This window comes from Nocardioides deserti (assembly GCF_014266025.1).
In the GTDB taxonomy this organism is placed as follows: Bacteria; Actinomycetota; Actinomycetes; order Propionibacteriales; family Nocardioidaceae; genus Nocardioides; species Nocardioides deserti.
This window is the reverse complement of record NZ_JACMYC010000002.1, coordinates 114,979-230,321: the sequence shown is the minus strand read 5'-3', so window position 1 is coordinate 230,321 and position 115,343 is coordinate 114,979. Positions and strand designations below refer to the sequence as shown.

General features: G+C 73.0%; 99 protein-coding genes, 3 tRNA genes and 2 pseudogenes (2 of these 104 only partly in view). 64 read left to right on the top strand and 40 right to left on the bottom strand.

The features are described 5' to 3' along the window. The 3 genes from H7344_RS04470 to H7344_RS04460 all read left to right on the top strand — a co-directional run. A protein-coding gene (locus tag H7344_RS04470) for a PadR family transcriptional regulator (RefSeq protein ID WP_186344807.1) crosses the window boundary here: on the top strand, positions 1–273 show its end. The gene continues 321 nt to the left of window position 1, outside the view; 273 of the gene's 594 nt are visible here — the last part of the coding sequence; the start codon falls outside the window, past its left edge; the stop codon is at positions 271–273. Between the two features lie 60 nt (positions 274–333). Next, positions 334–1,419: an inositol-3-phosphate synthase gene (locus H7344_RS04465; protein WP_186344806.1), complete on the top strand. Its 1,086-nt coding sequence runs from the start codon at positions 334–336 to the stop codon at positions 1,417–1,419. Positions 1,420–1,679: 260 nt separating this feature from the next. Continuing rightward, entirely contained in the window at positions 1,680–2,597 is a 918-nt protein-coding gene (locus tag H7344_RS04460; protein WP_186344805.1) for a PDDEXK family nuclease, read from the top strand. A 230-nt stretch (positions 2,598–2,827) separates the two neighbouring features. On the opposite strand, the gene H7344_RS04455 is transcribed toward H7344_RS04460, so the two are convergent. Then, complete coding sequence (locus tag H7344_RS04455) at positions 2,828–3,310, bottom strand: SRPBCC family protein (protein WP_186344804.1); 483 nt, start codon at positions 3,308–3,310, stop codon at positions 2,828–2,830. Between the two features lie 75 nt (positions 3,311–3,385). Between H7344_RS04455 and H7344_RS04450 the strand changes: the two genes are divergently transcribed. After that, positions 3,386–5,056 carry a YncE family protein gene (locus tag H7344_RS04450; RefSeq protein WP_186344803.1) on the top strand — a complete coding sequence of 557 codons (1,671 nt, stop codon included), beginning with the start codon at positions 3,386–3,388 and terminating at the stop codon, positions 5,054–5,056. A gap of 33 nt (positions 5,057–5,089) precedes the next feature. Next, complete coding sequence (locus H7344_RS04445) at positions 5,090–6,100, top strand: hypothetical protein (protein WP_186344802.1); 1,011 nt, start codon at positions 5,090–5,092, stop codon at positions 6,098–6,100. Between the two features lie 43 nt (positions 6,101–6,143). On the opposite strand, the gene H7344_RS04440 is transcribed toward H7344_RS04445, so the two are convergent. Beyond that, positions 6,144–7,589, bottom strand: a complete 1,446-nt coding sequence (locus H7344_RS04440) for a CCA tRNA nucleotidyltransferase (protein WP_186344801.1) — start codon at positions 7,587–7,589, stop codon at positions 6,144–6,146. A 44-nt stretch (positions 7,590–7,633) separates the two neighbouring features. Here H7344_RS04440 and H7344_RS04435 point away from each other — a divergent pair, with 44 nt between their 5' ends. The 7 genes from H7344_RS04435 to trxA all read left to right on the top strand — a co-directional run bounded on the left by H7344_RS04435 (position 7,634) and on the right by trxA (position 16,772). Continuing rightward, on the top strand, positions 7,634–9,898 hold the full coding sequence (locus tag H7344_RS04435; RefSeq protein WP_186344800.1) for a DUF6049 family protein: 2,265 nt from the start codon (positions 7,634–7,636) through the stop codon (positions 9,896–9,898). Further along, positions 9,895–11,628 (top strand): murein biosynthesis integral membrane protein MurJ, encoded by a 1,734-nt coding sequence (murJ, locus tag H7344_RS04430; RefSeq protein ID WP_186344799.1) that lies wholly within the window; start codon positions 9,895–9,897, stop codon positions 11,626–11,628. The genes H7344_RS04435 and murJ overlap by 4 nt, the downstream gene beginning before the upstream one ends. Before the next feature lie 74 nt (positions 11,629–11,702). Next, complete coding sequence (locus tag H7344_RS04425; protein ID WP_186344798.1) at positions 11,703–13,619, top strand: hypothetical protein; 1,917 nt, start codon at positions 11,703–11,705, stop codon at positions 13,617–13,619. Beyond that, complete coding sequence (gene sigM, locus H7344_RS04420) at positions 13,616–14,350, top strand: RNA polymerase sigma factor SigM (RefSeq protein WP_186344797.1); 735 nt, start codon at positions 13,616–13,618, stop codon at positions 14,348–14,350. The genes H7344_RS04425 and sigM overlap by 4 nt, the downstream gene beginning before the upstream one ends. Next, the gene (locus tag H7344_RS04415) at positions 14,347–15,192 is read left to right on the top strand and encodes a hypothetical protein (RefSeq protein ID WP_186344796.1); all 846 of its coding nucleotides are present in this window, start codon (positions 14,347–14,349) and stop codon (positions 15,190–15,192) included. Before sigM ends, H7344_RS04415 begins: the two co-directional genes overlap by 4 nt. A 136-nt stretch (positions 15,193–15,328) precedes the next feature. Beyond that, a complete protein-coding gene (trxB, locus tag H7344_RS04410; protein WP_186344795.1) occupies positions 15,329–16,345 on the top strand; it encodes a thioredoxin-disulfide reductase in 1,017 nt (338 codons plus the stop codon). Between the two features lie 97 nt (positions 16,346–16,442). After that, the gene (trxA, locus tag H7344_RS04405; RefSeq protein ID WP_300960076.1) at positions 16,443–16,772 is read left to right on the top strand and encodes a thioredoxin; all 330 of its coding nucleotides are present in this window, start codon (positions 16,443–16,445) and stop codon (positions 16,770–16,772) included. A gap of 23 nt (positions 16,773–16,795) precedes the next feature. Here the strand turns inward: trxA and H7344_RS04400 are convergent, their stop codons facing one another. Continuing rightward, complete coding sequence (locus tag H7344_RS04400) at positions 16,796–17,452, bottom strand: GNAT family N-acetyltransferase (RefSeq protein ID WP_186344794.1); 657 nt, start codon at positions 17,450–17,452, stop codon at positions 16,796–16,798. A 52-nt stretch (positions 17,453–17,504) separates the two neighbouring features. Between H7344_RS04400 and H7344_RS04395 the strand changes: the two genes are divergently transcribed. Continuing rightward, a complete protein-coding gene (locus H7344_RS04395) occupies positions 17,505–18,719 on the top strand; it encodes a pyridoxal phosphate-dependent aminotransferase (RefSeq protein WP_186344793.1) in 1,215 nt (404 codons plus the stop codon). Between the two features lie 53 nt (positions 18,720–18,772). Continuing rightward, complete coding sequence (locus H7344_RS04390) at positions 18,773–19,540, top strand: lysophospholipid acyltransferase family protein (protein WP_186344792.1); 768 nt, start codon at positions 18,773–18,775, stop codon at positions 19,538–19,540. 251 nt (positions 19,541–19,791) lie between these two features. Here the strand turns inward: H7344_RS04390 and H7344_RS04385 are convergent, their stop codons facing one another. The 8 genes from H7344_RS04385 to rpmH form a co-directional block, all read right to left on the bottom strand. Next, on the bottom strand, positions 19,792–20,826 hold the full coding sequence (locus tag H7344_RS04385) for a ParB/RepB/Spo0J family partition protein (protein ID WP_186344791.1): 1,035 nt from the start codon (positions 20,824–20,826) through the stop codon (positions 19,792–19,794). Next, the gene (locus H7344_RS04380) at positions 20,823–21,830 is read right to left on the bottom strand and encodes a ParA family protein (protein WP_373286517.1); all 1,008 of its coding nucleotides are present in this window, start codon (positions 21,828–21,830) and stop codon (positions 20,823–20,825) included. The genes H7344_RS04385 and H7344_RS04380 overlap by 4 nt, the downstream gene beginning before the upstream one ends. A 102-nt stretch (positions 21,831–21,932) precedes the next feature. Then, the gene (gene rsmG / locus H7344_RS04375) at positions 21,933–22,679 is read right to left on the bottom strand and encodes a 16S rRNA (guanine(527)-N(7))-methyltransferase RsmG (protein ID WP_186344790.1); all 747 of its coding nucleotides are present in this window, start codon (positions 22,677–22,679) and stop codon (positions 21,933–21,935) included. A gap of 13 nt (positions 22,680–22,692) precedes the next feature. Next, entirely contained in the window at positions 22,693–23,241 is a 549-nt protein-coding gene (locus H7344_RS04370; RefSeq protein WP_186344789.1) for a Jag family protein, read from the bottom strand. Continuing rightward, the gene (gene yidC / locus H7344_RS04365) at positions 23,238–24,206 is read right to left on the bottom strand and encodes a membrane protein insertase YidC (protein WP_186345042.1); all 969 of its coding nucleotides are present in this window, start codon (positions 24,204–24,206) and stop codon (positions 23,238–23,240) included. The genes H7344_RS04370 and yidC overlap by 4 nt, the downstream gene beginning before the upstream one ends. A 37-nt stretch (positions 24,207–24,243) precedes the next feature. Then, positions 24,244–24,498 (bottom strand): membrane protein insertion efficiency factor YidD, encoded by a 255-nt coding sequence (gene yidD / locus H7344_RS04360; RefSeq protein WP_186344788.1) that lies wholly within the window; start codon positions 24,496–24,498, stop codon positions 24,244–24,246. A 13-nt stretch (positions 24,499–24,511) separates the two neighbouring features. Beyond that, positions 24,512–24,874 (bottom strand): ribonuclease P protein component, encoded by a 363-nt coding sequence (gene rnpA / locus H7344_RS04355; protein WP_186344787.1) that lies wholly within the window; start codon positions 24,872–24,874, stop codon positions 24,512–24,514. A gap of 38 nt (positions 24,875–24,912) precedes the next feature. Further along, positions 24,913–25,050: a 50S ribosomal protein L34 gene (gene rpmH / locus H7344_RS04350; protein WP_011758123.1), complete on the bottom strand. Its 138-nt coding sequence runs from the start codon at positions 25,048–25,050 to the stop codon at positions 24,913–24,915. A gap of 594 nt (positions 25,051–25,644) precedes the next feature. On the opposite strand from rpmH, the gene dnaA reads away from it, so the two are divergent. After that, the gene (dnaA, locus tag H7344_RS04345; RefSeq protein WP_222130282.1) at positions 25,645–27,132 is read left to right on the top strand and encodes a chromosomal replication initiator protein DnaA; all 1,488 of its coding nucleotides are present in this window, start codon (positions 25,645–25,647) and stop codon (positions 27,130–27,132) included. A gap of 38 nt (positions 27,133–27,170) precedes the next feature. On the opposite strand, the gene H7344_RS04340 is transcribed toward dnaA, so the two are convergent. Then, a complete protein-coding gene (locus tag H7344_RS04340; protein WP_229707009.1) occupies positions 27,171–27,617 on the bottom strand; it encodes a MarR family winged helix-turn-helix transcriptional regulator in 447 nt (148 codons plus the stop codon). Between the two features lie 53 nt (positions 27,618–27,670). Between H7344_RS04340 and H7344_RS04335 the strand changes: the two genes are divergently transcribed. From H7344_RS04335 to H7344_RS04255, 18 genes and pseudogenes are all read left to right on the top strand, one after another. After that, positions 27,671–28,087, top strand: coding sequence for an organic hydroperoxide resistance protein (locus tag H7344_RS04335; protein WP_186344786.1), 417 nt, complete (start codon positions 27,671–27,673; stop codon positions 28,085–28,087). Positions 28,088–28,540: 453 nt separating this feature from the next. Next, positions 28,541–29,686 (top strand): DNA polymerase III subunit beta, encoded by a 1,146-nt coding sequence (gene dnaN, locus H7344_RS04330; RefSeq protein ID WP_186344785.1) that lies wholly within the window; start codon positions 28,541–28,543, stop codon positions 29,684–29,686. Between the two features lie 45 nt (positions 29,687–29,731). Further along, positions 29,732–30,730: pseudogene (gnd, locus tag H7344_RS04325) on the top strand (phosphogluconate dehydrogenase (NAD(+)-dependent, decarboxylating)); the annotation flags it as partial. A 10-nt stretch (positions 30,731–30,740) separates the two neighbouring features. Then, positions 30,741–31,895, top strand: coding sequence for a DNA replication/repair protein RecF (gene recF, locus H7344_RS04320; protein WP_186344783.1), 1,155 nt, complete (start codon positions 30,741–30,743; stop codon positions 31,893–31,895). Further along, positions 31,888–32,454: a DUF721 domain-containing protein gene (locus H7344_RS04315; protein ID WP_186344782.1), complete on the top strand. Its 567-nt coding sequence runs from the start codon at positions 31,888–31,890 to the stop codon at positions 32,452–32,454. Before recF ends, H7344_RS04315 begins: the two co-directional genes overlap by 8 nt. A 249-nt stretch (positions 32,455–32,703) precedes the next feature. Beyond that, the gene (gyrB, locus tag H7344_RS04310) at positions 32,704–34,842 is read left to right on the top strand and encodes a DNA topoisomerase (ATP-hydrolyzing) subunit B (RefSeq protein ID WP_373286516.1); all 2,139 of its coding nucleotides are present in this window, start codon (positions 32,704–32,706) and stop codon (positions 34,840–34,842) included. Between the two features lie 157 nt (positions 34,843–34,999). Continuing rightward, the gene (gene gyrA / locus H7344_RS04305) at positions 35,000–37,705 is read left to right on the top strand and encodes a DNA gyrase subunit A (protein WP_222130279.1); all 2,706 of its coding nucleotides are present in this window, start codon (positions 35,000–35,002) and stop codon (positions 37,703–37,705) included. Next, positions 37,705–38,235 (top strand): DUF3566 domain-containing protein, encoded by a 531-nt coding sequence (locus tag H7344_RS04300; RefSeq protein WP_186344780.1) that lies wholly within the window; start codon positions 37,705–37,707, stop codon positions 38,233–38,235. The genes gyrA and H7344_RS04300 overlap by 1 nt, the downstream gene beginning before the upstream one ends. A 101-nt stretch (positions 38,236–38,336) precedes the next feature. Next, positions 38,337–38,410 (top strand) — tRNA-Ile (locus H7344_RS04295). Positions 38,411–38,466: 56 nt separating this feature from the next. Next, a complete protein-coding gene (locus H7344_RS20205) occupies positions 38,467–38,595 on the top strand; it encodes a DLW-39 family protein (RefSeq protein ID WP_222130251.1) in 129 nt (42 codons plus the stop codon). A 41-nt stretch (positions 38,596–38,636) separates the two neighbouring features. After that, a tRNA-Ala gene (locus tag H7344_RS04290) sits at positions 38,637–38,709 on the top strand. A gap of 253 nt (positions 38,710–38,962) precedes the next feature. Further along, positions 38,963–39,472 carry a SigE family RNA polymerase sigma factor gene (locus H7344_RS04285; RefSeq protein WP_229707008.1) on the top strand — a complete coding sequence of 170 codons (510 nt, stop codon included), beginning with the start codon at positions 38,963–38,965 and terminating at the stop codon, positions 39,470–39,472. Continuing rightward, on the top strand, positions 39,469–40,740 hold the full coding sequence (locus tag H7344_RS04280) for a hypothetical protein (RefSeq protein WP_186344779.1): 1,272 nt from the start codon (positions 39,469–39,471) through the stop codon (positions 40,738–40,740). The genes H7344_RS04285 and H7344_RS04280 overlap by 4 nt, the downstream gene beginning before the upstream one ends. Before the next feature lie 214 nt (positions 40,741–40,954). Next, positions 40,955–41,890 carry a hypothetical protein gene (locus H7344_RS04275; protein WP_186344778.1) on the top strand — a complete coding sequence of 312 codons (936 nt, stop codon included), beginning with the start codon at positions 40,955–40,957 and terminating at the stop codon, positions 41,888–41,890. Between the two features lie 80 nt (positions 41,891–41,970). Continuing rightward, on the top strand, positions 41,971–42,723 hold the full coding sequence (locus H7344_RS04270; RefSeq protein ID WP_186344777.1) for an SURF1 family protein: 753 nt from the start codon (positions 41,971–41,973) through the stop codon (positions 42,721–42,723). Then, complete coding sequence (locus H7344_RS04265) at positions 42,720–43,139, top strand: DUF3817 domain-containing protein (protein WP_229707007.1); 420 nt, start codon at positions 42,720–42,722, stop codon at positions 43,137–43,139. The genes H7344_RS04270 and H7344_RS04265 overlap by 4 nt, the downstream gene beginning before the upstream one ends. Before the next feature lie 23 nt (positions 43,140–43,162). After that, positions 43,163–43,996, top strand: coding sequence for a patatin-like phospholipase family protein (locus H7344_RS04260; protein ID WP_186344776.1), 834 nt, complete (start codon positions 43,163–43,165; stop codon positions 43,994–43,996). A 14-nt stretch (positions 43,997–44,010) separates the two neighbouring features. Continuing rightward, entirely contained in the window at positions 44,011–45,039 is a 1,029-nt protein-coding gene (locus H7344_RS04255) for a 1-acyl-sn-glycerol-3-phosphate acyltransferase (protein WP_229707006.1), read from the top strand. Between the two features lie 36 nt (positions 45,040–45,075). Here the strand turns inward: H7344_RS04255 and H7344_RS04250 are convergent, their stop codons facing one another. Continuing rightward, the gene (locus H7344_RS04250) at positions 45,076–45,822 is read right to left on the bottom strand and encodes a hypothetical protein (protein ID WP_186344775.1); all 747 of its coding nucleotides are present in this window, start codon (positions 45,820–45,822) and stop codon (positions 45,076–45,078) included. A 203-nt stretch (positions 45,823–46,025) separates the two neighbouring features. On the opposite strand from H7344_RS04250, the gene H7344_RS04245 reads away from it, so the two are divergent. Together H7344_RS04245 and H7344_RS04240 are read left to right on the top strand one after the other, a co-directional pair. Continuing rightward, the gene (locus H7344_RS04245; RefSeq protein ID WP_186344774.1) at positions 46,026–46,532 is read left to right on the top strand and encodes a peptidylprolyl isomerase; all 507 of its coding nucleotides are present in this window, start codon (positions 46,026–46,028) and stop codon (positions 46,530–46,532) included. A gap of 135 nt (positions 46,533–46,667) precedes the next feature. Continuing rightward, positions 46,668–47,477, top strand: coding sequence for a rhomboid family intramembrane serine protease (locus H7344_RS04240; protein ID WP_186344773.1), 810 nt, complete (start codon positions 46,668–46,670; stop codon positions 47,475–47,477). A gap of 330 nt (positions 47,478–47,807) precedes the next feature. On the opposite strand, the gene H7344_RS21055 is transcribed toward H7344_RS04240, so the two are convergent. Continuing rightward, positions 47,808–48,269: a cell division protein CrgA gene (locus H7344_RS21055; protein WP_186344772.1), complete on the bottom strand. Its 462-nt coding sequence runs from the start codon at positions 48,267–48,269 to the stop codon at positions 47,808–47,810. An 86-nt stretch (positions 48,270–48,355) separates the two neighbouring features. Here H7344_RS21055 and H7344_RS04230 point away from each other — a divergent pair, with 86 nt between their 5' ends. Continuing rightward, on the top strand, positions 48,356–49,159 hold the full coding sequence (locus tag H7344_RS04230) for a DUF881 domain-containing protein (RefSeq protein ID WP_229707005.1): 804 nt from the start codon (positions 48,356–48,358) through the stop codon (positions 49,157–49,159). Positions 49,160–49,183: 24 nt separating this feature from the next. On the opposite strand, the gene pknB is transcribed toward H7344_RS04230, so the two are convergent. From pknB to H7344_RS04195, 7 genes are read right to left on the bottom strand one after another with little or no spacing between them, the layout of a single operon-like run. Then, positions 49,184–50,956, bottom strand: coding sequence for a Stk1 family PASTA domain-containing Ser/Thr kinase (pknB, locus tag H7344_RS04225; RefSeq protein ID WP_268238542.1), 1,773 nt, complete (start codon positions 50,954–50,956; stop codon positions 49,184–49,186). Next, positions 50,953–52,575: a serine/threonine protein kinase gene (locus H7344_RS21050; RefSeq protein WP_229707004.1), complete on the bottom strand. Its 1,623-nt coding sequence runs from the start codon at positions 52,573–52,575 to the stop codon at positions 50,953–50,955. Before H7344_RS21050 ends, pknB begins: the two co-directional genes overlap by 4 nt. Beyond that, positions 52,572–54,044, bottom strand: a complete 1,473-nt coding sequence (locus H7344_RS04215) for a peptidoglycan D,D-transpeptidase FtsI family protein (RefSeq protein ID WP_229707003.1) — start codon at positions 54,042–54,044, stop codon at positions 52,572–52,574. Before H7344_RS04215 ends, H7344_RS21050 begins: the two co-directional genes overlap by 4 nt. Beyond that, positions 54,041–55,444, bottom strand: coding sequence for an FtsW/RodA/SpoVE family cell cycle protein (locus H7344_RS04210; protein ID WP_222130250.1), 1,404 nt, complete (start codon positions 55,442–55,444; stop codon positions 54,041–54,043). The genes H7344_RS04215 and H7344_RS04210 overlap by 4 nt, the downstream gene beginning before the upstream one ends. Beyond that, positions 55,444–56,853, bottom strand: a complete 1,410-nt coding sequence (locus tag H7344_RS04205) for a PP2C family protein-serine/threonine phosphatase (RefSeq protein WP_186344771.1) — start codon at positions 56,851–56,853, stop codon at positions 55,444–55,446. Before H7344_RS04205 ends, H7344_RS04210 begins: the two co-directional genes overlap by 1 nt. After that, positions 56,850–57,332, bottom strand: a complete 483-nt coding sequence (locus H7344_RS04200; protein ID WP_186344770.1) for an FHA domain-containing protein FhaB/FipA — start codon at positions 57,330–57,332, stop codon at positions 56,850–56,852. Before H7344_RS04200 ends, H7344_RS04205 begins: the two co-directional genes overlap by 4 nt. Beyond that, entirely contained in the window at positions 57,325–58,053 is a 729-nt protein-coding gene (locus tag H7344_RS04195; RefSeq protein WP_186344769.1) for an FhaA domain-containing protein, read from the bottom strand. The genes H7344_RS04200 and H7344_RS04195 overlap by 8 nt, the downstream gene beginning before the upstream one ends. Positions 58,054–58,249: 196 nt before the next feature. On the opposite strand from H7344_RS04195, the gene H7344_RS04190 reads away from it, so the two are divergent. Continuing rightward, positions 58,250–58,333: transfer RNA gene (locus H7344_RS04190), tRNA-Leu, on the top strand. A gap of 212 nt (positions 58,334–58,545) precedes the next feature. On the opposite strand, the gene H7344_RS04185 is transcribed toward H7344_RS04190, so the two are convergent. The 7 genes and pseudogenes from H7344_RS04185 to H7344_RS04155 all read right to left on the bottom strand — a co-directional run bounded on the left by H7344_RS04185 (position 58,546) and on the right by H7344_RS04155 (position 66,447). Next, entirely contained in the window at positions 58,546–59,214 is a 669-nt protein-coding gene (locus H7344_RS04185; RefSeq protein WP_186344768.1) for a trimeric intracellular cation channel family protein, read from the bottom strand. A 95-nt stretch (positions 59,215–59,309) separates the two neighbouring features. Continuing rightward, positions 59,310–60,050 carry an alpha/beta fold hydrolase gene (locus H7344_RS04180; protein WP_186344767.1) on the bottom strand — a complete coding sequence of 247 codons (741 nt, stop codon included), beginning with the start codon at positions 60,048–60,050 and terminating at the stop codon, positions 59,310–59,312. A gap of 89 nt (positions 60,051–60,139) precedes the next feature. Beyond that, a complete protein-coding gene (locus H7344_RS04175; RefSeq protein WP_186344766.1) occupies positions 60,140–60,490 on the bottom strand; it encodes a nuclear transport factor 2 family protein in 351 nt (116 codons plus the stop codon). Between the two features lie 110 nt (positions 60,491–60,600). After that, complete coding sequence (locus H7344_RS04170; RefSeq protein ID WP_186344765.1) at positions 60,601–61,425, bottom strand: alpha/beta fold hydrolase; 825 nt, start codon at positions 61,423–61,425, stop codon at positions 60,601–60,603. A gap of 127 nt (positions 61,426–61,552) precedes the next feature. After that, positions 61,553–64,336 (bottom strand): AAA family ATPase, encoded by a 2,784-nt coding sequence (locus H7344_RS04165; protein ID WP_186344764.1) that lies wholly within the window; start codon positions 64,334–64,336, stop codon positions 61,553–61,555. 120 nt (positions 64,337–64,456) lie between these two features. Further along, positions 64,457–65,484: pseudogene (locus tag H7344_RS04160) on the bottom strand (alkene reductase). 591 nt (positions 65,485–66,075) lie between these two features. Further along, a complete protein-coding gene (locus tag H7344_RS04155) occupies positions 66,076–66,447 on the bottom strand; it encodes a WYL domain-containing protein (RefSeq protein ID WP_186344763.1) in 372 nt (123 codons plus the stop codon). Positions 66,448–66,750: 303 nt separating this feature from the next. Between H7344_RS04155 and H7344_RS04150 the strand changes: the two genes are divergently transcribed. The 4 genes from H7344_RS04150 (at position 66,751) to H7344_RS04135 (ending at position 75,941) form a co-directional block, all read left to right on the top strand. Next, positions 66,751–67,446 (top strand): GntR family transcriptional regulator, encoded by a 696-nt coding sequence (locus H7344_RS04150; protein ID WP_186344762.1) that lies wholly within the window; start codon positions 66,751–66,753, stop codon positions 67,444–67,446. A gap of 192 nt (positions 67,447–67,638) precedes the next feature. Further along, a complete protein-coding gene (locus H7344_RS04145; RefSeq protein WP_186344761.1) occupies positions 67,639–68,322 on the top strand; it encodes a hypothetical protein in 684 nt (227 codons plus the stop codon). Beyond that, positions 68,319–69,116, top strand: coding sequence for a cobalt transporter (locus H7344_RS04140; protein ID WP_186344760.1), 798 nt, complete (start codon positions 68,319–68,321; stop codon positions 69,114–69,116). The genes H7344_RS04145 and H7344_RS04140 overlap by 4 nt, the downstream gene beginning before the upstream one ends. A gap of 123 nt (positions 69,117–69,239) precedes the next feature. Then, entirely contained in the window at positions 69,240–75,941 is a 6,702-nt protein-coding gene (locus H7344_RS04135) for a LamG-like jellyroll fold domain-containing protein (protein ID WP_186344759.1), read from the top strand. 61 nt (positions 75,942–76,002) lie between these two features. On the opposite strand, the gene H7344_RS04130 is transcribed toward H7344_RS04135, so the two are convergent. From H7344_RS04130 to H7344_RS04120, 3 genes are read right to left on the bottom strand one after another with little or no spacing between them, the layout of a single operon-like run. Next, positions 76,003–76,440 carry a DUF309 domain-containing protein gene (locus H7344_RS04130; RefSeq protein WP_186344758.1) on the bottom strand — a complete coding sequence of 146 codons (438 nt, stop codon included), beginning with the start codon at positions 76,438–76,440 and terminating at the stop codon, positions 76,003–76,005. 59 nt (positions 76,441–76,499) lie between these two features. Next, positions 76,500–78,650 (bottom strand): DUF4185 domain-containing protein, encoded by a 2,151-nt coding sequence (locus tag H7344_RS04125; RefSeq protein ID WP_186344757.1) that lies wholly within the window; start codon positions 78,648–78,650, stop codon positions 76,500–76,502. 27 nt (positions 78,651–78,677) lie between these two features. Then, on the bottom strand, positions 78,678–78,998 hold the full coding sequence (locus H7344_RS04120; protein WP_186344756.1) for a hypothetical protein: 321 nt from the start codon (positions 78,996–78,998) through the stop codon (positions 78,678–78,680). A 388-nt stretch (positions 78,999–79,386) separates the two neighbouring features. Here H7344_RS04120 and H7344_RS04115 point away from each other — a divergent pair, with 388 nt between their 5' ends. Beyond that, entirely contained in the window at positions 79,387–79,785 is a 399-nt protein-coding gene (locus tag H7344_RS04115; protein ID WP_186344755.1) for a lipopolysaccharide assembly protein LapA domain-containing protein, read from the top strand. A gap of 120 nt (positions 79,786–79,905) precedes the next feature. Here H7344_RS04115 and H7344_RS04110 read toward each other — a convergent pair whose 3' ends face one another. Then, complete coding sequence (locus H7344_RS04110; protein WP_186344754.1) at positions 79,906–81,099, bottom strand: ROK family transcriptional regulator; 1,194 nt, start codon at positions 81,097–81,099, stop codon at positions 79,906–79,908. Between the two features lie 84 nt (positions 81,100–81,183). Here H7344_RS04110 and zwf point away from each other — a divergent pair, with 84 nt between their 5' ends. From zwf to H7344_RS04080, 6 genes are all read left to right on the top strand, one after another. Continuing rightward, positions 81,184–82,674 (top strand): glucose-6-phosphate dehydrogenase, encoded by a 1,491-nt coding sequence (gene zwf, locus H7344_RS04105; RefSeq protein WP_186344753.1) that lies wholly within the window; start codon positions 81,184–81,186, stop codon positions 82,672–82,674. Then, positions 82,671–84,584 (top strand): phosphogluconate dehydratase, encoded by a 1,914-nt coding sequence (gene edd / locus H7344_RS04100; RefSeq protein WP_229707002.1) that lies wholly within the window; start codon positions 82,671–82,673, stop codon positions 84,582–84,584. Before zwf ends, edd begins: the two co-directional genes overlap by 4 nt. After that, on the top strand, positions 84,568–85,233 hold the full coding sequence (eda, locus tag H7344_RS04095; RefSeq protein WP_229707001.1) for a bifunctional 4-hydroxy-2-oxoglutarate aldolase/2-dehydro-3-deoxy-phosphogluconate aldolase: 666 nt from the start codon (positions 84,568–84,570) through the stop codon (positions 85,231–85,233). Before edd ends, eda begins: the two co-directional genes overlap by 17 nt. A gap of 184 nt (positions 85,234–85,417) precedes the next feature. Then, positions 85,418–86,050: a hypothetical protein gene (locus H7344_RS04090; RefSeq protein WP_186344752.1), complete on the top strand. Its 633-nt coding sequence runs from the start codon at positions 85,418–85,420 to the stop codon at positions 86,048–86,050. Positions 86,051–86,196: 146 nt separating this feature from the next. Further along, positions 86,197–86,706 (top strand): glutathione peroxidase, encoded by a 510-nt coding sequence (locus H7344_RS04085; RefSeq protein ID WP_186344751.1) that lies wholly within the window; start codon positions 86,197–86,199, stop codon positions 86,704–86,706. Beyond that, entirely contained in the window at positions 86,706–87,191 is a 486-nt protein-coding gene (locus tag H7344_RS04080) for an SRPBCC family protein (RefSeq protein ID WP_186344750.1), read from the top strand. The genes H7344_RS04085 and H7344_RS04080 overlap by 1 nt, the downstream gene beginning before the upstream one ends. Positions 87,192–87,296: 105 nt before the next feature. On the opposite strand, the gene H7344_RS04075 is transcribed toward H7344_RS04080, so the two are convergent. Together H7344_RS04075 and H7344_RS04070 are read right to left on the bottom strand one after the other, a co-directional pair. Beyond that, entirely contained in the window at positions 87,297–89,621 is a 2,325-nt protein-coding gene (locus tag H7344_RS04075) for an MMPL family transporter (RefSeq protein WP_186344749.1), read from the bottom strand. Between the two features lie 94 nt (positions 89,622–89,715). Continuing rightward, positions 89,716–90,309 carry a TetR/AcrR family transcriptional regulator gene (locus tag H7344_RS04070; protein ID WP_186344748.1) on the bottom strand — a complete coding sequence of 198 codons (594 nt, stop codon included), beginning with the start codon at positions 90,307–90,309 and terminating at the stop codon, positions 89,716–89,718. 263 nt (positions 90,310–90,572) lie between these two features. On the opposite strand from H7344_RS04070, the gene H7344_RS04065 reads away from it, so the two are divergent. Next, positions 90,573–91,913 (top strand): NAD-dependent malic enzyme, encoded by a 1,341-nt coding sequence (locus tag H7344_RS04065; protein WP_186345028.1) that lies wholly within the window; start codon positions 90,573–90,575, stop codon positions 91,911–91,913. Between the two features lie 5 nt (positions 91,914–91,918). Here H7344_RS04065 and H7344_RS04060 read toward each other — a convergent pair whose 3' ends face one another. Beyond that, positions 91,919–92,512, bottom strand: coding sequence for a hypothetical protein (locus tag H7344_RS04060; RefSeq protein WP_186344747.1), 594 nt, complete (start codon positions 92,510–92,512; stop codon positions 91,919–91,921). A gap of 63 nt (positions 92,513–92,575) precedes the next feature. Further along, positions 92,576–93,343 (bottom strand): polyphosphate--glucose phosphotransferase, encoded by a 768-nt coding sequence (gene ppgK, locus H7344_RS04055; protein ID WP_186344746.1) that lies wholly within the window; start codon positions 93,341–93,343, stop codon positions 92,576–92,578. Between the two features lie 229 nt (positions 93,344–93,572). Here ppgK and H7344_RS04050 point away from each other — a divergent pair, with 229 nt between their 5' ends. The 8 genes from H7344_RS04050 (at position 93,573) to H7344_RS20200 (ending at position 102,036) form a co-directional block, all read left to right on the top strand. Then, positions 93,573–94,676, top strand: a complete 1,104-nt coding sequence (locus H7344_RS04050; RefSeq protein ID WP_186344745.1) for an ATP-binding cassette domain-containing protein — start codon at positions 93,573–93,575, stop codon at positions 94,674–94,676. Next, complete coding sequence (locus tag H7344_RS04045) at positions 94,673–95,428, top strand: ABC transporter permease (protein WP_186344744.1); 756 nt, start codon at positions 94,673–94,675, stop codon at positions 95,426–95,428. Before H7344_RS04050 ends, H7344_RS04045 begins: the two co-directional genes overlap by 4 nt. 96 nt (positions 95,429–95,524) lie before the next feature. Beyond that, positions 95,525–96,973 carry a fatty acid desaturase gene (locus tag H7344_RS20425; protein ID WP_186344743.1) on the top strand — a complete coding sequence of 483 codons (1,449 nt, stop codon included), beginning with the start codon at positions 95,525–95,527 and terminating at the stop codon, positions 96,971–96,973. Then, a complete protein-coding gene (locus H7344_RS04035; protein ID WP_186344742.1) occupies positions 96,973–97,188 on the top strand; it encodes a ferredoxin in 216 nt (71 codons plus the stop codon). Before H7344_RS20425 ends, H7344_RS04035 begins: the two co-directional genes overlap by 1 nt. A gap of 115 nt (positions 97,189–97,303) precedes the next feature. Then, on the top strand, positions 97,304–97,894 hold the full coding sequence (locus H7344_RS04030) for a TetR family transcriptional regulator (protein WP_186344741.1): 591 nt from the start codon (positions 97,304–97,306) through the stop codon (positions 97,892–97,894). Beyond that, the gene (locus tag H7344_RS04025; RefSeq protein ID WP_186344740.1) at positions 97,891–99,282 is read left to right on the top strand and encodes an MFS transporter; all 1,392 of its coding nucleotides are present in this window, start codon (positions 97,891–97,893) and stop codon (positions 99,280–99,282) included. The genes H7344_RS04030 and H7344_RS04025 overlap by 4 nt, the downstream gene beginning before the upstream one ends. A 77-nt stretch (positions 99,283–99,359) precedes the next feature. Beyond that, positions 99,360–100,571 carry a M15 family metallopeptidase gene (locus tag H7344_RS04020; RefSeq protein ID WP_186345027.1) on the top strand — a complete coding sequence of 404 codons (1,212 nt, stop codon included), beginning with the start codon at positions 99,360–99,362 and terminating at the stop codon, positions 100,569–100,571. A gap of 181 nt (positions 100,572–100,752) precedes the next feature. Further along, positions 100,753–102,036, top strand: coding sequence for a serine/threonine-protein kinase (locus tag H7344_RS20200; RefSeq protein ID WP_222130247.1), 1,284 nt, complete (start codon positions 100,753–100,755; stop codon positions 102,034–102,036). Between the two features lie 12 nt (positions 102,037–102,048). Here H7344_RS20200 and H7344_RS04010 read toward each other — a convergent pair whose 3' ends face one another. Continuing rightward, positions 102,049–104,010 (bottom strand): vWA domain-containing protein, encoded by a 1,962-nt coding sequence (locus H7344_RS04010; protein ID WP_186344739.1) that lies wholly within the window; start codon positions 104,008–104,010, stop codon positions 102,049–102,051. An 80-nt stretch (positions 104,011–104,090) separates the two neighbouring features. Between H7344_RS04010 and H7344_RS04005 the strand changes: the two genes are divergently transcribed. Together H7344_RS04005 and H7344_RS04000 are read left to right on the top strand one after the other, a co-directional pair. After that, complete coding sequence (locus H7344_RS04005) at positions 104,091–104,444, top strand: MOSC domain-containing protein (protein WP_186344738.1); 354 nt, start codon at positions 104,091–104,093, stop codon at positions 104,442–104,444. A 10-nt stretch (positions 104,445–104,454) separates the two neighbouring features. Continuing rightward, complete coding sequence (locus H7344_RS04000; protein WP_186344737.1) at positions 104,455–105,420, top strand: NADPH:quinone oxidoreductase family protein; 966 nt, start codon at positions 104,455–104,457, stop codon at positions 105,418–105,420. Between the two features lie 149 nt (positions 105,421–105,569). Here H7344_RS04000 and H7344_RS03995 read toward each other — a convergent pair whose 3' ends face one another. Further along, entirely contained in the window at positions 105,570–105,866 is a 297-nt protein-coding gene (locus tag H7344_RS03995; protein WP_186344736.1) for a putative quinol monooxygenase, read from the bottom strand. Positions 105,867–105,929: 63 nt separating this feature from the next. Between H7344_RS03995 and H7344_RS21045 the strand changes: the two genes are divergently transcribed. The 3 genes from H7344_RS21045 to H7344_RS03985 all read left to right on the top strand — a co-directional run bounded on the left by H7344_RS21045 (position 105,930) and on the right by H7344_RS03985 (position 110,065). Continuing rightward, positions 105,930–107,045, top strand: coding sequence for a M13 family metallopeptidase N-terminal domain-containing protein (locus tag H7344_RS21045; RefSeq protein WP_308423344.1), 1,116 nt, complete (start codon positions 105,930–105,932; stop codon positions 107,043–107,045). Continuing rightward, complete coding sequence (locus H7344_RS21040; RefSeq protein WP_308423343.1) at positions 107,046–107,873, top strand: M13-type metalloendopeptidase; 828 nt, start codon at positions 107,046–107,048, stop codon at positions 107,871–107,873. A 74-nt stretch (positions 107,874–107,947) separates the two neighbouring features. Further along, positions 107,948–110,065 carry a RecQ family ATP-dependent DNA helicase gene (locus H7344_RS03985; protein ID WP_186344735.1) on the top strand — a complete coding sequence of 706 codons (2,118 nt, stop codon included), beginning with the start codon at positions 107,948–107,950 and terminating at the stop codon, positions 110,063–110,065. A 109-nt stretch (positions 110,066–110,174) separates the two neighbouring features. On the opposite strand, the gene H7344_RS03980 is transcribed toward H7344_RS03985, so the two are convergent. Continuing rightward, positions 110,175–111,662, bottom strand: coding sequence for a DHA2 family efflux MFS transporter permease subunit (locus H7344_RS03980; RefSeq protein ID WP_186344734.1), 1,488 nt, complete (start codon positions 111,660–111,662; stop codon positions 110,175–110,177). A gap of 116 nt (positions 111,663–111,778) precedes the next feature. Further along, entirely contained in the window at positions 111,779–112,276 is a 498-nt protein-coding gene (locus H7344_RS03975; protein ID WP_186344733.1) for a glutathione peroxidase, read from the bottom strand. Positions 112,277–112,333: 57 nt separating this feature from the next. On the opposite strand from H7344_RS03975, the gene H7344_RS03970 reads away from it, so the two are divergent. Continuing rightward, a complete protein-coding gene (locus H7344_RS03970) occupies positions 112,334–115,135 on the top strand; it encodes a DEAD/DEAH box helicase (protein WP_186344732.1) in 2,802 nt (933 codons plus the stop codon). A 1-nt stretch (position 115,136) separates the two neighbouring features. Further along, positions 115,137–115,343: the 5' portion of an SWIM zinc finger family protein gene (locus H7344_RS03965; RefSeq protein WP_186344731.1), read on the top strand. It continues 477 nt past the right edge of the window; 207 of the gene's 684 nt are visible here — the first part of the coding sequence; the start codon lies at positions 115,137–115,139; its stop codon lies beyond the right edge, outside the window.

Here is a 115,343-nt window from a genome sequence, read left to right as displayed (position 1 = left end):
GCGTTCTTCGGTCGCACCGACATGGAGATCCGGCTGCGCGTGCTCGAGGGCCGCCGCATCCGCCTCCAGGAGCGGCTCGACCGCGTCCAGCGCGAGCTGCAGATGACCGAGAAGGAGGTCGACCGCTACGCGGCCGAGCTCCAACGCCACGGGGTGGAGTCCGTCGAGCGCGAGGTCCGGTGGCTCTCGGACCTCATCAACGCCGAGCGCGGCCTCAGCGCGGGCCAGCCGATGGTCCCGCCCCCGGACAGCAGCACCGCACCACAGACCTAGCAGCAGATCCAGCAAGCGCAGCGCACACAGTCTCCGTACAGGTTCAGGAAGGAAGACCCGATGGGTTCGGTTCGAGTAGCGATCGTGGGGGTGGGCAACTGCGCCACCTCCCTCGTGCAGGGTGTGGAGTACTACCAGGACGCGGACCCCTCCGGCTCCGTGCCCGGCCTGATGCACGTGGCGTTCGGCGAGTACCACGTCAAGGACGTGGAGTTCGTCGCGGCGTTCGACGTCGACGACAAGAAGGTCGGCAAGGACCTGTCCGAGGCGATCAACGCCTCGGAGAACAACACGATCAAGATCTGCGACGTCCCGACGCTCGGTGTCGAGGTGCAGCGCGGCCCGACGCTCGACGGCCTCGGCAAGTACTACCGCGAGACCATCGAGGAGTCCGGCGCCGAGCCGGTCGACGTCGTCCAGGCGCTCAAGGACGCCGAGGTCGACGTGATGGTCTCCTACCTCCCGGTGGGCTCCGAGGAGGCCGACAAGTTCTACGCCCAGTGCGCCATCGACGCCGGCGTGGCCTTCGTCAACGCGCTCCCCGTCTTCATCGCCTCCGACCCCGAGTGGGCCAAGAAGTTCGAGGACGCCGGCGTCCCGATCGTCGGTGACGACATCAAGTCCCAGGTCGGCGCCACCATCACCCACCGCGTGATGGCGAAGCTGTTCGAGGACCGCGGCGTGACGCTGGACCGCACCTACCAGCTCAACGTCGGCGGCAACATGGACTTCAAGAACATGCTCGAGCGCGAGCGCCTGGAGTCCAAGAAGGTCTCCAAGACCCAGGCCGTCACCTCGAACCTCACCGGCTCGCTGTCGGGCAAGGTCCACGACAAGAACGTCCACATCGGTCCCTCGGACTACGTCGCCTGGCTCGACGACCGCAAGTGGGCCTACGTCCGCCTCGAGGGTCGCGCGTTCGGCGACGTCCCGCTCAACCTCGAGTACAAGCTCGAGGTCTGGGACTCCCCGAACTCCGCCGGCATCATCATCGACGCGATCCGCGCCGCGAAGATCGCCAAGGACCGCGGCATCGGCGGCCCGATCATCTCGGCGTCGTCGTACCTCATGAAGTCCCCGCCGGTGCAGCTCCCCGACGAGGAGGGCCGCCGCCGCGTCGAGGCCTTCATCGCCGGCGAGGAGTGACCTCCCGCTCGGCCTGAACCACCCGCACCACCCACCACGGCCCGCCCGGTCCTCCGGGCGGGCCGTGTGTCGTTCTCGGGGCATGGCCGCCCGCCGGGGCCGGTCGACGATCGTTCAATTGCGCCGAAATGTCGCGTGTCGGTCCCCGGACGGCGCTACAACCGTTCAATTGCGCGGAAGTATCGCCGGCCCTCCACAGGTACGGCCCCGCCTGTGGAGAGACCCGCACCGGTCGCCGGTGTCGGGGCAAGGTCGTCGCCATGGACGAACGACGACCCTTCACCCGGGCCGACGCGGTGCGCGCCGGCGTGAGCGACCGGGTGCTGCGGACCTCCCGCTACCGGCGGATCTTTCGCGGCGTCTACATCCGCGCAGAGGTCGCCCCGTCCGAGCGCGAGCGGATGGAGGGCGCGCTGGCGCTCCACCCGGAGGGAGCGTGGTTGAGCCACCGGACGGCAGCCGCGTGGTGCGGCGTCGCGGTGCCCGAGTCCCCGCTGGTCCACGTCAGCGTCCTGCGTGCCGAGGACCGCCGCTGGCAGCCGGGCCTCAAGCCCCACGTCGCGCCGCCGGCCACGCGGACGCGCGTCTGGCGCGGCCTGCCCGTGTCCGAGCCCGTGCGCCTCTTCGTCGAGCTGGCATCCATGCTGGACCTGGTCGATCTCTTCGTGGCCGGCGACAGCATGCTGCGCGTCTTCGGCATCACGGCCGCGGACCTGCGCGCCGGGCTCGCACGGACCACGGACTACTGGTCACCGGGCGCGCGCTACGCCGCCACCTTCGTCCGCGACCGGGTCAGGTCGGCGATGGAGTCACGTCTGCGGCTGTTGATCGTCCTCGCCGGCCTGCCCGAGCCGGAGGTCAACCTCGAGATCCGCTCGGCCGACGGTGACGTGCTGGTCGAGTTCGACCTCGCCTACCGGCACCACCGGTTGGCCGTGGAGTACGACGGGACGCACCACCGCGTCGACACGCCGACCTGGCGCCGGGACCTGCGCCGGCGCGAGCTCGTGGACGCGCTCGACTGGCACGTCGTCCACGTCACCGCGAACGACATCTACGGCACGCCGGCGCAGACCATCGAGCGCATCCGAGCGACCGCCTCCCGGCGCGGACTCCGGCTGCCGCTGCCCCGGCCGGGGTGGGAGCTGCACTTCCCGGGTCACGCCCAGGCCGGCTGAGCCGGGGCGCGCGCCGTACGTCGTGAGCCGGGCTTCGCGAGACTGGGCTGCCCCCGCCCGAGATGCGCCGCGCCGCGTCAACAACCGCGCAATTGCGCGGCTTCAGCGTCCTGCCGGCCCGAAAACCGTACAAATCCGCGCAATTGAACGATCGTCGACGCCCGGACCGCCGACGCCCGGACCGCCGACGCCCGGACCGCCGAGACCCGGACCGCCGAGACCCGAACGGATCACCCCGCGGCGGCGAGCTTCTCGGCGGCGGCCTTGATCTTGCCGAGGGTCTCGGCCATGCCGGCGCGCAGCTCGTCGGTGAAGGTGTCGACGCCGCCGAGGGCGACGCGGGTCATCACCAGGGAGACGGCGGAGATGCCCTCGGAGGTCTCGCGGCGGTTGGTGAGCCGGGTGCCGCCGTCGGCGGTGGGCTCGAGGGTGAAGGACCAGGTGGTGCGGTTCTCGTTCACGCGGAAGGCGAAGCGCACGTGCGGGTCGAACGACGTCACCTTCGCCGTGGTGGGCCACACGAGCGGCCCGCGGGAGTTGAGGTTGAGGAACGTCGTGCCCTGCTGCACCGGGCGGCCGCGGACGAAGGTGCGCAGGACCTGCGGGCTCCACTCGCGCGCCCGGGCCGGGTCGGCGACGAGCGACCAGACCGTCGCGGGGGGAGCGGCGACCTCCACGGTCGCCTCGAGGTCGGTGGAAGGAGAGCCGGTCATGGCCGCACCCTAGTGCGGCGGCGCGGCTGTCCGGACCGCCGTTTCCGAGGGCGGTCACCCGGGTAGACCCCGCCCGTGACGAGCCCGGAGGCGATGTACGCCGCGATGACGTCCGGCGACCCGGGCGCCGTCGCCGCGCTGCAGTCCGACGTCGACCGGGCGATGGGCGACACCACCGACGAGATCGGGACGATCCGCTACGCCGAGGACACCCCCGACTGGGACAGCCCGTCGGCCCGGACGCGGTTCAACATGCGCGCCTGGGCCACCCGCGCCGCCGCGGAGGTCGCCTCGCTCCGGCTCAACCGGTCGGCGCTGGCGCTGCGGGCAGTGGAGCAGAGCTACCGCGACATGCTTCGGGACGCGTCGGCGACCATCGACGTCTGGCGGCGGACGAAGGCGTCGGCGACGGACGCACTCTCCCTGCTCCTGCTGCGGGCGGCCGTCATCAGCAACCTGGACCGGGCACGCCGGGCGCACGCCACCCGCGTCGCGCAGGCCACCCAGTTCATGGTCGACGACCCCTTCACCGCCGACCAGGAGGAGTGGCTGGAGAACGGCCTGCTGCGCTCGCTGCGCCACGACCTGCAGAACCCCGGCGAGCTCGGCCCGGTCATCCCCGGCACGCTGGCCACCGGTGACGACGACGGCTTCATCCCCCAGGGCCTGGGTTACGGCGGCGGCTACCTGCTGCAGACGTCGTACACCTCCGACGGCGATGCCCAGCTGTCCCTGATCGATCCGGAGACCGGCCTGGTCGAGCAGACGGTGAACCTCGGCAAGGCCCCCGGCGGCGACACGGCCCCCGACCACGCCGGCGGCGTCGCCGTGCACGACGGGAGGGTGTACGTCACCTCGTCGGACGACCCGCCCCGCCTGTTCGCCTACGACCTCTCCACCATCGAGCGCGCCGCTCCCGGCAGCACGGTCCCGGTGCTCGACGACCCGGTCGACGTCGCCGCGGGCGCCTACTCCACCGTCGTGGGCGACACCCTCTACGTCGGCACCCACAACGAGCACGGCCACGGCGCGCTCTTCGCCTACACCTGGGACGAAGAGAAGGGATGGACCGATCGACGCGGGCCCTTCGCCACGCCGGCCAAGGGGCAGGGGGTCGCCATCGAGGGCGACCACATCGTCTTCAGCAGCTCGCTGGGCCGCGGCAACGGCAGCACGCTGACGACCTACCGCCTCGAGGACGTCCTCGGCAGCAGCCCCCTCGTCCCGTGGTCGCTGCCCGAGCCGGTCCGCACGCTCGACCTCCCCAACATGTCCGAGGGGATCGCCGCGCTGCCCGAGGGGCTGCTGACGACCTACGAGTCGGGCGCGGGGAAGTACGCCGAGCCCAGCGGCTCGGCCTCGCTCGAGGACCTGTGGGCCGCGATGAACATGACCCTCACGCCGTACTCCGAGCTCGGCATCCCGGGCGGCACTCTCGAGGTCGAGCCGGTGACCCTCAGCCAGGCAGCAGACCTATTCGTGCAGGTCCAGGCCGGCCTGGACTCCGTCGAGCGGCGGGTCGGCGGCCTCAGCCTCGGCGGCGGCGTCCTGGGCGACATCCCGGAGGGTGCGTTGTTCGCCACAGCCGTCACCCGGCACCTCGACGAGACCGCGCGCTGGCTCGACGAGGGCCGGCTGTCCGCCGAGCTCACCGCCGACGGGCTGGTCACCAGCGCGACGTCCTACGAGGAGAGCGACGCCGACAGCGGTGGCCTCCTCGGCCGGCTCCGCTCGCTCATCCCCTGACCCGACCGCCCCCGGCCCCCGGAAGGACCTCCTGTGCCGAACCCCCCGTCCCGCCCGGCCGCCGCGGCCGGCGCCGCCGTGCTCGTGCTGCTCCTCGGCGCCTGCGGCGATGACAGCGCCAGCGGGATCGGTGGGGGCGACGCGGGCACCACCTGGTCGGCCGCCGCGGACCCGCTCGACACCTCCGGGCTCGTGTGGGCCGCCGACGGCACCGTCCACCTCCCGGACGGCTCGACCATCGAGACCGAGCAGGACATCGCGGCGTACGTCGTCGCCGGTCCCGGCGCGTACGTCGTCCCCGCCGACGACGACGGCTCGACCGGCCGGCTGCTGCTCGCGACCCCGGACGGCACGGTCGAGGAGACCGGCGCCCAGGTCGATCCCGCGACGCTGCGGACCTCACCGGACGGGCGCTACCTGGCCTTCGTCGACCCCGCCACCGGCGAGCAGGACGAGTACGGCACGCCGGTCGGCACGGTCGTGGTCGTCGACACCGTCGAGGGCGAGGAGGTCGTCCGCAGCGCCGAGGGGATGGGCGACCCCGGCAGCGACGACCTGGCCGACCTGTACGAGGACGCCGAGGAGCCGGCCGTCCTCGGCCTCACCGACACCACGGCGTACGTCGTCGGGCCGGACGCCGTGCTCGCCTACGACCTCGCGACGGGCGACGCGACCACGGCCGCCGGGTCGGCCTCGGAGGCCTACGACGCCGACTGGTTCGCCGAGCTGCGGCCCGAGGCGGCGCTGACCAACCCGGCCGGCACCTGGACGATCGTCGACCCGCCGACCGGCGACCCGGTCCGGCTCGTGCCCGAGGGCGGCGGCGACCCGGTCGCGACCCGCGTGCCCGGCGGCGGCGTCTACGAGCTCGACTCGTGGCTCGACGACGAGACCGCGGTCGGTGGGGCGCTCGACGGTCAGACCGACGTGCTGATCGGCTGCTCGCTGCCGAGCGGCGACTGCGAGCCGCTGCCCGGCGTGCCTCCGGGCGCGCTGCTGCCGGTGGACCGCAGCGGTCCGGCCGGCCCGACGGTGCGTCGCTGACCCCGCGTCCTGGACGACCTGGGCGACCTGGCAGACCTGACCGCTACCGGGCCGCCCACCAGGCGAGCAGCTCCTCGCGGGCGCGCTCCTCGCCGAGCGGGCCGTGGTCCATCCTCAGCTCGAGCAGGTGCTGGTAGGCCTGACCGACCTCGCGGCCGGGGCCGATGCCGAGGATCTCCATGATCTGGTTGCCGTCGAGGTCGGGGCGGATCGAGGCGAGCTCCTCCTGCTCCGAGAGCAGGGCGATCCGCTCCTCGAGCTCGTCGTAGGTGCGCGCGAGCCGGGCCGCCTTGCGCTGGTTGCGCGTGGTGCAGTCGGCCCGGGTGAGGATGTGCAGCCGCTCGAGCTGGTCGCCGGCGTCGCGGACGTAGCGGCGCACCGCGGAGTCGGTCCATTCCCCCGACCCGTAGCCGTGGAAGCGCAGGTGCAGCTCGACGAGCTTGCCGACCGCGTCGATCTCGTCGTTGGAGAACCGCAGCGCCTGCATCCGCTTGCGGGTGATCTTCGCGCCGACCACGTCGTGGTGGTGGAAGGTGACGGTGCCGTCGTCGACGAACCGCCGGGTGCGCGGCTTGCCGACGTCGTGCATGAGCGCGGCGAAGCGGGAGACGAAGTCCGGCTCGCCGCCGAGCCGGTGCTCGAGGTCGATGGCCTGCTCGAGCACGGTGAGGGTGTGCTCGTAGACGTCCTTGTGCCGGTGGTGCTCGTCGCGCTCGAGCTGGAGCGCCGGCAGCTCGGGCAGCACGAGGGCCGCGAGGCCGGTGTCGACGAGCAGGGTGAGCCCGAGGCGCGGGTACGGCGCGCACACGAGCTTGACCAGCTCGTCGCGGACCCGCTCCGCGGAGATGATCGAGATCCGCTCGGCCATCGCCGTCATCGCCGCGCGGACGCCGTCGTCGACGCTGAACCCCAGCTGCGCGGCGAACCGCGCCGCGCGCATCATCCGCAGCGGGTCGTCGGAGAAGGAGTCCTCGGGCCGGCCCGGGGTCCGCAGCACCCGGTGCGCGAGGTCGACCACGCCGCCGTACGGGTCCTCGACCTGCCGCCCCGGGAGTCGTACCGCCATCGCGTTGACGGTGAAGTCGCGCCGGCCGAGGTCGCCGTCGAGGCTGTCGCCGAAGTCGACGTCGGGCTTGCGGGAGGCGGGGTCGTAGGCCTCCGAGCGGTACGTCGTGATCTCGACCTGCCAGTCGCCCCGGCGGCAACCGATGGTGCCGAACGCGCGGCCCATGTCCCAGATCGCGTCCGCCCAGCCCTTGAGCAGGCGCTCGGTCTGCTCGGGTCGCGCCGAGGTGGTGAGGTCGAGGTCGTTGTGGTGGCGCCCCAGCATCGCGTCCCGGACCGGGCCGCCGACCAGCGACAGCTCGTGACCGGCGTCGGCGAAGCGCCGGCCCAGCTCGTCGATCACCGGCGCGATCCGGTCCAGCTCCTCGGCCACCGAGCGCTGGACGTCGGTGAGCTGCAGGGGAGGAAGGGGAGCGTCGGGCACGGGGGACGATTCTAGGTCCGATCGACACGGATAGTGTCGTCCGCATGCTTCGCCCCCGGTCGCTGCGGCCTGCCCTGGCGGCTGCGGCCCTCGCGCTGGCCGCCGCGGCAGCGGTCCCCGGGGGCCTCGCGACCGCGCCGCCGGCGCCGGCAGCGTCCGCCGCCGCTGCGGCCCTCGCGGCGGACGACGACGCCCCGCTGGCGGTGACGATCACCTCGCTCACGCCCGGCGCGATCCCGCGGCGCGGCCCGGTCCGGATCTCCGGCGAGGTCACCAACACCAGCACCGAGACCTGGTCGGCCATCCGCCTCTACCCCTTCGTCGGCTCCACCCCGATGACGACGGCCGCCCAGCTGGCCGAGGCCGCGGAGGTCCCGGCCGACATCGAGGTCGGCGGCCGCGTCGTGGAGGTCAGCGACGAGGTCGACGCGCTGGAGCCCGGGGAGTCCGCGCCGTTCCAGCTGAGCCTGCCCCGCAACCGCATCGCGGTGAGCGCCGCCGGCGTCTACTGGTTCGGCGTCCACGCCCTGGGGGAGTCGCCGGCGGGCCGCATCGACGGCGCCGACGGCCGCGCCCGCACGTTCCTGCCGCTCGTCCCTCCCAGCACGCGCGGCGAGGTCCCCGCCGCGGTCGTCATCCCGCTGCGCCGCTCGCTGGCCCGGGAGGACGACGGCTCGCTGGCCGACGTCGAGGGCTGGGCACGCACCCTCAGCCCGGACGGGTCGCTCCGCTCGCTGGTCGACCTCGGCGCCTCTGCCGGCGACCAGCCGGTCACCTGGCTGGTCGACCCGGCCCTGGTCGACGCGGTGCGCGACCTCGCCGACGGCAACCCGCCGCGCTCCCTGGCCCCCACGGTCGACGGCCGCCCGATCGCGCCGTCGGGCGAGCCCGACGTCGGATTCTCCCCCGGCGCCGGCGGGTCCGCCGGTCCGGAGGGCCAGGACGACCAGGACGACGGCGACCAGGACGACGGCGACCAGGACGACGAGGACGGCCAGGGCGGTCGGACGTCCGGCGACGAGCACGAGCCAAGCCCCGAGGAGGCGGAGGCGGCCGAGGTCGCCTCGGCCTGGCTCGGCCGACTCAGCTCCGCCATGGCGGGCGACGAGGTGCTCGCGCTGCCGTACGGCGACCTCGACGTGGCCGGCGCGGCCGCCGCCGACGCCGACCTGCTGGTCCGCGCCCGGGCGCGCAGCGTGGAGGCCACCGACCCGTGGGAGGTCGGCACCAGCCCGGGACTCGGCTCGCCCACCGGATACCTCGACCCGGCGGCGCTGCCGGCCACCGACCCCGATGACACGCTGCTCGTCACCGACCGGATGTTTCCCGAGGACCCGCCCGGCGTGGCCACCGTCGCCGGTCGCCGCCTGGTCGTCACCTCCTCCGGCGCGGCCTCGGGCGGCCCGGGCCCGGACGACCCGCTCGCGGCGGTCGCGCTGCGCCAGCGGATGCTCGCAGAGGCGGCGGTGCGGCTGCTCCAGCCCGGCCGCACGCCGCTGGTGGTGCAGCTGCCCAGCGGCTGGACGCCCGCCTCGACGACCGGCTTCCTCGACGGGCTCGCCGAGGACTGGATCGACCTGGGCACCGTCGCGGAGGCCGCCGACCGGCAGGGCACCGTGGTCGCGGCGAACGAGCTGGTCCTGCCCGAGCGGCAGGAGGCCCGCCGCGTCGACGCGGAGACCTTCGAGACGGCCGCGGCGTTGATCAGCGCCGGCGACGTGCTCCAGCACGTGCTGCGCGACAACACCGGGGTCGCGGCCGAGGTCGCCGACGAGGCGCTCGGCGCGGTGTCGTACTCCTCCCGCGGCCGCCTCACCGCCACCCGCCTCTCCCTGCGCGCCTCGCAGCGATGGATCGAGGAGCGCCTCGGGAGCGTCACGATCGAGGCACCCCCGGGCGTGGCGCTGTCGAGCGCCAACGGCCGCTTCGGTGCCACGGTCGTCAACGGCCTCGACGAGCCGGTCGAGGTCAGCATCCAAGCCGTCACCGAGGACCCCGGGGCGATCTCGATCGAGGGGCCCGAGACCATCGAGGTCGGCGCCGGGCAGCGGGTCTCCGTGCTGCTCGACGCCACCACGCGGGAGCCCGGCGTGCACCGGGTCCGGCTGGTCCTGACCGACCACACCGAGGACCCCGAGGACAGCCACACCCCGCTCGGCTCGGCCCAGGAGCTCTCGATCCGCTCGATCCAGGCCAGCGGGATCATCTGGGTGGCCATGGGCGCCGGCGCGGTGCTGCTCTTCGGCACGATCGCCCTGCGCCTGGTCCGCAGCGTCCGGCGCGCCCGCCGCGAGGAGGAGACCGGATGACGGACGAGACCCCCGACCGGACCACCACCGGGACCGACCAGCACACCGGCCAGCACACCGGCCAGCACACCGACCGGCGGACCAGCCGGGCCGACGACGAGCAGCACTCGATCCTCTCCAGCAGCGCGGTGATGGCGGCCGGCACGATCGTCAGCCGCTTCAGCGGCTACGCCCGCACGCTCCTGCTGGCCGCGGCGCTCGGCAACCTGCTGCACGCCGACGTCTTCAACATCGCCAACACGATCCCGAACATGCTCTACATCCTGCTGGCGGGCGGCGTCTTCAACGCCGTGCTCGTCCCGCAGCTGGTGCGGGCCACCAAGAGCGACGCCGACCGTGGCGAGGCGTACACCAACCGGGTCGTGACGCTCGCGGCGCTCTTCCTCGGCGCCGTCACCGTGCTGCTGGTCCTCGCGGCGCCCTGGGTGATGGACCTGTACGTCGACCCCGCCGTCCCCGCCGACGCCCGGGAGTCGGTCGTCGACCTCGCCCGCTGGTGCCTGCCGCAGGTGTTCTTCTACGGCATGTTCGTGCTGGTCGGGCAGATCCTCAACGCCCGCGGCCGCTTCGGCCCGATGATGTGGGCGCCGATCGCCAACAACGTCATCTCGGTGCTGTTCCTCGGCCTCTACCTCCTGCTCTACGGCACCGCGAAGGGCGCCGAGCTGACCGCCGGCTACAGCAGCGACCAGGAGCTCGTGCTCGGCCTCGGCTCGACGCTCGGCATCGTCGCCCAGCTGCTGATCCTGGTGCCGTACCTGCGCGCGGCCGGCATCCGGTTCCGCCCCCGCTTCGACTTCCGCGGCACCGGTCTCGGCCACACCCTGCGCCTGGGCGTGTGGACGGTGCTCTTCGTCATCGTCAACCAGGTCGCCTACACCGTCGTCGTCCGTCTCGCCTCGCAGGGCACGGCCAGCGGGGACGCCGACGCCACCGGCTACTCGGTCTACTCCGCGGCGTTCCTCATCGTGATGGTCCCCCACTCGGTCATCACGGTCTCCCTGGCGACCGCCATCCTCCCGACGCTCTCGCGGCGCGCGGCCGAGGCCGACCTCAGCGGCCTGGCGCGCTCGCTCAGCTCGACGCTGCGCACCGCGCTGGCCGTCGTGCTGCCCTTCGCCGCGCTGCTGCCGGTCCTGGCGCCGGAGCTGGCGCGCGTGATCTCCCTCGGCGCGGCGGCGGCGACCTACGAGAACTACATCGGCACGCTCGCCGCGTTCGCTCCCGGCCTGGTGCTCTTCACCGTCCACTACCTGATGCTGCGCGGCTTCTACGCCCTCGAGCAGACGCGCACCGTCTTCTACGTCCAGTGCGGCGTCGGCGCCACCAACGTGCTCGCCGCGCTGGTCCTCGTCCACGCCACCGACGACGCCGGCACCGCGCCCGCCCTCGCGCTCGCGTACGCCGCGGCGTACGGCGTCGGCGCCCTGCTGTCCTACGCCGTGCTCCGGCGCCGGCTGGGCGGGCTGCAGACGCCGGCCCTCGTCCGGTTCGCCGTCCGGATGGCCATCACGGTCGGCGTCTCGACCGGGGCGGCCTGGCTGGCGAAGGTGCTGCTGGACGTGCTGGGCGACGAGTCGTCGTACGCCGTGGCGGTGCTGCGGGCGCTCGTCGTGGTGCTCGTCGACGTCGCGGTGTTCCTCGCGGTGGCCCGGGCGCTGCGGCTGACGGAGGTCACCTCGGTGGTCGCCACGCTCACCCGGCGGCTTCCGCTCCCCCGCAGTCGCTGACGGTCCTACGATGGCCGCACCCGGGGGCGGTGTCGGCGTCCCGGGTGCTCGAGGTCGAAGGGGATGAGGAGGCCGTGCCACAGACCGCACGCCCAGGAGACGTCCTCGCCGACCGCTACCGCCTCGTCGACCTGCTCTCGGAGAGCCGCGGCGGCCGCTTCTGGCGGGCCCACGACCGGGTGCTGGAGCGGCACGTCGCCCTCCACGTCATCGACGCCGGCGACGACCGCGCGCCCGGCCTGATCGACGCCGCCCGGCGCTCGGCGACCGTGCTGGACCGCCGGGTGCTGCGCGTGCTGGACGCCGAGCGGCTCGAGGGCGTCTGCTACGTCGTCAACGAGTGGGGCTCGGGGACCTCGCTCGACATCCTCCTCGCCACGAGCGGGCCGCTGAGCCCGCGCAAGGCCGCCTGGCTGGTCGGCGAGGTCGCCGACGCCGTCGCCACGTCCCACGCGGCGGGCGTGACCCACGGCCGCCTCGTCCCCGAGAACGTCCTCGTCGAGCGCACCGGCCACGTGCGGGTCATCGGCCTCTGCGTCGACGCGGCGCTGCACGGCCTGCCCGCCGACGGCGCGGCCACCGACGTCACCGACCTCGCCGGCCTGCTGTACGCCGCGCTCACCGGCAAGTGGGCGGGCGTCTCGCCGTCCGCGGTGGCGCCGGCGCCCCAGGAGCACGGGCACGTCCTGCGGCCGCGCCAGGTGCGCGCCGGGGTGCCCCGACCTCTCGACGCGCTCTGCGAGGCGCTGCTCAATCCCTACGCCGCCCGGCGCGACCTGCTCGACGTGACCACGGCGCGGGGCGTCGCGGCGTACCTCGAGGAGTTCGTCGGCGACCCCGCCGGCGTGCCCGAGGCGCTGGCCGCGTCCACGCCGCAGGTGAACCTCCCCTCGACGATCGTGCTGCCGCCCGTGCCCGACGTGGTGCCCCACGACGCCCGGTCCGAGCCCGATGCCCCCGAGCCCGAGCCGGACGCGGAGACCGAGCTCGTCGAGCCCCCCGGTCCGTCCGAGCCCGAGCCTGCCCCCGGCCCCGGGCCCGAACCGGCGCGCGCGGACCTGCCGACCGAGGCCGGCCTGCCGATCTTCGACGACGCGACCGACGACGTGTCGTGGCTGGAGCGCCGCACCGAGCCGGTGCCGCCCCCGCCGCCGTTCGAGGAGCCGCCGAGCCGGCCGCTCTTCGCGCCCGACCCCACCGACGGCGCCCCGGCCCGCCGGCCGCGGCCGGGGGTGAGCCACGGCGACGCCGGGCCGCACGCCTTCGCCGACGTCCCCGGCGCCGGCGGCGCGCCCGGCGACGGGACGTACTGGCCCTGGGACACCGGCGACGGCCGGGGCACCGGCACCGCGCTCCCCGCCGTCGAGGACACCGGCACCCTCGACGAGGTCCCGGGCCGACGCTGGATGCGGCTCGCGATCGTGCTGGGCATCTGCGCCGCCGTGCTGCTCGCGACCGTGGTCGCCGTCAACCTCGGCCGTGGACGCGGACCGCTCGGCACGGGGGCGGAGGACCCGACCGAGAGCGCCAGCCCGACCGCCGCACCGCTCTCGACGGTCGCGGTGCAGGGCGTCACCGACCTCGACCCGCAGGGCGGCGACGGCGTGGAGAACCCCGAGCTCGCGCCGCTGGCCGCCGACGGGGACCCCGCGAGCACCTGGCGGACGGCGACCTACAAGCAGCAGCTCGGTCCGGCCGGCCTCAAGACCGGCGTCGGCATCGTCCTCGACCTCGGCTCCGCCCAGGAGGTCGCCCAGGTCGAGCTGACGCTGGTCGGCGCCCCGACCGAGGTGGTGGTCTACGTCTCCGACACCGAGCCGACCGCGGTCCGCGACCTCGCCGTCGCCGGCGGCGACACGCTCGAGGAGCGCGGCCGCGTGTCCCTGGAGGAGCCGGTGACCGGACGGTACGTCGTCGTCTGGCTGACCTCGCTGCCCGCCGTCGAGGGCGGCTACCGCGGCGAGGTCGGCGAGGTCGTGGTGCGCGGGTGACCCGCCGGACCGACCCGACCGACCGCACCGACCAGGGCGACCGGACCGATGCCGAGCTGCTGGCCGCGCACGTCGCCGGCGACCGCGCGGCGTTCGGCGAGCTGGCCGCGCGCCACCGCGACCGGCTGTGGGCGGTCGCGCTGCGCACCACCGGCAACCGCGAGGACGCGGCCGACGGCCTGCAGGACGGTCTCGTGGCGGCGTACCGCCGGGCCGGCTCGTTCCGCGGCGACGCCGCCGTCACCACCTGGCTGCACCGGGTCGTCGTCAACGCCTGCCTCGACCGGCTGCGCGCCGCCCGGGTACGGCGCACCGAGACCCTCCCCGACGACCTCGAGGAGTACGGCGACCGCGGCTCGCGCTCCTCGGCGGGTCCGGACGCCGAGGACCCGGCCGAGGTCAGCGTGCGCGGCGAGCGCCGGCGGGAGGTGCTGGCGGCCCTGGCGACGCTGCCTCTCGAGCAGCGGGCCGCGCTGGTCCTGGTCGACATGGAGGGCTACTCGGTGGCGGAGGCGGCCGCCGTGCTCGACTGCGCCGTCGGCACCGTGAAGTCGCGGTGCTCGCGCGGCCGGGCCCGGCTGGCGGACCTGCTCGAGCTCGAGCGGCCGGTGCGACCCGGGACACCCGCAGGGAACCCGACGACGCCCCCACCCGTCCCAGGTCCGGCCGGCCTGACAGGATCGAGCGCCGTCCCGAAGCCCCACGAACCGACCGGAGGAGGTGCACCATGACCCGTCCCGACACCGAGCCCCGGCCCGACCCCCGGGAGGAGGAGGTGCGCCGCCGGCTCGCCGACGCCCGGCACGTCGAGCCCCTGCCCGTCGACGTCGCGACCCGCCTCGACCGCGTGCTCGCCCAGCTCGCCGAGGGCGAGCCCCTCCCCTCCTCCGTCGACGAGCTGTCCGTGCGCCGCCGTCGTCGGGCGGCCGGCCTGCTGGCCGCAGCTGCCGCGGTCACGGTCGTGGGGCTCGGTCTCGGCCAGGTCCTGCCCGGCGCCGGGAGCGACGCCGGCAGCAACGCCGACGAGATCGCGGCGTCCGTGGACCGGGAGGCGGCCGAGCGGTCGACCTCGGCCGACGACGAGGCCGCTGCGGACGCCGGCGACGCTGCCGGGCGGACACTCACCGAGGACGGCGGCGCCGACGGCTCTCTCGTCGACCCCGGCGACGCGCCCTCGGAGGGAGATGCCGCCGCCAGCGCTCCGGCGCCGGAGGCCGCCGAGCTCAACGCCTTCGTCACCCCGCCGGGGCGCCCCGTCCGGGTGCGGTCCGAGCGGTTCGCCGCCGACGCCCTCCGCGCCCGGGACGTCGTCGACGGGTCGCGCAGCGGCGACCGCGGCACCGAGGACCGGGGGAACCGCGGCCGCGGCGACCGGGGCGGCACGAAGCCCGACCTCGCGTTCTTCGAGTGCACGCCCGCCGACTGGGGTGCGGGCGTCGCGGTGCCCGTCCTCTACGACGACGAGCCGCACGTGCTGGTCTTCCGGGCTCCCGCGGGCGACAGCCAGGTGGCCGACCTGCTCCAGTGCGGCACCGGCGAGACCCTGCGCTCCACGACGCTGCCCGCCGGCTGACCCCGACTGACCCGTGGCGCGGAACAACCCTCGCCTACGATCGGTTGACGCAGGAGCACCTCGAGCCGCTCGAGGACTGTCCCGGCCGGCGGGAGCGACGCCGGCAGCCACCGCACCGCGAGGAGACGTCGACTTCATGTCCGACACCGCAACCCGTCAGGTCATCATCATCGGGTCCGGCCCGTCCGGCTACACCGCAGCGGTGTACGCCGCACGCGCCAGCCTGCAGCCCCTCGTCTTCGAGGGCTCGGTGACGGCGGGCGGCGCCCTGATGAACACCACTGAGGTCGAGAACTTCCCCGGCTTCCGCGACGGCATCATGGGCCCCGCGCTCATGGACGAGATGCGCGCCCAGGCCGAGCGGTTCGGCGCCGAGCTGGTCCCCGACGACGTCGTCGAGGTCGACCTGACCGGTGACGTGAAGGTCGTCAAGACCGCCACCGGCACCTTCACCGCGCGGGCGGTGATCCTCGCGACCGGATCGGGCTACCGCAAGCTCGGGCTGCCCCGCGAGGACGAGCTCTCCGGCCGCGGCGTCTCCTGGTGCGCGACCTGCGACGGCTTCTTCTTCCGCGAGCAGCACATCGCCGTGGTCGGCGGCGGCGACTCCGCCATCGAGGAGGCGACGTTCCTGACCCGCTTCGGCTCCAAGGTCTCCCTCATCGTGCGCCGCGACGAGCTGCGCGCCTCCAAGATCATGCAGGACCGCGCGTTCGCGGACCCGAAGCTGGAGATCGAGTGGAACTCGGTCGTCGAGGAGATCCACGGCGCCGATCGGCTCGAGGGCATCACGCTCAAGGACACCGTCACCGGCGAGACGCGGCGGATGGACGCGACCGGCCTGTTCATCGCCATCGGCCACGACCCCCGCTCGGAGCTGTTGACGGGCCAGGTGGACCTCGACCCCAACGGGTACGTCGTCGTCGAGCACCCCTCGACCGGCACCAACCTGCCGGGCGTCTTCGCCGCAGGCGACCTGGTCGACCACCACTACCGGCAGGCGATCACCGCCGCCGGCACCGGCTGCGCCGCAGCGCTGGACGCCGAGCGCTACCTCGCCGCGCTCGACACCGTCTCCTCGACCCCGGCCGAGGCCCAGGCGCGCGTCGACGCCGAGGTCGCTGCCGAGACCGTGCAGACCGCCGGCGCCTGACCGGCCCGCCGTCCGCGCCGGCCGGAACAACCGTCGGCGCGCCGGTGTTCACTCCTCAGCAGCAACCCCAGCACACCCTCCAGGGAAGGATCCTCACGTGGGCAACATCGCAGCCGTGACCGACGCCGAGTTCGAGGCGCAGGTCCTCAAGTCCGACAAGCCGGTCCTCGTGGACTTCTGGGCCGAGTGGTGCGGTCCGTGCCGCCAGGTCGCCCCGATCCTCGACGAGATCGCCGGCGCGCACGGCGACAAGATCTCCTTCTTCAAGATGAACGTCGACGAGAACCCGGTCACGCCGTCGTCCTACCGGGTCACCGGCATCCCGACGATCAACGTCTACCAGGGTGGCGAGGTCGTGAAGACCATCGTCGGCGCCCGCCCCAAGGCGACACTGCTCAACGAGCTCTCCGAGTTCATCTCGGCCTGAGCCCTGGCACCCCGGCTGGCGCCTCAGCGCTCCGCGGCCCTCGACACCGTCCCCCGGGACGGCGTCGGGGGCCGCACCGGTTTCGGCGCCGGTCGCACCGCGCCGAGCAGCCGCTCCACGGCCGCCTCGACCTCGTCGCGCCAGGTCAGCGCCGAGCGCAGCTCCATCCGCATCCGCGGGTTGGTCGGGTGCGCGCGCTGCGTCCCGAAGCCGACTCCGGCCAGGAAGCCGGCCGGCACCAGGCACGGCGCCACCGCGCCCGGCAGGGTGGTGCCGAACGCCTCCACCGCGCGGATCCCCCCGCGATGGATGAGGTCGCGGGCCATCCCCTGCACGAGCATCCGCCCCAACCCTCCGCCGACGTGCGCCGGATCGACGTACGCCGTCGTCAGCAGCACGGCGTCCGGGCTCACCGGCGCCGTGGGGATGCCCGCCGCGCCCGGGGCGTACGCCGGCGGCACGTAGACCGCGTGCCCGACCGGCTCGCCGTCGATCAGCACCACCTGGCCGCACGAACCCCACTCCCGCAGCACCTCCGAGAGCCAGGCCCGCTTCTCCGCGACCGGGTCCTCGACCCGCCGCCGGGTCACGGGGTCCAGCTCCCAGAACAGGCAGGAGCGGCACGGCGCCGTGAGCGCGTCGAGGTGGTCGAGCGTGAGCCGAACGACCTTGCGGGACACCTGTGCACCTCCTCCCGGCCATGCTAGGCGGGAGCCTGCGAGGATGGGCGCCGTGCGCCAGATCCGCCAGAGCCGCAAGCTCCGCAACGTCCGCTACGACGTCCGTGGTCCGATCCTGGTCGAGGCACAGCGCCTCGAGAGCGAGGGCCACCGGATCCTGAAGCTCAACATCGGCAACACCGCGCCGTTCGGGTTCGAGGCGCCCGAGGCCATCGTGGCCGACATCGTGCACCACCTCCCGGACTCCCAGGGGTACGCCGACTCCCGCGGCATCTACGAGGCGCGCACCGCGGTCATGAACTACTACCAGTCGCGGGGCCTGCGCGACGTCCGCGTCGACGACGTGTTCATCGGCAACGGCGTCTCCGAGCTGATCTCGATGGTGCTCCAGGCCTTCGTCGACGACGGCAACGAGATCCTCGTGCCCGCGCCGGACTACCCGCTGTGGACCGGCGCGATCACGCTCGCCGGCGGCACGGCCGTGCACTACCGGTGCGACGAGCAGGACGACTGGAACCCCGACCTCGTCGACATCGAGTCGAAGATCACCGAGAACACCCACGCGTTGGTGATCATCAACCCCAACAACCCCACCGGCGCGGTCTACAGCGAGGAGACCGTCAAGGGGCTCGTCGACATCGCCCGCCGCCACGACCTGGTCGTGATGGCCGACGAGATCTACGAGAAGATCCTGTTCGAGGACGCCGTGCACCACCACGCGGCGACGTACGCCGGCAACGACGTGCTCTGCCTGACCTTCAGCGGGCTCTCCAAGGCCTACCGCGTCTGCGGCTACCGCGCCGGCTGGGTGATGATCTCGGGTCCCAAGGAGCTGGCGACCGACTTCATCGAGGGGCTCACCCTCATCGCGAACATGCGGATGTGCGCCAACGTGCCGGCCCAGCACGCGATCCAGACCGCGCTCGGCGGCTACCAGTCCGTCGAGGAGCTCATCGGCCCCGGCGGCCGCTACTACGAGCAGGCGATGCTCGCGCACCGACTGCTCAACGAGATCCCCGGCGTCTCCAGCGTCAAGCCCCGCGGCGCGCTCTACTGCTTCCCGCGCCTGGACCCCGAGGTCTACCCGATCGAGGACGACGAGGAGTTCGTCATCGACCTGCTCCGCGCCAAGAAGCTTCTGGTCACCCACGGCACCGGCTTCAACTGGCCCGAACCCGACCACTTCCGGCTCGTCACGCTCCCCGCGGTCGACGTGCTGGAGGAGGCGATCGGCCGGATCGCGGAGTTCCTCGCCGTACGTCGCTGAGCGGCCTGCCCACCGCCGGGCGGGCCGCTGGCCACGGGCTCTACGCTCACCGCATGCGCGACATCACCTATCCGCCCATCATCCTGACGGCGAAGACGGTCTTCCGCCTGCTCGGTCAGCGGTTCCAGATGAGCGGGACGGAGCACGTGCCGACGAGCGGGGGCGCGTTGCTGGCGTGCAACCACGTGGGCTACCTGGACTTCATCTACGGGGGCCTCGCCGCCAACCCGTCCGGGCGGCTGGTGCGGTTCATGGCGAAGAAGGAGATCTTCGACCACCCGGTGGGCGGACCGGTCATGCGCTCGATGCACCACATCGCCGTCGACCGGGGCGAGGGGCTCGCGTCGTACCACTCGGCCGTCGACCACCTGCGCGCCGGCGAGGTCGTCGGGATCTTCCCCGAGGCCACGATCTCGCGCTCCTTCGAGGTCAAGGAGATCAAGACCGGTGCGGTCCGCATCGCCGCGGCGGCGTCCGTCCCGCTCATCCCCGTCGCGCTCTGGGGGACGCAGCGGATGCTGACCAAGGACCACCCCAAGGACTTCTCCCGGGGCAAGACCATCGCGATCCGGGTCGGCGAGCCGCTGCACCCGACCGGTGAGGACCCGGTCGCCGAGACCGCTCAGCTGCACGCCGCGATGTCGGCCCTGGTGGACGAGACGATCGCCGGCTACCCCGCCGACGAGCAGCCCCCCGGCAGCTGGTGGCTGCCCGCCCGCCACGGCGGGTCGGCGCCCACGCCGGAGGAGGCCCTTCGCCTCGACGCCGAGGAGAAGCGCGAGCGCGCCGCTCGGCGTGCGGCCAAGCGCGCCCAGGGCTGACTGAGGGCTGGTCCGGCGCTGACCTGCGGCCGTTCCAGGTCAGCTTCCGGTCGTTCGCGGCCCGATCAGTTCTCCAGGAACGATTCTGAGCGGGTTCTCCGCGTCGTCGGCTCCGCAATTGCGCGCTGTGTCGCCCTGAGGAGCGCTCCCACACCGATACTTCGACGCAACTGTGCGGTTGTTGGCCGGCCGGAAACAGCGCCAGATCGCTTTGTCGACAAAGCGATCTATCGTCAAATGGCTACGAACCGTCAGATGACGCGGTCCTGGCGGTTCCGCGGGTCCATGATGTCCGCGATCCGCCTCAGGTCGTCTACTGAGGCGAACTCGACGGTGATCTTCCCCTTGGTGCGGCCCACGTCGATCTTGACGCGAGTCTCCAGGCGATCGGAGAGCCGCTCGACCAGGTCTTCGACGTCGGCGCCCGTTTCACGTGAAACACGACTTTGGCGCTTGGTGCCGCCGGTCTCACCGACCGCAACGATCTCCTCCAGCCCGCGGACGCTGATGCCCTCGGCAACCACGCGGGAGGCCAGCCGATCCTGCAGCCCGGCGTCATCGACAGCCAGCAGCGAGCGGGCGTGGCCCGCCGAGAGCACGCCGGCAGCCACGCGGCGCTGCACCGCCGGGCTGAGCCGCATCAGGCGCAGCGTGTTGCTGATCTGCGGCCGCGAACGGCCGATGCGCTGGGCCAGCTCCTCGTGGGTGCACCCGAAGTCCTCGAGCAGCTGCGCGTACGCCGCGGCCTCCTCGAGCGGGTTGAGCTCCGAGCGGTGGAGGTTCTCCAGGAGGGCGTCCCGGAGCATGTCGGTGTCCTCGGTCTCCCGGACGATCGCCGGGATCCGCTCCAGTCCCGCCTGCTGGGAAGCGCGCCAACGGCGTTCGCCCATGACCAGCTCGTAGGCCTCCGGCCCGGTGCGTCGCACGACCACGGGCTGGAGCAGCCCGACCTCGCGGATCGAGTGGACCAGCTCGGCCATCGCGTCCTCGTCGAAGACCTGTCGCGGCTGCACGCGGTTCGGCGTGATCCGCCCGACCGGGATCTCCGCGAAGTAGGCACCCTCGACCGGGGTGAGCTCCGCCCCGGCCGGGCCGACGCCCGTCGCGGTGGCGCGGGTCGCTTCGGGCCTACCGGCACCGACCGCGGCACCCGCGTGATCGCGGTCGAGAGGTGCAGCGCCCTCCGCGCCGCTCCCCGCGGGGGCGTCGGCAGAGGGCGGGCCGGTGGGGATCAGCGAACCGAGACCACGGCCCAGACCACGGCGAGCAGGAGGCTTGGTCGTCACGCGGGTGCTCCCTGGGTCGTCCGTGGCTTGGTCGCGATCTCCCGAGCTGCTTCGAGGTAGCTCAGAGCACCGGGGGAGCCGGGGTCGTACGTCATCACCGTCTGGCCGTACGACGGCGCCTCGGAGACCCGGACGGAACGGGGGATCGCGGTCCGGAGCACCTGCGGCCCGAAGTGCTCACGCACCTCCTCCGCGACACCGGCCGCCAGCCGGGTGCGGGCGTCGTACATCGTGATCAGGATCGTGGAGACGTCGAGCCCGGGATTGAGGTGCGCCTTGACCATCTCGACGGTCTCGAGCAGCTGCCCGAGACCCTCGAGCGCGTAGTACTCGGCCTGGATCGGGATGAGCATCTCGTCGCCCGCGACCAGCGCGTTGAGCGTGAGCAGACCGAGCGACGGCGGGCAGTCAACGATGACGTAGTCGAACCGGTCCTCGCCTGCCTCCTCCGCGGAGCCGACGAGCGGGTGGCCGGTGATCGCCTTCTTCAGGCGCCCCTCGCGCGCCACCACGCTGACCAGCTCGATCTCCGCGCCGGCGAGGTCGATCGTGGCTGGGACCACGAAGAGGTTCTCCAGGTCCTCGCTGGGCGCGATCACCTCGTCGAGGGGTACGCCGTCGACGAGCGCGTCGTACGTGGACGGCGTGCCGCGGCGGTGGTCGATGCCGAGCGCGGTCGACGCGTTGCCCTGCGGGTCGAGGTCGATGACGAGCACGCGCTGACCGAGCTGCGCCAGGGCGGCCGCGACGTTCACCGTGGACGTCGTCTTGCCGACGCCGCCCTTCTGGTTCGCCACCACGAACACCCGGGTTGCGCCGGGGCGGGGGACGGCGGGTCGTGCGCGCGCACCCTGGCGGGCCAGGATGCTGTGCTGCGCAGCCTTCGCGAGCGGCGTCTGGTCGTCCTCGAACCCCGTGCCGTACGCCGCCAGGTCGGCCGCGGTGCGAACCGTGAAACCTCGGTTCGCGGTCGTTTCACGTGAAACATCGCTCGGGTCCGGCACGGACGGCTCCTGTGGACAAGTTCGGACGTTCTGTGGACAGTCACGCTCAGGGCACCCCTCCGAGCGGTGGATAACTTTGGGGAGGCCGCTCCGCGAACCCGGTCAGCGACGCTTGCGCGAGGATCCCGAGCGCCGCCGGCTCGACGTCGCGCGAGGCGCCGCGCCCGTGGTGCGCGGCCACGATACCGACGCCGGATCGGCCCACGAAACCCGCACAGCGCCGGTCGTCTCCTCCAGCACGTCCACCCCGAGCTCGCGCACCTCGGGGGTCGCGCAGCCAAACCGCTCGAGCACCGGCGCAGCCTCCTCGATCTCCGCAGCGACGGAGGACCCCTTCATCGCCACGAGCGCGCCATGGGCGTCCACCAGCGGCATCGACCACTCGAGCAGCCGTCCCAGGGGAGCCACTGCCCGCGACGTCACCACGTCGTAGCGCCGCTCGCCGTGCAACGCGTCGGCGCGGCCCCGGACCACCTCGACGTGGTCCAGGCCGAGCTCGTCCACGACCTCGCCGAGGAAGGTCGTGCGCCGCAGCAGTGGCTCGACCAGGGTCATGGCCAGGTCGGGCCGGGCGATCGCCAGCACGATGCCGGGCAGGCCAGCCCCGGACCCGATGTCGGCGACCGTGGAGCCTTCCGGGACCCACTCACCGAGGACGGCACAGTTGAGGACGTGCCGCGTCCACAGCCGGGGCGCCTCGCGCGGGCCGATCAGCCCACGGACCACGCCCTCGGTCCCGAGAAGCTCGGCGTACCGCTCCGCCAGTGGCAACCGGTCGGACGGGAACACCCTCCGCGCCTCGCCGGGCACGGAGGGTGTCTCAGTTTCACGTGAAACGTCGTCGGTCATCGCGGCGAGCGGATCACTCCGGCAGCACGACGACGTGGCGCCGGGGCTCGACGCCCTCGGACTCCGAGACCAGGCCGGCGGCCGCGACCGCGTCGTGGACCACCTTGCGCTCGAACGGCGACATCGGGTCGAGCGAGACCGCGGCTCCGGACTCCTTCACGCGGGCCACCGTCTCGGCGGCCAGCGCGACGAGCTGCTCGCGCTTCTGCGCGCGGTACCCGGAGATGTCGAGCATCAGGCGGGAGCGCTCGCCGGTCTCGCGGTAGACCGCGAGTCGGGTCAGCTCCTGGAGCGCGTCCAGCACCTCGCCGTCCCGGCCGACCAGCTGGGAGAGCTCGGCGCCGACGACGGAGACGACCGCGCGGTCGCCCTCGACGTCGATGTCCAGGTCGCCGTCGAGGTCCGCGATGTCCAGCAGCTCCTCGAGGTAGTCCGCGGCGATGTCGCCCTCGGCCTCGAGCTGCTCCACCCGGGAGGGGCGGGGGTCGCCAGCAGAGGCCGGCTCATCGACCGCCGGGGCGTCCTGCGCGACGTCGGTCTGCTCGCTGGTCTCGTGGCTCACTTCTGCTTCCCACCTTCGGTCCTGCCGCCGGACGGGCGCTGCCCGCCGCCGGACTTGCGTTGCTGTCGGGTCTGCTTGCGCGGCTGCTGCCGCTGCGTCGGCCGCCGCTCGGCCGGTGTCTCCGGCGCGGTCTCGACCGCGGTCGCCTCGATCGGCTCGCCCTTGCGGGCAGCCTTCGCCCGGTCCCGGTCCTGCTTCGCGGCGAACGCCGGCGTGCCGGGCGCGGGGTTGTTCCGGATGACGTAGAACTGCTGGCCCATGGTCCACAGGTTCGAGGTCGTCCAGTAGAAGAGGACACCGATCGGGAACGCGATGCCGCCGACGGCGAAGACGACCGGCAGGACGTAGAGCAGCATCTTCTGCTGCTGGGCGTACGGGCCGCTCAGCGCGTCGGCCGGCATGTTCTTGCTCATCAGCTGTCGCTGGGTGAGGAACGTGGTCGCGGTCATCGCCACGACCAGGACCGCGGCGAGGAGCATCACGCCGACGTGGCCGTCCGCGTTGAGGAACGTGTTCGCGATCGGGATCTGGCCGAACAGCTCCGCACCACCGAACTGCTCGGCCTGCTCCTCGGTCAGCACGCCGCGCGGGTTCCCGTGCGAGGCCTGGTCGATCAGCCGGAACAGCGCGAAGAAGATCGGCATCTGCAGCAGGATCGGCAGGCAGGACGCGAACGGGTTGGTGCCCGCGTCCTTGTAGAGCTTCATCGTCTCCTGCGCGAGACGTTCCCGGTCGTGGCCGTACTTCTTCTGCAGCTCCTTGACCTTGGGCTGGATGAGCTGCATGTTGCGGCTGGACTTGATCTGCTTGACGAACAGCGGGATCAGCGCCGCACGGATCACCAGGGTGAGGCCCACGATCGAGAGCACCCACGACGCGCCGCCCGCGGGGTCGAGGCCCACCGCCTCGAAGGCCTTGTGGAACCCCACCATGACCACCGAGATCACGTAGTAGAGCGGCGTCATGATGAAGCTGCCGATGGAGGTGAAGAAGTCCACGGGGTCAGGCTCCTTGCGTCGGTGAGGGAGAAGGGCCCGCGCTGGTGCGGGGTGGAACGGGGTCGTAGCCGCCGGGCGCCCACGGGTGGCAGCGCGACAGGCGTCGCACCGCCAGCCACGTGCCGCGCAGGCTGCCGTGGACCGTCACCGACTCGAGCGCGTACGCCGAGCAGGAGGGGTGGTAGCGGCAGACCTGGCCGTAGAGCGGACTGATGAGCGCCCGGTAGGCGCGCAGCAGCGCGATCAGCACGTACTTCATGCGAGCGCCGTCGTCACGCCGGCACCGCGGTCGTGCGGGCGAGCACGCGACGTAGCGCATGACCCAGGTCGGCGCCCAGGGCGTCGTACGACGCGCCGGCCGCCGCGGGCAGCGCCCGGACCACGAGCACAGCAGAGCCCGGGAGCGACGGAACGTGCTCCCGGGCGAGGTGTCGCAGACGGCGCTTCACGCGGTTGCGGGTGACGGCGTCGCCGACCGCCTTGCTCACGACGAAGCCCACGCGGGGTGGGTCGTCGCTGCCCTCACCAGGGGTCCACAGGTGGACCACCAGCGTGCGCGACCCCGCTCGCTCCCCGGCACGGGCGGCGACACGGAACGAGTCCGCGTCGACCAACCGGTGCGCCGGTGGGAGCACAGCGGGGTCGGAGCTGGGCGGCGGCGCGACGGCAGCCGTCAGACGGCCAGGCTCTTGCGGCCCTTGCGGCGACGCGAGGAGAGGATGGCGCGGCCGGCACGGGTGCGCATGCGCAGGCGGAAGCCGTGCACCTTGTGGCGGCGACGGTTGTTCGGCTGGTACGTACGCTTGCTCACGAGCTCTTCCTTCGGTGGTGGTTCGGGACATCGACCCCGGCGGGATCGGCAGTGCCGTCATGGATCCGTGCGAACACGCCCCACGACTGCTTTTTCGGCTGGCACCGCCCACCCACGCGAGGCTGACCTCCCGTGGACGTGCGGCACCGGTCGACACCGGGCGACCGGCCAACGGTACGCGCAGCCGAATCCCAGGGTCAAACCGACGGAGAGCGCTCAGGGCGCCCCGCCGGGGCCAGCCTACGGGCCTGTGGATGACGGCTTGCCGGTGGCGCGATGCCGGGGTTAGGTTCGGAGCCATCGAGATACCCCTCCGGCCTCCCGCAGACGCCCGCCGACCGACCCGGTGACCTGGGTCACCGCGGTTTTCAACAGGCGTCTGACCTGGGAAGACACCGATTCCACCGGAATCGGCGCCGGGTCTCGGCCAGACTCCTCCACAGCGAGCGGGTCGCGTTCACAACCTGTGGACAAAGCTGTGGAACACCGTGAGCAGAGAGAAGGGGACCACCCATCGTGGACCAGAGCACGCCGGACCTCGGCACCGCCTGGCGGCAGGTCGTCGACGACCTCCAGCCGCACCAGCGGGCCTGGCTGACCGCCAGCGAGCCGGTGACCCTGCACGAGAGCACCGCGATCGTCGCCGTCCCCAACGACTTCACGCGGGGACAGCTCGAGGGCCGGCTCCGCGGGCAGCTCGAGGACGCCCTGACGATGGCCTTCGGGCGCGAGATCCGGATCGCGGTGACGGTGAACCCCGCCCTCGACCTCGAGGCGGTCGCGGCGTCGCTGGCGCAGCAGGCGCCGGTCGAGCTCCCGACCCACTCCGATGTCGATTTGTCGACACATCGACAAGGAGCCCTCGCCTCCGTCCAGCCGTTGCGACCCGACGTCGACGCCCCTGCCCTCGGCGGAGCGCCGGGACCCGGCGCCGAGCCCGGGCGGACCGAGCCGGCCGACGGTGGCTACCTCGGCGACAACTTCCCCGGCCACGGCGCGCACAGCGGCCCGGCCGGCGGCGACCACGGTCGCCCCACGGCGCTGGAGACCCGGCTCAACCCGAAGTACACCTTCGAGACGTTCGTCATCGGCTCGTCCAACCGCTTCCCCCATGCCGCCGCGGTGGCCGTGGCCGAGGCGCCGGGCAAGGCCTACAACCCGCTGCTCGTCTACGGCGACTCCGGCCTGGGCAAGACCCACCTGCTCCACGCGATCGGGCACTACGTCCGCAGCCTCTACACCGGCGCGAAGGTGCGCTACGTGTCGAGCGAGGAGTTCACCAACGAGTTCATCAACGCGATCCGCGACGACCGGCAGGACCGGTTCAAGCGCCGCTACCGCGACGTGGACGTGCTGCTCATCGACGACATCCAGTTCCTGGAGGGCAAGACCCAGACCCAGGAGGAGTTCTTCCACACGTTCAACACGCTGCACAACGCCAACAAGCAGATCGTGCTGACCTCCGACCGCGCGCCCAAGCGGCTCGAGGCGCTCGAGGACCGGCTGCGCAACCGGTTCGAGTGGGGGCTCATCACCGACGTCCAGCCCCCGGACCTCGAGACCCGCATCGCGATCCTGCGCAAGAAGGCCGCGATGGACCGGCTCACCGCGCCGCCGGACGTGCTGGAGTTCATCGCCTCCAAGATCCAGACCAACATCCGCGAGCTCGAGGGCGCGCTGATCCGGGTCACGGCGTTCGCCAACCTCAACCGGCAGGAGGTCGACATGACCCTCGCCGAGATCGTGCTCAAGGACCTCATCCCCGAGGGCGGCGAGCCGGAGATCACCGCCGGGCTGATCATCGCCCAGACCGCGGCGTACTTCGGGCTCTCGATCGACGAGCTCACGGGTCCCAGCCGCGGGCGGCACCTGGTCATGGCGCGGCAGATCGCGATGTACCTGTGCCGCGAGCTCACCGACCTCTCACTGCCGAAGATCGGCGCGCAGTTCGGCAACCGCGACCACACGACGGTGATGTACGCCGACCGCAAGATCAACCAGCTGCTCGCCGAGCGCCGCGCGGTCTTCAACCAGGTCAGCGAGCTGACCAACCGGGTGAAAATGCAGGCCCGCCAGGGCTGAGCCCGCCCGCGAGCCGGGGCTGAGCCCTCGCCGGCCTTTCAGCCGGCGGAGGCGTCCAGGCCGGCCAGCAGCGTGCCGAGGTCGCGCCGCAGGCGCAGCAGCTCCTCGACCGAGAGCCCCATCCCCTCGAGCAGCCGACCCGGCACGTCGGCCACCCGGTCGCGGAGGCCCAGGCCCGCGGCCGTGGGCTCCACGAGGACCCGCCGCTCGTCGGCCGGGTCGCGCCGCCGAGAGACGTGGCCGGCCGCCTCCATCCGCTTCAGCAGCGGCGTGAGCGTGCCGGAGTCCAGCCGCAGGCGCCGCCCGAGGTCGCCGACGCTGACCGGCCCGCCGGCCTCCCACAGCGCGAGCAGGGTGAGGTACTGCGGGTAGGTGAGGCCGACGTCGGCGAGGAGCTCGGCGTACCGCTGGGTGACCGCCCGCGTGGCGGCGTACAGCGGGAAGCAGAGCTGCTCGTCCAGGGCGAGCTGCGGGTGGTCGGTCACGCAACCCAGGCTAACCCTTGCACTATTCGATTGTGCGCAATACGTTCGTGCACATGAAGACCCTCTACACCGCCAGCGCCGCCGCGACCGGGGACGGCCGCAACGGCCACGTCCAGTCCACCGACGGCTTCATCGACGCCGATGTCCGCACCCCGCCGGAGATGGGCGGCCCGGGCGGGGCCACCAACCCCGAGCAGCTCTTCGCCGCGGGGTACGCCGCGTGCTTCCACTCCGCGCTCAAGCTCGTCGCGAGCAAGGCCGGCGCGGACCCGACCGACTCCGAGGTCGTCGCCGACGTCTCGATCGGCCCGAACGACGAGGGCGGCTTCGCCCTGGCCGTGCAGCTCGAGGTCACGCTCCCCCAGGTCGAGGCCGACCAGGCCCAGGAGCTGGTGGAGCAGGCCCACCAGGTGTGCCCCTACTCCAACGCGACCCGCGGCAACGTCGAGGTGACCCTCACCGTCGCCTGATCCCACAGGCGTCCTCCACAGCGGGCGGAGCAGCATTCCTGTCGTTCCCGCTGTGGACCAGCCCGCCCCGCAGGCACGAACTACACGGGGAGGATCTGGGGAGAACCCGGGGAACCACTCCGTGCCGACGGTCGGGCTCCACACCAGGAGCCCGGCCGTCCCACTTGGTTCCACAGCCCCTGTGAGTCACGAGTGCACCGCACGACCTGGGAGAACGCGGTTCCTCCACAGATTCCACCGCACCTATGACTCCTCCCTACCTCCAGACATCCCGATCCCCCGTGGAACTCCACCCGGCCCCTCCCCCTGGGGACGAACGACCCGAGCGGTCCGGCCGAGGCCCCGCGCCTCCACAGCAGCGGTCGTGGGCAAACCACACCGAACCTCCCGCGCCCGCACCCCACGTGGCAGGATGCGCATCCCGTCCGCCCCTGACCTGAAGGACCACGAATCGTGAAGTTCCGCGTCGACCGCGACGTGCTCGCGGATGCCGTCGCCTGGGCTGCCCGCAGCCTGCCGGTCCGACCGAGCGTGCCGGTGCTCGCCGGTCTGCTCATCGACGCGAGCGACGACGGCCTGGTGCTCTCGACCTTCGACTACGAGACGTCCGCCCGTGCGACGCTCAGCGCCGAGGTCAACGACGAGGGCCGCGCCCTGGTCAGCGGGCGGCTGCTCTCCGACATCTGCCGCAGCCTGCCGAGCAAGCCCGTCGAGATGACGCTCGAGGGCGCCCGGGTCTCGCTGACCTGCGGTTCCGCGCGGTTCAGCCTCCAGACGATGCCGGTCGAGGACTACCCGAGCCTGCCGGAGATGCCGGCGGCGACCGGCACGGTGCAGAGCGACGAGTTCGCCCACGCGGTCGCCCAGGCCGTCACCGCGGCCGGTCGCGACGACATGCTGCCGGTGCTCACCGGCGTGCGGATCGAGATCGACGGCTCGACGATCTCGCTGCTGGCCACCGACCGCTTCCGGCTCTCCCAGCGCGAGCTCGGCTGGGACCCGCGCACCCCCGACGAGTCCGCCGCCGCCCTGGTGCCGGCCAAGGTGCTCGGCGACACCGCCAAGTCGCTGACCGCCGGCAGCGAGGTCACCATCGCGCTGGCGGCCACCGGCTCCGGCGAGGGCATCATCGGCTTCGAGGGCAACGCGCCCGGCGGCGTACGACGCACCACCACGCGGCTGCTGGACGGGGAGTTCCCCAAGGTCCGCAGCCTGTTCCCCAACGAGCACCTCACCGTCGCGAAGGTCGAGAAGGCCGCGCTGGTGGAGTCGGTCAAGCGCGTGGCGCTCGTCGCCGAGCGCAACACCGCCGTGCAGCTGGCGTTCAGCGACGGCGTGCTCACCCTCGACGCCGGCTCCGGTGACGAGGCGCAGGCCTCGGAGTCGATCCCGGCCGAGGTCGACGGCGACGACATCACCACGGGCTTCAACCCGCAGTTCCTGCTCGACGGCCTGACCGCCATCGACCAGCCGGTGGTCGAGCTGGCGTTCACCCAGTCCTCGAAGCCGGTCGTCATCAGCGGCTCCGCCCCGGAGGGCGCCGAGGCGACCGACCCGGGCTTCCGCTACCTGCTGATGCCGCGACGTCTCCTCTCCTGAGGGTGGGTACCGTCCGGCGTACGGCCTGACCCCCACAGCCCTCACAGGAGGAAGCAGATGGACCTCGGACTCGTCGGCCTCGGCAAGATGGGCGGCAACATGCGCGAGCGCCTGCGCCGCGCCGGCCACACCGTCGTCGGCTACGACCGGAACCCGGACGTCAGCGACGCCGACTCGCTCGAGGACATGGTCTCGCGGCTGCCCTCCCCCAAGGTCGTGTGGGTGATGGTGCCCGCCGGTGACCCGACGCACGCGACCGTGGCTCAGCTGGCGGACCTGCTCGGCGAGGGCGACCTGGTCATCGACGGCGGCAACTCGCGCTGGACCGACGACCTGGCCCACGCCGAGCGGCTCGCCGAGAAGGGCATCGGCTTCGTCGACTGCGGCGTCTCCGGCGGTGTCTGGGGCCTGGAGAACGGCTACGCGCTGATGTACGGCGGCGACGCCGACGACGTCGCGAAGGCCCAGCCGATCTTCGACGCGCTCAAGCCGGAGGGCGACTTCGGGTCGGTCCACGCCGGCAAGGTCGGCGCCGGCCACTTCTCGAAGATGGTCCACAACGGCATCGAGTACGCGATCATGCAGTCCTACGCCGAGGGCTGGGAGCTGCTCGAGAAGGTCGACATGGTCGAGAACGTCACCGAGGTGATGCGCTCGTGGCGCGAGGGCACGGTCATCCGGTCCTGGCTGCTCGACCTGCTGGTCGCCGCGCTCGACCAGGAGCCTGGCCTCGAGGGGATCCGCGGCTATGCCGAGGACTCCGGCGAGGGCCGGTGGACGGTCGAGGCCGGCATCGAGCACGCCGTCGCGACGCCGGCGATCACCGCCGCGCTCTACGCCCGGTTCGTCTCCCGCCAGGACGACTCGCCGGCGATGAAGGCGGTCGCCGCGATGCGCAACCAGTTCGGCGGGCACGCCATGCAGACCGCCCCGCCGAAGGGCGGCGACGCGGCCGGCACCTCGGCGGAGAGCGGAACGCCGGACCAGTCCGGGTCGGCGCAGCAGGCCGGCTCCGGCGAGGGCTCGGCGCCCGCGGAGAGCTAGCCGACCCACGGTGCACGTCTCCCACCTCACCCTGCACGACTTCCGCTCCTACGCCTCCGTCGACGTCGAGCTCGGCCCGGGCGTCACGGCGTTCGTGGGCCGCAACGGGCAGGGCAAGACCAACCTGGTCGAGGCGGTGGACTACCTCTCCCGGCTCAGCTCGCACCGGGTCGCCAGCGACGCGCCGCTCGTGCGGGCGGGTGCCGACCAGGCCGTCGTCCGCGCGGCGGTGGTGCGCGACGGACGGACCGCGGTGCTCGAGGTCGAGATCAACCCCGGTCGCTCCAACCGCGCGCGGATCAACCGCTCGCCGCTCCCCCGCGCCCGCGAGCTGGTCGGGCTGGTGCGCACGGTCGTCTTCTCCCCCGAGGACCTCACCCTGGTCAAGGGCGACCCCTCGGACCGCCGGCGGTTCCTCGACGACCTGCTGGTGCTGCGCGCGCCGCGCCTGGCCGGGGTGCGCGCGGACTACGACCGGGTGCTCAAGCAGCGCAACTCGCTGCTCAAGACGATCGGGGCGGCCCGCCGCGGCAGCTCCTCGCAGGAGGCCGCCCTCGCGACGCTCGCGGTGTGGGACGACAACCTGGCGCGGACCGGCGCCGAGCTGCTGGCGGCCCGGCTCGACCTGGTCGAGCGGCTGGCGCCGTACGTCGGGAAGGCCTACGAGACCGTCGCCCGCGGCGCGGGCCGCGACGACGCCGAGATCGAGTACCGCCCCTCCTTCGACCTCGGCGACGCGCGCGACGCCGCCGCGCTGGCCGTGCGCCTGCTCGCGGAGGTCGAGCGGCGGCGCAGCGACGAGATCGACCGCGGCATCTCCCTCGTCGGGCCGCACCGCGACGACCTGCTGCTCAGCCTCGCCCAGGGTGGCGGCGAGCAGCAGCTCCCGGTGAAGGGGTACGCCTCGCACGGCGAGTCCTGGTCCTTCGCGCTGGCGCTGCGGCTGGCGTCGTACGACCTGTTGCGGGCCGACGGCGACGACCCGATCCTGGTGCTCGACGACGTCTTCGCCGAGCTCGACACCGAGCGGCGCGCGCAGCTGGCCGAGCTGGTGGCGGGCGCCGAGCAGGTCCTGGTGACCGCAGCGGTCGGCGCGGACGTGCCCGAGGCGCTGGCCGGCGTCCGGTTCACCGTCGCCGGAGGGGAGGTACGCCGCGATGCCTGACGGGACCGACGAGCCGGGCGCGCCCGCCGCGACCCCCGACGACCCCGCGACCCCCGACGGCCCCGAGCACCGCGACGACGGCCTCGACCTCGCCCGGGCGCTGACCCGGGCCACCGCGGGCTCCACCCCGCGCGCCCGGCGCCGCCGGCCGTGGACGGAGCGGCCGCGCGGGACCCGGGTCACCGGCTCGCACCCCGACGACCGCGACCCCCAGCTGATCGACAGCACGCTCGGTCGGCTGGTCGCCGAGCGCGGCTGGGAGCTCGACCTGCGGGTGCACGGCGTCTTCGGGCGCTGGGCCGAGCTCGTGGGCGACGACGTCGCGGCGCACTGCACGCCGGAGACCTTCGAGGAGGGTCGGCTGGTCGTGCGCACCGACTCGACCGCGTGGGCCACCCAGCTGCGGCTGCTCGCGCCGGCGGTCGTGCGCCGGCTCAACGAGGACCTGGGGCACGGCACGGTCACCGTGATCGAGGTGCTGGGGCCGCACGGCCCGACCTGGAAGAAGGGCCCGCGCTCGGTCCGCGACGGCCGCGGACCCCGCGACACCTACGGCTGACGTTCTGGCGATCGGGGAGCCCCGGAGCCGTACCCGCCCCCGTCCGACCCCCTGGTCGCGGCTCCTGGTGCCGGTTGCGAGCCGCCTAGGGGCTCGCGCACCGGCCGGACGCCCCCGCGTCACGGCTCGTCGCGTGGCTGGCGGCCCGCCAGGCGGTACCATGGCCGACGGGTCGCGTGCGCGCGACCCGTTCCGTGCCGGGCCCCTGTTCCAGGGCGGCCCGCCCGACCGCTCGAGAAGAAGGTGGACGTGTCCGAGGACAGCCTCTCCCCCGCCCAGTCCGAGGCAGAGCAGCAGGCCGCGGCACATCCCGAGGCCCAGGCCGAGCAGGTCGCGGCGGTGCTGTCCACCTCCCGGGTGGAGGCCGACTACGACGCCTCCGCCATCCAGGTCCTCGAGGGCCTCGAGGCGGTGCGCAAGCGGCCCGGCATGTACATCGGCTCGACCGGTGAGCGCGGCCTGCACCACCTGATCTGGGAGATCGTGGACAACGCGGTCGACGAGCGGATGGCCGGCTACTGCGACCGCATCGTCGTCACGCTGTGCGCCGACGGCGCGATGCGGGTCGAGGACAACGGCCGCGGCATCCCCACCGACACCGCCGCCGGGCAGGAGCTCCCCGCCCTGACGCTGGCGTTGACCGTCCTGCATGCGGGCGGCAAGTTCGGCGGCGGCGGCTACAAGGTCTCCGGCGGTCTGCACGGCGTCGGCGTCTCGGTCGTGAACGCGCTGTCGACCCGCCTGGTCGCCGAGGTCCGCAACCGCGGCCACCTGTGGCGCCAGACCTTCCTCCTCGGCGTGCCCCAGGGCCCGCTCGAGCAGGTGCGGCCGATGGAGGAGGGCGAGCGCACCGGCACGACCATCACCTGGTGGGCGAGCCCCGAGATCTTCGAGACCACGACGTACTCCCTGGAGACGATCACCTCCCGGATCCGGGAGATGGCCTTCCTCAACAAGGGCCTGGAGATCGTCGTCCGCGACGAGCGCCAGGGCGCCGAGGCCGTCGCCGAGGCGGTCGAGGACGACACGGTCGCGGACGCCGTCGACGGCGCCGCCCCGCAGAAGTCCGGCGGCGCGCTGGAGCAGGTCTTCAAGTACGAGCGCGGCCTCGTCGACTTCGTGGCGCACCTCAACCGCACCAAGACCCCGTCGAACCCGACCGTGATCTCCTTCGAGGCCGAGTCGCCGGCCGAGGTCGAGAACCACATGTCGCTCGAGGTAGCGATGCAGTGGACCGAGACCTACAACGAGTCGGTCCACACCTTCGCCAACGCGATCAACACCGCCGAGGGCGGCACCCACGAGGAGGGCTTCCGCGCGGCGCTCACCACCCTGGTCAACTCCTGGGGCGAGGACTGGGGCCTGATGAAGAAGGCCGAGGACCGCGTCAAGGGCGAGGACATCCGCGAGGGCCTGACCGCGATCATCTCCATCAAGCTGGCCGAGCCACAGTTCGAGGGCCAGACCAAGGGCAAGCTCGGCAACACCGAGGCCAAGGGCTTCACCCAGCGGGTCGTCAACGACCAGCTCGGCGCGTGGTTCGAGCAGAACCCCGCCGAGGGCCGCGAGATCATCCGCAAGGCCCAGGCCGCCGCGCAGGCGCGCACCGCGGCGCGCAAGGCCCGCGACCTCGCCCGCGACCGCAAGGGCCTGCTCGGCAAGGCCGGCCTGCCCGGCAAGCTCTCGGACTGCCAGTCGACCAATCCCGCCGAGTGCGAGGTCTTCATCGTCGAGGGCGACTCCGCGGGTGGCTCCGCCCGCCAGGGCCGCGACCCGCGCATCCAGGCGATCCTCCCGATCCGCGGCAAGATCCTCAACGTCGAGAAGGCGCGCATCGACCGGATCCTGGGCAACCAGGAGGTGCAGTCGATCATCTCCGCGCTCGGCACGGGGATCCAGGAGGACTTCGACCTGGCCAAGCTGCGCTACCACAAGGTCGTGCTGATGGCCGACGCCGACGTCGACGGCCACCACATCAACACCCTGCTGCTGACGCTGCTGTTCCGGTTCATGAAGCCGCTCATCGACCACGGCCACGTCTACATGGCCCAGCCGCCGCTGTACCGGCTGCGCTGGAACAAGCCGCACGAGCACGAGTTCGTCTACTCCGACGCCGAGCGCGACGCGCTGCTGGCGGCGGGCCTCGAGGCCGGCAAGAAGCTGCCCAAGGAGAACCCGGTGCAGCGCTACAAGGGTCTGGGCGAGATGAACGCCAAGGAGCTGTGGGAGACCACGATGGACCCCGACCAGCGGCTGATGCTGCAGGTCACGCTGGACGACGCCGCCCAGGCGGACGAGATCTTCTCGATCCTCATGGGCGAGGACGTCGAGCAGCGCCGCTCCTTCATCCAGCGCAACGCCAAGGACGTCCGATTCCTGGACATCTAGGCGCTCTGGCCCTCTCTGGGCCTTTCTAGAGCGATCCCTAGACATCCGGTAGAACCAGCGAGAGAGAGCAATCGTGACCGAGACGCCCACCGACGGCGGCGGACCGACCACCCCGGGCCCCGGCGGCCGCATCGAGCCGGTCGAGCTGCAGACCTCGATGCAGCGCGCCTACATCGACTACGCGATGGCGGTCATCGTCGGCCGCGCGCTGCCCGACGTCCGCGACGGGCTCAAGCCGGTGCACCGCCGGGTGCTCTACGCGATGTACGACGGCGGCTACCGCCCCGATCGCGGCTTCTCGAAGTGCTCGCGCGTCGTCGGCGACGTCATGGGTCAGTACCACCCGCACGGCGACACCGCGATCTACGACACCCTCGTCCGCCTCGCGCAGCCGTGGGTGATGCGCGCGCCGATGATCCAGGGCCAGGGCAACTTCGGCTCGCCGGGCAACGACGCGGCCGCGGCCATGCGGTACACCGAGTGCCGGATGGCGCCGCTGGCCCTGGAGATGGTCCGCGACATCGACGAGGAGACCGTCGACTTCCAGCCCAACTACGACGGCCGCTCGCAGGAGCCCGTCGTCCTGCCCTCGCGCATCCCGAACCTGCTGGTCAACGGCTCGGCCGGCATCGCGGTCGGCATGGCGACCAACATCCCGCCGCACAACCTGCGCGAGGTCGCCGAGGGCGCCCGGTGGGCGCTGGATCACCCCGACGCCAGCCGCGAGGAGCTGCAGGACGCCCTGATCGAGCGGATCAAGGGCCCCGACTTCCCCAACGGCGCGCTCATCGTGGGCCACCAGGGCATCGAGCAGGCCTACCGCACCGGTCGCGGGTCGATCACGCAGCGCGCGGTGATCGAGGTCGACGAGGACCAGCGTGGTCGCACCTGCCTGGTCATCACCGAGCTGCCGTACATGGTCAACCCCGACAACCTCGCGCTGAAGATCGCCGAGCTCGCCGACTCCGGGCGCGTCCAGGGCATCGCGGACGTCCGCGACGACACCTCCGACCGCACCGGCCAGCGGCTGGTCGTGGTGCTCAAGCGCGACGCGGTGGCCCGCGTGGTGCTCAACAACCTGCTCAAGCACACCGAGCTGCAGACCAACTTCAGCGCCAACATGCTCGCGCTCGTCGACGGCGTGCCCCGCACGCTGAGCATCGACCAGTTCATCAGCAACTGGGTCGAGCACCAGGTCGAGGTCATCCGGCGCCGCACGGAGTACCGCCTGCGCAAGGCCGAGGAGCGCGCCCACATCCTGCGCGGCCTGGTCAAGGCCCTCGACATGCTCGACGAGGTCATCGCGCTGATCCGGCGCTCGCCCGAGGTCGACGACGCCCGCCAGGGCCTCATCGAGCTGCTCGCCATCGACGAGCTGCAGGCCGACGCGATCCTCAACATGCAGCTGCGGCGCCTCGCCGCGCTGGAGCGTCAGAAGATCATCGACGAGCTCGCCGAGATCGAGCGCACCATCGCCGACCTCAGCGACATCCTCGCCAACGTCACGCGCCAGCGGCAGATCGTCAGCGACGAGCTCGCCGAGATCGTCGAGAAGTACGGCGACGAGCGGCGCACCCAGATCATCGCGGCCGACGGGGACCTCTCGATGGAGGACCTCATCCCCGACGAGGACCTGGTCGTCTCCATCACCCGGGGTGGCTACGCCAAGCGGACCCGCGCGGACCAGTACCGCACGCAGAAGCGCGGCGGCAAGGGTGTGCGCGGCGCCTCGCTGCGCGGCGACGACGTCGTCGAGCACTTCATCGCGACGACCAACCACCACTGGCTGCTGTTCTTCACCACCGCGGGCCGGGTCTACCGGACCAAGGCCTACAACCTGCCCGAGGCGTCCCGCGACGCCAAGGGCGGCCACGTCGCCGGGTTGCTGAGCTTCCAGCCCGACGAGTCGATCGCCCAGGTGCTGGCGATCCGCGACTACGAGCAGGCGCCGTACCTCGTGCTCGCCACGCGCAACGGCCTGGTCAAGAAGACGCGCCTCGGTGACTACAACAGCCCCCGGCAGGCCGGCGTCATCGCGATCAACTTCCGCGAGGACGACGACGAGCTGATCGGCGCCGAGCTGGTCAACGCCGAGGACGACATCCTGCTGGTCTCCCGCAAGGGCCAGGCGATCCGGTTCCGCGCCGACGACGCCCAGCTCCGGCCGATGGGTCGCGCGACCTCCGGCGTCTCGGGCATGAAGTTCCGCGAGGGCGACTCGCTGCTCTCGCTGTCGGTCATCCGTGCGGCACAGGTGGCCGCCGAGGAGGCCGCCGGCCTCAGCGAGCAGGCCGAGGACTCCGCCGCGGTCGAGGCGACCGCCGAGCAGGTGGAGGAGGTCAAGCCGCAGTACGTCTTCACCATCACCGACGGCGGCTTCGCCAAGCGCACCCGGATCAACGAGTACCGCCTGCAGTCGCGCGGCGGCCTGGGCATCAAGGCGATGTCACTGGCCAACGAGGAGCGCGGCGGGCTGGTCGGCGCGTTCATCGTCGAGGACGGCGACGAGATCCTCTCGATCACCGAGAAGGGGCAGGTCGTCCGCAGCCCGATCAACGACCAGTTCCGTCCCACCGGCCGCTCGACCATGGGCGTGAAGTTCGTGACGCCGAAGTCCGGCGACGCGGTCGCGGTCGTGGCCCGCTCCGGTGAGGCCCGGGTCGAGGAGGAGGTGGCCGAGGCCGCCGACGCCGCTGCGCAGGAGGTCGTCGAGGCCGTCACCGAGGACCCCGCCGTCGAGGCCGCCGCGGTGGAGACCGCCGACCTCGCGCAGGACGTTGAGTCCGCAGAGACGGCCGATTCCGGCCCGGGTGCAACAATCGAGCCGACCGACGCCACCGACGAAGGCGAGGGTGAGGACTGATGTCCGACCGCTCCACCGAGGAGACCGCCGTACGCCCAGGCCTCGGCGAACGCCTCCAGGCGAAGCTCTCGAGCGCCGCCGACGAGCACCGCGCCAACGCCGGGTCCGGCCCGGCGCGGGCCGACCGGACCAGCGCCCCGGCGGCGAGCGGGCGGGGTCCGCGGCGGGCCCGGCTGCGCCTGACCCGGGTCGACCCGTGGTCGGTCATGAAGACGGCGTTCCTGCTCTCCATCGCGTTCGCGGTGGTCACGGTCGTCTCGGTCTTCATGATCTGGTCGGTGCTCGGCGCGGCCGATGTGTGGGACTCGATCAACCGCACCGTCCAGGACGTCGTCGGCGGCGACGACGGCGGCGACTTCGACATCGAGGACTACCTCGGCACCTCCCGCGTGCTGGGCTTCACCATGCTCGTCGCGGCGATCGACGTGGTGCTCCTGACCGCGGTCGCGACGCTCGGCGCGTTCCTCTACAACATGGCGGCCGCGCTGCTCGGCGGCGTCGAGGTCACCCTCGCGGAGGACCAGAACTGATCCCCGAGACCTCGGCGACCCCCGTTTTGGGGGGCGCCGTGGGGGTCGGCTAGTGTTTCCCCTCGGTCGCGTCAGCGACCGCCCCGGCCCCGTGCCGGAGCGGGCCTATAGCTCAGACGGTTAGAGCGCTTCCCTGATAAGGAAGAGGTCACAGGTTCAAGTCCTGTTAGGCCCACACACACGCGGGGGCTCCGCCCCTGTAAACCCTCGCAGCTCCACGGAGGTCACCCGATGAAGAAGATCGTCCTCCTCGCCCTGGCCGCCGCCGGCGCGGTCCTCGCGAAGAAGAAGTACGACGAGGGTCAGCACGAGCAGGCGCTGTGGGCCGAGGCGACCGACAGCGTCCGCGCCTCCTCCTGAGCCGTCCGCTCCCTCCCGAACGCCGCGCCCCGGGCGCGCACGGGGCCTTGGCGCAATTGGTAGCGCACCTGCTTTGCAAGCAGGGGGTTAGGGGTTCGAGTCCCCTAGGCTCCACTCGATGAAACCGCAGGTCAACCTGCGGTTTCTTCTCATTTTCGGGCTAAACCCTGCTGGCTCTCTGATCGCTGTGGGGGACTGGCGGGGGAAGCCTTTCGACGTCAGATCGTCGTGGACAGACGCAGCCGCTCACCGCGCGGATTGCCCTGATTTCCTTGGATTCTCGCCATGAGCCAACCATTGGTGCGTCTGGTGACGTTCAAGGGGCAGGCTGCGATCGGGCAGCGATGGCGACGACGATCGGGGACGGGTGCTGACACCGCCGGAGGACTTCGTGGACTGGGTGGCCGGGCACCGGACCCGGCTGCTCCGCTCGGCGTACCTGCTCACCGGCGACCGCGCCCAGGCGGAGGACCTCGTGCAGGAGGCTGTGATCAAGGTGGCCGAGCGTTGGGGCCGGCTCCGGTCGGGACACCCCACGGCGTACGCCCGGACCGTCATCGTCCACGATCAGGCATCGTGGTGGCGGGGCAGTCGCGAGACTCCATCGGCCGAACCGCTCGGTGACCACGCCCTTCCGGAGGCCGACCATGCCGGGCGCAGTGTCCTGCTCTCGGCGCTAGGACGACTGCCCCGACGGCAGCGAGCAGTCGTCGTCCTTCGGTACTTCGACGACCTCACCGAGCGCGAGACGGCCGAGGCGCTCGGGGTAACGGTGGGCACGGTCAAGAGCCAGGCGCACCACGCCCTGCGCTCCCTGCGCTCCTACACCGACGTGCGTGATCTCGTCGGCCTCGATGAACAGGAGACGACTCGATGACCCACAACCTGCGCGACCTGCTCGAGCGCGAGTCGGGTCACCTCGAAGCTAGCTTGGACCCGACCGACGCCTGGACCGAGGGGGTACGCCGCCGCAGGCGGCGCACCGCGGTTGGCGTCGCCTCAGCTGCAGCGGCTCTCGCTCTCGTCGGCGTGGTCACCTGGGCGGTCCTGCCCGGCGATTCGTCGCCATCCCCAGCACTCTCGCCCACTCCGTCCGTACCGACCTCACCCGAAGTTGTCGAAGGGAGCGGGACATCCGTCGAGCGGGATCAGGTGCTGCCGTCCTATGACCCGGCCGAGTGGGAGTCACTTCCGGAGTACCCGGGCGATCTGGGGTGGTGGGCCTCTGCCGACTCTCTGGTTCCCCTGGGTGAAGACCCCGTCTCGCGAGCGACTGCGGCGGTGCAGATCATGCTGGGGCCCGAAGTGGCGAATGTCTGGGTGTACGGCGATGACGGCGGGTGGCGGTCCCTGGACACGACCGGGCTCGACCTCGTGGACACCGGTGAGTACGAGCTGGGCCTGGGCCGCGGATCGCTTTCCCCGGACGGGACTCGGCTCGCGATCGGGCAGGCCGAGGGAGTCGTGGTCATCGACCTCACCACGGCCGAGTCGAGGATGTACCCGGTTGAGGGGCTCGGGGAGGTGTGGACCGGGCGGTCGACATACTGGACCCCCGACGGCGCCGCGGTCCTGCTCGGTCGTTCCTGGGCGGCGTTGGGGGAGCCACTGGAGTACACGAACGGCTGGCGCATCGATGTCGGCGATGGGTCGGTCAGCCGCCTCGGCTTCGACCCGACGTACGCCGCGCTCCTGGAGGACGGCAGGGTAGTGGCCGACCACTGGAGCGAAACCAGCGGACACCTGTGGTCTCGCTTCGATCCTGCGGGTGCCGCGACGCCGCTAGGCGACCTGGACGCGTACGCCGTTCTGGACCAGCCCGCCGCACGAGGGCAGCGGTGGGCAGCGCTGCGTCAGCTAACCACCATGACACCGGAACGCTCCTGGGACCGGGACGGTTTTGTCGTCCTCGACGACGAGGGTCGGCCGCTTTCGCTGCTCCCGGTTAAGGGCACGGAGAAGAACGGCGGCGGTGGGCGAGTGATCGGCTGGGCGACTGATTCAGTCATGCTGTTCTCGATGCCCGAGGCCAGTGGGTCACCGGCGGCTGCCGGGGTCGTTGCCTGGGATGTCGAGACCGGAGAGCTCTGGCGCGGGCCGCTCATGCTCGTGAACTCGTTCGTCTCCGTGGCCCAACAATGGTGATCCTTGAGCTAGGTCCCAGGCCCGGTTTAGGCCCGTCCGCTTACGCCGAGTGACGAGTCCCGAACCGGCACCCTCACCCGCCGCCAAAGCCTTCAGAACTGAGCTGCACGCATGCTACGAAGGTCCGTAGCTCGGTCCGCCCCTCGGGGACGTGAGTCATTTCAAGACTCGCAACCAGGGGGTTAGGGGTTCGAGTCCCCTAGGCTCCACACCGATGTCACCGAAGACCAGCAGGATCGCCGCGGGTGTCGCCGCAGTCCTGCTCCTCACCTCCCTCGCGGCCTGCACCGAGGACCCGCCGGCGCCCGCCCCGGCGCCGGCTCCCAGCGCGACGGCCGTCCCGGAGTTCGACGTGCGGGACGAGGCCGCGGCCGCCGTGCTGCCGCTGGTCCCGGCCGCGGCGACGTCGCTGTCGGTGACCGACCTCGAGCGGGTGCGCCTGCAGCTCGGGGTCGCCGACCTGACCGGGCAGGCGCCTCCCGCGGAGCGGGCACGGTTCTGGGCGCGGGCGGAGCGGCAGGCGCCGCTGCTCACCCCGGGACTGCTGCGTCCGGTCGAGGAGCGGCTCGCCCGCGACTACGGCTTCACCCAGGACGACGTGCGCTGGGAGGCGCGGTTCGACGGACCCGACGGCGCCGGCTGGGTGCTGTCGTTCCGGCTCGGCATCGACATGGCCGTCGTGCAGCGCGCGGTGCGCGACCGGGTCGGCATCCTGGCCGGCGCCGAGGTCCGGGCCGAGGACAGCCTGGTCGTCTCGGGTGCGGCCGACGACGGGAACGGGTCGTGGGCGGCTGACCCCGCACTGGCGGCCCTGGTCGGGTCACCGGCCGACGCGACGTACGTCGAGCGCGGCTGCGTCGAGGCGCCGGCCGGCGTGGACACCGCCGGGCTCGACGAGCTCGAGGCGTGGTCGATGGCGCTCCAGGGCGGCCTGGCCACCGCCCGGCTCGGCGAGCTGCGCTCGGACGCCTTCGCCCGGCTGCGGCTGGGGGAGACCTGGCCGGCGCGGGGCACGGCCTTCACCGACGGCTTCCGCGACGGCGTGGCCGACCCCTCCACCGGCCGCGTGGGCTACCGGCTCATCGACCCCGTCGTCGGCGCCTCCCTCGTCCGCGACCGGGTCGCGCCGTTCGCCGCCTGCGCCGACTGACCCGACCGACCTGAACCGACCGACCTGGCTGAGGCGCCGGCCGGGGCGGTGCGACGGGGGTCACGCCGTACCCTGGAAGGGTGCCTGCCGCTCTCCACCCGCGCTACTGGGGCGGGCACCTGCTCGCGGTGGTGCTGGTGCTGCTGGCCGGTCGGCTTGGCCTGTGGCAGCTCGACTCCTGGCAGGCGCACCGCGAGGCGGAGACCGCCGACTACAGCGACGTCGAGCCGGTCCCGCTGGTCGACGTCATCGGCCCGGACGACCCGTTCCCGGCCGCGAAGCTCGGCCACCCGGTCGAGGTGAGCGGCACCTGGGTGCCGACCGGGACGGTCTACGTCGAGGGCCGTGAGCACGACGGGGAGGACGGCTACTGGGTCGTCACCCCGCTCGAGGTCGACGGGGGCGGTGGCTCCGCGGTGTACGTCGTCCGCGGCTGGTCCGCCACCCCGGACGCGCCCGAGCCGGCGCCCGGACCGGCCGAGCTGACGGCGTACCTCCAGGCGACGGAGGGCACCAACGCCACCGACCCCGACCGCACCGACGACGTGCTGCCGCAGGTCCGCACCGCCGACCTGATCCAGCACGTCGACCAGGACCTGTACGGCGCCTTCGGCATCGCCACCGAGCCCCTGGACGGGCTGGCGACCGCCGAGGTGGAGCAGGTGACGGAGGCGTCGGCCTTCACCGGCCTGAAGAACCTGCTCTACGGCATCGAGTGGTTCGTCTTCGCCGGCTTCGCCGCCTTCATCTGGTGGCGCTGGTCACGGGACCTCGCGACCGCCGCCGAGCGCACGGAGGAGGCCGCCGGGGAGGCGGTACCGTCGAGGTCGTGATCGACGACGACGAGCGCACCGACCCCGGCCTCAACAGCGCACTGACCCGCTACCGCTTCATGGCCACCGTCGTCGGCATGCTGCTCATCGTGCTGTGCCTGGTCGGCGTGCCGCTGGCCAACTTCGACGGCAGCGGCATGTGGGGCATCTTCGGCAGCACCCCCGACCTCTTCGCCGCCGGCTCGGGCGCCCAGGAGCTCGGCAACGCGATCACCGAGTACCTCGGCGTCGCCCACGGCTGGCTCTACATGATCTTCCTGATCATGGCGTTCCTGCTGGCCCGCCGGGCCGAGTGGGACCTGCAGTTCACCCTGGTCACGCTGGTCTGCGGGACGATCCCGGTCCTCAGCTTCTGGGCCGAGCGCCGCGCCACCGAGCGGGTCCGCGCCCAGCTCGGCGAGCCGGTCGCCGGCTGAGCGACCCGGACCGCCGACCGGAGATGACCAGCACCGCGTTCGTCCTCGGTGGCGGGGGAGTGCTCGGCGCGGTCGAGGTCGGCATGCTCCGAGCGCTGCTCGAGCGGGACATCACGCCCGACCTGGTGCTCGGCACCAGCATCGGCGCGCTCAACGGGGCCCTGGTCGCCCGCGAGCCGACCCTGTCGGTCATCGAGCGGATGACCCGGCTGTGGGACGACGCGCGCCAGGCGCCGCGCGAGGTGTACGGCGACCGGCCGCTGCGGACGATGCGTCGAGCCGTGTCCACCGGCACCCACCTGTGGTCGGCCGGGCCGCTGAAGCAGCGGCTCGTCGACGAGCTCGGCGAGGTGACCTTCGAGGAGCTGCCCGTGCGCTTCCAGGTGTGCGCCGCCAGCATCGAGCGGGCCGCGGAGCACTGGTTCGACTCCGGTCGCGTCGTCGACGCCGTCGTCGCGAGCGCGGCCGTGCCGGGCCTGCTGCCGCCGGCCCGGGTCGGCGACGAGCACTACCTCGACGGCGGCATCGTCAACTCCATCCCGCTGGCGCGGGCGGCGCAGCTCGGGGCGGACCGCGTGTTCGTGCTCCAGGTCGGCCGCATCGACCGGCCGCTGCAGGTCCCGCGCCGGCCCTGGGAGGTCGCGCGGGTGTCGTTCGAGATCGCCCGGCGCCACCGCTTCCACCGCGAGCTCGAGGAGCTGCCGCCCGGGGTCGAGGCGCACGTCCTGCCCGCCCGCGGAACCTCGGCGCGCGACGACACGTGGCGCGCCGCCACCGACTTCGCGAGCGTCCAGGAGCGGATCGACCGCACCTACGATGCGTGCGTGGACTACCTCGACCAGCACCTCGGCTCCTGAGGTCCGGCCCCGCGGTGAAGGTGCTGACCTGGGCGGTCCGACGGCTCGTGCTCGCCCCCGCGGTCATCGCGCTCGCGGCGTTCCTGTGGATCACGCTGCCGCTGTGGCTGCTCGGGGCCGCGCTGCTGTCCTCGGTGGTGCCGGGCCGGCTGCGGGTGGTCCGCCTGGCCTGGGTGGTGATCCTCTACCTGACGACCGAGGCGCTGCTGCTGCTCGTGCTGCTGGGCATGTGGCTCGCGAGCGGCCTGGGCCGGCGGTTGCGCACGCCGTACTGGGAGGGGATCCACTACGACCTGGTGCAGGGCGTGATGTGGGTCTTCTTCCGCGAGGCCCGGCGCGTGCTGCGGCTGACCATCGCCACCGACGGCCCGACGCCGGACGCGCACCCCGGCGTACCGATCGTCGTGTGCTGCCGGCACGCCGGTCCGGGCGACTCGTTCACGCTCATCCACGCGCTCATGCACTGGTACGCCCGCGAGCCACGCGTCGTCCTCAAGGACACGCTCGCGTGGGACCCGGCTATCGACGTGCTCCTCAACCGGATCCCGGCCCGGTTCATCACCCCCGGCCGGCCCGGCGTGGACGTCGACGAGCAGATCGCGGCCCTGGCCACGGGCCTGGACGAGAACGACGCGTTCGTGATCTTCCCCGAGGGCGGCAACTTCACCCAGCAGCGCCGCAGCCGGGCCATCGAGCGGCTGCGCCGGCTCGGCCTCACGGTCATGGCCGACCGCGCCGAGCGGATGACCCACGTGCTGGCGCCTCGGCCCGGCGGACTGCTGGCCGCGCTCGACGCGGCCCCGGAGGCCGACGTGGTGCTGGTCGCCCACACCGGCCTCGACCACCTCCACGGCGTCGCGGACGTCTGGCGGGCGCTGCCGATGGACAAGCGGATCACCATGCGGTGGTGGCAGGTGCCGCGTGCCGACATCCCGGCGGACCGGGAGGCACGCATCGACTGGCTCTACGGCTGGTGGGAGGAGATCGACGCCTGGGTTGAGCAGAACCGGCCGGAGGATCTCTCCTCCGGCCGGTCCGGGTGACGCTGCAGGCCCCGCTGCTCGGCGCGGGGCGTCGTGCTACTTCTGGCCGTCGACGTCGGTGACCTCGGCCGGGTCCTCCGGCGTGGTCACCGGGTGCGGGGCCTCGGCGGCATCGGCGATCGCCTCGTCCGGGGAGGCGCCGCCGACGTCCTCGGCGACCTCGTCGGCCAGCGGCGTCGCGGCCGTGGCGTCACCGACCGGCGCAGCGGCGGTCGTGGTGGTCGCCATGGTGGACGTCGGGGTCGTCGCGGGCGGCGGGCTCGGGACGTAGGAGGACTGCCAGTTGTCGCTGCTGCTGCCGCCCTGGAGCCGCTTGGCGACCACGCCGACGACGCCGGCGACGCTCGCGACGACCAGCAGGGTCTTGACCTTGCTCCGCTGCTTCTTCGGCGGCTCGCCCTTGAGCGTGGCGACCTTGCCCTCGGCGGCGGTGCGCACCGCGGCGGCCTTCTCGCCGGCGACCGCGGCGCCCGCGGCGACCAGCGGAGCAGCCTTCGCCTTCGCGTCGGCGAGCGCGGGGCCGGCCTTCTCGCGGGCGTCCGCGATCACGGGGGCGGCCTTCTCACGAGCCTCGTGGAGGCTCGTGGCGGCCCGGACCTTGGCGTCGGCGAGGGCCGGTCCGGCCTTGACCCGGGCGTCCTCGAGGGCGGGGCGTGCGGTGGTCTCGACGAACTCTTCGACCGCCTCCCGGGCCTGGGCGACGGCGGCCTCCACCTGGGGACGCACGGTGTCGACGTAGTCCGAGGCCTGATCGAGGAGGGACTTCTTCTGGCGCAGACGCATCGCGTCACTTCCTTCCGTTCGGTCATGTCCATTCGACCACGCACCGCACGGCCGGGCCACCCGGGAAGCCGGTTGGCGCCACGTGCGAGGATCGACGGGGCGCGGCGGACCACGCCGCCGCCTTCGTGCAGTACCCACCCGCGGCGCGATCGGAACCCCGCGCCGCGGCGTACCGACACCGTTCCCCACGCGTTAGGACCTCCATGGCTGACCAGCAGGCCGTACTGAAGACGAACCGGGGCGACATCGTCCTGAACCTCTTCCCGAACCACGCCCCCGAGACGGTCGCGAACTTCACCGGCCTCGCGACCGGCGAGAAGTCCTACGACTCCGGCAACGGCCGGAGCGGCCCGTTCTACGACGGCCTGATCTTCCACCGCGTCATCGACGGCTTCATGATCCAGGGCGGCGACCCGCTCGGCACCGGCACGGGCGGCCCCGGCTACACCTTCAAGGACGAGCCGCACCCCGAGCTCGTCTTCGACAAGCCCTACCTGCTCGCGATGGCCAACGCCGGTCCGGGCACCAACGGCTCGCAGTTCTTCATCACCGTCGGCCCCACGCCGCACCTGAACTTCAAGCACACGATCTTCGGCGAGGTCGCCGACCAGGCCTCGCGCGACGTGGTCGACGCGATCGCCACCACGAAGACCGGGCCGGGCGACCGCCCCGTCGAGCCCGTGGTCATCGAGACCGTCGAGATCCGCTGACTGCCCGCTGACCCCACGTTGACCGAGTCCCCTCAGCCGGCCCCCGAGGCCGGGGTGCCCGTCTGCTACCGGCACCCCGGCCGGGAGTCGCACATCCGCTGCCAGCGGTGCGGCCGTCCGATCTGTCCGGACTGCATGCGCGACGCGGCGGTCGGCTTCCACTGCCCCGACTGCGTCGCCGAGGGCGCGCGGAGCACGCGCAGCGGGCGCACGGCGTACGGCGGGCTCCGGCCGACGAAGATCGGCAGCACCTCGATCGGCCTGATCGCGGTCAACGTGGCGGTCTGGGTGGCCGTGCTGGTCACCGGCGGCGCGGCCAGCCGGCTGGTCGACCTGCTCGCCCTGCGGCCCAACGGCCTGTGCGCCACCGGCCAGGGCGGCTTCGAGGTCTCCGCCGAGCGCTGCGACGGCGTGGGGACCTTCCTGCCCGGCGTCGTCGACGGCGCCCTGTGGCAGGTCCTGACGAGTGGCTTCACCCACGTGCAGGTCCTGCACATCGCGTTCAACATGTTCGCGCTCTACGTGCTCGGCCCGCAGCTGGAGGCCGCGCTCGGCCGGGCGCGGTTCCTCGCGCTGTACTTCCTCTCCCTGCTCGCCGGCTCGGCCGTCGTGCTGTGGTTCGCCGGGGAGTACCAGGCCACCTTGGGCGCCTCCGGTGCCGTCTACGGCCTCTTCGCCGCGCTGTTCGTCCTCGCCCGCAAGGTCGGCGGCGACGTCCGCCAGCTCGGCATCCTGATCGCCGTCAACGTCGTGATCACCTTCGCCGTGCCGGGCATCTCCTGGCAGGGCCACCTCGGCGGCTTCGTCGGCGGCCTGCTCGTCGCCCTCGTCCTCGTCTACTCCCCCCGCGGACCACGCCGCACGGCGTACCAGCTCGGCGGGCTCACGCTCATCGCCGTCGTCGTGCTGGCGGCCACCGCTGCCCGCGTGCTCGTCCTGGCCTGAGGACCGGGCCGGGCCGTCAGCTCCCTCGGCCACCCGATGACGCTGACGGCGGGCCGATGAAGCTGCAGCGGAGGACCGTCAGGTTCGGCGGCGCCCCGATGAACCTCGCGCCGGCCGGTGTTTCGCCGCGCGCGCAGGACCGCGCGCGTCCACAGGTGTGGAGCAACCTGTGCAGAACTACACGCGTGTAGTTCTGCACAGGTTCCTCCACCGATGTGGAGGAACAGCCTGGGGAGGAACCTGTGGACGGACGACGACCGCCGGCCGGCCCGGAGGCCGACCGGCGGTCGGAGGTCGTGGATCAAGCGGGGCCGCGGACGCGGCCGGGGCTCACTCCCAGCGCGTGGCGTAGGTGAAGCCGACGGCCATGAAGCCGATGCCGACGACCAGGTTCAGCTGGTTGAGGTCGTTGAAGACCCACAGGTCGCTGAGGTCGTCGCTGAAGACGTAGAACGTGCAGATCCACAGCAGGCCGATGAGGAAGCAGCCCAGCATGCCGACCACGACGCCGCGGCCGCGGCCCAGCGGGGTGGACGGGTGGGCGGCGACGATCAGCCCGAGGAACAGCAGGCCGAAGCCGATGGCGTAGTTCCAGTCGCCGAGGTCGGCCATGAACGCCGGGCTGCCCGGCTCGGAGCCGATGACGGTCGGGTCGGCGCGCACGGCGGCGTAGAAGTAGGCCATCCACGCGATGCCGACCACCATCAGCAGCAGCGCGACGACGAACCGCACCGAGAAGATCGGTCCTCGCACGGGGGCGAGGGGGTCACGCTCGGTCTTCTGCTTGGCCACGGGGCTCTCCTGGTGCTGGGTGCTGGGGGTCGTGCGCCGGCTCGCCCACGACCGGGCGTCGCGGGACGCGGGTTACCTTAGTCGTCGTGACCCCTCGTTCCCACGCGCGGCCTCAGGACCGCCCGCCGCGCCGCTGGGTCGACCGGCTGCGGCGCCCGCGCGGCGGGGCGGGGCGTGGCTGGCGGATCGGCACACCGGTGATGGTCGCGCTGAGCGGCACCCTGTTCGTCGCCAGCGCCCTCAACAGCGACGGCACCGACCTGCGCCCGGGTCGCTACACCGACCTGGCCTCCCTGGTCGAGGCCGAGGCCGACCAGTACGACGCGCTCCGGCGACGGGCCGCCGCGCTCGACAGCGAGGTGGACCGCCTCGCCGGCTCCGTTCCGAACTCCGGCGTCCTCAGGGCCCGGCGCAAGGCCGAGCGGCTGCGCGACGCGGCCGGTCTCGAGGCCGAGCAGGGCGACGGCCTGCGGATCACCCTCTCCGACGCCGAGCCCGAGGTCGTCGAGGCCCAGCCGGAGGAGGGCACCGACTTCGACGAGTTCGTCGTGCACCAGCAGGACATCCAGGCCGTGGTCAACGCCCTGTGGCGCGGCGGCGCGACCGCGATCACCATCGCCGGCCAGCGGATCATCACCACGACCGGCATCAAGTGCGAGGGCAACGCGGTCACGCTGCACGGCGTGCCCTACCCGCAGCCCTACGTCATCGAGGCGGTCGGCGACCCCGCGGTGCTGCAGGCGAGCGTCGCCGGCGACGACTACGTCGCGGCCTACCTCGAGGCCGTCGCCCGCGGCGCCGTCGGCTGGGACCTCGAGGTCGAGGACGAGGTCGTCGCCCCGGCGTACGACGGCGTGCTCACCATGTCCTACGCCGAGCCGATCGCCTGACCCGGCGTCCCGCTCGGGGGGCGGTCAGCCGCGGCCGGGTCGGGAGGGGAACACCGAGGGCAGGTCGGTGGGCAGGTCGGTCGGGGAGTCGCTGGGATCGGGGGTCTCGCTGGGCGAGGGCTCCTCGGTCGGCTCCTCGTAGGTGCTGACGACGATGGTGACCGTCGAGTCCTGAGGCAGGGTCTCGCCGGGCTCGGGGCTCTGCTGGATGACCGTGCCCCTCGGCTCCGTGGTGTCGGAGGAGCGGACGACCGAGACGCGGAAGCCCGCCTCGGTGATCATCCGCTCCGCCTCGCGCTGACGGCGGCCGCGGACGTCGGGCACCTCCTCGGGCCCGTCGGAGTAGGCGATGGTGACCGTCGCGCCCTCCGCGACCTCCTGGCCCGCAGCCGGGTCCTGGGCGACCACCTCTCCGGCGGGCTCGTCGGACTCCGTCTCCTCCTGGTTGGTCCGCAGCCCCGCGGCGCGCAGCTGCGCCGCGGCGTCGGCGCGGCTGAGCCCGACCACGGACGGGACGTTGACCTGCGGCTCGCCGAGGGAGACGACGATGTCGACGGCGGTGCCGGGGTCGACGTACTGGTCCCGGTTGGGCTGCTGCTCGGCGACCTTGCCGGCGGGGATCGTGTCGTTCTCGGCGAACGACACGTCGCCGACGCTGAGCCCCGCCTCGCGGATCGCCGCCCGGGCCTGGTCGTCACCGAGCCGGACCAGGTTCGGCACCTGCACCTGCTCGGGCGGCGACTCGAAGAGCCGCGGCAGCAGCACGAAGCCCGCCACGACCAGCCCGAGCAGCAGGACGACGAGGAACGCGATCAGACCGGTACGACGACCGGGACCGCCGTCGTCGGCCGCCGGCAGCGGCGGGCGCACGGCGGTCTGGTGCACGGCGGGCGCCGCGGCGACGGGAGCGGCGACCTGCGTGGCCGGCGGCGCGGCTGCCGCCTGGACGGGTCGGCCGGCGAGGTAGCGCTCGATGTCGCTGCGCATGGCGGCGGCGGACTGGTAGCGGTCCTCGACCCGCTTGGCCAGCGCCTTCATCACGATCGCGTCGACCTCGGGCGGGAGGTCCTGGTCGTGGTCCGACGGCGGGCGGGCCGGCTCGCGGACGTGCTGGTAGGCGACGGCGACCGGGCTGTCGCCGACGAACGGCGGGCGGCCGGTGAGCAGCTCGTAGAGCAGGCAGCCGGCGGAGTACACGTCGGAGCGTGAGTCGACGGTCTCGCCGCGGGCCTGCTCGGGGGAGAGGTACTGCGCGGTGCCGACCACGGCCGCCGTCTGGGTCATCGTCGACGAGGCGTCGCTGATCGCGCGGGCGATGCCGAAGTCCATCACCTTGACGTCGCCGGACGGCGTCAGCATGACGTTGCCGGGCTTGATGTCGCGGTGGATGATCCCGGCGCGGTGGCTGTAGTCCAGGGCGGAGAGCACGCCGCTGGTGATCTCGAGCGCGCGCTCGGGGAGGATCTTGCGGCCCTCGCGCAGGATGTCGCGCAGCGTGCGCCCGGCGACGTGCTCCATGACGATGTAGGGCTGGGCGACGCCGGAGCCGTCGGTCGCGAGCTCCTCGCCGGTGTCGTAGACCGCGACGATCGCGGGGTGGTTGAGCGAGGCCGAGGACTGCGCCTCCCGGCGGAAGCGGGCCTGGAACGTCGCGTCGCTGGCCAGGTCGGTGCGCAGCCGCTTGACCGCGACGACCCGGCCGAGCCGGGTGTCGGTGCCCTTGCGGACCTCGGCCATCCCGCCCCGGCCGAGCAGCTCGCCCAGCTCGTAGCGACCGCCGACCACCGGCCCCGTCACGGGGTGACCTCGTCAGTGGGGCTGGGCGCGGTGCTCGCCTGCGCCGGTGAGGCGGGGGCGGACGTCGGGGCCGTGGGGGAGGGCGGCGGCGTGGACGTGGGGGGCTCCTCGGTCGGTTCCTCGCTGAAGCTGGGCTCCTCCGTGGGCTCCTCCGTCGTCGGCTCCTGGGACGGCTCCTCCGTCGTCGGCTCCTCGGTCGGCTCCTCGGTGGGCTCCTCGGTCGGCTCCACGACCGGCTCGGGACCCCAGTACTGCACGGTCACCCGCTCGCCCTCGTCGAGCCGGCCGGACGGGTCGACCGACGTGACCAGGCCGGCGGTCTCGCCCCCGGGGTTGGTGACCTCCTCGGTGGTCACCTTGAGCCCGGCGCGGGCCAGGGCGCGGCGCACGTCGCCGACGGGGCGGCCCACGTAGTCGTCCTCGTCGATGGTGATCGTGCCCGCCGACGCCGAGGGCGTGTTGACCGGGTCGTCGTCGTCACCGCCGCCGCTCAACGCGATCGCGGCGACGACGCCCGCGACCACGAGGACCGCGAGGAGCAGCGCGACGACCAGGCCGGTACGCCGTGCACCACCGCCGCCGGCACCGGTGCTGCCGTCGGTCATGTCCGGGTCGAGGCCGGCGGTCGCGCTCGAGGCCTCCGGGACGACCGCGGTCGCCTGGGTCGGCGGCTCGGGGGTGGCGACCACCGCGGGCGCGATCACCTGCGTCTGCTCGCCCGCGGACGCCGGCGGCGGGGCGAGCACCTCGGTCGAGGGGTCGCGCAGCGCCGCGGCGAGCGCCGAGGCGTCGGCGTACCGCTCCGCGGGGTCCTTGGCCATCGCACGCCGCACCACCGCGGCCAGGTCGGCCGGCACCGAGCCCGGGAGGTCAGGGACCGGGTCGTTGAGGTGAGCCAGCGCCGTCGCGACCGGTGAGTCGGCCTGGAACGGGCGGTGCCCGGCGAGCATCTCGAACGCGACCACGCCGAGGGCGTAGACGTCCGAGGCCGGCGTGGCGGAGTTGCCGCGGGCCTGCTCGGGCGAGAGGTACTGCGGGGTGCCCATCACCTGGCCGGTCTGGGTCATCCCGATGCCGTCCGCGGCGCGGGCGATGCCGAAGTCGGTGATCTTGACCGTGCGGTCCGGGGTGACCAGCAGGTTGGCCGGCTTGATGTCGCGGTGGACGATCCCGGCGGCGTGCGCGGCACCCACGGCGTCGGCGACCTGGCCGAGCAGGTCGCGCACCGCGTCGGGGTCGAGCGCCTCGCCCTCGCGCAGCAGCGCGGAGAGCGGCTGGCCGTCGACGAGCTCCATGACGAGGTAGGGCCGCGGGACGCCGGACCCGTCGGTCGGGGCGGCCTCGCCGAAGTCGTAGACGGCCGCCACGCCGGGGTGGTGCAGCGAGGCCGCATGGCGCGCCTCGGTCTCGAACCGGGAGCGGAACGTCGCGTCGTCGGCGTACTCCGACTTCAGCAGCTTGACCGCGACCTCGCGGCCGAGGGTGCCGTCGGTCGCGCGCCACACCTCGCCCATGCCGCCGGTCGCGATCCGGCCCTCGAGCCGGTAGCGGTGGGCGTCGTCGGCGTACCGGTCGCCGGACGGCGCCGGGGTGCCGAACGGCTCGGTCGGGTCGGTCACTGGCGGATCACCGCTTCCATGACGGCCTTCGCGATCGGGCCACCGAGGGTGCCGCCGGCGATCTCGGAGCGCGAGATCTCGGCGTTCTCGATGACGACCGCGACGGCGACGTCCTCGTCGGGGGCGAAGGAGACGAACCAGGCGTACGGCGGACGGTCGGGGTCTCCGGACTGCGCGGTGCCGGTCTTGCCGGCGACCTCGACGCCCTGGATCGCGGCGGGCGAGGCGGTGCCGTTCTCGACGGTGGAGACCATCAGCTCGGTCACCTCGTCGGCGGTCTGCGGCCGGACGGCCTGCGACAGCTCGGTGGGCTCGGTCTTGTCCAGCACCTCGTAGTCGGCCGACTGGACCTCGTCGACGACGTAGGGCCGCATCACGACGCCGCCGTTGGCGATGCCGGCGACGACCATCGCCATCTGCAGCGGCGTCGCCCGCACCTCGAACTGGCCGATGCCGGTCTGGCCGAGCTGCGCGGCGTCCGGGTCGTCGGGATAGACCGACTCCGCCTGCGGGCGCAGGTCCTCGAGGGAGGTGCTGCCGAAGCCGAACGCCTCCGCGGTCTCGAGCATCCGCTCGGCACCGACCTCGCCGGCCAGCGCCGCGAAGGTGGTGTTGCAGGACTGCTCCATCGCCTGGGTGAACGGGATCCGGTCGGTCCCGCAGGCGCGGCCCTCGTTGTCGATCTGGCCGGTCTCGCCGCTGGTCAACGGGAGCTGGTAGGTCGCGCCGCCCGGCACCTGGTCGTCGGCGGTGTAGAGCCCGGCCTCGATCGCGGCCGCGGCGGTGACGACCTTGAACGTCGACCCCGGCGGCAGGGTGGTCTGGATGGCGCGGTTGAGCAGCGGCTGCGCGGGGTCGTCGGTGAGCCGCTCCCACGTGTCGGCGACCGCGGAGAAGTCGTGGGAGGCGAGGTTGTTCGGGTCGTACGTCGGCAGCGAGACCATCGCCAGCACCTTGCCGCTGCTGGGCTGGAGCGCCACCACCGACCCGCGGGTGCCCCTGCCGAGCGCGGTGAGCCCGGCGTACGCCGCGTCCTGCGCCGCCGGGTCGATCGTCAGCTGGACGTTGCCGCCCTCGGACTGGTCGTTGCTGACCAGGTCGACCAGCTTGGTGACGAACAGCCGGGAGTCCTCGCCGGAGAGCACGTCGTTCTGTGTGCGCTCGATGCCGCTCGCGCCGTACTGGTAGGCGAAGAAGCCGGTGAGCGGTGCGTACTTGAACGGCTGCGGGTAGGTCCGCAGGAACTCGTACTCGTCGTCGGCGGGCTCGCTGACCGCCACCGAGTCGCGCCCGACGAGGATCGCGCCGCGCTCGCGGGAGTACGCCGCGTCGATCACGCGCCGGTTGCGCTGGTCGTCGTTGAGGTCGCCGGCCGCGTGGTACTGCAGGTAGGTCGCGTTGACCATCAGCGCCAGGAACAGCAGCAGGCAGAAGATCGAGATCGTGCGGATCGGCTTGTTCATCGTCATGACAGGCGTACCACCTGGGTGGTCTCCGCGTCCGCGGCGGTGTCGCCGGCGGTGTCGCCGACCGACGGCGCGGGCCGGCGGGCGAGGTCGGAGATCCGCAGCACCAGCGCGATGATCACCCAGTTCGCCACCAGCGAGGACCCGCCGTAGGAGAGGAACGGGGTGGTGAGGCCGGTGAGCGGGATCAGCCGGGTCACGCCGCCGACGACCACGAACACCTGGAGCGCGAAGACGCTGGCGAGGCCGGTGGCCACCAGCTTGCCGAACCCGTCGCGGGAGATCAGCGCCGCGCGGAGCGCGCGCTCGACGATGAGGCCGTAGAGCAGCAGGACCGCGATGACGCCGGTCAGGCCCAGCTCCTCGCCGATCGCCCCGATGATGAAGTCCGACTCGGCGTAGGGGATCCGGTCGGGGCTGCCCTCGCCGAAGCCGCGACCCAGGAGTCCGCCCCAGCCCATCCCGAAGAGCGACTCGACCAGCTGGTAGCTCTGGTCGCTGGTGCCCTCGCCGTAGTAGGCGAACGGGTCGAGCCAGATGTCGACGCGGGTGCGCACGTGGCCGAAGAGCCGCCACGCGACGAGCGCGCCGCCGAGGAACAGCGTCGAGCCGACCACCAGCCACCCCGGCCGCTCGGTCGCGACGTAGAGCATGACCAGGAAGAGGCCGAAGAACAGCAGGCTGGAGCCCAGGTCGCGCTGGAAGACGAGGATGCCGAGGCTGATCAGCCACATCGCCAGGATCGGCCCGAGGTCACGACCGCGGGGCAGGTCGACCACGAGCAGCCGCCGGCCGGCCAGGGCCAGCGCGTCGCGGTGGAGCACCAGGTAGCCCGCGAAGGCGACGACGAGCAGCACCTTGGCGACCTCGCCGGGCTGGAAGCTGAACGGCCCGACGCCGATCCAGATCCGCGCGCCGTTGATCGTCTTGCCCAGGCCGGGCACCAGCGGCAGGAGCAGCAGCACGATCGCCGCCAGGCCGCTGGTGTAGGTGAAGCGGGTCAGCACCCGGTGGTCGCGCAGCACGACGAGCGTGCCGACGAAGAGCAGGACGCCGAGGGTCATCCAGGTCAGCTGCTGACGGGCGAACGTCGTGCCGTCGGCCAGGTCGAGGCGGTGGATGACCGCCAGCCCGAGCCCGTTGAGCGCGGCCACGACCGGCAGCAGGACCGGGTCGGCGTACGGCGCCACGAACCGGATCACCACGTGCGCGGCCACCACCAGGCCGGCCAGCCACCCGCCGTACCCCAGCAGGTCGACGGGGACCTCGCCCTCGACGCCGATGCCGACGGCGGCGTACGCCCCGACGCCCACCGCGAGCGCGAGGACGAGCAGGAACAGCTCCGCCCCCCGCCGGCGGCGGTGGACGAAGCCCATGATCGCGCCCTGCTGGCCGGCCGCCATCACGGCGACTCCGGTCCGACGGCGGTGTCGCTCTCGTCGCTCTCGTCGCTCGGGCCGGAGCCCGGGCCCGGCGGTGCGGGGCGGGTGGAGCCCGCGGACCCGGCGGACGCGGCGGACCCGGCGGTCTGCTCGGGCGCCTGCTTGGCGGCGAGGTTGTCGACGGCGCGCCGGGCGTCGTCGAGGTCGTCGACCTCGATGCCGGCGCGCACCTTGCCCGCGTCGAAGTCCGAGAGCCGGTCGACCTCGACGTCGGTGGTCTCGTAGGGCTCGCTCAGGGAGACGCCCGGCACCTCGGTGTTGAGGCCGCGGAAGATGACGACCGAGCCGTCCTGCTCGCCGACGAAGTACTGGTGCTGGCTCCACGACCACGCGGCGGCCGCGGCGACCCAGACGACGCCGGCGAGCACCAGCAGCGCGAAGACGGGCCGCAGCCAGGCCAGGCGGCGCGGCGGGCGGGGGGCGTAGCGGGCGGCCTCGGGGTCGATCGGGTCCGACGGGATCGCGAACGGGACGTCGTCGGGCACGTCGGCCGGCACCGGGTCGAGCTCGCCGGTGTCGCCGGAGCGGTGGCCCCGGAACAGGCCGCCGGGCTTCGCGCCGCGCACCGGCTTGCGGCGCAGCTCGCTGGCGGCGCCGACGAGCATCGGCTCCAGCTCGGCGTACGCCGCGTCCCCGGCAGCCTGCTCGTCGGTGACGACGTCGGAGACGATGCAGGTGACGTTGTCGGAGCTGCCGGCCTCGAGGCTGGCGCGCACCAGCTCGACCGCGGCGAAGTCGGGCGTGCCGCTGCCGAGGATGTCGGCGAGCCGCGCGTCGTCGAGCACCCCGCTGGCACCGTCGCTGCACAGCAGCAGCCGGTCACCGGCGACGAGCTCGATGAGGAAGAGGTCGGGGTCGACGTCGCCGGGGCCGCCGAGCGCCTTGAGGATCAGGTTGCGGTGCGGGTGGACCCGCGACTCCGCCTCGGTGATCCGGCCCTCGTCGATGAGGCTCTGCACGAACGTGTGGTCCTTGGTGAGCTGCGAGAGCTCACCCTCGCGCCACAGGTAGGCGCGGCTGTCGCCGACGTGCCCGAGGCCGATCCGCTGGCCGTCGAAGAGCGCCACGGTCGCCGTGGTGCTGGTGCCGTTGAGCGTCGGGTCCTCGTCGACGAGGTCGTTGATCCGGTCGTGCGCGCGGTGTAGCGCCCCCGAGACGAGGCCGAGCAGGTCCTCCGGCTCGCCGGTCGGCTGCTCGTCGAGGCGGCGCAGCTGCGAGACGGCCGTGCTGGAGGCGATGTCGCCGCGCGCCGCGCCGCCGACGCCGTCGCACACGGTGAGCAGCCAGGGGCCGGCGTACCCCGAGTCCTGGTTGTCCTTGCGGACCCGGCCGACGTCGGAGATCGCCGACCAGTGCAGGCGCAGGCTCACTTCCGCAGCTCCAGGATGGTCTTCCCGATCCGCACCTGGGTGCCGAGGGTGACCGTCGTGGGCTGCGTGATCCGCACGCTGCCGATGTAGGTGCCGTTGGTGGAGCCGAGGTCCTCGACGAACCACTGGTCACCCGAGGCGGCGATCCGAGCGTGCCGGGTGGAGACGTAGTCGTCGTCGAGCCGGATCGCGGCGTCGGTCCCGCGGCCGATGAGGATCGGCGCCTGGTCGAGCTCGGCGCGCTCGCCGACGTTGCTGCCCTCGGTGACGATGACGTGGGTCGGCGAGCCGCGACGCTTGGCCGGCGGCTTGCTCCTGCCCTTGCCCTTGGGGCCCCGCGGCTCGGCGGCGCCGCGCGCCGCCTCGGGCACGCGCGCGCCGAACATGTCGGAGCGGATCACCGAGATCGCGGAGAGCACGAAGATCCACAGGATGGCCAGGTAGGCGACCCGGATGAGGAAGAGCGTCAGCTCAGACATCCCAGGCGTCCTCCTCGACGACGCGGACCGTCATGGTGGTGTTGCCGATGCGCACCTCGGCGCCGTCGTGCAGCGCCGCGCGGGCCATCTTCTGCCCGTCGACGAGCATGCCGTTGGTCGAGCCGAGGTCGCGCACCTCGACTCGCACGGTCTCCTCGTCGCCGCGCCGCTCGGTGGTCACGCCGAACTCGACGTGCCGCCGGCTCACGCCGGGGTCGTTGATCCGCACGTCCGCCTCGGTGCCACGCCCCACGACCACCCCCGGCGGGTGCAGCGGCTGGGTGGTGCCGTTGACCTCGAGCACGGCCCGCGCGCGGCGTACCTGCGTGTGCGTGGCGTTGCCCGTGACCCGCGCCTGCGCGCGGCTGCGGATGCGGAACCGGCCGGTCGTGAGGTCCTCGGCCGGCTCGAACTCGATGTTGACCGGACCCGGGAAGACGTAGCCTTGGTCGTCGGCGTGGTCCTGCAGCTGGGTCGCCAGCTCGCCGGCCATCGCGGAGTCGTACGGCGCCAGCCGCTCCAGGTCCGGCGCGGACAGCTCGACGTGGAAGTCGTTGGGCACCAGCCGCCGGTCGCGCGACAGGATCTGTGCGTTGTTGTCGACCTCGCGCTGCAGCGCGGCCGCGATCTCGACCGGCTGCACCGCCGACCGGAACGCCTTGGCGAAGGCGCCGGAGATCATCTGCTCGAGCCGCTGCTCGAGGCGCGAGAGTCCACCCACGTCCCGCCGCCTCCTTCCAGGTCGTCGCTCTGCGTCGCTCCGCCGCTGCGGCGGAATGCTCGTCCGGGCAGGGCTGACCGGCCTACCGGCCGCCGGGTCGCGACCGATCGTAACCATGTCGACGTCCGGCGGCCCGCACCCTCCGTTCCCGGTTTGGTCGGACCTCACGCGCTGGGCTAACCTTGCGGGGCTTCACGCGCGAGTGGCGGAATAGGCAGACGCGCACGGTTCAGGTCCGTGTGCCCGAAAGGGCGTGGGGGTTCAACTCCCCCCTCGCGCACGTCGAGCAACCGAAGGCCCCGGGTCCACGACCCGGGGCCTTCGTCGTTCTCGGCGGGTCGCGCTCGACGCGGTGAGCGAATCGGCGGTCTCCTGGTCGACGCCGCCGAGCTCGAGATCGGCGAGACGTTCCTGCGCGCCGAGGGACTGCTCGGCTACCGCAGTGGCGACGGCAGGTGACCGCGCGGAAGCCAGGCCTCGGTGCGGGCGCGCTCATCCGGGGCTGGGGGATCCGCGGCGTCGTACGGCCAGCGCCTGCTGCTCGGGGAAGCTCCAACCGAAGCGCACCGCGAGCAGCCGGGTCGCTGTGGTGAGGGCGACTCCGGCGATTGCTGCATCCGGCACGGTGACGCCCACCGCGACGAGCGAGACGAGGAACGCGGCGCCGGCGGCTGCGGCGACGGCGTAGAGCGAGCCGACGTGGAGCAGCGCGACAGGCAGGTTGAGCATCAGGTCGCGCAGCATGGAGCCGCCGACGGCGGCGATGGCGCCCACGACGACCGCCGGGACGGCAGGAACCTCGAGCGAGAGCGCTTTCGAGGTGCCGATTGCGCCGAAGAGGCCGATGGTCAGTGCGTCGAGCGGGAGGATGATCCGGTCGAGACGTGCGAACAACCGCTGCAGCGACATCCCGAGGAACGCGGCGACGACAGCGACGAGGACGTACCACTGGCCACGGATGACGACCGGGGCCTCCCCGAGGAGGAGGTCGCGGAGCACGCTCCCGCCGAGCGCGAGCCCGACGCCCACCAGCACGGCGCCGAGCGCGTCGATGCGGCGCTCGGTGAACGCGCCGGCGAACAGGGCGCCCTGGACGGCCCCGAGGGCGACGGCGGCAAGCTCGGCCGCGAGCGGGATCGTGAACGGCAGGCTCTGGGTCATCGTGGCTGCTCCTGGCGCTGCATGCCTGCCGGACCGGCCCCTCGAGCCGTCGCTGGCGACGGGGAGGGGCCGGTCCGGGATGCGTCGGGCACGTGTCAGCGGGTGGTCGCGCGGGCGGCCTCGTCGATCAGGCGCGCGACGGCCTCGGGCTTGGAGACCGAGACGGCGTGGGACGCGTCGACCTCGACGTTCCGGGAGCCCGCGCGCTCACCCATGAACCGCTGGGACTCGGCCGGGACCGCGAGGTCTGCGAGGGTCACCAGGTTCCAGCTCGGGATGTTCTTCCACGCCGCTCGGGTGGCCTTCTCCTCCAGTGCGTCGCCGACGATGGGTCGCTGGGTCACGGCCATCAGCGCGGTGACGTCCTCGGGCACGTCGGCTGCGAAGACCTCGCGGAACCTGTCCTGCTGGATGTAGAGGTCGGAGACCTCCTGGCCGTCGGGGGAGGGGAGCGTGACGGGGTTCAGCGCCGGACCGAGCTCTCCGCCGGGGAACTTGGCGGCGAGCTCCCCGGTGCTCTCGCCCTCCTCGAGGATGAAGCTGGCCACGTAGACGAGGGCCTTCACCTGGGGATGGCCGTCGGCCGCCTGGCTCATGACGCTGCCGCCGTAGGAGTGGCCGGCGATGACGATGGGGCCGGCCACGCTGTCGAGGACGGTGCGGAGGTAGTCCGCGTCGGCCTGCAGACCGCGCAGCGGGTTGGCCGCCGCGATCACCGGGTAGCCGTCGTTGCGCAGCGAGACGATCACGTCGTTCCAGGAGGAGGAGTCGGCGAAGGCCCCGTGGACGAGCACGATCGTCGGCTTGGTCGTCGACTCGTGGGTGGAGAGGGACATGATGCATTTCCTTTCGGTTGGAGGCGGTCGAGCCGCCTGGGTACGACGCCGCAGCGCGAGGTGGCTGGGGGTCGGCAAGGGGTCTCTCGTCAGGGACCGATCACGAGCTCCGTGATGCCGGCCCCGTCGAGGGTGAAGCGGTAGTCGAGCTCGGCGACGCCGCCGGGGAAGTCGCCTTCGAGGCGGTTCGTGGCGACCCAGTGGGCGTCGTCGACACGCTGGGCCCCGACCAGCTCGGTGGTGTAGGTGAACTGGGCTCCGGCCTCGCGCAGGAAGGTCTGGACGGCGCTCGTCCCGCGGAAGGTCTCGCCCTGGTCGACGACGACGGCTTCGGGGGCGAAGGAGCGGAGGGCGGCGTCGACGTCGCGGGCCGCGTGGGCGCTCAGGTAGTCGCGGATCGTGGCCGGGAGCTGGTCGGGCTGGATGGGGGTGGCGGTCATGTCGTGGTCCTCACTCGGTGTGCTGTGACGTGTCTGCTCCTCGTGGGCGGGCAGGGGCGGGCCACGGCTCGGTCGCCCGGGCCGTGCCTCCTGCCGCGCCGTCCGGTCGCTCAGTCCCGGATGAACGCGAGCAGGTCCTGGTTGATGACGTCGGCGTTGACGGTGCACATGCCGTGCGAGAAGCCCGGATAGACCTTGAGATGGCCGTCCACGAGGAGGCGTACCGACAGCTCGGCGGAGTCGCCGATCGGGACGACCTGGTCGTCGTCGCCGTGCATGACGAGTGTGGGCACCCGCATCTGCTGCAGGTCCTCGGTGAAGTCCGTCTCCGAGAACGCCTTGATGCCGTCGTGGTGGGCCTTGGCCCCGCCCATCATGCCCTGCCGCCACCAGTTCCAGATGACTCCTTGGGAGACCTTCGCGCCGGGTCGGTTGAACCCGTAGAAGGGCCCGGAGGCGACGTCGAGGTAGAACTGGGACCGGTTGGTGGCGGTACCTTCACGGAAGGTGTCGAACACCTCGATCGGCAGGCCGCCCGGGTTGGCGTCCGTCTGCAGCATCAGCGGGGGCACTGCCCCGACGAGAACCGCCTTGGCCACCCGGCCGGCGCCGTGCCGCGCGACATAGCGGGCCACCTCTCCTCCGCCGGTGGAGTGCCCGACGTGCACCACGTCGCGCAGGTCGAGGTGCGCGACCACCGCGGCGGCGTCGGCGGCGTAGTGGTCCATGTCGTGCCCGTCGGAGGTCTGGGTGGAGCGCCCGTGCCCGCGACGGTCGTGGGCGATGACCCGGAAGCCCTGCTGGACGAAGAAGACCAGCTGAGCGTCCCAGTCGTCCGAGCTCAGCGGCCAGCCGTGGTGGAACATGATCGGCTGACCCGAGCCCCAGTCCTTGTAGAAGATCGAGATCCCGTCGTCGGTGGTGATGCTCGGCATGGCTTGCTCCTCGTGTGTGGCCCCTCGGGGCGCCGGGTGTCCTGCAAGCCTCGTCCGGCACGGCGCGCGCAACGTCAGTCGGATGACTGCAATACCGCAGGGGTACGGACGCGGTCGACCGGAGCGGTCACCGGGTGTTGGCGCTCGAGGTGTCGCCCAGCGCATCGCGCAGGGCTGCGCGAGAGGTGATGCCGAGCTTCGGGAAGATGCGGTAGAGGTGGGCCGACACCGTGCGAGGGGACACGTAGAGCCGGGTGGCGATCTCGCGATTCTTCAGGCCGCCTGCCGCCAGCTGCGCGACCTCGAGCTCCTGGGGCGTCAGGGAGTCGACACCGCCGACGCCGCTGGCGGCGGCAGCACGGCGAGTTGCGCCGGTCGCCCGGAGCTCGGCGGAGGCTCGTCGTGACCACAGCCGCGCGCCGAGACGGTCGAAGCCGTCACGGGCGGCCTCGAGCTGGACCCGCGCGTCACGTGTCCGACGCAGTCTGCGCAGCCGTTCACCGTAGGCCAGCCGCGCACGCGCGAGGTCGAACGGCCACGCCTCGATCCCGGGGATGCCGAGTGCGTCGTCAAAGAGGTCCGCCGTGGTGTCGTCCGGCGCGACCATCGCCCGGGCGGCAGCAGCGACCATGGCGAACCGCGCTGACAGCCGACCCGGGTCGGCGGCGTGCAGCGCCTCGGCGTGGGCCCGGGCCTCGTCCGACCGCCCGGTGTGCAGCGCGGCGTCGACCAGGTCCCACGCCGACCAGAGTGCCTGTGGGTCGTGGGTGTGCAGGCTGCCCGGTCTGCCGATGGCGGCGGCATGGGCGTACGCCTCCTCGAAGGCGCCGGCGCCGAGCGCCGCCTCGCCGAGCGCATGGTTCGCGAAGTCCTCGAGTCGTCCCAGCTGTCGAGGGACCGCCCAGGCGAGCATGGCTTCGCTCTCCGCCGTGCACACCTCGAGGTCCCCGCGGCGCGCGGCGATGAGGGCGGTGGCGTAGGTGCGGCTGGAGTCGTACAACCGGTATCCGAGCGTGTCCGCGAGCGCCCCTGCGTCGGCGGCGGTCCGCTCAGCGGCATGCCACCGACCGGCGGCGAGGTCGTCGAAGGTCATCATGCTCAGCGCCATCAGTGCCGAAGCAGCCGCGCCGGAGTCGCGTCCGTCACGGGCGACCCGGTCCAGGGCATGCCGGCAGCCGGCCAGCCGGTCGGTGTAGAAGCTGGCGATCGCGGTGCGGATGATGCGCTCGACGTCCAGCGTGTCGTCGAGCTGCTCGATCTGGCGGTCGAGCGCCGCCAGCATCGATGGCGACGCGGTGAGAGGGGCGGCGAAGGTCTCGGTGAGGAGGAGGGCGTCGGCCGGTGCCGACGTACCCATCCGGGCGACGAGATCGTCGTAGTCCTCCCAGTAGTCCACGCGTCCGGCGTAGTGGCACATCACCACGAGCGTGTAGAGACCGCGGGAGAGTGCGTCCCGGTCGTGGTCGGGCTCTGCCAACGCGGTGTCGATCGCGGCGGTCAGGAACCGATGGGCCACCGTGGCGTCGCCGTCGCTGTTGAGCAGCATGTAGGCCGTGGCGACCGCCGCCTCGAGCGTCTCGCCGAGCGTGGGGTCCCGTCGCTTGGCCTCGCGCAACAGCTGCGAGGAGCTCTTGAGCTCGCCTGCAGCGAAGGCACCGATGAACGCCGCGTGCGCCATGCGACGACTCCGGGCGCCGCGCTGCGGACTGAGCTCGGCGGCACGCAGCAGGCGCGTGACGGCCCCGACCACGTCGCCGCGCCGGAGTGTGCGTTGCGCGCCCTCCTCGACGATCGCGGCCACGGCCTCGTCCGGCGCCTCAGCGGCTTCGGCTGCGTGGTGCCCGCGCCGCTCGGGCTGGTCGGGGAAGATCTCCGCCAGCCGTTGGTGTGCCTCTCGCCTGTCGTCGTGCGTCGAGAGCTCGACGACCACCGACTTGATCATCGGGTGCCGGAACCTGATCTCACCGGACCGCTCGTCGACCAGAACCAGGTGGTCGCGCTCTGCCGGGTCGAGGCCGGACAGGCCCGCCGAGGCGCTGCTCTCGGCCAGGGCGGCGAGGCTTCCCGAGCCCTCGAGGGCGGCGAGCAGCAGCAGCCGACGTGTCGCCGCCGGCAGGCGGCCGATCCGGGTCGCGTAGAGGGACCGGACCTCACGGACGGTGACCGCTGTCGACCCAGAGGCTGCGCGAGGATCGGCGCGGGGGTGACCGGCTGCCGCCGCGAACTCGAGCAGCGCCAACGGATTGCCCTGCGCCTCGTGCGCGACCTCCCGCAGGACCCGCGTGGGCAGGTGGGCGAACTGGTGAGCCAGCAGCTCCATCGCATCGTCGTCGTCGAGCGGCCGCACGCCGAGCTCCGGCCACCCGGTGCGCTCGAAGAACCCACCGGCGCCGGGTCGGGTGGCTCCCAGCAGGCCGATCCTGCTGCCCCCCACCCGGCGTCCGACGAAGCCGATGACGGAGGCGGTCGCGCGGTCCAGCCAGTGCATGTCGTCGATGACGACCAGCAGCGGCTTCTCGTCGGCCGCTCGGCGCAGCAGCGCCAGCGACGCCTGGAGCACCGTCAGCCGCTCCGGAGCGGGGCCGGAGTCGAGTCCGAGGGCGACCTGCAGCGCCTCCCGGCTCGGAGCGGGCAGCTGCACCAGCTCGTCGGCCAGCCGGTCGACGAGCTGGTGCAGGCCGGCGAAGCTCACATCGGTCTCGTACTCGACGCCTCCCGTGCGGACGACCCGCACCCCGGCGGCGGCCGCTCTCCTCGCGGCAGCGTCGAGGAGCGACGACTTGCCGACTCCCGGGTCGCCCGTGAGCAGGAGGGCTGCGCCGTCGGCCTCGGCCCGTGAGAGGAACACGTCCACGTCCGCGAGCTCACGCTCGCGACCGAGGAGACACGGGTCGTCGTCCAGCTGAGCCATAGGTCGCGCTCCACGGCTCCGCCCCGAGTCGCGGAGTAAGCATCGGATGCCAACGGTTGGAGCGCCATGCTAAGCGCTACCGCCGTGCTGGTGCATCCACTCGGGCCTCGGCTGCACGGGTCAGGCTGAGCGTCCGAGCGCGGGGTAGTCGGTGTAGCCGGCGGAGCCACCGCCGTAGATGAGCTCGGGGCGCAGCGGGTTGAGGCCGGCGCCGATGGCGAGGCGAGCGGGCAGGTCGGGGTTGGCGATGAAGGACTTGCCGAAGGCGATGGCGTCGGCCCATCCGTTCTCGAGCACGCGCTGGGCCTTGGTGGCGTCGTAGCCGCCTGCGGCGATGATGACGCCGCTGAACGCCTCGCGGAGCTTGATCCGGAAGTCGTCGTCGAGCTCGGGGCCCTCGGCCCAGTCGGGTTCGCTCAGGTGCAGGTAGCCGAGCTCGCGCTCGTTGAGCCGCTCGGCGATGTACAGGCCCATCTCGAGCCCGTCGGCGTCGTCCAGGCCGCCGAACTTGATGAGTGGCGAGATGCGCATGCCGACGTGGGCGGCGTCCCAGGCGTCGATGACGGCGTCGACGACCTCCAGGGGGAAGCGGGCGCGGTTCTCCAGCGAGCCGCCGTACTCGTCGGACCGGAGGTTGCTGCTGGTCGACATGAACTGTTGGAGGAGATAGCCGTTGGCGCCTGGATCTCCACCATGTCGAACCCGGCGTCGCGGGCGTTGCTGGTCGCCCGGCGGTAGTCCCCGACGATGCGGTGGAGCTCGTCGGCCCGCAGCTCGCGGGGGGTCGGGCAGGGCGCCGTGACGAGGTTGCCGGCACCATCAGCGATGGTCGTGAGGCCGTCGAACGGCAGGGCGCTGGCCGAGACGCCGGGGCCACCCTCCTGGAGGTCGGGGTGGGTCACCCGCCCGACGTGCCACAGCTGGGCAGCGATCCTGCCGCCGCTGCCGTGCACAGCAGCGGTGACGCGGCGCCAGGCGTCGACCTGCTCGGCGGAGTAGATCCCCGGCGTGGCGACGTAGCCCTTCCCCTCCGGGCTGATCTGGGTGCCCTCGGTGACGATGAGGCCGGCGCTCGCGCGCTGGGTGTAGTACTCGGCCATGAGTTCCGTGGCGGTGTCACCGGGCTGAGCGGCGCGCATCCGGGTCATCGGTGCCATGAAGATCCGGTTCGGCGTCGTGAAGGCCGGCAGGGACAGTGGGTCATGCAGGGTGGGCATGGGTGCTCCTTCGTCTCTTCGTTGACGCAGCTGCGTCAGGTACTGGTTCGATCGCGGTCGAGTGGTCGTCCGCGATCGCACGCAGCCGGCAGCCACGTGCCGCCTTGGTGCAGGCGAGCGCTGAGGTTGCCTTGTGCGCACCGATGAGGCTCGTCCACAGCGGCGTGGCCAACATCAGTCCGATGACTGCCAGTACGCGGTGGTCGCCCGGCCGGGATGCTGTGGAGCGGGCGCTCGACGAGCGGCAACAGTCAGGGGACGCGGCACCGGGCAGCCGTGGAGTCGCTGGAGGAGGGAGCGCCGATCCAGAAGGCTCATTGTTGTGCCGTCGGGGGCGCGGAGCTGGTGCTGCAGGTCTCACCCAAGGCCCCGCGGGTTGATCGTCACCACTGCGGTCGCCGTCCTGGCGTGGGTCGACCGACGACATGCGGCTGGTGCAGCCGCTGGGGTCCGGCTCCGGAGCTGCGGTGATCGGCCTCGGTTCCCTCGTGGGACGGTCAGGCCGGGCGGAGAGCTGCCCCCTCAACCGGCCTGTTCGGCGGTGCTGGTCGCGCCGGCGAGGCGCGCTGCCAGCGTCCTGATGTGCTCGACGAGGTCGGGGGGCTCGTGAACCAGGAAGTCGAACCCGTTGGTCGTCACGTAGATGGCCAGCTCGTCCAGCGAGTTGGAGCCGGCCCGAAGAGTGCAGCTGTGCTCGTCGATCGGTTCCAGGGTCGCGGTGGCGGGATCGATGCGCTCCGCCGCGGTCTCAGCGCTGACGTGCAGGTGAATCGGGCCTGGTAGGGGTAGGCGGACGTGGAGATCGCGCGTGACGTGTAGCCGCTGAGATCGGGGTCTGGCGCAGTGCGGGGGGAAAGCGGGGCCCGTGGGGGTGCGCGGATCGAGGCGGTCCACGCGGTGGTGCGCCAGTCCTGACGATCGACGTCCCAGCCGACGAGGTGGGCTTCGATGATTCGCACGTCGCGGGTGTGCCCGCACCGGCCCCGCCGAGCGAGGTGGTCGTGGCCGTCGTGGTGCGGCTCGTCGACCCGGCTCGAAGGCGGGACCGACTCGCGAGTCCTTCTGGTCACCGCCCGTTCACCGCGGGAGCGCCGAGGTCGTGCACCATCCGCGCAGCCCGGACGGTGCTTCGTGCACGCCACCGTGCGCCGCCGCTCCGGGCGTCGCGCCGTGCCGTCTGCCCGGAGGTCGTCCACGTTGAGGTATCCCGAGATCGCCAAGGCGATCGCCGCGCGCATCCACCGGGGCGAGTACGCCGCGGGCGATGCCCTGCCGAGCGAGACGGCGCTGGCCACCGAGCTCGGCGTGTCCCGCAGCACCGTGCGCCGGGCACTGGAGGTGGTGCAGCGCGACCAGATGCTGCTCTCCCGCCACCACGGCCGCTGGCTGGTCTACGCGCCGAGCCGCACCCACGACTACGACTTCAGCAAGCCACTGATGCAGTGGGCCAGGACGGCCGGGGTCTCCGCTGCCGGCACGACGATGAGCGTGGCGACGGCTCGTGCCACGGCGTTCGAGGCCGCGGGCCTGCAGGTCGGTCGCGGCGACGAGGTGCTGCGTGTGACCAGGCTCGCGACCATCGAGGATCGCCCGGCGGTGCTCGTGCGCGCGACCTTCCCGAGCTGGCTGGCGCCAGCGCTCGAACAGGTCCCGGCCGATGAGCGGTCGCTCGTGGACGCGCTGGTCGAGACCGCCGACATCGAGCCGGGGCAGACGTCGTACCGGGTGAGCGCAGTCGCGGCCAGCTCCGAGGACAGTCGGCTGCTGGCCGTGCCGCGGTCGGCTCCGCTGGTACGGCTCCTGCGCACGGCCCGCGTGTCCGACGGGCGTGTCTTCGAGTTCAGCGACCTGCGGGTGCGCGCGGACGAGCTCTCCCTGGTCGTCCACGCCTGAGACCGCTTCCGACAGCGGTTGCGTTTCTTCACCGCCCCGTCGTCTGCTCGCGGCGCGAGGGAGGGCTGCCCGACGCAGGATCGTCGGTCCCGGTCGCGAGATTCACCGCGTTCGCCACTCGATCGGGATGGCGCTGGATCCTGCCTGCTTCTTCTATCGAGGACCGACGTGTTGGTGTGTGCCCTGCGGCTCGTGCTGCGACTGGTCTCGGTCGTCGGCGCCCTCGTCGTCATCGGCACGGTCACGCCGACGCCTCATGCCGCAGCGCACCCGTTCGGTGACCCCTCGGTCGCCCAGGTGGACCTCGAGGCTCCCGACACCGTCCGGGTGACGTGGAGGTTCGGCATGTCCGACGACCTCACCTACCTGGCCCAGTGGCTCGACCTGCTGCCGCCGGAGCGCTTCATGCTCGACGGCGCGGTGTTCTTCGAACCAGCGGACCAGGACCTCCTCGCGACGTCCACGGCGTTCGCCGACTACCTGCTCGAGCAGGTCTCGGTGACCACTGCTGACGGTGCCTGCACCGGGACCGTCGTCGACATCGCCCACCTGGTCGACGCGGGCGTCACCCTCGACTTCGCCTGTCCGGGCACCGTGTCCGAAGCACAGGTCGAGCTGGCGATGCTCACCGACATGAACCCGGCGTACAAGACGATGGCATCCGGTCCGGAAGGACAGAAGCAGGTCTACGACGGCGGGCAGGAGACCCATGTCTGGGCCCTCGCGGCCGCCGGCGGTGCCGGCACCTCGACGGCTCCGGACCTGGGCCGCAGCGCGGCCGTGCAGACGGGCAGCGTCCTGGGCGCCGTCGCCCTGGTCAGCGTCCTTGGCGGGCTGGTCTGGCACCGCCGTCGCGAGAAGCAGGGCATGAGATGACCCCGCACGCCGCGAACCCGCTGGTCGCCCCGCTCGTCCTGGGGGCCGACTCGCTCGGTGAACGGTTGCAGGGCTCCCTGTCCGCACCCGGTCTCGCGCCGGTCGCCATCCTGGTCGCCCTGGCCGCAGGGGCCCTGCACGCGTTGGCGCCCGGGCACGGGAAGAGCCTCGCCGCCGCCTACCTCGTCGGCACCGAGGGAAGGGTCCGCGACGCGCTCTGGATGAGCAGCTCCGTCGCTCTCATGCACACCTTCTCCTGCCTCGTCCTCGCCGTTGCCTGGACCTTCTTCTCGCTCTCCGACCTGGTGGGCATGCAGGACCTGACGACCACGCTGCAGCTCGCCGCCGGGGTGCTCGTCACGGGCACCGGCGTCTGGCTGCTTCGACGCCACCTGCGCGCGGGACGATCCGACGGCCACGGCCACGGCCACGGGCACGGCCACGGGCACGGGCACGGGCCGGGTCCGTCACGACCCGGCCTGGTCCTGCTCGGCATCTCCGGTGGCCTCAGCCCCTCCCCGGCCGCGTTCCTCGTGCTGGTCACGGGCTTCTTCACCGGACGTGCCGGCTTCGCGCTCGTCCTGGTGATCTGCTTCGGCCTCGGCCTGGCAGCAGTCCTCTTCACCGTCGGCGTCCTCGCCGTGTCGGGACGCCACGTCGTCGCTCGTGCCGCGGAGTCGCGCGCGGTCCTCCGGCTGGCCACTCGGGTGGCCCCCGTTCTCGCCGCCGGGGGCATCACGCTCCTCGGCTGCGGCATCACCACCGTGGCCGTCACCCAGCTGGGTGCGGCCTGACCCATGGAAGATCCACACGAAGGAGACGTCGTGAACACGCGACCCAGAGCCCGAACCCGCGCGTGGCGGCCGGTTGCCGCAGCGGTCCTGTCCCTCGCGGTGGCGGGCAGCGGACTGCTCGCCATGTCGCCCACCCAGGCGGCGCCCGCCGAGGTCGTGGACGTGGCAGCGGCGTCTCCGACCGCCGCCGCGACCGAGGTCCCCGAGCCCGACGTGTTCGACGTCGACTTCGGTCGCGGAACGCCTGACGACCGAGCACAGGGATTCGCGGCGACCCCTGTCGACCGGGTGACCCTCGTGGACGATGCCGACCTCGGCCAGACGGTCGCGAGCTTCGACGGCACCGACGACGCCTACCACTACGACGACTTCGCCACCTCGTGGACGGACACGTCGTACGTGCGCCCGACCACGCAGGTCACGGTGCAGTGCACGTTCAAGTACACCGGCCCGGTCCCGCCGACCGGCAACGTGGCCGTCGTCTGTGGCAACAACGTCGGCTCGTACATGCTCTACATCCAGGGCTCGGCACTGGTCAGCAACGTCAAGACCTCGGCCAGCAACTGGATGAGCGCACCGCTCGCGGCCAACCGGTGGATGGACGTCGTGATCACCTACGACGGCTCGTCGATGGCGACCTACGTCGACGGTGAGGTCGTCCACCAGTTCCCCAGGACCGGACCCATCCCCGTGCCGGCCGCCGGCGCTGCGCGGGCCATCACGATCGGCGACTCCCTCGCGCCGGGTGGCGCGGGCCACGACTTCACGGGCCGGATCGCTGCCTCGCGCGTGTGGAGCACGGCACTGACGGCCGATCAGGTGCGGGCGCTGCACGGTGTCGAGGAGCCGGAGGAGCAAGCGGTGCCGGCGGCTGACGTGTTCGACGTGGACTTCGCCCGAGGCACGGCCGACGACCGTGCCCAGGGGTTCGCAGCGACGGCGATGGACGGTGCCACGCTGGTCGAGGACCCCGAGCTGGGCCGCAAGGTCGCGACGTTCGACGGCGTCGACGACGCCTTCCGCTACCCCGACTTCGCCACGTCCTGGACCGACCCGGCCTACGTCCGTCCGACGACGCAGATGACGATGCAGTGCAGGTTCAAGTACACCGGCCCGGTGCCCCCCAGGGGCAACGTGGCCATGATCTGTGGCAACAACGGCGGCTCGTACATGGCCTACCTCCAGGGCTCGAACCTGGTGACCAACATCAGGCAGGGCGCGAGCAACTGGATGAACACCCCGTTCGCGGCCCGCCAGAACCAGTGGGTGGACGTCGTGATCACCTACGACGGTTCGCGGATGGCGACGTACGTCGACGGCGAGGTCGTCAACGTGCTGCCCAGGACGGGTGCGATCGCGGTGCCGGCCGCAGGACCCGCCCGTGGGATGACGATCGGTGACTCGCTCGTCACCGGCAACGAGAACCATGACTTCACCGGCCAGGTCGCGTCGTCGCGGATCTGGAGCACGGCGCTGGCGCCTGCACAGGTGCGCGCGTTGCACGCGGAGCAGTCCGAGCAGCCCGAGCAGCCCGAGGAGCCCGAGCTGCCGGGCGTGCCGGCGGCTGACGTGTTCGACGTGGACTTCGCCCGAGGCACGGCCGATGACCGTGCCCAGGGGTTCGCAGCGACGGCGATGGACGGTGCCACGCTGGTCGAGGACCCCGAGCTGGGCCGCAGGGTCGCGACGTTCGACGGCGTCGACGACGCCTTCCGGTACCCCGACTTCGCCACGTCCTGGACCGACCCGGCCTACGTCCGTCCGACGACGCAGATGACGATGCAGTGCAGGTTCAAGTACACCGGCCCGGTGCCCCCCAAGGGCAACGTGGCCATGATCTGTGGCAACAACGGCGGCTCGTACATGGCCTACCTCCAGGGCTCGAACCTGGTGACCAACATCAGGCAGGGCGCGAGCAACTGGATGAACACCCCGTTCGCGGCCGGCTCGTGGGTGGACGCCGTGATCACCTACGACGGGACCACGATGACGACCTACGTCGACGGTCGGGTCACCAGCCAGCTCGCCCGGACCGGTCCGATCGCCGTGCCGGCCGCAGGACCCGCCCGTGGGATGACGATCGGCGACTCGCTCGCGCCCGGGAGCGAGGCGTTCGACTTCACGGGGCAGATCGCCTCCGTCCGCGTGTGGAGCAGGGCGCTGACCCCCGAGCAGGTCAAGGCCATCTCCGGCACGGAGGAGGAGCCCGACGAGCCGCAGCAGCCGGAGGAGCCCGACGAGCCGGGTGTGGCCCCCCGTCCCAACGTGCTCGACGTGGACTTCGGTCGCGGCACGCCTGATGACCGGGCGCAGGGCTTCGCAGCGACCGCGGTCGACGGCGTGTCCCTGCTCCGGGACGACGAGCTCGGCCAGACCGTGGCGAGCTTCGACGGCGACAAGGACGCCTACCACTACGACGACTTCGCCGAGATCTGGACCAACAGCGACTACGTGCGGCCGACCGGCTCCTTCACCCAGCAGTGCAAGTTCCGGTACACGGGTGCGACCCTGCCGACCCAGCCCCAGCTGGTCTGCCGCGTCCACGGCACGGGTGGGTTCGGGATGTGGGTCAACGGCAGCACGATGACCAGCGCCCTGCGGACCACGACCACCAACGACTGGCTCGCCAGCCGCTACCAGAAGGACGAGTGGGTCGACGCGGTCCAGACCTACGACGGCACGACGTGGAAGGTCTACCTGGACGGCGAGCTCACGGTGTCCAAGGAGCGGACCGGCCAGATCCTGGTGCCCGCCACCGTCGACCGGCCCTACACCCTGGCTGACTGGCCCGGCGGGACCGGCATCCAGAGCTTCGAGGGCGACATCGCGGCTTCCCGCGTGTGGACCCGGGCACTGACGGCCGAGCAGGTGATGGACCTGCACGAGGGCAACGTCAAGGAGTTGGAACCGACGCAGCCGCGCCTGGTCCCGGACCCCGCGGTGCTGGACATCGACTTCTCCCGGGGCACCGCCGACGACGCCGCCCAGGGCTTCAAGGCCACTGCGGTGGGAGGTGCGTCGCTCGTGCGGGACGCGGAGCTGGGCCAGACCGTGGCCAGGCTCGACGGCGACCAGGGCGCCTACCGCTACAGCGGGTTCAGCCAGGTGTGGACGAACGGCCAGTACGTGCGGCCCACCACCGCGTTCACCCAGCAGTGCAAGTTCAGGTACACCGGGGCATCGGCTCCGAGCGGTGTGCAGTACACGTGCCAGAACAACAGCGGTGGCGGGTTCGGCATGTGGATCGAGGCCAGCGGCATGACGGCCAACCTGCAGACCACCCGGAACAACGCCTGGATCGCGGCGCCCTTCAAGCGGGGGGAGTGGGTCGACGCCGTCCAGACCTACGACGGGTCGACCTGGAAGCTGTACGTGAACGGTGAGCTCGCGTCGAGCGCCGCGAGGCAGGGCGACGTCAGGGGCGGGAGCCCTCACGAGGTCGGCGGCTCGCCTGCCAACGCGGCCTGGAACTTCGAGGGCGACGTCGCTGCCTCGCGGGTCTGGGACACCGCTCTGACGCCGTACCAGGTCAAGGCGCTCCACGCCGGGTCGGCCGACATCCCCGAGGTCGACGTGGTCGAGACCGTGCCGGCGACGGGGAGCGACCTCAGGGAGGCCGTGCCGTTCGAGGTGCGCCGCAAGAACGCGGACGCAGCGACCGGCTGGACGTACCTCCTCGACGGGGAGCCGATCGAGCCGGGCGACATGGTCGGCCCCGGCCTCGCTGCTGGCGCGCACGAGATCGTGATCTCGGCGGTCGGTCCCCTCGGCGAGAACCGCAAGTGGCGGGTGTCCTTCACGTCCGAGGTCATGCCTGCCGGTGGTGGGACGGAGACCGGACAGGGCGCGGGCAAGGTGACCTTGTCGGCCATCGCCAGCAACCCCGCGGGCGGCCGGGTGACCACCACCTTCACCGAAGCACTGGTGACCAGTGCCTCCGAGGGATTCCAAGGCGTCGTGGACACGATGCCCACCACGTTGGAGTTCGACTACCGCGAGGGTTCCGAGCTCGTCGGCCTCCAGGAGCCCGATGGCCAGCTGGCCGACAGTCCGAGTAGCCGGGACACGGTCTTCCAACGGTTCGACGTCGACGTGCCGGCCTCCGACGCCAGGCGCGAGGTCGTCTGGAGCGGCGTGGTGGACGCCGCGCGGTCGGTGACGCTCCTGGCATGGCACGTCACCCGGCAGGAGTGGGTCGAGCTCGCCTCGGCGCGCGGGGAGGCCGGGGGTGACACCATGCTCAAGGGACGCGTGCGCCCGGGCTTCGTCGACGAAGGAACCGTGCACCTGATGGTCGTCGGCCAGGACCCGTTCGCCGATGACCTGGCTCCTCGGGACGCCTCCGCGAACCTGCCGGAGAACCGCGACCACTTCGAGGATCCTGAGGACTACGACTTCGCGATCGCCCACTTCAGCGACACCCAGAACATGACCCAGATCGCCGGCAACGTCTGCCCCCAGTACAACCCCGGGGCCGAGCACGTCGCGCGCCAGGCCTACAGCGACCTGACCAGCTGGATCAGTGGGAACTCCGAGGCTCGGAAGATCGCCTACACAGCCCACACGGGCGACCTCATCGAGAGCAACATGACCACCTATCCCGCTCTCTGCGCCAAGAACGCCGAGCAGGTGGCCGCCGAGTTCGCGTTCACCGACGAGATGCAGGCGATCCTCGACGACTCCGGTGTCGTCAACAGCGTCCTTGCCGGGAACCACGACAACGCCGGCGGCACCGACACCGGAGCGGGGAACCTCTTCAACCAGACCTTCGGCCCGGACCGCTACTACGCGGCCTCGCAGGCCTGGCCGGCCGGCGCGTCCTACCACCCGTGGGACGAGGTGCTCGACGAGGACGGCGACGTCGTGACACCCGGCGTGGACAACGACAACAACTACATCCTGTTCAGCGCGGGTGGGCTCGACTTCGTCGCGGTGTCGCTCTCGTACGGCGTGACGGAAGCCGAGGCCGACTGGGCGAGCTCGGTGTTCGAGCGCCACTCGGACCGGAGCGGGGTGTTGCTCACGCACGCCTACCTCTCGGCATCCACGATGTCGGACGGTCGGAGCGCGGGCCGCACCGGCGACGGCGGAGCCCTCTACGAGCGCGTGGTGGTGAAGAACCCGAACGTGTTCCTGGTGCTCGCCGGCCACATCCACGGTGTCGCCACCAACGTCGTGCCCGACTCCGGTGTCACGGTCGACCGCAAGCACGGGGTGGTCGAGCTCCTGGCCGACTACCAGGAGTACCGGGTCCCCGCCCGTGAGGTGTGGCCGGACCAGGTCCAGCCCGGCGGCGGCGTCGACCTCGACGACGACGGTGTCGTCGACTACGGAGGCGGCGACGGCATCATCCTGGGAGCGAGCTTCCTGCGACTGCTGCAGATCGACATCGAGAAGTCGACGATGTCGGTCGACACGTACTCGCCGTACCTGGACAACTTCGGCACGACGGAGTACGACACGTCCGGCCGGTACAACGGGGCCGAGGACAACTTCACGGTGCCCATCGACCTGCCCACGCGCACCACCGGCTTCGCCACCGACGGCCTTTCCGTCCTCACGGCGACCGACACCGTGATCGGCGAGCGGACGGTCGCCTCGGGATGGCCCGCCACCGTCGAGTGGACGGGACTGACCGAGGGCGAGCTGTACGGCTGGCTGGCGACGAGCCGCGATGCCAGCGGCACCAACCTGGGCAGGGTGCAGCAGTTCGGCGGCGTGGTCGTGGCGAACGCGGCCGGTGCCGACGTGACCGCACCCGTGCTGACCGTGCCGGCCGCCGCGCAGGTCCGGGTGGGCGGGGCGTTCGACCCGATGCAGGGCGTCACGGCCCTCGACGCGACCGACGGCGACCTCACGAGCCAGGTCCAGGTGGTCGGGGTGGTCGATCCCCTGACCCCGGGCGTCTATCCCCTGGTCTACTCGGTGGCGGACGCCAACGGGAACACCGCTCAGGCGGTCCAGGTCGTCACCGTGGTGGCAGCGTCGTCGCCCCAGCAGCCCCAACAGCCGCAGCTGACCGCCACCACGGTGCAGGCCAGCAACCTGACCACGCCGGTGGGAGGCACGGCAACGCTGCGGGCGACCATCACCCCGTCGACCGCCACCGGCACGGTCCGCTTCCTCATGGGCGAGGCGCTGGTGTGCGAGGCGGCAGTCGTCGACGGTGCCGCGCTCTGCGCCACCAGCGCGCTGCAGGCGGCGGGCAGCTACTCGGTCGACGCCGTCTACTCCGGCGACGCGGGCCACGAGCCCTCCCGGCGCTCGTTCGTGCTGACGGTCACCGACCCGCCGGTCGCCTCGGCGGTCCCGACGATCTCGGGCACCCCGGAGGTGGGCCAGGTCCTGACGGCACAGCCGGGCGCCTGGACCGAAGGCGCGACGCTGTCCTACCAGTGGCTGCGTGACGGGGAAGCGGTCACGGGTGCGACCGGTCGTACGTACACCGCTGTCGCGGCGGACGCCGGGACCCGGGTGAGCGTGCAGGTCACGGGGGCGAAGGAGGGACACGTCTCCACCTCCGAGACCTCCACGGGGGTGACGGTGGCCCCGGGCACCCTCGCTGCCTCGAAGCCCCGGGTCACGGGCAAGGCGAGGGTCGGGAAGAAGCTCACCGCGAAGACGGGCACCTGGACCGACGGGGCCCGGCTGAGCTTCCGGTGGTACGCGAACGGTCAGCGGATCAAGGTTGCCAAGGGCAAGACCCTGAAGCTGACCCGCAACCTCCAGGGCAAGCGGATCGTGGTCGAGGTGGTCGGGACCAAGGCCGGCTACACCACGGTGGTCAAGTCGTCCACGGCCCGCAAGGTCAAGCGCAGGCGCTGAGACTCCTCGGAGCCGGGCGCCACTGATGGGGTGGCGCCCGGCCACGAGGAGCCTCCGGCGATCAGGGCTCCTCGTGGTCCGCGACGCGCGCCCGGGCGCACGCGACCACCGACGCCACGTCGATCCCGTAGGTCGGGCCGGCCGTGCGGGCGTACGCCGCGAGGTTGCCGGCGCCGCGCTCGACCAGCCGGGCCGCGCCGACGGCGTTGCCGCGGGCGGCGTGGGTGAGGCCGACGCACAGCTGGGCCAGCCCCTGCCACAATGGGCGCTCGTCCTCCGGACCGGACTTCCAGCGGACCTCGAGCGCCTCGTGGGCCGCGAACGGGCGGCCCTGGTCGAGCAGCGTCCGGGCGTAGGCGACGGTCCCCTCGCCGGGGAGCGGCTCCTCGGAGGTCGGCTCGACGCCGGGCTGGCCGTACGGCAGCGGCCGGCCCAGCTCGTCGCGGGGCCGCGCCTGCTCGGCGCGGCCCTGGGCGTTGCGGTCGCGGTCTCGCTCCATGCCCCGACCATGCCACCCGGCCCGGCGGGCCGCCTGTGGGGCCGCTGTCGGTCCGGCCGTCAGTCCACCGGCAGCGGCACCCGCAGGAACCGCGGGCGGTAGAGCAGCGGGTCGTCGAGGACCTCGCCGATGTCGGTGCGGTTCCGGCTGTACGACACGACCACCGACCGCGGCCGGGGGAGCAGGCCGGGGTGCGCGAGCGGCATGTAGCGCAGCTCGCCGGTGGTGCTGTCCGAGGGCAGCTCGGCCACGGGCGGCTGCGCGGTGAACGGCCCGGTAGGTGCGGGGGCGGTCCAGAAGACCAGGTCGGAGCCGAGGAACTCGTCGCGCTTGCTGAAGGCGTACCACCGGCCGTCGCGCTCGAAGACGCTGAGCGTCTGGGAGGTTCCGCCCGCGGCCGGGACCAGCTCCGCGGCAGCGGTCGGGTCGCGCACCCACGCGGTGCCGTCCCAGTAGCGCCAGCGGTCGGGCTCGAGCACGTCGTCGGGGCGGACCCGCGCGACCTGGAGGGAGAATCCGGTCGGCATCCCGGTGTCGGGCCGCGCGGTGCCGTACAGGTGGAGCCAGCCGTCGCGCCGTTCGGCCGCCGCCCCCCACATCGGGCGGGTGGTGTCGGCGGAGTCGGGGCCGACGTCGACCCGCTCGACGAGCTGGGGGGTGCCGCCCTCGGGGACGACGAAGAGGGCGACGGCGGGGCCGATGTTCTCGAAGCCGAAGGCGTCGTCGCGGTCGGTGGACCGCACGCGCTGGGCGGTGACGGTGACCAGGTCGTAGCCGGGGCGCCCGTCGACGACGACCGACATCGGCCAGTACCCGACCTCGCGGTCCCGATCGGGGATCACCGCACCGCCGCCGGCCGGGACCACGACCCGCAGGCAGCCGGGCTCGACGACGAGCATCGAGTTGCGGACGAACCGCTCCTCGCCGCCGGTCCCGCGCAGGGTGTCGCCGAAGACCCACAGGCGGCGGCCGTCCTGGAGCTCCGCCTGCGCGCCGACGTCGCCGCCGCGGAACTGCGGCGACCCGCGCAGCTCGGTGATCCGGTTGAGGTCGGCGACGGTGCGCACCGGCCCGGTCGGCTCGCAGGTGGTGGCCGAGGCGAGGCTCGGGTACGCCGTGTCCCCGTCGGCGCCGTCGGCGCCCGGCAGCAGGGTCAGGGTGAGCACCGTGCCGGCAGCGAGCGCGGCCAGCACCGCGACCAGCTGGATCCGCCAGCGACCGCTGGTGGGCACGTCGTCGGCCGGGCGGCCCGAGCCGGTGGCCGCGGGGCTGTGCCGAACGCCGTCGAACCGGGTGAGCGCCAGGACGAGCAGGCCGGTGGCGGCGACCGCTCCGAGGAACCACAGCGCACGGCCGGGACCGCCACCGGCCGCGGCGTCGCGGACCCCCTCGGCCGCCGCCCCGGCACTGGTCCACCGCACCAGGTCCGCCCACGGTCCGGGCAGCAGCAGGGGGTCGTCGGCCACCAGCAGGGGCGCGGGCAGCACGAGGAGCACCGCCGCGCCGATCAGCAGGCCGGCGAGGCCGAGGAACGCCTCCAGGGCCAGGGTCAGCAGCCCGGCGGCCAGGACCCCGAGCGCCAGCACGGCCGCCACCTCGGCCGCCGCGCTCCCGAGCACGCCGGGCAGCAGCGGGGCGAGGCCCGCCGCGACCGCTGCGAGCGCGCCGACGGCGACGAGCCGGAGCAGGCCGCGCGGGAGCGTGCGCGCGAACGGCCCCCACACCAGCGACACGACCAGCACCAGGACGAACCCGCCGGCCGCCGCGGCGAGGCCCAGCACGTCGTACGCCGGGGCGTCGCGGGCGGGGCCGGCCCGCTCGACGGTGACCGTGCGGCCGCGGCGCTCCTCCGCGGCGCGGACCTCCCGCACGAGCGCCCGGTCGAGCTCGGGCGTGCGCAGGCGGGGCAGGAGCAGGGTGTCCTCGGTGCTGCGCAGGTCGACCACGACCACGGCGACCACGTCGCCGTCGGCGAGTGCCCGCTCCGCCGCGGCCCGGTCGTCGGCGGGCGCGGCGTCGAAGGGTGCGTCCGGCAGCGCGTCGACGTCGTCCGCGAGCGGGCCGACCACGACCTCCGGCCCGACCAGCAGCACCGGCGCGCGGTGCGTGCGGCCCGCCGCCGCGTCGTCGAGGGCCGGCAGCACCGCGAGCAGCGCGCCGAGCAGGACCACCAGGCCGGCGATCGTCCGCAGGCGCCGCCGAGTGCTCACCGGCCCCGTTCTACCCGACCGGTCCTCTCACCCATGAAGGAGCAGCGCGAGGCCGGTGGTCACCGCGGCCGCCCACCACGCGGCGGTGCAGGCGAGGAACGGCGCCCACTCACCGGTACGCCGTGCCCGGACGCCGAGGTAACCCCAGGGTCCCTTCGTGGCCAGGTGGAGCGCCATCCGCGCGGTCGCCCGCACGCCCACGACGCGGCCCCAGCCGCGCAGGTCCGCCAGGTCGCGGACCGCCGCCACCAGCCAGAGCGCGGCCGTCGCCAGGCCGAGCGCCAGCCCGACGTCCGTGGCGACCGCCCGGGGAGCAGGACCAGCACCGGGTTGAGCAGCACCAGCCACGCGTGCGCCAGCGCGAGCTGCCACGCCGGCTCGCGGGCGTAGACCGGCAGCGCCGCGCGCCACGGCGTACCGGGCGCTACGACGGGGGGCAGCGGCTCGCCCGCCGCGAGCCCCGGAGGGCCGACGTCGTCGCGGCGGGGTGAGGTGGTCTCGGTGGACCGGGGCTGGGGCTGGATGTCGGGCTGGGCGTCGGGCTCGGGCGTCGTCGGCACCAGGCGGAGGTGCGGTCCGGCCGCCGTCGAGGGCCCGACGCCGACCGGCCTGAGGTCCGGTCCGGGGGCGAGGGGCTGGGCTGTCACGGGCATGGAAGTACCCCACGCGCGCGGCGTCGTGCCAGCCGGGACGGACGCGATCTCGGTCACGGTCGCGGGATGGGTACCGGACGGGCATGACGCACCCGTCCGAGCAGCCTCCCGCCGGCCCGCCGACCCCGGTCGACCCGGAGCCGACGTCCTCGTCCGCACCCTCCGGCACGCCCTCGACCACGCCGTCGTCCGCGTCCGCCACGTCTGCGTCGGGTGACCCGCTCCGCGGCTCGCTCACCAGCGGTGTGTGGGCGGCGATCGTGGCGTTCGGCCTCGTGCTGGTGCTGCTCGTCGTGTTCATCGCGCAGAACACCGAGCCGGTGCTCGTCCGCTTCCTCGGCTTCGAGGGCGAGACCCCGCTGGCCGTCGCCCTGCTGATCGCCGTCGCCGCCGGCCTGCTGCTCACCGCCCTCGCCGGCACGCTCCGCCTCTGGCAGGTCCGTCGCCGCGTCCGCCGCGAGACCAAGCGCAGCCGCCGCTGACGACGTACCCCCTCGGGGTAACGAGCCGATCACTTCACGGCCTTTGCCGCCGCTTCCCTGCCATCGCAATGGCCGCGAAGCGCCAGCATCCCAAGTAAACTTGGGATGCTGGCAATCCCTTCAGGCCTCCGCGCGAGCCGCCCGCAACCGCGCGTCGACGGCGACGGGCGAGAGCTCGTGGTCGATGACGAGGGCGGCGCAGCCGACGAGGCCGGCGGAGTCGCCGTGGGCGGCGGGGGCGAAGCGCAGGTCGCGGGTGACCGAGCCGGCGGCGCGGGCGTAGACGGACTCGCGCATGCCGGCGGTGTAGAGGTCGAAGGCGGAGCCCATGTCGCCGCCGACGACGACGGTCTGCGGGTGGAGCAGGTTGACGGCGACGGCGAGCACCTCGCCGACGCGCCGGCCGCTCTCGCGCAGCAGGCTGCGAGCGACCGGGTCGCCGTCCAGCGCGAGGCCGACGAGGTCGCGGACGTGGCGGGCCTCGGCGCCGCCCTCGACGAGCCGGTTGACCATCGCCCAGCCGGCGGCGACGGTCTCGAGGCAGCCGTGGGCGCCGCAGCGGCACAGCAGCTCGTCGGCGCCCTCGACCCGGGTGTGACCGAGCTCGCCGGTGACCCCGCGGGAGCCGTTGACGAGGCGGCCGTCGGCGATGACGCCGATGCCGAGGCCGGTGGAGGCCTTGACGACGAGCACGTCGCTGCCGAGCGGCGCCGGCCCGAACAGCTCGGAGCGGGTCAGGGCCGAGGTGTCGTTGGTGAGGTGCAGCGGGGCGGTGCACGCGTCGGCGAGGTACGGCGCGAGGGGGACGCCGTCCCAGCCCTTCATGACCGGGGCGTCGACGCTGACCCGCCGCTCGGGGTCGACCGTGCCGGGCAGGGAGAGGCCGATCCCGAGGACGGGCGGCTCGATCCCGTCCAGGAGTGTCCGTAGCCGCTCGGCGACGTCGGGCATCACCTCGTCCGGCCCGCTGCCGACCTCGTGGTCGCGGGTGTCGCCCACGATCTCGCGGCCCTCGAGGTCGAAGACGCCGACCTGGGTGCGCGAGCGGCCGACGGCGATGCCGACGACGACGGCCGCGTCGACGTTGAAGCCGAGCGCCCCGGCGGGCCGGCCGCCGGTGGAGGCGACGCCACCGCCCTCGACGAGCAGCTCGGCGCCGACGAGCGCGGCGACCCGCTGCGACACGGCGGTGCGGGAGAGCCCGGTGGCCCGGCCGAGCTCGGCGCGGGTCGTCGCCTCGCCGCTGCGGACGAGTGCCAGGAGGCCGCCGGCGGTGGTCTCGGGGCCGGTGCCAGGAGCGTGCGGAGTGCTCACCCGAGGATCAAAGCACGGGTACTTTGTCCACGAAAAGTCCGAAGTGGGCTTGTAACGATCCAAAAGTCCTGGGACCGTGGACCCATGGCCCCCTCCACCGACACTCCGAACCCGCACGCGGCCCTCCCGGAGCACTGCGACTTCACGGTGTTCGGCGGGACCGGCGACCTGGCGCTGCGCAAGCTGCTGCCGGCGCTCTACCACCGCGACCGCGAGGGCCAGCTGCTCCCCGGCCACCGGATCGTCGGCGTCTCGCGCAGCCCGATCGACACCGACGGCTACCGCTCGCTGGTCCGCTCGGCGCTCGAGACCCACGTCCCGGCCGAGGAGATCGAGCCGGTCGCCGTCGAGCGCCTGCTGTCCCGCCTGCACCACCTCGAGCTCGACGCCCACGAGCCCGAGGGCTGGCACGACCTGCACGGCCTGCTCAAGGACCGGCCGGGCGCCGACCGGGCGGTGCGCGTCTACTACCTCGCGGTCGCGCCCGGCCTCTTCGGCCCCACCTGCGAGCGCCTCGACGAGCTCGGCCTCGTCGACGAGCGCTCCCGGGTCGTGATGGAGAAGCCGATCGGCCACGACCTCGCCTCGGCCCGTGCGGTCAACGACGCGGTCGGCCGGGTCTTCGCCGAGCACCAGGTCTTCCGCATCGACCACTACCTCGGCAAGGAGAGCGTGCAGAACCTGCTCGTCACGCGGTTCGCCAACGCCTTCCTCGAGCCGCTGTGGAACAGCCGCTGGGTCGACCACGTGCAGATCACCGTCGCCGAGACCGTCGGCGTCGGCAAGCGCGGCCCTTACTACGACAACGCCGGAGCGCTGCGCGACATGGTGCAGAACCACCTGCTCCAGCTCCTGTGCCTGGTCGCTATGGAGCCCCCGACGTACGTCGGCCGCGAGACCGTCCGCGACGAGAAGCTCAAGGTCCTCCAGGCGCTCAAGCCGCTCACCCCCGCCGACGTCGACCGCGACACCGTGCGCGGCGTCTACGACGGGTACGCCGACGAGGTCGACCACGCGGACACGCGGACCGAGACCTTCGTGGCGCTCAAGGCCGAGGTGCAGAACTGGCGCTGGGCCGGCGTGCCCTTCTACCTGCGCACCGGCAAGCGGATGGACCACCGCGCCTCGGAGATCGTCGTGGTCTTCAAGGAGCCGCCCCACGCGATGTTCCCGCAGAGCGAGGGGACGACGACGGCCAACCGGCTGCACATCCTGGTCCAGCCCGACGAGGGCATGAAGCTCCACCTCACCGCCAAGGAGCCCGGCCCGGGCGGCATCCGGCTGCGGCCGGTGTCGCTCGACCTCTCCTACGCCACCGCCTTCGACCAGCGCTCGCCCGACGCCTACGAGCGGCTGCTCATGGACGTCGTGCGCGGCAACCCGACGCTGTTCATGCGCCGCGACGAGGTGGAGGCGGCCTGGACCTGGGTCGAGCCGATCCTCGCGCGCTGGGCCCAGCGCTCCGCGGAGCTCGAGGAGCGCCCCGAGACCTACCTCGCCGGCTCGACCGGCCCGACCGCCGCCGCCGACCTCGTCGAGCGTGACGGCCGCACCTGGCAGGAGACCGACCAGTGACCCAGCAGATGCATCCGACCGTCGCGGCGGTGACCGCCCGGATCACCGAGCGCAGCGCCGCCGGCCGCGCGGCGTACCTCCGTCGCGTCGAGCAGGCCGCCGACCGCGCCCCCGCCCGCCACCGGCTGGCCTGCGCCAACCTCGCGCACGGCTTCGCCGCCTCCGAGCCGGCGGGCAAGGCCGCGCTGCGCGGGCGGGTGAAGCCGAACGTCGCGATCGTGACCAGCTACAACGACATGCTCTCGGCGCACCAGCCCTTCGGCACCTACCCGCCGGTGCTGAAGAAGGCGGTCGTCCGCGCCGGCGGCGTCGCGCAGGTCGCCGGCGGCGTGCCGGCGATGTGCGACGGCATCACCCAGGGCCGCGACGGCATGCAGCTCTCGCTCTACAGCCGCGACGTGATCGCGATGTCGACGGCGATCGCGCTCTCCCACGACATGTTCGACAGCGCGCTGATGCTCGGCGTCTGCGACAAGATCGTCCCGGGCCTGCTCATCGGCGCGCTGTCCTTCGGCCACCTGCCGACGGTGTTCGTGCCCGGCGGCCCGATGGCCTCCGGCCTCCCGAACGGCGAGAAGGCCCGGGTGCGCCAGCTGTACGCCGAGGGCAAGGTCGGCCGCGAGGAGCTGCTCGAGGCCGAGGCGGCGTCGTACCACTCGGCCGGCACCTGCACCTTCTACGGCACCGCGAACTCCAACCAGCTGATCATGGAGGTGCTCGGGCTGCACCTGCCCGGCTCGTCCTTCGTCAACCCCGGCACCCCGCTGCGCGAGGCGCTGACCCGCGCCGCCGCCGCTCGCGCCGTGCAGATCACGCGTCAGGGCGCGAGTGCGGGGACGATGAGCCCCACGCCGATCGCGAAGATCGTCGACGAGAAGGCGATCGTCAACGCCTGCGTCGCCCTGCTGGCCAGCGGCGGCTCCACCAACCACACGCTGCACCTCGTCGCGATCGCCCGTGCCGCCGGCATCACGCTGACCTGGGACGACCTCGCCGACCTCTCCGCGGTCGTGCCGCTGCTGGCCCGGGTCTACCCCAACGGCGCCGCGGACGTGAACCACTTCCACGCCGCCGGCGGCATCGCCTTCCTCGTCCACACCCTGCTGCGGGCCGGGCTGCTGCACGAGGACGTGTGGACGATCGCCGGCCGCGGCCTGCGCCACTACACGACCGAGCCGGTGCTGCGCGGCGACGCCGAGGCCGGCGACCTGACCTGGGAGGAGGGGCCGAAGGCCAGCCTCGACCTCGACGTGCTGCGCCCGGCCGACGACCCGTTCTCGACCACCGGCGGGCTCGAGGTGCTGCACGGCCCGCTCGGTACCGCCGTGGTGAAGACCTCGGCGGTCAAGCCGGAGCACCGCGTCGTCACCGCCCCGGCGAAGGTCTTCGACGACCAGGCGGACCTGCTCCAGGCGTTCCAGGACGGGCTGCTCGACGGTCGCGACCTCGTGGCGGTCGTCCGCTACCAGGGCCCGGCCGCCAACGGCATGCCCGAGCTGCACAAGCTCACCCCTGCCCTCGGCGTGCTCCAGGACCGCGGGCAGCGGGTCGCGATCGTCACCGACGGCCGGATGTCCGGCGCCTCGGGCAAGGTCCCGGCCGCCATCCACGTCACGCCCGAGGCCGCGCTGGGCGGTCCGCTCAGCCGTGTGTGCGACGGCGACCTGCTCACCGTGGACGCCGAGCGCGGTGTGCTGTCGATCGAGACCCACGACGGCGCCGACCTGGCCTCCCGCGAGCCCACCGGCCGCGCGCCGGAGGGCGAGGAGTGGGCGGGGACCGGCCGCGAGCTGTTCGCGGCGTTCCGTGCGACCGTCGGCCCGGCCGACGCCGGAGCGAGCGTGTTCCCGGCGTACGACGCCCCCGTCCAGCCCACCCCGCGGGAGGTGCCCCTTGTCCAGCCCGTCTGACTCCCTCCTGGACGCCCTCGCCGACCGGGCCCCTGTCGTGCCGGTCGTCGTGGTCGACGACGTCGCGCACGCCGTGCCCGTCGCCCGCGCGCTGGCCGCCGGTGGCGTGCCGGTCGTCGAGCTCACCCTGCGCACGCCGGTGGCGCTCGACGCGATCCGGGCGATCGCGGCCGAGGTGCCGGAGGTGCTCGTCGGCGCGGGCACGGTCACCACCCCGGAGCAGGCGGAGCTCGCGCTGGCCGCCGGCGCGCAGTTCCTCGTCTCGCCCGGCGCCACGGCGAGCCTGCTGGGCGCGATGGGCGACACCGGGTTGCCGTACCTGGCCGGCACCGCGACGGTCTCGGAGGTGCTGGCCGTGCTCGAGAGCGGCCGGACCGAGATGAAGTTCTTCCCCGCCGAGGCCTCCGGCGGGACGGCGTTCCTGTCCTCGGTCGCCTCGCCGGTCCCCGCCGCGCGCTTCTGCCCCACCGGCGGGATCACCTCCCGCAACGCCGCGGCGTACCTCGACCTCCCCAACGTCGCCTGCGTCGGCGGCTCCTGGCTCACGCCGAAGGACGCGCTCGCCGCCGCCGACTGGGCGCGGGTGACGGCCCTCGCCGCCGCCACCGCCGACCTCCGCGCGGCCGGTCAGGACCAGCTGTCGCAGTGATGGACCGCCGCGGCTGACGGCCCTACTGTGTGCTAGCTCGGCCGCGGGGCGGCCGCGCACGACGTCCCCGCTCGACCGTGGGGGGAGGGCGGGGACGTCCGCTCCGGTGGCCGGCTGCGGGACGCCGGGCTGGAGCATCGGGCCGGGACACCGGGCCGGGATACTGGGCCGAGATACTGGGCCGGTGGCCGCCCATCGACGTCGGTGGACCCCGACCCTCGTGGTCGTGGTCGCCGCGCTGCTCATCAACCTGCCGGTGCTGCACGGCCTCTACCTCGACCGGCGGCTCGCCGCGGACGGCGTCCACCGCGTCGCGCCCGTCGAGGCGCACCGCGAGGCCGGCGGCGCGCACCTCCTGCGGTACGCCCTCGACGGCGCGTCCTTCACCGCGGACGTCGAGGAGGACGTCTTCGAGCAGGCCGTCCACACCGGCGAGGTCGGGGTGCGCGTGCTGCCCGACGATCCCGGCACCCACCGCGTCGACGGCGCCGTCAGCAGCCGCCTCGGACTCGTGGTCACCCTGGCCGCGGACGCGGCGCTCGCGCTGATGCTCTACCTGCTCTGGCGCTTCCGTGGCCGGCTGCGGCCCCGGCTCCGGTTGGTCGCCATGCAGGACGTCGAGCGGTGTCGGCCCGGCGCGGTGCTCGAGCAGATGGAGGGCGACTGGTACGTCGTGTGCGGCGAGGTCCTCGAGATCGGCGACGACGAGCTGGTGCTCGACCTCGGCGACCGGCGCGTGCAGGTGCTGCTCGACGGCCACGCCAACCCGGTCGGCCACCAGCAGCCGGCGAAGGTCGTCGGACGGGTGGTCCCATGACGGGCTCGCCGAGCGGTCCGCCAGCCGGTCCGCCGGCCCGTTCGCCGGCCCGTTCGCCCGCCCGTTCGCCGGCCCGTTCGCCCGCCCGTTCGCCGGCCTGGTCGAGCGGCTGACCGGGTCACCGCCGGCCTGCCATGCTGGCGGCCATGACGACCCTGCACGACTTCTCCGCGCGCGGCATCGACGGCAGCGACGTCGACCTCGCGGCGTACGCCGGCCGGGTGGTGCTGGTGGTCAACACCGCCTCCCAGTGCGGCTTCACCCCGCAGTACCAGGGCCTGCAGGCGCTGCACGACCGGTTCGCCGACCGCGGCTTCGCGGTGCTCGGCTTCCCGTGCGACCAGTTCGGCGGCCAGGAGCCCGGCACCGACGAGGAGATTTCCGGCTTCTGCGAGCGGAGCTTCGGCGTGACGTTCTCGCTGTTCTCCAAGGTCGAGGTCAACGGCCCCGGTGCGCACCCGGTCTTCGGCTACCTGCGCTCGGAGAAGGGCGGCGTGCTCGGGGACCGGATCAAGTGGAACTTCACCAAGTTCCTCGTCGGCCGCGACGGCCGGGTCGTGGAGCGCTACGCGCCGACCACCAGGCCCGAGAAGATCGCCGGCGACATCGAGGCGGCGCTCGCCGCGCCGGTCCCCGACGGGCGGGGGCCGGCCTGATGGCGCGCTTCACCTCCGGCACGAAGGCCCAGGCGGTCGTGCTCGCGCCGCGGCAGGCGATCTGGGACGTCCTCACCGACCCCGCGCTGGTCGCCGAGCTGACCCCGCTGCTGAAGCGGATCGAGGCCGACGGCGAGCACTGGACCTGGCACATGACCGGGATCGACGTGCTCGGCGTGAAGGTCGCGCCGACGTTCACCGAGCGGATGAGCTACCGGGAGCTGGAGCGGATCGACTTCGCCCACGACCCGCCGGCCGGCGTGGACGAGCGGGCCGGCGTCGAGGGGTGGTACGTCCTCACCGAGGTCCCCGAGTCCGAGGGCGGCGGCACCCACCTGGCCACCAGCCTCGACATCACCCTCGAGCTGCCGTTGCCGAAGCTGTCCTCGCCCGCGGTCACCCCGGCCATGCGCGGGGTGATGGGCCAGATGGGCGAGCGGTTCTCGCGGAACCTGCTCGCCCACCTGGGCGTCTCGCAGCGCTGACCGGCCCCCGTCGCGGGGTAGTAACGGACGTTTCCGACCTCCACCGGGGTAGTCACGGACGTTCCTGACCGTTACTACCCCGGCGGCGCCGTGGTACGACGTGCGTCAGACCGGCTGGCGGTCGGCGGCGTGCTGGCCGGGGGAGGCCTCGTCGGGGACGAGCTCCCCGCCCTGGCCGCGCTCGAGCTTCTCGCCCTCGACGTCGACGTTCGGCAGCAGGCGGTCGAGCCAGGACGGGAGCCACCAGGACTTCTCGCCCATGAGGTAGAGCAGCGCCGGCACGAGCGCCATCCGGATCACGAACGCGTCGAGGAAGACCGCGACGGCGAGCGCGAAGCCCATCGACTTGATGATCGGCTCGTCGATCAGGATGAAGGCCGCGAAGACCGAGATCATGATGACCGCGGCCGCCGCCACCACGCGGGCGCTGTTGCGGAAGCCGTCGACGACCGCGTCGCGGGTCGACATGCCGTGGACGTGCGCCTCGCGCATCCGGGTCACGAGGAAGACCTGGTAGTCCATCGCGAGACCGAAGACCAGGCCGATCAGGAAGATCGGCATGAAGCTGACGATCGGCTGGCCCTCGACCAGGCCGAACGCGCCCTCCTGGAAGACCGCGACGGTGATGCCGAGCGTGGCCAGCACCGAGAGCAGGAAGCCCAGGGTGGCGGTGAGCGGCACCAGGATCGAGCGGAAGACGATCATCAGCAGGATGAACGCCAGCCCGATGACGACGAGCAGGTAGATCGGCAGCGCGTCGCTGAGTCGCTCGGAGACGTCGGTGAAGATCGCGGTCGTGCCGGTCACGCCGAGGTCGGCGCCGGTGGCGTCCTCGACGTCGGCCTGGCCGTCGCGCAGGTTCGACAGCAGGTCCTCGGTGGCGGTGTCCTCCGGGCCGCTCTCGGGGGTGACGAGCACCTGGGCGCCGGTGCCGTCCTCGTTCTGGCCGACGATCTGGGCGCTGCTCACGTCGTCCTGGCCGGCGGCCCACGCCACGACCTCGCCGTACGCCGCGGGGCGCTCGTCGGCGGGCACGTCACGGCCGTCGGCCACGACCAGCAGCGGGGCGTCGCGGCCGGGGCCGAACGCGTCGGCCACCAGGTCGGAGGCCTTGCGCTGGGTGGAGTCCGCCGAGGCGGTGCTGTCGGTCGGGAACGCCAGGTGCAGGTCCTTCATCGGGATGGCCAGCGAGCCGAGGGCGACGACGACCAGCGCGACGACGACCAGCGGCTGCTTGCCGACGACCCGGGCCCAGCGGACGCCGTTGTTGAGGATGCGGCCGTCGTGGTCGCGGGCCGGGCGGTAGCGGCGGACGGTGCCGGCGAAGACCTTCGAGCCGAGCATGCCGAGCAGTGCCGGCAGCAGCGTGAGCGCGACGAGCACGGCGACCAGGACGGTGCCGGCGGCCGCGATGCCCATCGAGGTGAGGAACGGGATCCGGACGACCGACAGCGCGGCGAGCGCGATGAGCACGGTGAGGCCGGCGAAGACGACGGCCGAGCCGGCGGTGCCGACGGCGAGGCCGGTGGCGTCCTGGCGGTCGGAGGTGTGCTCCATCTCGGCGCGGAACCGGGCGAGGATGAACAGGCAGTAGTCGATGCCGACCGCGAGGCCGATCATCGTCGCGAGCATCGGGGTGGTGGAGCCGATGTCGGTGAACGCGGTCATCAGGCTGATGCCGGTGACGCCGAACCCGACGCCGACCGCGGCGGTGACGATCGGCAGGCCGGCCGCCACCAGCGAGCCGAAGGTCAGGATCAGCACGACCAGCGCGACCGCGATGCCGATGAGCTCGGAGGTGCCGCCGATGTGCGGCATGCCCTGGCTGCCCGAGCCGTTGGCCTCGACGGTCAGCCCGCTGTCGCGTGCCTCGGCCATGACGTCCTCGAGCGCCTCGATCGTCGTCGGCTCCACGTCGGCGACCGACTCGACGGCGAAGTCGAAGGTGATGATCCCGACCCGGCCGTCGTCGGACAGCGGCGAGAGCGCGTCGGCGTTCGCCTCGGCGACCTCGGCGTCGCCGCCCGCCTCCTTCGCGGCGCCGACCAGCTGCTGGCGCTGCTGCTCGGCCGCGGTCACCGGGTCCGCGAGCGGGGTGTCCGGCATCTGCGGCAGCTCGGAGAGCTCGCCGACCAGCGCCTCGGTCGCCTTCGTCCACTCCGGGTCGGCCAGCTCGGCGCCCTCGGGCGCGGCGACGACGACGTTGACCGTCGCGCGGTCCGAGGGGTCCGGGGCGTTCGGGAAGAGCTCGGCCTGCATGTCGGAGGCCTTCTCCGAGGGGATGCCCGGGATGGAGAAGGAGTCGCTCATCGGCTTCGAGAACGCCGCGACGGAGGCGCCGAGGGCGATGAAGAGCACGACCCAGGTGGCGATGACGAGGGGCCACCGCCGGTAGGCGGTGAGTCCGAGGCGGTGGAGCAGGGTGGCCATGAGGTTCCTTGGGGCTGGTCGGGCTGGTCGGGCTGGCTGGCTGGTGCGGCGGCGGTTGCAGAGCTGGTGTGCAGGAAGCCGGTGTGCGGCCGCGCTAGGAGAGGAGCGCGCGGGCCGCGGCGAGGTGCTCGTCGAACTGGTCGGCCAGCGGGCGGTCGTCGCCGTCGACGTAGGCCGCCATCACGCTGTCGAAGACGGTGACCAGGAGCCGGACGAGCAACCGTGCGCGCAGGTCGCCGAGGGCGGGGTCACGCCGGACGACGAGCCCGACGATGACGGTGCAGATCTCCTCGAACCGGCCGTGCACCGCGATGAGGAGCCGCGGGTTGGTGGTGAGGATGTGCTGGAGGCGGCGGACCTGGTCGCGGTGGACGTCCTGGCGGTCGAGGATCGCCCGGCCGAGGGAGGCGAGGTCCTCGACGAGCACCCCGTGGGGCCCGCCGCGCACGAACTCGGCGCGGACGTCCTCGGGGATCTCCGGGACGTTCCCGAGCACCGCGTCGAGCTTGCTGGGGAAGTAGTTGAACAGCGTCCGGCGCGAGACGTCGGCCGCCGCCGCGAGGTCCTCCATCGTGAAGCCGTCCAGACCGTGCTGCTCGACCAGCCGCTGGGCCCGGTCGGAGATGCGGTCCTCGGTGTCGCGGCGCTTGGCGTCGCGGCGCGACAGCTCGATTGCACTTCCGGACATGGAGTGCAGTCTTGCACTCCCGTCCAAGAAGTGCATAATTGTGACGGCGGTCACGGGGGTTGGTGGCGCACGTTTCATCGGCTGGCCGATGAAACTGCCGGTGGGCCGCTGAAACTTCATCGGCTGACCGGGAGGTCCATCGGCCCGCCGATGAACCTCACACCCGTCCGGGCCGAGGTGACTTGCCGGTAACCGGCGCGGGCGCGGAGAGTGGGCCGGTGACCAGCCGATCAGCCGCAACCACGTCGTCGTACTCCATCACCATGCGGCTGCACACCGCGCCGGACCACGGCGTGGTGGGCGCGGTGGCCACGGGCATCAGCCAGGCCGGCGGCATCGTGACCGCGATGGACGTCTCGGAGTCCAGCCACGAGCGGCTCGTCGTCGACGTGACCTGCTCGGCGGCCGACGCCGACCACGCCAAGCTGCTCGAGCAGGCGGTCGACGCGATCGACGGCGTCACGGTGCACAAGACCAGCGACCGGACCTTCCTGCTGCACCTCGGCGGCAAGATCGAGGTCACCTCCAAGGTGCCGATGCGCAACCGCGACGACCTGTCGATGGCGTACACCCCGGGCGTGGGTCGCGTCAGCAGCGCGATCGCCGAGCACCCCGAGGACGTGTGGCGGCTGACGACCAAGGGCAACACCGTCGCGGTCGTCACCGACGGCTCCGCGGTCCTCGGCCTCGGCAACATCGGCCCCGGCGCGGCGCTGCCGGTGATGGAAGGCAAGGCGGCGCTGTTCAAGCGGTTCGCCGACATCGACGCCTGGCCGATCTGCCTGGACACCCAGGACACCGACGAGATCGTGCGCGCGGTCGAGCTGATCGCCCCCGGCTTCGGCGGCATCAACCTCGAGGACATCGCTGCTCCGCGCTGCTTCGAGATCGAGCGGCGGCTGCGCGCCAGCCTCGACATCCCGGTCTTCCACGACGACCAGCACGGCACCGCGATCGTCGTCCTCGCCGCGCTCACCAACGCCCTGCGCGTGGTCAAGAAGCAGCTCGCCGACGTCCGCATCGTCGTCTCCGGCGGCGGCGCGGCCGGCACCGCCATCGTCACGCTGCTGCTCGCCGCCGGCGCGGCCGACGTGGTCGTCGTCGACCGGGCCGGCGCGCTGTGCGCCGACGACGAGACGCTCACCGGCGCCCACCGTCAGCTCGCCGAGGTCACCAACCCCCGCCGCGCGACCGGCGACCTGCACACGGTGCTCACCGGTGCCGACGTCTTCATCGGCGTGAGCGCGCCGCGGATCCTCCAGCCGGAGTGGATCAAGGACATGGCGACCGACCCGGTGGTCTTCGCGCTGGCCAACCCCGACCCGGAGGTCGACCCGGTCGAGGCGGACAAGTACGCCGCGGTCGTGGCCAGCGGGCGCTCGGACTACCCCAACCAGATCAACAACGTGCTGGCCTTCCCGGGCGTCTTCCGCGGCCTGCTCGACGCGCGCGCCTCGGAGATCACCATCGAGATGCTGCTCCGCGCGGCCGAGGCGATCGCCCACGTCGTGGCCGACGACGAGCTCAACCCGTCGTTCATCATCCCCACGGTCTTCCACCCCGACGTGCCGAAGGCCGTCGCCGCGGCGGTCCGCGGGGCCTGAGGCGCTCAGCCGGCGGGGACGCCGCGGACCTCTGCCGGGTCGCGGTGCTCGACCAGCGTCCGCAGCGCCCGGTCGCGGGCCCGGCGGGTGTCGGCGGAGACGGTGACCCGGTAGGGGTGCCGGCGGTAGACCGAGGTGAGGACCCACGCGCCGCTCGGGTCCGGCTCGCGCAGCCGCCAGACCCAGCGGTTGACGGTGCCGTCGGGGGCGCGCGCCACGGCCCGGTCGCCGCCGGCGTAGGTCCGGCGCACGCGCCGCAGGTTGCTGCTCACGTCGCGCGCCACGGCGTACGTCACGACGGCGGGGACGCCCTCGACCTGGACCCAGCAGCGCCACCGGGCGGTGCGTCCGCGCTCGGAGCCGCGGCAGGCGAGATCGTCGAGGTCGACCGAGGGGAACACCCAGGCCAGCCCGGCCAGGCCACGGGGCCGGCTGCACCCCGCGGGTCCCTCGGCGCTCGTCGAGCCGTCCCAGCAGGTCGCCGCTCCGCCGGTGGCGTCGGCGCTGTCGGGCTCGGCCAGCAGCAGCCGGGCCCCGGCGCCGGCGGTCGCGACGAGCAGCACCAGGAGCGGTACGACGACCAACGGGGTGCGTGCCACGGGTACCTCCTCGGACCGGGTCGCGCGGACATCGTGCCTCGCCCGTACCCCGGCTGGGAAGGGTCAGCCCCCGGTCGCGTGCAGCGCCGCGCCCACCACGCCGGCCTTGTTGCGCAGCGTGGCCGGCACGACCTCGGTGTCCAGCCGCAGCAGCGGCAGGAACTCCTCGGACCGCTTGCTGACCCCGCCGCCGACCACGAACAGGTCGGGGGAGAAGAGCCGCTCGAGGTGGCGGTAGTACGCCGTGAGCCGCTCGGCCCACGCGGTCATCGAAAGGTCCTCGCGCTCGCGGGCGCTGTTCGCGGCGCGCTTCTCCGCGACGTGGCCGTCGAGCTCGAGGTGGCCCAGCTCGCTGTTGGGCACCAGCCGGCCGTCGTGCACCAGGGCGGAGCCGATGCCGGTGCCGAGGGTCGTGACGATGACCAGGCCGCGGTGGCCGCGCGCCGCGCCGTACCGCACCTCGGCCAGGCCGGCGGCGTCCGCGTCGTTGACGACGTGCACCTCGCGGCCGGTGGCCTCGGTGAACAGCGCGTCGGCGTCGGTGTCGACCCAGGCCGGGTCGATGTTGGCGGCCGAGCCGACCACGCCGTGCCGCACGATGCCCGGCACGGTCACGCCCACCGGTCCCTGCGCGCCCGGGAAGGCGTCCAGCAGCTCGCGGAAGACCTCGGCCACGACGACCGGCGTCGACGGCCTGGGGGTCTTCACCCGGACGCGCTCGGCGGCGAAGTCGCCGACCTCGAGGTCGACGGGCGCGCCCTTGATGCCGGTGCCGCCGAAGTCGATGCCGACCGGGGTCTCCGTGGTGGTCGTGGTGGTGGTGCTGCTCATCCGCCCATCCCACCACGGCCCGCCTGACCCTGGCGATGGCCTCGACGTCTGCGAGCCCACCGGCGTCGAGGTCAGCAGCGGCGCTGAGCGATGAGTCCGGCGTCGCCGGCCGGTCTGAGGACCTGCCCGCGCCCGCCGCGACGACAAACCGGTCGACGGCCGCGGCTGCGGGTGGGGACACTGCCCGGGACCCGGGGCAGCGCCCGACCGAACCAGCGAAGGAGCCCGGATGATCCACGCACGAGGACTCGTGCAGACCTTCACCACCGGCCGTGGCAAGGAGAAGAAGGCGGTCCAGGCCGTCGACGGCGTCGACCTCGACGTCAGCGAGGGCGAGGTGGTCGGCTTCCTCGGTCCCAACGGCGCGGGGAAGACCACGACCCTGCGGATGCTCACCACCCTGCTGAAGCCGACGGCGGGCACCGCCACGGTCGCGGGGTACGACGTGGCGACGCAGCCCGTGCAGGTGCGGCGCAGCATCGGCTACTGCAGCCAGGTCGGCTCGACGTTCTCCGGCGCCTACGCCGGGGACGAGGTCGTCGACCACGGGATGCTCTACGGGATGTCGCGCAAGGACGCGGTCGCGAAGGGCCAGGAGCTCTTCGACCGGCTCCAGCTCGACGGCCTGTGGCGGCGGATGCCGAAGAACATGTCCGGCGGGCAGAAGCGGCGCCTCGACATCGTCATGGGGCTCATCCACTCGCCGTCGCTCGTCTTCCTCGACGAGCCGACGACCGGCCTGGACCCGCAGGCGCGGGCCAACCTGTGGGAGCACATCGCCGGGCTGCGCACCGAGCAGGGGGCGACGGTGTTCCTGACGACCCACTACCTCGACGAGGCCGACGCGCTGGCGGACCGGATCGTCATCATCGATCGCGGCCGGATCGTCGCCAGCGACACCAGCGACAACCTCAAGGCGCAGGTGGCCGGCGACCTGGTCGACCTCGAGGTGAGCGCCGACGAGCACGTCGCGGTCGCGCGGGACAAGCTCGGCTCGCTCGCTCCCGACGTCACCGTCGAGGGCCGGCACGTCCGTGGTCGGGTCGCGCGCGCCGGGCGCGCGGTGCCGGGGCTGCTGCGTGATCTGGAGTCCTCCGGGGTCGCCCTGGACTCGATCGAGGTGGCGCGGCCGACCCTCGACGACGTGTTCCTCACCCTGACCGGCCGCTCCCTGCGCGACGCCGAGGCCGCGGCCGAGGCCGCCGCGGAGGACGGGGCGGAGGACGGGGCGGAGCACGGCGGCCCGCCCGGCGGCGTACCTCCGGAGGCGGGGGCGACGCCGTCCCCGACCACCACCGCCACGACCCCCACGAGCACGGGAGCCGACCGATGACCACCTTCCTGCGCGAGACGTCGATCGTCTTCAACCGCCAGCTGCGGATGAACCTGCGCAACCCCGCCTGGGTGATCATCGGGATGCTGCAGCCGGTGCTCTACCTGCTGCTGTTCGGGCCGCTGCTGGAGCCGGTGATCGGGCAGCTCGGCGTCAACCAGTACACCTGGTTCGTCCCGGGGATGCTCGTCCAGCTCGGCATCTTCGGCGCGTTCTTCGCCGGCTTCAGCCTGATCGGGGAGTGGCGCGAGGGCGTGATCGAGGCGGAGCGGGTGACGCCGGCCAGCCGGTCGGCGCTGCTCATGGGCCGGCTCGGCCGCGACCTGCTGCAGCTGCTGGTCCAGGCGCTGATCCTGGTCGCCCTCGGCCTGGTGATGGGGATGGACTGGAACCCCGGCGGGATCCTGCTCGGCATCGTGCTGACGATCCTGCTCGGCGGGGCGTGCGCGGCGGCCTCAAACGCGTTCGCGCTGACGGTCAAGAGCGAGGACGTGATGGCGCCGGTCATCAACCTGGTCATGATGCCGGTGCTGCTGCTCTCGGGGATCCTGCTCCCGATGAGCTTCGGCGCCGCGTGGCTCGACACGCTGGCCGACTTCATGCCGATCCGGCACGTGGTCGACGCGGTCCGCGGGGCGTTCTTCGGCGACTTCGACGCCTCGACGATGGGCTGGGGCGTCGGCTGGACGGTGCTGCTCTTCGGGCTCGCCGTCTGGTGGGGCACCGCGGTGTTCCGGCGCGAGAACGCCTGACCACTCCCGGGCGCAGATTTACATCGGCGTACCTCTTGTCAAGGACGGTGTACAGACCCTATGGTCATGTAAACCCACCCGGCAGGAGGTACGTCGATGGCCACCAGCGCGAACAGCACGGTCCCCCAGGGCTCGACCGAGCAGTGGACGGACAAGAAGCGCTACCTGTGGCTGATCGGCCTGGTGGTCCCGTCCCTGGCGTTCCTCGCGTACGCCGGGTGGAAGCTGACCGGGTTCGGCGGCTTCTTCTGGATCGGCCCCGTGGTGATCCTGGTGGTCGTGCCCGCGATCGACCTGGTCGCCGGGCTGGACCGCTCGAACCCGCCCGACGACGTGATCGAGGCGCTCGAGGAGGACCGCTACTACCGCTGGATCACCTACCTCTTCCTCCCGGTGCAGTACGCCGGGTTCCTCGGAGCGATGTACCTCATCGCCGCGGGCGACCCGCTCTCCGGCGTCGGCCGGGGCGGCGGTGACCTGGCGGTCTGGGAGGCGGTCGGGCTGGCGATCTCCATCGGCTGCATCGGCGGCATCGGCATCAACACCGCCCACGAGCTGGGCCACAAGAAGGAGAGCCACGAGCGCTGGCTGTCCAAGATCGCGCTGGCGCAGAGCTTCTACGGCCACTTCTACATCGAGCACAACCGCGGCCACCACGTCCGCGTCGCCACCCCCGAGGACCCGGCGTCCTCGCGCGTCGGCGAGAGCTTCTACCGGTTCTGGCCGCGCACGGTCCTGGGCTCGCTGCGCTCGGCCTGGAACCTGGAGAAGCGCCGCTACGCCCGCAAGCAGCAGCACCCCTTCCGCCTCGGCAACGACGTGCTCAACGCCTGGGTGATGTCCGCGGTGCTGTGGGGCGCGGTCGTGGTGTGGCTCGGGCCGGTCGTCCTGCCCTACCTCGTGCTGCAGGCGGTCGTTGGCTTCTCGCTGCTCGAGGTCGTCAACTACATGGAGCACTACGGGATGCTGCGCCAGAAGGTCGGCGTCGGCGAGCGGCAGCGCTACGAGCGGGTCGACCCCTCGCACTCGTGGAACTCCAACAACATCGCCACCAACGTGCTGCTCTACCACCTGCAGCGCCACAGCGACCACCACGCGAACCCGACCCGTCGCTACCAGACGCTCCGCGACTTCGAGGAGTCCCCGGTGCTGCCCACGGGGTACGCCGGCATGATCGTGCTCGCCCTGTTCCCGCCGGTCTGGCGGCGGGTGATGGACCCCCGCGTGCACGGCCACTTCGGCGGCGACATGACCCGGGCCAACATCCAGCCCGGCAAGCGCGAGCAGATCCTCGCGGCGTACCCCACCCCGGTCGTCGAGCCGACCGCCACCGAGCGGGCCGAGACGACGCCGGGCGCGGCGGAGGAGGTGCTCGCGGCGCGCTGCCCGAGCTGCGATTACGTCTACGACGTCGAGGTCGGCGACGAGCACGAGGGGTTCGCGGCCGGCACCGCCTGGGCCGACATCCCCGACGACTGGTGCTGCCCCGACTGCGGCGTGCGCGAGAAGGTCGACTTCGTCCCGCTGGCCCGGGCGGACGCCTGATGGGCGCGCCGACCGGACCGGTCCGCATCACCGTCGACCGCGACCGCTGCGAGGGGCTCGGCATGTGCGAGGCGATGGCCTCGGACTACTTCGAGCTCGATGACGACGAGGTGATGACCGTGCTGGAGGAGACGCCGGCCGAGGCCGACCGCGGTCGGGTGCACGCCGCGGTCGAGGCCTGCCCGGTGCTCGCGCTGACGCTCGCCCCGGCTTGAGCGAGGCCCCACCGGGGCACACACGACCGGCCGCGGGCCGGCGCGCGGCGGTTCCCCCGCTGTCCGGGCGCCGGTTCGCGGTTCTCGTGCCCACCACCGTTCCTAGACTGGCCGCATGACGACGACCGGCGCAGCGCCGACCTCGACGCGCGACCGGGTGGTCGACGCGGCAGTGCGGATGACCATCGACATCGGCTGGTCGCGGGTGACGATGGTGCGGCTCGCCGACGAGGTCGGCGTCAGCCGGCAGACCGTCTACAACGAGATGGGCACCAAGGCAGGTCTCGCCGAGGCGATGGTCGCCCGCGAGCTCGAGCGCTTCCTCGGCGTGGTGACGCTCGCCTTCGACGCCCACCCCGACGACCTGGTTGCCGGCATCCGCGAGGCCACCCGGACGGTGCTCGAGCTGGCCCAGGACAACCCCCTCCTGCACGCGGTGGTCAGCGCGACCCATGGTGCGGACACCGAGCTGCTGCCGTTCCTGACCACCCAGGCCGACAACCTGCTGGCCACGGCGCACACCGTCGTCGCCGAGCGGGTGGCGCCGTACGACATCGGGCTGGCGCCCGAGCAGGTCGACGCGGCCATCGACATGGTCGTGCGGGTGGTGCTCAGCCACGTCATGCAGCCCTCCGCCAGCCCGGCCGGCACCGCCGACCGGCTCGCCTGGCTGGTCGAGCGGGTCCTTCGACCGTCGGCGGGGTGACCGGCCCCGCGGCGGTCCGCCTCGGGACGCCAACCGGGCGGGCCGTCGTCGCGGCCGCGACGCTCGGGTCGGGGATGACCCTGCTCGACGGCACGGTCGTCACCGTCGCCCTGGTCCGGATCGGCGAGGACCTCGACGCCTCGCTCGCCCAGCTGCAGTGGGTGACCAACGGCTACCTGCTCTCGCTGGCCAGCCTGATCCTGCTCGGCGGCTCCCTGGGCGACCGGTTCGGCCGGCGCCGGGTCTTCGTGGTCGGCACGGTGTGGTTCGCGCTCGCGTCGCTGGCGTGCGGCCTGGCGCCGACCGCGGAGACGCTCATCGCGGCCCGGGTGCTCCAGGGAGTCGGCGGCGCGCTGCTAACCCCGGGCTCGCTGGCGATGATCCAGGGAGCGTTCGCCGCCGAGGACCGGCCGCGCGCGATCGGCGCGTGGTCGGGTCTCGGCGGGATCGCGACGGCGATCGGCCCGTTCGTCGGCGGCGTGCTCATCGACCACGCGAGCTGGCGGTGGATCTTCCTGGTCAACCTGCCGCTCGCGGCGGTCACCGTCGCCGTCGCCCTCCGGGCGGTGCCCGAGACCCGCGACCCGAGGGCCCCCGGTCGCCTCGACGTCGCCGGCGCCGCGCTCGCGACCCTCGGCCTGGCCGGCACGACGTACGCGCTCATCCAGTGGGGCGACGCCCTCGCGCTCCCCGCCGGGGCCCTCGCGGTGCTCGCGCTCGTCGCCTTCGTGGTCGTCGAGCGCCGCCGGACCGACCCGATGCTCGAGCCGGCCCTCTTCGCCGACCGCACCTTCAGCGCCGCCAACGCCATGACGCTGCTGGTCTACGCCGCGCTCGGCGCGGTGATGTTCTTCCTGGTCATCCAGCTGCAGACCGTCGGTGGGTACGCCGCGCTCGGCGCCGGCACCGCGACCCTGCCGGTGACGGTCTGCATGCTGCTCCTCGCCGCCCGCGGCGGGGCGCTCGGCGCCCGGATCGGCCCGCGCATCCCGATGACCGTCGGGCCGCTGGTGATGGCGGTCGGCGTGCTGCTGCTCCTCGGCGTCGACGACGACGTGGACTACCTGGTCGAGGTGCTGCCGGGGCTCACCGTCTTCGGGCTCGGCCTCGCGCTGATGGTCGCGCCGCTGACCGCCACCGTGCTGGCCGCCGCGCCCGACGAGCAGGCCGGCCTCGCGAGCGGGGTCAACAACGCCGTCGCCCGGGCCGGGTCGCTGCTCGCGGTCGCGGCGCTGCCGGTGGCCGTCGGGCTGGGCGGGGACCAGTACGCCGACCCGGTGGCGCTCGACGCGGCGTACGGCTCCGCGATGCTGGCCTGCGCCGGCCTGCTCGCGGTCGGCGGCCTGGTCTCGTGGTTCGCGGTGCGCGAGGACGTGCTCGGGGAGTGAGCGAGGTCCGGCCCCACGCGTTGCCGAGCGCGCCTACCCTGGACGCGGGAGCTCGGGGAGGAGGACTCGTGGGATCGATGCGCGCCCGCACGCCGCTGGCCGCGGCAGCGCTGCTGCTGCTGGCCGGGTGTGGTGGCGCGCCCTCAGCCGAGCCCGCGCCGGCGCCCGGCTCGGCGCCGCCCACCTCGGGCGCTGCCGCGTCCACCGCTCCTGGGAGCGGCAGCACCGGAACCACGGTCGGTGACTTCGCCGTCGAGCCGCCCGGCCCGCTGCGCGGCAGCACGCTCGAGGGCCCGGACATGCTGGTCTACAGCCAGGACTCGTTGAGCGAGGACATGGTCGAGCGGATCGCGGCGCTCGAGGGCGTCGACGCGGTCGAGTCGCTGGCGATGGCCCAGGTGCCGGTCGAGGACCGGGTGATCAACCTCGCGGCGGTCGACCCGGCGACGTACCGCCGCTTCGTGCCCGACCGCGCCAGCGCCCGCCTGCTCGAGGCGTGGAAGCGGGTGGCCGCCGGCGAGATCGCGGTCCTGCCGGAGATGAAGAAGAAGATCCCCATGGACGACCAGGGCTTCCTCTCGCTCGGCAACGCGACGGAGGCGCCCAAGGCCCACGTCGGGGCGTACGTCGCGCAGGTGCCGCAGGTCGACGCGGTGGTCAACGAGAAGTGGCGCGACGTGCTCGAGATGAAGCCCGGCAACGCGCTGCTCGTCTCCGCCGACATCACCGCGCCGCAGGCGCTGCGCAAGCCGATCCAGCGGATCGCCGGCGAGGACGCCTCGGTGCAGATCCTCGGCCCGGACCTCGACACGAGCGTGCAGCAGACGGCGTTCCTCGTCGGGAGCGTCGCGGACGCGGTCGGCACCTTCAACTACACCGTGCTCGGGGGTGGACGGATCGCGCCGGACCCGGCGTGGGTCGCCGAGCACATCCGCACCGAGCCGGTGCCGATCCTCGGCTCGGTGACCTGCAACAAGGCGATCTTCCCGCAGCTGCGCGCGGCGCTCCAGGAGGTCGTCGACCGCGGTCTCGCGGCCGAGATCAACCCGGACGAGTACGCCGGCTGCTACTACCCGCGCTTCATCGCCGGCTCCACCAAGCTCTCCAACCACTCCTTCGGGCTCGCGCTCGACTTCAACGTCCCGGGCAACCTGCGCGGCACCGTCGGCGAGATGGACCGCACGGTCGTCAGCATCTTCAAGAAGTGGGGCTTCGGCTGGGGTGGCGACTGGCGCTACACCGACCCCATGCACTTCGAGATGGTGGCCATCGTCGAGCCGCGGACCTGAACCGTCCGCTCCTCCGCCGCTCGGTCGGGGGCTGGTCGCTCTCGTGGCCGGTCAACATTCGTTCAATTGCGCCGTTGTCGCGCCTCCCGCGCCCGGAAACCCGCTCAAACCGCGCAATTGAACGATTGTCGACGCCCCGGACCGGGCCGACGGCCGCAATCCCTCGTCTAGCCTGCCCGGCATGGAGCCGGCGCCGACGACCGTGTTCGCCGGGCGCTACCGCCTGCTCGGCCACCTCGGCGAGGGCGGGATGGGCACGGTCTGGCGCGTCGTCGACGAGCGCGAGCAGCGGGTCGTCGCCGCCAAGGTGCTGCGCCAGACCGACGCGGCGTCGCTGCTGCGGTTCGTGCGCGAGCAGGCCACCCGCGTCGAGCACCCGCACGTGCTGACCCCGATCGGGTGGGCCGGGGAGGACGACCTGGTGCTCTTCACGATGCCGGTCGTGGAGGGCGGGTCGCTGGAGGACCTGGTACGCCGAGGTGGCCCGCTGCCGCCGCTGCTGGTCGCCGAGCTGCTCCGTCAGCTCCTCGAAGGGCTCGCGGCTATCCACGACGCCGGCGTCGTCCACCGCGACGTCAAGCCCGCCAACCTGCTGCTCCGCGCGACCGGCGCGGGCCGCCCGCACCTGCTCGTCTCCGACTTCGGGGTGGCCGTCGACCTCGCCGGGCCGCGGCTGACCGAGACCGGCGCGGTCGTCGGCACGCCGGGCTACCTCGCCCCCGAGGCCGCCGGTGGAGCGGCGCCGGCCACGCCCGCCGACCTGTACGCCGCCGGGCAGGTCGCGCTGTACCTGCTGGCCGGCGCCCCCTCCGCCGTCCCAGCCGTGCTTCCTGCCCGCCCGGACCGGGTCCCGGACGCACTGTGGGCGCCGGTCGCCGACCTGCTCCGCGCCGACCCGGCTGAGCGGCCGACCGCCGCCGAGGCGCTGGACCGGCTCCGCCACCCGACCCTGGCCTGGCACCCCGACGCCGTCGGCGACGTCCGCCTGGACGCCGTCACCGCGCCGGTGCCCGGCCCGCACGAGCCTTCCGGGCTCCGGCGGACGCTGCCGGAGCCGACCCGGGTGCGGGCGGTCCCGAGCAGCCGAGGCGCCCGCCGGGCCCTGCTCGCGGGACTGGTCACCGCGCTCCTCGCCGGCGCCGTCGTCGCCCTGGTGCTGCTGCTGTGGCGGCCCTGGGACCAGCCGGTCGTCCAGGAGGATCCCGCGCCGGACCGGTCGCCCTCGCCCTCGCCCTCGGTCTCCTCCTCGCCGCCGCCGTCGGCCCCCACCGGTGCGACCGAACCGCCGGGCCAGCCGTCGGACCCGGCCCCGGGCTCGGTGGAGGTCGGCCGGGTGGTCACCCGGGTCGGCCAGCCGTGCGAGACGGCCGAGCTGGGCCTGCGGGAGACCACGCTGACCGGCGTCGACGTCGTGTGCCGGCCGGCCGCCGGTGGTGGCGACCCGGCCTGGCGCCGGGCGGGATAGCGCGGGTCGGCTTCAGGTGCGGCGGCGGACCAGCAGGCCCGCGACCACGGCCAGCACGACGACCAGCCCGACGCCGCCGAGCGCCCACGGGAGCGCCGACCCGCCGTCCGCGTCGCCGTCCGCGCTCTGGGAGCCGTCGGCCGCGGAGGTGTCCTCCTCGGCCGCGGGCGACTCGTCCGCGGTCGGGTCGGCGCCGTCGTACGTCGGGGCGCCTGTCGGCTCCCCGTTGACGGCGGTCCGCAGCCGCAGCGTGATCGGCTCGGCCTCGGGCGTGCCGGGCTCGGCGGCCGCGCGCGAGACGACGAAGTAGTAGTCGCCGGCCAGGGCGGCCTTGCGCAGGTTCACGTAGGAGTACCCACCTGCGGTGGTCGGCTGCGCGGAGCGGTTGCGGTAGCGGATCTCGGGGACGTAGCGCGACTCCTGCAGCGAGGCGGTGCTCGGGCTGAGGCTGGGCAGCGTGCCGGTGTCGGTGAGCTCCGCCCGGGCGGGGGTGTAGGTCTGGAGGTCGAAGTGGAGGTAGGAGGAGCGGGGAACGGCCTCCCCCGGAGCCGGGAGGTCGACGGTGAACGCCGCTGACTGCCCGTGCTGGACGGCCACGCGGTAGAAGATCTGCTCGCCCGGGAGCAAGGTCTCGCGGTAGGTGCCCGGCGCCAGCAGGAGGGCGTCGGAGAACCCGCCGCCGCCGACGACCGGGGTGCCCCGGCCCTCGGCCGGGGCGACCAGCGGGTCGATCGTCCCCGCGTCGAGGGGCTCGGGCAGGTCGCCGAGGTTGGTGACCGGTGGCTCCTCGACGTAGAGCACCTCGACGGGGACGGGTGCACCACCCTCGAGGCGCTGCACCCCGACCATGAGGCGATCGGCCTCGACGCAGGGATCCGCAGGCACGCCGGCCGGGCTGGGGGTCGGGCTGGGGCTGGTGATCGGAGTGGGCGAGGGGGAGGCGGACGTGTCCGAGGACGGGGTCGCCGAAGCGCCCGCCGCCTCCTCGGAGCCGTCGACCTGGACGTCGACGACCAGGGCCTGGGTCAGCCCGGCGGGGTCGAACCGGCTCCCGCGCTCGTTCGCGCACTGCTCGCCCTCGGGTGTCCGGATGTCGATCGTGAGGGTCTCGCGGTTGTACGGATCGGCGCTCGCGAGCGGCCGCGAGACGATGGAGAGGCGGACCGTGGACCCGGGTCGGCGGACGAGCTGGTAGTAGCGGACGGGGGTGCCGACGGCGAACCGGTCGGTGTACTGGCCGGGCTCGAGCTCGGGGCCCTCCTCCGGCAGCTCGGTGGCCTCGACGGGCTCGCCGAGGACGGTGAAGGGCCGGGTGGCGCGCTGGGAGAGCTTTCCCAGCGAGGCGGTGAGGGCCTCGGCGTCAGCGGCGTCGTAGTAGGTGCCGCCGCCCGCCTCGGCGATGCAGCGCAGCTGGTCGCGGGCGGCGGGGCCGACGCCGAAGCCGACCGTGTCGATGCGCAGGTCGACGCCGGAGCCGACGAGGGCGCGGACGGCCTTGCACGGGTCGGGCGCGCACGTCTCCTCGCCGTCGGAGACGAGCACGATCGTGCGCCGGCCCTCCGGGCCGAGGTCCTTGACGGCCTGGCGCAGGGAGTGGGCGATCGGGGTCTCGCCGGTGGGGGTGGTCTGGTCGATGGCGGTGCGCAGGGCTCCGCGGTCGAGGGTGGTCAGGGGTGCGACGAGGCGGGAGTCGCGGCAGGAGTCGTTGCGGTCGCCGTAGACGCGCAGGCCCACGGTCGCGTCGTCGGGGAGGGTGTCGACGACCGAGGTGAGGGCTCGTTTGGCGGCGACCATCTTGGTGGTGCCCGACGGGTCGGGTTCCTTCATGGAGCCGGACGCGTCGAGCATGAGGAGCAGCTGCCCGGGGTCCTCCTCCTCAGCCGCAGCGGCGGTCGCGGTGGTCACCGGCGCCGGCACGAGCAGCAGGGCGACGAGCGCCAGCAGGGCAGGCAGCGATCGGGCGGTGGTCCCCATGGACGATCTCCTCGAGCAGCACGAGCGGTCACCCCACCCTCCCCGCGCGGCCGCCCCGGAAACCCGGCTACGGTCGGCGCGTGCGGGTCGTCGCGGTGCACCGGTACCCGGTCGAGTCGCTGCAGGGCGAGTCGCTGGAGCGGGCGGACGTCGGCCCGCGCGGTCTCGACGGGCCCGCTGGTCACGCTGCCCGACGGCCGGTCCTGGGGCCGTTCGCGGAGGACGGCTGGGTCGGTCGCGAGCTGGAGGTCGGGGAGGTCGTGCTGCGGGTGCGCGAGCCGATGCGCCGCTGCGTGACGGTCGGGGCCGAGGTGCTGCACGAGGCGACGCGGCTCGACGACGGCTGCGCGGGGCTCGTGGTGGTCGACGTAGTCGCGCCGGGGACCGTCGCGGTCGGCGACGTCGTACGCCTGCTCGGTCCGGGCGGTCGCTAGCCTCCCCTCCATGCGTGCAGCCAGAGTCCTCGCCACCACCGGTCCCGCTGACGTCCGTGTCGAGGAGGTCGACGAGCCGACGCCCGGCCCGGGCGACGTCCTCGTCGAGGTGCACAGCGTGGGGGTCTCCTTCCCCGACCTGCTGCTGAGCCGCGGGGAGTACCAGATGAAGCCCGAGCCGCCGTTCACCCTCGGCGTCGACTTCGCCGGCACGGTCGTGTCCGGCCCCGGCTTCGAACCGGGCCAGCGGGTCGCCGGCGTCGGCGGCTGGGGCGGGGCCTCCGAGCTCGTGTCGAACCCGGCCGGGTTCGTCTTCGCGCTGCCCGACGAGCTGTCGTACGACGAGGGCGCGGCGCTGCCGATGAACTACCTGACCGCCGACTTCACCCTCCACGAGCGGGCCGGCCTGCGCGAGGGCGAGACGGTCCTCGTGCACGGCGCCGCGGGCGGCGTCGGCACCGCGACCATCCAGGTCGCCAAGGGCATGGGCGCGCGGACCATCGCGGTCGTCTCCACCGACGAGAAGGCCCGGATCGCCCGCGACGCCGGCGCCGACGAGGCGATCCTGATCGAAGGCTTCAAGGACGCCGCCAAGGAGCTGACCGGCGGGGTCGGCGTCGACGTGGTGGTCGACGTGGTGGGCGGCGACCTGTTCACCGACTCGCTGCGCGTGCTCGCGCCGCAGGGGCGGCTGATGGTCGTCGGGTTCGCCGCCGGCCAGGGCATCCCGCAGGTCAAGGTCAACCGGCTGCTGCTCAACAACGTAGACGTCCGCGGTGTCGGCTGGGGCGCCTACGCGATGGTCCGCGACGGCTACATGGCCCAGCAGTGGGAGCGCCTGGTGCCGATGATGACCTCCGGGGTCGTCAAGCCCCCGATCGGCACGACCTACCCGCTCGACGACTTCGCCCAGGCGCTCCTCGACATGGAGGCCCGCAAGACGCTCGGCAAGTCGGTGGTCCGCGTCCGCGACTGATCCGGCGGCTCATATGTAACGCGCTGTCGGTGCAACTACCGCGCTGTCGGCCGTCTACCGCGCCATCCGGGCAACTACCGCGCCGTTCGAGCGGCGCGGTAGTTCCGTGGACAGCGCGTTACATGCAGCGAACGGCGGCGCCCCCGCGCTCAGACCGCGCGGAGCGGGTGCAGCCCGACCTCACCGGCGAGGATCGGGCCGAGCACGCCGAAGGCCTCGGCGACGTGCGGGGCGGCCATGTGGGCGTCGATGGCGGCCTGGGACCCCCACGCCTCGATGGTGATGAAGGTGCCGGGGGCGGTGGCGGACTCGAAGGCGTCGTACTGCAGGCAGCCCTCGTCGTTCGCGAGCGTGGCAGCGGCCAGGGCGGCGAGCGCCGTGCGGGCGGCGTCGGCCTGGTCGGGCTGGACGGGCAGGGTCGCGACGACGCGGATCGGGTTGCTCATGGCGCCGAACGTAGCGGTGCTGCGCGCCCGGGCGCAGTGGGTCGTGGCGGTTAGGGTCGTGCCGTGACGATCCTGGATGACGCCCGCCCGGGCATGGACCCCGACATCCGCCCGCAGGACGACCTGTTCGGCCACGTCAACGGCCGGTGGCTCGACGAGACCGAGATCCCCGACGACCGGTCCAGCTGGGGCCCGTTCGTCCAGCTCGCCGACGCCGCGGAGGCGCACGTCCGGGAGATCATCGAGGAGCTCGCCGCGGGCGACCCCGCGACGATGACCGACGACGCCCGCAAGATCGGCGACCTCTTCGCGTCCTTCATGGACACCGAGACGATCAACGCGCGCGGCACCCGCCCGATCCGGCCGCTGCTCGACGCGGTCGAGGGGCTGCGCGACGTGCGCGACCTGGCGGCGTTCCTGGGCGAGTTCGAGCGGGTGGGCGGCCACGGCCTGTTCGGGTCGTACGTCGACACCGACGACCGCCGCTCGGACCGCTACCTCATGCACCTCGTGCAGGGCGGGCTGGGCCTGCCGGACGAGTCGTACTACCGCGAGGAGAAGTTCGCCGAGATCCGCGACGCGTACGTCGCCTACCTCGAGCGCCTCTTCACCCTCGCCGAGCACCCGCGCCCCGAGGCCGCCGCGCGGACGGTCCTCGAGATCGACACCCGCCTGGCCGCCGGCCACTGGGAGCGGGCCGAGACCCGCGACGTGCAGAAGACCTACAACCTGATGACGCTGGCCGACATCAAGCAGCTGTGCCCGGCCTTCGACTGGGACGCCTACGTCACCAACCTCGGCGGCACCGAGGAGACCCTCGCCGAGGCGTGCGTGCGCCAGCCGTCGTACCTCGGCCACCTCTCCACCGTCCTCGACGAGGTCCCGATCGACGCGTGGCGCCCGTGGATGCTCAGCCACGTGCTGCGGTCCTCCGCGGCGTACCTCACCGACGACTTCGTCGAGACCAACTTCGACTTCTACGGCCGCACCCTCAACGGCACACCCGAGCTGCGCGCCCGCTGGAAGCGCGGCGTGGCGTTCGTCGAGGGCGCAATCGGCGAGGCGGTCGGCAAGGAGTACGTCGCGCGGCACTTCCCGCCGACGTCCAAGGCGCTCATGGACGACCTGGTCGCGAACCTGCTCGCGGCGTACCGCCAGTCGATCTCGCAGCTGGACTGAATGACCGAGGACACCAAGCAGCGGGCCTACGAGAAGCTCGCGACCTTCCGGCCCAAGATCGGCTACCCCGAGAAGTTCCGCGACTACTCCGCGCTGCGGGTGACCGCGGACGACCTGCTCGGCAACGTCGCGGCGGCGTCGGCGTTCGAGACCGACCGGCAGCTGGCGAAGATCGGCGCCCCGGTCGACCGCGACGAGTGGTTCATGCTGCCGCAGACGGTCAACGCCTACTACAACCCCGGCACCAACGAGATCTGCTTCCCCGCGGGCATCCTGCAGAAGCCGTTCTTCAGCCCCGACGCCCACCCGGCGGAGAACTACGGCGGCATCGGCGCCGTCATCGGACACGAGATCGGCCACGGCTTCGACGACCAGGGCGCGCAGTACGACGGCGAGGGCAACCTCAACGACTGGTGGACCCCGGCCGACAAGGCCGCCTTCGAGGTGAAGTCCAAGGCGCTCGTCGAGCAGTACGACGGGTTCGAGCCGCGCAGCCTGCCCGGCGAGCACGTCAACGGCTCGCTCACCGTCGGCGAGAACATCGGTGACCTCGGTGGGCTGACCATCGCCCACAAGGCGTTCCTGATCTCCGAGGGCGGCTCGGCCTCCGAGGAGGACCGGCGGCGGCTGTTCCTGAACTGGGCTTACGTGTGGCGCACCAAGCGCCGCAAGCAGCAGGAGCAGCAGTACCTCACCATCGACCCGCACAGCCCGCCGGAGTTCCGCGCGAACATCGTCCGCAACCTCGACGAGTTCCACGAGGTGTTCGGCACCGCGGAGGGCGACGGGCTCTGGCTCGACCCCGACCGGCGCGTCCGGATCTGGTGACCTGACGGGGCGCCGGGGCCGGGCCTGTGGAGGGCGGCCCCGGACCGTCCCCGGCCGCTGGTAGACAGGTCGGCATGAGCTCTCCCGCCGCCCCGTCCTCGACCGCGAGCTCGACCGACGTACGCCGGCAGGCGGAGGAGCACCTGCGCGCGCTGGTCGGCAGCGACGACGCGGTCCTGCGCGAGGACCAGTGGTCGGCGATCGAGGCGCTCGCGGTCGACCGTCGGCGTGCGCTGGTGGTCCAGCGGACCGGCTGGGGCAAGTCGGCGGTGTACTTCGTGGCGACCCTGCTGCTGCGCGGCCAGGGCGCCGGGCCGACGGTGATCGTGTCGCCGCTGCTCGCGCTCATGCGCAACCAGATCGCCGCCGCCGAGCGCGCCGGCATCCGGGCCGTGACGATCAACTCGACCAACATCGAGGACTGGGAGCCGACCCACCAGGCGATCCGCGACGGCGAGGTCGACGTGCTGCTCGTCAGCCCCGAGCGGCTCAACAACCCGGGCTTCCGCGACGAGGTGCTGCCGAAGCTGGCGGCGACCTGCGGCCTGCTCGTGGTCGACGAGGCGCACTGCATCTCCGACTGGGGTCATGACTTCCGGCCCGACTACCGCCGGATCCGCACGTTGCTGGCGGAGCTGCCCGACGGCATCCCCGTCCTCGCCACGACAGCGACCGCCAACGAGCGGGTGACCGCCGACGTGGCCGAGCAGCTGGGCCCGCTCGGCCAGCAGGTGCTGGTGCTGCGCGGTTCGCTGGACCGCGAGTCGCTGCGCCTGGGCGTGGTCCGGCTCAAGACGGCCGACCAGCGGCTGGCCTGGCTCGCCGACCACCTCGCCGAGCAGCCCGGGTCGGGGATCGTCTACTGCCTCACGGTCGCCGCGACCCAGGAGATCGCGGACTTCCTGCGCTCGCGCGGGCACGACGTCGCGGCGTACTCCGGCCAGACCGACACCACCGAGCGGCAGGCCCTCGAGCAGGACCTCGCCGCCGGTCGGGTCAAGGCCCTCGTGGCGACGAGCGCGCTGGGGATGGGCTTCGACGCGACGCTCGGCTTCGTGGTCAACATGGGCGCGCCGGCCTCGCCGGTCGCCTACTACCAGCAGGTCGGCCGCGCCGGCCGAGGCACCGACGAGGCGGTGGTCGTCCTCCTGCCGGCGACCGAGGACCGCGACATCTGGCACTACTTCGCCTCGCTGGCCTTCCCTCGCGAGGAGCTGGTCCGGCAGACGCTGCAGGTCCTCGCCGAGGAGGGCCGGCCGATGAGCACCGCCGCGCTCGAGACGCGGGTCGAGCTGACCCGCACCCGGCTGGAGACGATGCTCAAGGTGCTCGACGTGGACGGCGCCGTGCGCCGCGTCCGCGGCGGGTGGGAGTCGACGGGGCGGGAGTGGAGCTACGACGAGGAGCGCTACCGCCGGGTGACCGAGGCGCGCGAGCGGGAGCAGCAGGCGATGCTCGACTACATCGCGACGGAACGGTGCCGGATGCGGTTCCTGCGCGACCAGCTGGACGACCCCGAGGCGGCCGACTGCGGCCGCTGCGACAACTGCGGCGGGCTCGACCTGTCCACCGACGTCTCGGCCGCCGCGCTGGAGGAGGCCGGCGCCCGGCTTGCGCGCCCCGGTGTCGTCGTCGAGCCGCGCAAGATGTGGCCGACCGCGCTGTCCAACCTCGGCATCGACCTCAAGGGCAAGATCAGGGACGGCGCGTCCGAGGGTCGCGCTGTGGCCAGGCTGACCGACCTCGGGCACGGGCAGGCCCTGCGGGAGCTCTTCGCGCCCGGCAAGCCCGACGGGCCGGTGCCCGTGCCGCTCGTGCGCGCCGTCGTCGAGGTGCTCCAGGAGTGGCGGCCGCAGGTCGACGTCATCGTGCACGCCGAGTCGGCGACCCGCCCGACGCTGACCAGCGACCTGGCGGCCGGGCTGTCCCGCTTCCTCGGCATCCCGGTGGTCGGCACCTGGGCGGTCGTCGACCCGGACGTCGCCCCTGGTCAGGGTGCGATGAACTCCGCCCAGCGGGTCGCCGCCGTCGGTCGTCGCTCCGCCCTGCACGCCGACGTGCCCGAGGGCGCGCGGGTGCTGCTCGTCGACGACCGCACCGACACCGGCTGGAGCCTGACCCTCGCCGCCCGGGCGCTGCGCGGCGCGGGCGCGGCCGAGGTGCTGCCGCTCGTCCTCGCGGTCACCGGCTGAGGCGGGGGCGGCCTCCGGCCGGAACCGCACCACCCCGGCAAACGGCTCGTGCTGCCCACCGTGCGCCGGAGCGCACGCTGGGTAGCACGAGAGGTTGGTGCCGAGCGGGTCAGTGACCCATGAGCGCGGTCTGGTCGACCGGCTCGGCGGGGGGCTTGCGCGGCAGGAAGAACGCCGGCACGAGCACGACGGCGACCATCACGGCCGCCACCCAGAAGGTCCCGCCGAAGACGCCGGCCAGGTCGTCGAGGACCTGAGCGGGGTCCTGCGAGGGACGGACGTCGTTCTTGACGCCGTTGGTGAGCAGCACCGAGAAGATCGCGGTGCCGATCGAGGCGGCGACCTGCTGGACGATGTTGAGCAGCGTGGAGCCACGGGCGACGGTGTGGCCGCGCAGCGTCTGCAGCGCCGCGGACATGATCGGCATCATCGTGGCGCCCATGCCGAGGCCCATGACGAACAGCGCGCCCATGAGGAACGTGTACGACGTGGTCGCGTCGAGCGTGGCGAACATGCCCATGCCGACGGTGATCACCGCGACGCCGGCGAGCACGATCTTGCCGGGGCCGATCCGGTCGGACAGCACGCCGGCGACCGGCATGACGAGCATCGCGCCGACGCCCTGCGGCGCGAGCAGCAGGCCGGCGGAGAGGGCGCCCTCGTCGCGGACCTGCTGGAAGTAGAGCGGGAAGAGCAGGCTGGCGCCGAAGAAGGCGATCGCGAACAGCGACATCGCGATCACCGCGACGGTCATCGTGCCGTTGGTGAACAGCCGCAGGTCGACCAGCGGGTGCTTGTTGGCGCGGGCGAGCGCCCACGGCACGAACGCGGCGATCAGCAGCAGGCCGACGATCGCGGGGACGAGCACCTCGGCGTCCATGACGGTGCCGGTCTCGGGGATCGTGGACACGCCGTAGAGGAACAGCGCGAGGCCGGGGGAGAGCAGCAGCATGCCGAGCCAGTCGAAGGTCTCCGAGGGCTCGACGGAGTCCTTCGGCAGCACCTTGGCGGCGTACACGATCGCGACCACGCCGATCGGGACGTTGATGAGGAAGATCCAGTGCCAGCTGGCGTTCTCGATGAGCGCGCCGCCGATGATCGGGCCGAAGATCGGGCCGAGCAGCATCGGGATGCCCATGACGGCCATGACCCGACCGATCCGCTCCGGGCCGGCCGCGCGGGTCAGGATCGTCATGCCGAGCGGCACGAGCATGCCGCCGCCCAGGCCCTGCAGCACGCGGAAGGCGACCAGCATCTCCAGCGAGGTGGCCGCGGCGCAGAGCGCGGAGCCGGCGGCGAAGAGGACGATCGCGACCAGGTAGAGCCGCTTGGTGCCGAACCGGTCCGAGGCCCAGCCGGTCAGCGGGATCACGCTGGCCAGGGCCAGGGTGTAGCCGGTCATCGTCCACGCGACCTGGGCGGTCGTCGCGTCGAACTCGCGCTGGAAGGTCTCGAGGGCCACCGAGACGACGGTGATGTCGAGGATCGACATGATCGCGCCGAGCACGACGACGCCGGCGACGACGAGGACCTGGCGGTCGAGCTTGTCGGGCGCGCCGGGCGCGCCGGGCGGGCTGGTGGAGAGGTCGGTGCTCACCGCGGAAGGTTAGGGGCGCCCGCGGTCACGCGTCCTGTCGGCGGAGGTCGCCCCGGCCGTGGCCTTGGTCACCCGCCCGGTGCACCCGCCCGGTGCAGGGCGGCGGGCGGGGCAGGTCAGGCGGCGCTGGCCGCCAGCGCGCGGGCGGCGTCGCGCAGCGAGGGGTCGTCCGGCTCGACGCCGGGCCGGAACCGGGCGACGACGCGGCCGGTGCCGTCGACGAGGAACTTCTCGAAGTTCCACTGCACGTCGCCCGCCTCGCCCTGCTCGTCGGGGGTGCGCACGAGCTCGTCGTAGATCGGGTGCCGGCCCTCGCCGTTGACCTCGATCTTCTCGGTCATCGGGAAGGTGACGCCGTACGTCGCGGAGCAGAACTCTTCGATCTCCTCGGCCGTGCCCGGCTCCTGCCCCAGGAACTGGTTGCACGGCACCCCGACGACAGTGAAGCCCGAGGCGGCCAGCTCCTCGTGGAGCGTCTCGAGGCCGGCGTACTGGGGAGTGAGGCCGCACTTGCTGGCCACGTTGACCAGCAGGGCCGGCTTGCCGCCGGTGATCTCGCCGAGGGTCGCGGGCGTCCCGTCGAGGCGGTTGATCGGCAGGTCGAGGATGCTCATGCGGCGACCGTACCGGCCGCGCGTGCGCTGTCGGCAGCAGCGGTTACGGTCCTGCGGGTGAGCTTCGTGCCCGTCACCGGACCGGCCACGTTCCGCGCCGGCGAGCCCCCGCGCGAGGGCGTGGTCGAGTTCAGCGACGACCGGCGGACGGTGAGCCTGCCGGTCCGCGCCGCGCTGCCGGTGCTCTCCAAGTCCCACGCACGCGACGACCTGCACCCCAGCGTGGGGCTGCTCTCGGGAGCGGCGCTGCTGGGCCTCCGGCTGGTCGCGGCGGGCCGGCTCGAGCCGGCGACGGGCGCCGGGCCGCCGTCGTGGCGGATCGCGCCGCTCGACGCCTCCGACACCGACCGGGTGGAGATGCTCGCGCGCTCCCGGGCGTACGACGGCGTGGACGCCGAGGCCGCCCAGGCGCTCGTCCGCCAGGTGCTCGACGCGGTCGCGGACGCCGTTCCGCGCACCGCGCCCGGGGCTGGGACTGGGCTCGGTGCCGGGCGCCGCAGCGCGCGGCCCGCTCCGCAGCGGCCGACCGCCCCGCCGCCGCGTGTCGACCCGGAGTTCGCCGCCCGGCTCCAGGCGCGGATCGACCGCCACCGGACGCGCGCGAGCCGCCCCGACGAGCTGCCCCAGCTGGTGGGGGTGTCGCTTCGGGTCGAGGCCGACGAGGAGGAGCTGGTCGCGGGGGCGGTGCGGCTGGTGCTGCAGGTCCACGACGAGCAGGACCCGCTCCACGTGTGCGACGCGGCGCTGTTGTGGACCGAGACCGGACCGGACGCGAGCCACGGGTTCGGCGAGCGCGCCCGCACCCACGCCACGATCGCCCTGCGTGCCGCCGCCGAAGCCTGGCCGGTGCTCGACCGGCTGCTCGAGCTGCGGGTGCCCGACCAGATCACCCTCGACACCGACGAGATCGTCGGCCTGCTCGAGCACGGCGTGGGCGCGCTGCGCGACCGCGGGGTCGACGTGCTCTGGCCGCGCAGCCTGGGTCGCGACCTGACCACCCGCACCGTGCTGGACGCGGCGCCCTCCGGCGCGGCGAGCGCGGGCGGAGGCGTCCGCGAGGCGCCCCTGAACGAGCCGGTGCTCGGCACCGAGGCGCTCTTCGCGTTCCGCTGGCAGGTGGCGCTGCACGGCGAGCCGCTCACCGACGAGGAGATGGAGCAGCTGGCCTCGGCGGCCTCACCGGTGCTCAAGCTCCGGGGCAGCTGGACCGTCGTGGACCCGACGGTGGCGCGGCGCGCCCGCAAGCGGCTGGTGCGCACCGCGACGCCGGCCCAGGCCGTCGCGGCCGCGCTGACCGGCACCGTCCAGGTCGAGGAGGCCGAGGAGCAGGTCGTCGTGGGCGCGAGCCTCGAGCGGGTGCGCGAGCAGCTGCGGACCGCCGCGACCCGCGAGCCGGTCGACCCGCCCGCCGCGCTGCGCGCCGAGCTGCGGGACTACCAGCGCCACGGCCTGACCTGGCTGGCCGAGCTCACCTCGCTCGGCCTCGGCGCCTGCCTGGCCGACGACATGGGCCTGGGCAAGACGATCACGCTCATCGCGCTCCACCTGCACCGTCGGGAGCGCGGCGCGACCGGCCCCACGCTGGTCGTCTGCCCGACCAGCCTGCTCGGCAACTGGGAGGCAGAGGTCGCGCGGTTCGCGCCCGGCACGCCGGTGCGCCGCTTCCACGGGTCGAGCCGCGACCTCGCCGGCCTGGCGGACGGGCTGCCGGGCACGGACCCGGGGTTCGTGCTGACGACGTACGGCACCGCCCGCCGCGACGCCGCCTCCCTCGCCGAGGTCGGCTGGGACCTGGTGGTCGCCGACGAGGCCCAGCACGTCAAGAACGCCCGGACCGCCACCGCCCGCGCCCTGCGCACCATCCCGTCGCGTGCCCGGGTCGCGCTGACCGGCACCCCGATCGAGAACGACCTGACCGAGCTCTGGTCGGTGCTGGACTGGGCGACCCCAGGCCTGCTCGGCAGCCGCAACGCCTTCCGCAAGGTGTGGGCGGCGCCGATCGAGTCGGGGCTGGAGCCCACCAAGGCCCGGCAGTTCGCCGACCTGGTGGAGCCGTTCCTGCTCCGGCGGCGCAAGTCCGACCCCGGCATCGCGCCGGAGCTGCCGGCCAAGACCGAGACCGACCACCCGCTGCGGCTGACCCGCGAGCAGACCGTGCTCTACGAGGCGTTCGTGCGCGACACGATGGAGCGCATCGAGCGGTCCGACACCGACCAGCGACGCGGCCTCGTGCTCGCGCTGCTGACCGGGCTCAAGCAGATCTGCAACCACCCGGCGCAGTTCCTCAAGCAGTCCGGCGCCGCTCGGCTCGCCGGACGCTCGCAGAAGCTCGACCTGCTCGAGGAGCTGCTCGCCACCGTGGTCGCCGAGGGCGGGGCGGCGCTGGTGTTCACCCAGTACGTCGCCATGGCCCGCCTCGTCGAGTCGCACCTGACCCGGCTCGGCATCGGCCACCAGCTGCTCCACGGCGGCACGCCCGTGCGGGAGCGCGAGGACATGGTGCGCCGGTTCCAGGCCGGCCCCGACGAGCCGGGGGCGGTCCCGGTCTTCCTGCTCTCGCTGAAGGCCGGCGGCACCGGGCTCAACCTCACCCGCGCCGACCACGTGATCCACCTCGACCGCTGGTGGAACCCCGCCGTGGAGGAGCAGGCGACGGACCGCGCCTACCGGATCGGGCAGACCAAGCCGGTCCAGGTGCACCGGATGGTCACCCGCGGCACCATCGAGGAGCGCGTCGCCGAGCTGCTGACCCGCAAACGGGCGCTGGCCGACTCGGTGCTCGCCGGGGGCGAGGCCGCGCTGACCGAGCTCTCCGACGACGAGCTGCGCGACCTGGTCACCCTGCGGCCGGAGGCCTGAGGTGGCCGACCCGGCGACCCGCGTCGTCCACCCGCGCCTGCCGGCGCGGCGCGGCGGCGCGCGGGCGGCGACCTGGTGGGGGCGCGCCTGGCTGCGGGCGGTCGAGGAGGCGGCGTACGACGAGGCGGACCTGGTCGCCGCTCGCCGGCTGGCCCGCTCCGGGCGGATCGGCGGAATCATCGTGGACCGCGGCTCGTTCGTCGCGGCG

Coding starts and splice junctions, on each gene's coding strand:
- H7344_RS04280 (WP_186344779.1), top strand. CDS start 39,469: ATGACCCACAACCTGCGCGACCTGCTCGAGCGCGAGTCGGGTCACCTC.
- H7344_RS04240 (WP_186344773.1), top strand. CDS start 46,668: ATGCGCGACGCGGCGGTCGGCTTCCACTGCCCCGACTGCGTCGCCGAG.
- trxB (WP_186344795.1), top strand. CDS start 15,329: ATGTCCGACACCGCAACCCGTCAGGTCATCATCATCGGGTCCGGCCCG.
- H7344_RS04000 (WP_186344737.1), top strand. CDS start 104,455: ATGCGTGCAGCCAGAGTCCTCGCCACCACCGGTCCCGCTGACGTCCGT.
- H7344_RS20205 (WP_222130251.1), top strand. CDS start 38,467: ATGAAGAAGATCGTCCTCCTCGCCCTGGCCGCCGCCGGCGCGGTCCTC.
- H7344_RS04035 (WP_186344742.1), top strand. CDS start 96,973: ATGGGCGCGCCGACCGGACCGGTCCGCATCACCGTCGACCGCGACCGC.
- H7344_RS04180 (WP_186344767.1), bottom strand. CDS start 60,050: ATGTCCCTCTCCACCCACGAGTCGACGACCAAGCCGACGATCGTGCTC.
- H7344_RS04045 (WP_186344744.1), top strand. CDS start 94,673: ATGACCACCTTCCTGCGCGAGACGTCGATCGTCTTCAACCGCCAGCTG.
- H7344_RS04115 (WP_186344755.1), top strand. CDS start 79,387: ATGACGCACCCGTCCGAGCAGCCTCCCGCCGGCCCGCCGACCCCGGTC.
- H7344_RS04030 (WP_186344741.1), top strand. CDS start 97,304: ATGACGACGACCGGCGCAGCGCCGACCTCGACGCGCGACCGGGTGGTC.
- murJ (WP_186344799.1), top strand. CDS start 9,895: ATGACGGACGAGACCCCCGACCGGACCACCACCGGGACCGACCAGCAC.
- H7344_RS04335 (WP_186344786.1), top strand. CDS start 27,671: ATGAAGACCCTCTACACCGCCAGCGCCGCCGCGACCGGGGACGGCCGC.
- H7344_RS04460 (WP_186344805.1), top strand. CDS start 1,680: ATGGACGAACGACGACCCTTCACCCGGGCCGACGCGGTGCGCGCCGGC.
- H7344_RS04050 (WP_186344745.1), top strand. CDS start 93,573: ATGATCCACGCACGAGGACTCGTGCAGACCTTCACCACCGGCCGTGGC.
- H7344_RS04140 (WP_186344760.1), top strand. CDS start 68,319: ATGACCCCGCACGCCGCGAACCCGCTGGTCGCCCCGCTCGTCCTGGGG.
- H7344_RS04260 (WP_186344776.1), top strand. CDS start 43,163: ATGACCAGCACCGCGTTCGTCCTCGGTGGCGGGGGAGTGCTCGGCGCG.
- H7344_RS04250 (WP_186344775.1), bottom strand. CDS start 45,822: ATGCGTCTGCGCCAGAAGAAGTCCCTCCTCGATCAGGCCTCGGACTAC.
- H7344_RS21040 (WP_308423343.1), top strand. CDS start 107,046: ATGACCGAGGACACCAAGCAGCGGGCCTACGAGAAGCTCGCGACCTTC.
- H7344_RS04075 (WP_186344749.1), bottom strand. CDS start 89,621: ATGGCCACCCTGCTCCACCGCCTCGGACTCACCGCCTACCGGCGGTGG.
- yidD (WP_186344788.1), bottom strand. CDS start 24,498: ATGAAGTACGTGCTGATCGCGCTGCTGCGCGCCTACCGGGCGCTCATC.
- H7344_RS04085 (WP_186344751.1), top strand. CDS start 86,197: ATGACGACCCTGCACGACTTCTCCGCGCGCGGCATCGACGGCAGCGAC.
- H7344_RS04165 (WP_186344764.1), bottom strand. CDS start 64,336: ATGGCTCAGCTGGACGACGACCCGTGTCTCCTCGGTCGCGAGCGTGAG.
- H7344_RS04465 (WP_186344806.1), top strand. CDS start 334: ATGGGTTCGGTTCGAGTAGCGATCGTGGGGGTGGGCAACTGCGCCACC.
- H7344_RS04300 (WP_186344780.1), top strand. CDS start 37,705: ATGTCCGACCGCTCCACCGAGGAGACCGCCGTACGCCCAGGCCTCGGC.
- zwf (WP_186344753.1), top strand. CDS start 81,184: ATGGCCCCCTCCACCGACACTCCGAACCCGCACGCGGCCCTCCCGGAG.
- ppgK (WP_186344746.1), bottom strand. CDS start 93,343: ATGAGCAGCACCACCACCACGACCACCACGGAGACCCCGGTCGGCATC.
- H7344_RS04135 (WP_186344759.1), top strand. CDS start 69,240: ATGTCGCCCACCCAGGCGGCGCCCGCCGAGGTCGTGGACGTGGCAGCG.
- H7344_RS04315 (WP_186344782.1), top strand. CDS start 31,888: ATGCCTGACGGGACCGACGAGCCGGGCGCGCCCGCCGCGACCCCCGAC.
- H7344_RS04010 (WP_186344739.1), bottom strand. CDS start 104,010: ATGGGGACCACCGCCCGATCGCTGCCTGCCCTGCTGGCGCTCGTCGCC.
- H7344_RS04080 (WP_186344750.1), top strand. CDS start 86,706: ATGGCGCGCTTCACCTCCGGCACGAAGGCCCAGGCGGTCGTGCTCGCG.
- H7344_RS20200 (WP_222130247.1), top strand. CDS start 100,753: ATGGAGCCGGCGCCGACGACCGTGTTCGCCGGGCGCTACCGCCTGCTC.
- rsmG (WP_186344790.1), bottom strand. CDS start 22,679: ATGACCGACGACGTTTCACGTGAAACTGAGACACCCTCCGTGCCCGGC.
- H7344_RS04200 (WP_186344770.1), bottom strand. CDS start 57,332: ATGTCTGAGCTGACGCTCTTCCTCATCCGGGTCGCCTACCTGGCCATC.
- H7344_RS04415 (WP_186344796.1), top strand. CDS start 14,347: ATGACCCGTCCCGACACCGAGCCCCGGCCCGACCCCCGGGAGGAGGAG.
- H7344_RS04275 (WP_186344778.1), top strand. CDS start 40,955: ATGTCACCGAAGACCAGCAGGATCGCCGCGGGTGTCGCCGCAGTCCTG.
- H7344_RS03995 (WP_186344736.1), bottom strand. CDS start 105,866: ATGAGCAACCCGATCCGCGTCGTCGCGACCCTGCCCGTCCAGCCCGAC.
- yidC (WP_186345042.1), bottom strand. CDS start 24,206: ATGACGCCGCTCTACTACGTGATCTCGGTGGTCATGGTGGGGTTCCAC.
- H7344_RS04170 (WP_186344765.1), bottom strand. CDS start 61,425: ATGCCGAGCATCACCACCGACGACGGGATCTCGATCTTCTACAAGGAC.
- H7344_RS04390 (WP_186344792.1), top strand. CDS start 18,773: ATGCGCGACATCACCTATCCGCCCATCATCCTGACGGCGAAGACGGTC.
- H7344_RS04070 (WP_186344748.1), bottom strand. CDS start 90,309: ATGTCCGGAAGTGCAATCGAGCTGTCGCGCCGCGACGCCAAGCGCCGC.
- H7344_RS20425 (WP_186344743.1), top strand. CDS start 95,525: ATGGCCACCAGCGCGAACAGCACGGTCCCCCAGGGCTCGACCGAGCAG.
- H7344_RS03975 (WP_186344733.1), bottom strand. CDS start 112,276: ATGAGCATCCTCGACCTGCCGATCAACCGCCTCGACGGGACGCCCGCG.
- H7344_RS04130 (WP_186344758.1), bottom strand. CDS start 76,440: ATGGAGCGAGACCGCGACCGCAACGCCCAGGGCCGCGCCGAGCAGGCG.
- H7344_RS04215 (WP_229707003.1), bottom strand. CDS start 54,044: ATGACGATGAACAAGCCGATCCGCACGATCTCGATCTTCTGCCTGCTG.
- H7344_RS04020 (WP_186345027.1), top strand. CDS start 99,360: ATGCGCGCCCGCACGCCGCTGGCCGCGGCAGCGCTGCTGCTGCTGGCC.
- H7344_RS04245 (WP_186344774.1), top strand. CDS start 46,026: ATGGCTGACCAGCAGGCCGTACTGAAGACGAACCGGGGCGACATCGTC.
- H7344_RS04210 (WP_222130250.1), bottom strand. CDS start 55,444: ATGGCGGCCGGCCAGCAGGGCGCGATCATGGGCTTCGTCCACCGCCGC.
- H7344_RS04455 (WP_186344804.1), bottom strand. CDS start 3,310: ATGACCGGCTCTCCTTCCACCGACCTCGAGGCGACCGTGGAGGTCGCC.
- H7344_RS03985 (WP_186344735.1), top strand. CDS start 107,948: ATGAGCTCTCCCGCCGCCCCGTCCTCGACCGCGAGCTCGACCGACGTA.
- H7344_RS04185 (WP_186344768.1), bottom strand. CDS start 59,214: ATGACCCAGAGCCTGCCGTTCACGATCCCGCTCGCGGCCGAGCTTGCC.
- H7344_RS04435 (WP_186344800.1), top strand. CDS start 7,634: ATGCTTCGCCCCCGGTCGCTGCGGCCTGCCCTGGCGGCTGCGGCCCTC.
- H7344_RS04175 (WP_186344766.1), bottom strand. CDS start 60,490: ATGACCGCCACCCCCATCCAGCCCGACCAGCTCCCGGCCACGATCCGC.
- gyrA (WP_222130279.1), top strand. CDS start 35,000: ATGCAGCGCGCCTACATCGACTACGCGATGGCGGTCATCGTCGGCCGC.
- H7344_RS04065 (WP_186345028.1), top strand. CDS start 90,573: ATGCGGCTGCACACCGCGCCGGACCACGGCGTGGTGGGCGCGGTGGCC.